Source organism: Vibrio sp. RW (genome assembly GCF_027587105.1).
GTDB lineage: Bacteria > Pseudomonadota > Gammaproteobacteria > Enterobacterales > Vibrionaceae > Vibrio > Vibrio toranzoniae.
Genome location: NZ_JAPPTM010000003.1, coordinates 57,672 through 173,014, shown reverse-complemented (window position 1 = coordinate 173,014; position 115,343 = coordinate 57,672). Strand labels below are relative to the sequence as shown.

Annotated in this window: 104 protein-coding genes and 2 pseudogenes (2 of these 106 cut by a window edge); 53 read left to right on the top strand and 53 right to left on the bottom strand. The window is 45.2% G+C overall.

Annotation, left to right across the window (positions count from 1 at the left end; genetic code table 11):
- Nucleotides 1-715: the 5' portion of an AEC family transporter gene (locus OCT63_RS03755; RefSeq protein ID WP_269983229.1), read on the bottom strand. Its footprint begins 242 nt before the window's first position; the window shows 715 of its 957 coding nt (coding positions 1-715); its start codon is at nucleotides 713-715; the stop codon falls past the left edge of the window.
- 161 nt (nucleotides 716-876) lie between these two features.
- Here OCT63_RS03755 and OCT63_RS03750 point away from each other — a divergent pair, with 161 nt between their 5' ends.
- The gene (locus OCT63_RS03750; protein WP_161685378.1) at nucleotides 877-1,470 is read left to right on the top strand and encodes a TetR/AcrR family transcriptional regulator; all 594 of its coding nucleotides are present in this window, start codon (nucleotides 877-879) and stop codon (nucleotides 1,468-1,470) included.
- A 235-nt stretch (nucleotides 1,471-1,705) separates the two neighbouring features.
- Nucleotides 1,706-2,554, top strand: coding sequence for an alpha/beta fold hydrolase (locus OCT63_RS03745; RefSeq protein ID WP_060469057.1), 849 nt, complete (start codon nucleotides 1,706-1,708; stop codon nucleotides 2,552-2,554).
- 124 nt (nucleotides 2,555-2,678) lie between these two features.
- On the opposite strand, the gene OCT63_RS03740 is transcribed toward OCT63_RS03745, so the two are convergent.
- Nucleotides 2,679-5,219 (bottom strand): glycosyl hydrolase family 18 protein, encoded by a 2,541-nt coding sequence (locus OCT63_RS03740; RefSeq protein WP_161685374.1) that lies wholly within the window; start codon nucleotides 5,217-5,219, stop codon nucleotides 2,679-2,681.
- 368 nt (nucleotides 5,220-5,587) lie between these two features.
- A complete protein-coding gene (locus tag OCT63_RS03735) occupies nucleotides 5,588-6,052 on the bottom strand; it encodes a DUF2850 domain-containing protein (protein WP_161685371.1) in 465 nt (154 codons plus the stop codon).
- 306 nt (nucleotides 6,053-6,358) lie between these two features.
- Between OCT63_RS03735 and ppnP the strand changes: the two genes are divergently transcribed.
- Nucleotides 6,359-6,640, top strand: coding sequence for a pyrimidine/purine nucleoside phosphorylase (ppnP, locus tag OCT63_RS03730; protein WP_017632387.1), 282 nt, complete (start codon nucleotides 6,359-6,361; stop codon nucleotides 6,638-6,640).
- A gap of 188 nt (nucleotides 6,641-6,828) precedes the next feature.
- Here the strand turns inward: ppnP and OCT63_RS03725 are convergent, their stop codons facing one another.
- Nucleotides 6,829-7,695 carry a pirin family protein gene (locus tag OCT63_RS03725; RefSeq protein ID WP_269983228.1) on the bottom strand — a complete coding sequence of 289 codons (867 nt, stop codon included), beginning with the start codon at nucleotides 7,693-7,695 and terminating at the stop codon, nucleotides 6,829-6,831.
- 158 nt (nucleotides 7,696-7,853) lie between these two features.
- Here OCT63_RS03725 and OCT63_RS03720 point away from each other — a divergent pair, with 158 nt between their 5' ends.
- Nucleotides 7,854-8,135, top strand: coding sequence for a hypothetical protein (locus tag OCT63_RS03720; protein ID WP_060469053.1), 282 nt, complete (start codon nucleotides 7,854-7,856; stop codon nucleotides 8,133-8,135).
- Between the two features lie 36 nt (nucleotides 8,136-8,171).
- Here OCT63_RS03720 and OCT63_RS03715 read toward each other — a convergent pair whose 3' ends face one another.
- A complete protein-coding gene (locus OCT63_RS03715) occupies nucleotides 8,172-9,362 on the bottom strand; it encodes a GGDEF domain-containing protein (RefSeq protein WP_161685577.1) in 1,191 nt (396 codons plus the stop codon).
- 313 nt (nucleotides 9,363-9,675) lie between these two features.
- Between OCT63_RS03715 and OCT63_RS03710 the strand changes: the two genes are divergently transcribed.
- Both OCT63_RS03710 and OCT63_RS03705 read left to right on the top strand, forming a co-directional pair.
- On the top strand, nucleotides 9,676-10,014 hold the full coding sequence (locus tag OCT63_RS03710) for a DUF1840 domain-containing protein (protein ID WP_161685365.1): 339 nt from the start codon (nucleotides 9,676-9,678) through the stop codon (nucleotides 10,012-10,014).
- Nucleotides 10,015-10,169: 155 nt separating this feature from the next.
- Nucleotides 10,170-13,085 carry an alkaline phosphatase family protein gene (locus OCT63_RS03705; RefSeq protein WP_269983227.1) on the top strand — a complete coding sequence of 972 codons (2,916 nt, stop codon included), beginning with the start codon at nucleotides 10,170-10,172 and terminating at the stop codon, nucleotides 13,083-13,085.
- A 138-nt stretch (nucleotides 13,086-13,223) separates the two neighbouring features.
- Here the strand turns inward: OCT63_RS03705 and OCT63_RS03700 are convergent, their stop codons facing one another.
- The 5 genes from OCT63_RS03700 to OCT63_RS03680 form a co-directional block, all read right to left on the bottom strand.
- A complete protein-coding gene (locus OCT63_RS03700; RefSeq protein WP_010432560.1) occupies nucleotides 13,224-13,481 on the bottom strand; it encodes a YdcH family protein in 258 nt (85 codons plus the stop codon).
- Nucleotides 13,482-13,637: 156 nt separating this feature from the next.
- Nucleotides 13,638-14,627 carry an oxygen-dependent tRNA uridine(34) hydroxylase TrhO gene (gene trhO / locus OCT63_RS03695; protein ID WP_269983226.1) on the bottom strand — a complete coding sequence of 330 codons (990 nt, stop codon included), beginning with the start codon at nucleotides 14,625-14,627 and terminating at the stop codon, nucleotides 13,638-13,640.
- A gap of 264 nt (nucleotides 14,628-14,891) precedes the next feature.
- Nucleotides 14,892-15,323, bottom strand: a complete 432-nt coding sequence (locus tag OCT63_RS03690) for a GNAT family N-acetyltransferase (protein ID WP_060469049.1) — start codon at nucleotides 15,321-15,323, stop codon at nucleotides 14,892-14,894.
- 76 nt (nucleotides 15,324-15,399) lie between these two features.
- Nucleotides 15,400-15,735, bottom strand: a complete 336-nt coding sequence (locus OCT63_RS03685; protein WP_161685350.1) for a 5-carboxymethyl-2-hydroxymuconate Delta-isomerase — start codon at nucleotides 15,733-15,735, stop codon at nucleotides 15,400-15,402.
- A 154-nt stretch (nucleotides 15,736-15,889) separates the two neighbouring features.
- Entirely contained in the window at nucleotides 15,890-17,038 is a 1,149-nt protein-coding gene (locus OCT63_RS03680; protein ID WP_161685347.1) for an aminotransferase-like domain-containing protein, read from the bottom strand.
- A gap of 115 nt (nucleotides 17,039-17,153) precedes the next feature.
- On the opposite strand from OCT63_RS03680, the gene OCT63_RS03675 reads away from it, so the two are divergent.
- From OCT63_RS03675 to OCT63_RS03645, 7 genes are all read left to right on the top strand, one after another.
- On the top strand, nucleotides 17,154-18,023 hold the full coding sequence (locus tag OCT63_RS03675) for an AraC family transcriptional regulator (RefSeq protein WP_269983225.1): 870 nt from the start codon (nucleotides 17,154-17,156) through the stop codon (nucleotides 18,021-18,023).
- Between the two features lie 183 nt (nucleotides 18,024-18,206).
- On the top strand, nucleotides 18,207-19,541 hold the full coding sequence (locus tag OCT63_RS03670) for an MATE family efflux transporter (RefSeq protein ID WP_269983224.1): 1,335 nt from the start codon (nucleotides 18,207-18,209) through the stop codon (nucleotides 19,539-19,541).
- 213 nt (nucleotides 19,542-19,754) lie between these two features.
- Nucleotides 19,755-20,513 (top strand): ATP-binding cassette domain-containing protein, encoded by a 759-nt coding sequence (locus tag OCT63_RS03665; RefSeq protein WP_161685338.1) that lies wholly within the window; start codon nucleotides 19,755-19,757, stop codon nucleotides 20,511-20,513.
- On the top strand, nucleotides 20,510-21,361 hold the full coding sequence (locus OCT63_RS03660; RefSeq protein WP_269983223.1) for an ABC transporter ATP-binding protein: 852 nt from the start codon (nucleotides 20,510-20,512) through the stop codon (nucleotides 21,359-21,361). The genes OCT63_RS03665 and OCT63_RS03660 overlap by 4 nt, the downstream gene beginning before the upstream one ends.
- A 65-nt stretch (nucleotides 21,362-21,426) precedes the next feature.
- Nucleotides 21,427-22,938 (top strand): ABC transporter substrate-binding protein, encoded by a 1,512-nt coding sequence (locus OCT63_RS03655; protein ID WP_269983222.1) that lies wholly within the window; start codon nucleotides 21,427-21,429, stop codon nucleotides 22,936-22,938.
- A gap of 4 nt (nucleotides 22,939-22,942) precedes the next feature.
- A complete protein-coding gene (locus OCT63_RS03650; protein WP_269983221.1) occupies nucleotides 22,943-24,679 on the top strand; it encodes an ABC transporter permease subunit in 1,737 nt (578 codons plus the stop codon).
- 147 nt (nucleotides 24,680-24,826) lie between these two features.
- The gene (locus tag OCT63_RS03645; protein WP_161685326.1) at nucleotides 24,827-25,069 is read left to right on the top strand and encodes a hypothetical protein; all 243 of its coding nucleotides are present in this window, start codon (nucleotides 24,827-24,829) and stop codon (nucleotides 25,067-25,069) included.
- 121 nt (nucleotides 25,070-25,190) lie between these two features.
- On the opposite strand, the gene OCT63_RS03640 is transcribed toward OCT63_RS03645, so the two are convergent.
- The 3 genes from OCT63_RS03640 to OCT63_RS03630 all read right to left on the bottom strand — a co-directional run bounded on the left by OCT63_RS03640 (nucleotide 25,191) and on the right by OCT63_RS03630 (nucleotide 31,258).
- Nucleotides 25,191-28,046 (bottom strand): FAD-binding and (Fe-S)-binding domain-containing protein, encoded by a 2,856-nt coding sequence (locus OCT63_RS03640; protein WP_269983220.1) that lies wholly within the window; start codon nucleotides 28,044-28,046, stop codon nucleotides 25,191-25,193.
- Nucleotides 28,047-28,208: 162 nt separating this feature from the next.
- Nucleotides 28,209-29,348: an FMN-dependent L-lactate dehydrogenase LldD gene (gene lldD, locus OCT63_RS03635; protein WP_161671952.1), complete on the bottom strand. Its 1,140-nt coding sequence runs from the start codon at nucleotides 29,346-29,348 to the stop codon at nucleotides 28,209-28,211.
- 203 nt (nucleotides 29,349-29,551) lie between these two features.
- Entirely contained in the window at nucleotides 29,552-31,258 is a 1,707-nt protein-coding gene (locus OCT63_RS03630) for an L-lactate permease (protein ID WP_161671953.1), read from the bottom strand.
- A 248-nt stretch (nucleotides 31,259-31,506) separates the two neighbouring features.
- Between OCT63_RS03630 and OCT63_RS03625 the strand changes: the two genes are divergently transcribed.
- Together OCT63_RS03625 and OCT63_RS03620 are read left to right on the top strand one after the other, a co-directional pair.
- Entirely contained in the window at nucleotides 31,507-32,424 is a 918-nt protein-coding gene (locus OCT63_RS03625) for a LysR family transcriptional regulator (RefSeq protein ID WP_017054950.1), read from the top strand.
- Between the two features lie 84 nt (nucleotides 32,425-32,508).
- Nucleotides 32,509-34,557 carry a prolyl oligopeptidase family serine peptidase gene (locus tag OCT63_RS03620; RefSeq protein WP_269983219.1) on the top strand — a complete coding sequence of 683 codons (2,049 nt, stop codon included), beginning with the start codon at nucleotides 32,509-32,511 and terminating at the stop codon, nucleotides 34,555-34,557.
- A gap of 399 nt (nucleotides 34,558-34,956) precedes the next feature.
- Here the strand turns inward: OCT63_RS03620 and OCT63_RS21500 are convergent.
- Nucleotides 34,957-35,121 (bottom strand): annotated as a pseudogene (locus OCT63_RS21500) (cysteine/O-acetylserine transporter); the annotation flags it as partial.
- A 16-nt stretch (nucleotides 35,122-35,137) separates the two neighbouring features.
- On the opposite strand from OCT63_RS21500, the gene OCT63_RS03615 reads away from it, so the two are divergent.
- Together OCT63_RS03615 and OCT63_RS03610 are read left to right on the top strand one after the other, a co-directional pair.
- Nucleotides 35,138-35,359, top strand: a complete 222-nt coding sequence (locus OCT63_RS03615; protein WP_269983218.1) for a LysR family transcriptional regulator substrate-binding protein — start codon at nucleotides 35,138-35,140, stop codon at nucleotides 35,357-35,359.
- A 30-nt stretch (nucleotides 35,360-35,389) separates the two neighbouring features.
- A complete protein-coding gene (locus OCT63_RS03610) occupies nucleotides 35,390-35,581 on the top strand; it encodes a LysR substrate-binding domain-containing protein (protein ID WP_269983285.1) in 192 nt (63 codons plus the stop codon).
- Nucleotides 35,582-36,015: 434 nt separating this feature from the next.
- On the opposite strand, the gene OCT63_RS03605 is transcribed toward OCT63_RS03610, so the two are convergent.
- Entirely contained in the window at nucleotides 36,016-36,597 is a 582-nt protein-coding gene (locus tag OCT63_RS03605) for a YqaA family protein (RefSeq protein WP_060469034.1), read from the bottom strand.
- Between the two features lie 194 nt (nucleotides 36,598-36,791).
- Entirely contained in the window at nucleotides 36,792-37,355 is a 564-nt protein-coding gene (locus OCT63_RS03600; protein WP_269983217.1) for a porin family protein, read from the bottom strand.
- Nucleotides 37,356-37,804: 449 nt separating this feature from the next.
- Here OCT63_RS03600 and OCT63_RS03595 point away from each other — a divergent pair, with 449 nt between their 5' ends.
- Nucleotides 37,805-37,963, top strand: a complete 159-nt coding sequence (locus tag OCT63_RS03595) for a hypothetical protein (protein ID WP_017054947.1) — start codon at nucleotides 37,805-37,807, stop codon at nucleotides 37,961-37,963.
- A 29-nt stretch (nucleotides 37,964-37,992) separates the two neighbouring features.
- On the opposite strand, the gene OCT63_RS03590 is transcribed toward OCT63_RS03595, so the two are convergent.
- From OCT63_RS03590 to OCT63_RS03565, 6 genes are all read right to left on the bottom strand, one after another.
- Nucleotides 37,993-38,907 carry a mechanosensitive ion channel family protein gene (locus OCT63_RS03590; RefSeq protein ID WP_333482690.1) on the bottom strand — a complete coding sequence of 305 codons (915 nt, stop codon included), beginning with the start codon at nucleotides 38,905-38,907 and terminating at the stop codon, nucleotides 37,993-37,995.
- Nucleotides 38,908-38,947: 40 nt separating this feature from the next.
- A complete protein-coding gene (locus tag OCT63_RS03585) occupies nucleotides 38,948-40,561 on the bottom strand; it encodes a diacylglycerol kinase family protein (protein WP_269983215.1) in 1,614 nt (537 codons plus the stop codon).
- Nucleotides 40,562-40,668: 107 nt separating this feature from the next.
- On the bottom strand, nucleotides 40,669-41,076 hold the full coding sequence (locus tag OCT63_RS03580; RefSeq protein ID WP_269983214.1) for a hemerythrin domain-containing protein: 408 nt from the start codon (nucleotides 41,074-41,076) through the stop codon (nucleotides 40,669-40,671).
- 65 nt (nucleotides 41,077-41,141) lie between these two features.
- Nucleotides 41,142-41,339, bottom strand: a complete 198-nt coding sequence (locus OCT63_RS03575; protein WP_269983213.1) for a hypothetical protein — start codon at nucleotides 41,337-41,339, stop codon at nucleotides 41,142-41,144.
- Nucleotides 41,340-41,347: 8 nt separating this feature from the next.
- Nucleotides 41,348-41,518 carry a DUF1328 domain-containing protein gene (locus OCT63_RS03570; protein ID WP_269983212.1) on the bottom strand — a complete coding sequence of 57 codons (171 nt, stop codon included), beginning with the start codon at nucleotides 41,516-41,518 and terminating at the stop codon, nucleotides 41,348-41,350.
- Nucleotides 41,519-41,550: 32 nt separating this feature from the next.
- The gene (locus OCT63_RS03565; RefSeq protein WP_046223028.1) at nucleotides 41,551-42,099 is read right to left on the bottom strand and encodes a BON domain-containing protein; all 549 of its coding nucleotides are present in this window, start codon (nucleotides 42,097-42,099) and stop codon (nucleotides 41,551-41,553) included.
- 387 nt (nucleotides 42,100-42,486) lie between these two features.
- Between OCT63_RS03565 and OCT63_RS03560 the strand changes: the two are divergent.
- Nucleotides 42,487-42,591: pseudogene (locus OCT63_RS03560) on the top strand (helix-turn-helix domain-containing protein); the annotation flags it as partial.
- A 637-nt stretch (nucleotides 42,592-43,228) separates the two neighbouring features.
- Here the strand turns inward: OCT63_RS03560 and OCT63_RS03555 are convergent.
- Together OCT63_RS03555 and OCT63_RS03550 are read right to left on the bottom strand one after the other, a co-directional pair.
- Nucleotides 43,229-44,857: an ABC transporter ATP-binding protein gene (locus OCT63_RS03555; RefSeq protein WP_269983211.1), complete on the bottom strand. Its 1,629-nt coding sequence runs from the start codon at nucleotides 44,855-44,857 to the stop codon at nucleotides 43,229-43,231.
- Nucleotides 44,858-44,869: 12 nt separating this feature from the next.
- Nucleotides 44,870-45,364 (bottom strand): hypothetical protein, encoded by a 495-nt coding sequence (locus OCT63_RS03550; protein WP_060469028.1) that lies wholly within the window; start codon nucleotides 45,362-45,364, stop codon nucleotides 44,870-44,872.
- Between the two features lie 239 nt (nucleotides 45,365-45,603).
- Between OCT63_RS03550 and OCT63_RS03545 the strand changes: the two genes are divergently transcribed.
- The gene (locus OCT63_RS03545) at nucleotides 45,604-47,964 is read left to right on the top strand and encodes a Lon protease family protein (RefSeq protein ID WP_060469027.1); all 2,361 of its coding nucleotides are present in this window, start codon (nucleotides 45,604-45,606) and stop codon (nucleotides 47,962-47,964) included.
- A 101-nt stretch (nucleotides 47,965-48,065) separates the two neighbouring features.
- Here OCT63_RS03545 and OCT63_RS03540 read toward each other — a convergent pair whose 3' ends face one another.
- Nucleotides 48,066-48,812 carry a flagellar brake protein gene (locus OCT63_RS03540; RefSeq protein WP_046223031.1) on the bottom strand — a complete coding sequence of 249 codons (747 nt, stop codon included), beginning with the start codon at nucleotides 48,810-48,812 and terminating at the stop codon, nucleotides 48,066-48,068.
- Nucleotides 48,813-49,088: 276 nt separating this feature from the next.
- On the opposite strand from OCT63_RS03540, the gene OCT63_RS03535 reads away from it, so the two are divergent.
- From OCT63_RS03535 to OCT63_RS03525, 3 genes are read left to right on the top strand one after another with little or no spacing between them, the layout of a single operon-like run.
- Nucleotides 49,089-49,373: a GNAT family N-acetyltransferase gene (locus OCT63_RS03535; protein ID WP_269983210.1), complete on the top strand. Its 285-nt coding sequence runs from the start codon at nucleotides 49,089-49,091 to the stop codon at nucleotides 49,371-49,373.
- 10 nt (nucleotides 49,374-49,383) lie between these two features.
- Nucleotides 49,384-50,544, top strand: a complete 1,161-nt coding sequence (locus tag OCT63_RS03530) for a phosphotransferase (RefSeq protein WP_269983209.1) — start codon at nucleotides 49,384-49,386, stop codon at nucleotides 50,542-50,544.
- Nucleotides 50,534-51,715, top strand: coding sequence for an MFS transporter (locus OCT63_RS03525; RefSeq protein ID WP_269983208.1), 1,182 nt, complete (start codon nucleotides 50,534-50,536; stop codon nucleotides 51,713-51,715). The genes OCT63_RS03530 and OCT63_RS03525 overlap by 11 nt, the downstream gene beginning before the upstream one ends.
- A gap of 88 nt (nucleotides 51,716-51,803) precedes the next feature.
- Here OCT63_RS03525 and OCT63_RS03520 read toward each other — a convergent pair whose 3' ends face one another.
- Nucleotides 51,804-52,697, bottom strand: a complete 894-nt coding sequence (locus OCT63_RS03520; protein ID WP_060469023.1) for a DMT family transporter — start codon at nucleotides 52,695-52,697, stop codon at nucleotides 51,804-51,806.
- A gap of 124 nt (nucleotides 52,698-52,821) precedes the next feature.
- On the opposite strand from OCT63_RS03520, the gene OCT63_RS03515 reads away from it, so the two are divergent.
- Nucleotides 52,822-53,304, top strand: a complete 483-nt coding sequence (locus OCT63_RS03515; protein ID WP_060469022.1) for a MarR family winged helix-turn-helix transcriptional regulator — start codon at nucleotides 52,822-52,824, stop codon at nucleotides 53,302-53,304.
- A gap of 119 nt (nucleotides 53,305-53,423) precedes the next feature.
- Here the strand turns inward: OCT63_RS03515 and OCT63_RS03510 are convergent, their stop codons facing one another.
- On the bottom strand, nucleotides 53,424-53,864 hold the full coding sequence (locus tag OCT63_RS03510) for a GlcG/HbpS family heme-binding protein (RefSeq protein WP_161685298.1): 441 nt from the start codon (nucleotides 53,862-53,864) through the stop codon (nucleotides 53,424-53,426).
- Nucleotides 53,865-53,966: 102 nt separating this feature from the next.
- Complete coding sequence (gene aceB / locus OCT63_RS03505; protein WP_161685295.1) at nucleotides 53,967-55,592, bottom strand: malate synthase A; 1,626 nt, start codon at nucleotides 55,590-55,592, stop codon at nucleotides 53,967-53,969.
- A gap of 314 nt (nucleotides 55,593-55,906) precedes the next feature.
- Between aceB and gcl the strand changes: the two genes are divergently transcribed.
- The 5 genes from gcl to OCT63_RS03480 all read left to right on the top strand — a co-directional run bounded on the left by gcl (nucleotide 55,907) and on the right by OCT63_RS03480 (nucleotide 61,886).
- Nucleotides 55,907-57,679: a glyoxylate carboligase gene (gene gcl, locus OCT63_RS03500; protein WP_269983207.1), complete on the top strand. Its 1,773-nt coding sequence runs from the start codon at nucleotides 55,907-55,909 to the stop codon at nucleotides 57,677-57,679.
- A 152-nt stretch (nucleotides 57,680-57,831) separates the two neighbouring features.
- Complete coding sequence (gene hyi, locus OCT63_RS03495; protein WP_269983206.1) at nucleotides 57,832-58,608, top strand: hydroxypyruvate isomerase; 777 nt, start codon at nucleotides 57,832-57,834, stop codon at nucleotides 58,606-58,608.
- A 37-nt stretch (nucleotides 58,609-58,645) separates the two neighbouring features.
- Nucleotides 58,646-59,542 (top strand): 2-hydroxy-3-oxopropionate reductase, encoded by an 897-nt coding sequence (locus tag OCT63_RS03490; RefSeq protein ID WP_269983205.1) that lies wholly within the window; start codon nucleotides 58,646-58,648, stop codon nucleotides 59,540-59,542.
- Nucleotides 59,543-59,802: 260 nt separating this feature from the next.
- Nucleotides 59,803-61,113: a glycerate kinase type-2 family protein gene (locus OCT63_RS03485; RefSeq protein WP_269983204.1), complete on the top strand. Its 1,311-nt coding sequence runs from the start codon at nucleotides 59,803-59,805 to the stop codon at nucleotides 61,111-61,113.
- 164 nt (nucleotides 61,114-61,277) lie between these two features.
- Nucleotides 61,278-61,886 carry a TetR/AcrR family transcriptional regulator gene (locus OCT63_RS03480; protein ID WP_161748807.1) on the top strand — a complete coding sequence of 203 codons (609 nt, stop codon included), beginning with the start codon at nucleotides 61,278-61,280 and terminating at the stop codon, nucleotides 61,884-61,886.
- A 73-nt stretch (nucleotides 61,887-61,959) separates the two neighbouring features.
- On the opposite strand, the gene OCT63_RS03475 is transcribed toward OCT63_RS03480, so the two are convergent.
- The 4 genes from OCT63_RS03475 to uraH form a co-directional block, all read right to left on the bottom strand.
- Nucleotides 61,960-63,321, bottom strand: a complete 1,362-nt coding sequence (locus OCT63_RS03475) for an 8-oxoguanine deaminase (protein WP_161685278.1) — start codon at nucleotides 63,319-63,321, stop codon at nucleotides 61,960-61,962.
- A gap of 224 nt (nucleotides 63,322-63,545) precedes the next feature.
- Nucleotides 63,546-64,991, bottom strand: a complete 1,446-nt coding sequence (locus OCT63_RS03470; RefSeq protein ID WP_161671978.1) for a nucleobase:cation symporter-2 family protein — start codon at nucleotides 64,989-64,991, stop codon at nucleotides 63,546-63,548.
- Nucleotides 64,992-65,225: 234 nt separating this feature from the next.
- Nucleotides 65,226-66,569 (bottom strand): NCS2 family permease, encoded by a 1,344-nt coding sequence (locus OCT63_RS03465; RefSeq protein ID WP_161754070.1) that lies wholly within the window; start codon nucleotides 66,567-66,569, stop codon nucleotides 65,226-65,228.
- Between the two features lie 246 nt (nucleotides 66,570-66,815).
- Nucleotides 66,816-67,169, bottom strand: a complete 354-nt coding sequence (uraH, locus tag OCT63_RS03460) for a hydroxyisourate hydrolase (protein WP_161685272.1) — start codon at nucleotides 67,167-67,169, stop codon at nucleotides 66,816-66,818.
- 411 nt (nucleotides 67,170-67,580) lie between these two features.
- Here uraH and puuE point away from each other — a divergent pair, with 411 nt between their 5' ends.
- The 11 genes from puuE to OCT63_RS03405 all read left to right on the top strand — a co-directional run bounded on the left by puuE (nucleotide 67,581) and on the right by OCT63_RS03405 (nucleotide 75,994).
- Nucleotides 67,581-68,519 (top strand): allantoinase PuuE, encoded by a 939-nt coding sequence (gene puuE / locus OCT63_RS03455; RefSeq protein ID WP_060469010.1) that lies wholly within the window; start codon nucleotides 67,581-67,583, stop codon nucleotides 68,517-68,519.
- Between the two features lie 22 nt (nucleotides 68,520-68,541).
- A complete protein-coding gene (gene uraD / locus OCT63_RS03450; RefSeq protein ID WP_269983203.1) occupies nucleotides 68,542-69,057 on the top strand; it encodes a 2-oxo-4-hydroxy-4-carboxy-5-ureidoimidazoline decarboxylase in 516 nt (171 codons plus the stop codon).
- Nucleotides 69,058-69,178: 121 nt separating this feature from the next.
- Nucleotides 69,179-70,165 (top strand): allantoicase, encoded by a 987-nt coding sequence (alc, locus tag OCT63_RS03445; protein WP_017054908.1) that lies wholly within the window; start codon nucleotides 69,179-69,181, stop codon nucleotides 70,163-70,165.
- 14 nt (nucleotides 70,166-70,179) lie between these two features.
- On the top strand, nucleotides 70,180-70,740 hold the full coding sequence (locus OCT63_RS03440) for an ureidoglycolate lyase (protein ID WP_269983202.1): 561 nt from the start codon (nucleotides 70,180-70,182) through the stop codon (nucleotides 70,738-70,740).
- 14 nt (nucleotides 70,741-70,754) lie between these two features.
- Nucleotides 70,755-72,071 carry a urate hydroxylase PuuD gene (locus tag OCT63_RS03435; RefSeq protein ID WP_269983201.1) on the top strand — a complete coding sequence of 439 codons (1,317 nt, stop codon included), beginning with the start codon at nucleotides 70,755-70,757 and terminating at the stop codon, nucleotides 72,069-72,071.
- Between the two features lie 270 nt (nucleotides 72,072-72,341).
- Nucleotides 72,342-72,905 carry a hypothetical protein gene (locus OCT63_RS03430; RefSeq protein WP_161671983.1) on the top strand — a complete coding sequence of 188 codons (564 nt, stop codon included), beginning with the start codon at nucleotides 72,342-72,344 and terminating at the stop codon, nucleotides 72,903-72,905.
- 51 nt (nucleotides 72,906-72,956) lie between these two features.
- On the top strand, nucleotides 72,957-73,553 hold the full coding sequence (locus OCT63_RS03425; protein ID WP_161748799.1) for a DJ-1/PfpI family protein: 597 nt from the start codon (nucleotides 72,957-72,959) through the stop codon (nucleotides 73,551-73,553).
- 320 nt (nucleotides 73,554-73,873) lie between these two features.
- Entirely contained in the window at nucleotides 73,874-74,353 is a 480-nt protein-coding gene (locus tag OCT63_RS03420; protein WP_161671985.1) for a GNAT family N-acetyltransferase, read from the top strand.
- Between the two features lie 288 nt (nucleotides 74,354-74,641).
- Nucleotides 74,642-75,160, top strand: coding sequence for a hypothetical protein (locus tag OCT63_RS03415; RefSeq protein WP_161671986.1), 519 nt, complete (start codon nucleotides 74,642-74,644; stop codon nucleotides 75,158-75,160).
- Between the two features lie 36 nt (nucleotides 75,161-75,196).
- Nucleotides 75,197-75,553, top strand: coding sequence for a MerR family transcriptional regulator (locus OCT63_RS03410; RefSeq protein WP_269983200.1), 357 nt, complete (start codon nucleotides 75,197-75,199; stop codon nucleotides 75,551-75,553).
- A 60-nt stretch (nucleotides 75,554-75,613) separates the two neighbouring features.
- Nucleotides 75,614-75,994: a carboxymuconolactone decarboxylase family protein gene (locus OCT63_RS03405; protein ID WP_017630716.1), complete on the top strand. Its 381-nt coding sequence runs from the start codon at nucleotides 75,614-75,616 to the stop codon at nucleotides 75,992-75,994.
- 112 nt (nucleotides 75,995-76,106) lie between these two features.
- On the opposite strand, the gene OCT63_RS03400 is transcribed toward OCT63_RS03405, so the two are convergent.
- From OCT63_RS03400 to OCT63_RS03360, 9 genes are all read right to left on the bottom strand, one after another.
- Nucleotides 76,107-76,988 carry an AEC family transporter gene (locus OCT63_RS03400; protein WP_161685255.1) on the bottom strand — a complete coding sequence of 294 codons (882 nt, stop codon included), beginning with the start codon at nucleotides 76,986-76,988 and terminating at the stop codon, nucleotides 76,107-76,109.
- Nucleotides 76,989-77,274: 286 nt separating this feature from the next.
- Nucleotides 77,275-78,609, bottom strand: coding sequence for a guanine deaminase (gene guaD, locus OCT63_RS03395; protein ID WP_269983199.1), 1,335 nt, complete (start codon nucleotides 78,607-78,609; stop codon nucleotides 77,275-77,277).
- Nucleotides 78,610-78,668: 59 nt separating this feature from the next.
- The gene (xdhC, locus tag OCT63_RS03390) at nucleotides 78,669-79,556 is read right to left on the bottom strand and encodes a xanthine dehydrogenase accessory protein XdhC (protein WP_269983198.1); all 888 of its coding nucleotides are present in this window, start codon (nucleotides 79,554-79,556) and stop codon (nucleotides 78,669-78,671) included.
- A 53-nt stretch (nucleotides 79,557-79,609) separates the two neighbouring features.
- Nucleotides 79,610-82,000, bottom strand: a complete 2,391-nt coding sequence (gene xdhB, locus OCT63_RS03385; RefSeq protein WP_269983197.1) for a xanthine dehydrogenase molybdopterin binding subunit — start codon at nucleotides 81,998-82,000, stop codon at nucleotides 79,610-79,612.
- A complete protein-coding gene (gene xdhA, locus OCT63_RS03380) occupies nucleotides 81,993-83,438 on the bottom strand; it encodes a xanthine dehydrogenase small subunit (RefSeq protein WP_269983196.1) in 1,446 nt (481 codons plus the stop codon). The genes xdhB and xdhA overlap by 8 nt, the downstream gene beginning before the upstream one ends.
- A gap of 452 nt (nucleotides 83,439-83,890) precedes the next feature.
- Nucleotides 83,891-84,625: a GntR family transcriptional regulator gene (locus tag OCT63_RS03375; RefSeq protein ID WP_269983195.1), complete on the bottom strand. Its 735-nt coding sequence runs from the start codon at nucleotides 84,623-84,625 to the stop codon at nucleotides 83,891-83,893.
- 214 nt (nucleotides 84,626-84,839) lie between these two features.
- Entirely contained in the window at nucleotides 84,840-85,526 is a 687-nt protein-coding gene (locus OCT63_RS03370) for a DNA-3-methyladenine glycosylase I (protein ID WP_269983194.1), read from the bottom strand.
- A 146-nt stretch (nucleotides 85,527-85,672) separates the two neighbouring features.
- Complete coding sequence (locus OCT63_RS03365; protein ID WP_269983193.1) at nucleotides 85,673-86,299, bottom strand: HD domain-containing protein; 627 nt, start codon at nucleotides 86,297-86,299, stop codon at nucleotides 85,673-85,675.
- Nucleotides 86,300-86,474: 175 nt separating this feature from the next.
- Nucleotides 86,475-87,134, bottom strand: coding sequence for an HAD family hydrolase (locus tag OCT63_RS03360; RefSeq protein ID WP_146443447.1), 660 nt, complete (start codon nucleotides 87,132-87,134; stop codon nucleotides 86,475-86,477).
- 412 nt (nucleotides 87,135-87,546) lie between these two features.
- Here OCT63_RS03360 and OCT63_RS03355 point away from each other — a divergent pair, with 412 nt between their 5' ends.
- Nucleotides 87,547-88,875 (top strand): anaerobic C4-dicarboxylate transporter, encoded by a 1,329-nt coding sequence (locus OCT63_RS03355; protein WP_161685220.1) that lies wholly within the window; start codon nucleotides 87,547-87,549, stop codon nucleotides 88,873-88,875.
- A 108-nt stretch (nucleotides 88,876-88,983) separates the two neighbouring features.
- Here the strand turns inward: OCT63_RS03355 and OCT63_RS03350 are convergent, their stop codons facing one another.
- From OCT63_RS03350 to OCT63_RS03340, 3 genes are all read right to left on the bottom strand, one after another.
- The gene (locus OCT63_RS03350) at nucleotides 88,984-89,307 is read right to left on the bottom strand and encodes a DUF4144 domain-containing protein (RefSeq protein WP_161749467.1); all 324 of its coding nucleotides are present in this window, start codon (nucleotides 89,305-89,307) and stop codon (nucleotides 88,984-88,986) included.
- Nucleotides 89,308-89,430: 123 nt separating this feature from the next.
- Nucleotides 89,431-90,222: a CLCA_X family protein gene (locus tag OCT63_RS03345; protein ID WP_269983192.1), complete on the bottom strand. Its 792-nt coding sequence runs from the start codon at nucleotides 90,220-90,222 to the stop codon at nucleotides 89,431-89,433.
- 104 nt (nucleotides 90,223-90,326) lie between these two features.
- Nucleotides 90,327-91,028: a flavin reductase family protein gene (locus OCT63_RS03340; RefSeq protein ID WP_269983191.1), complete on the bottom strand. Its 702-nt coding sequence runs from the start codon at nucleotides 91,026-91,028 to the stop codon at nucleotides 90,327-90,329.
- 201 nt (nucleotides 91,029-91,229) lie between these two features.
- Here OCT63_RS03340 and OCT63_RS03335 point away from each other — a divergent pair, with 201 nt between their 5' ends.
- Both OCT63_RS03335 and OCT63_RS03330 read left to right on the top strand, forming a co-directional pair.
- Entirely contained in the window at nucleotides 91,230-91,637 is a 408-nt protein-coding gene (locus OCT63_RS03335; RefSeq protein WP_017054885.1) for a hypothetical protein, read from the top strand.
- Between the two features lie 469 nt (nucleotides 91,638-92,106).
- The gene (locus tag OCT63_RS03330; RefSeq protein ID WP_269983190.1) at nucleotides 92,107-93,480 is read left to right on the top strand and encodes a carbohydrate porin; all 1,374 of its coding nucleotides are present in this window, start codon (nucleotides 92,107-92,109) and stop codon (nucleotides 93,478-93,480) included.
- A gap of 134 nt (nucleotides 93,481-93,614) precedes the next feature.
- On the opposite strand, the gene OCT63_RS03325 is transcribed toward OCT63_RS03330, so the two are convergent.
- The gene (locus OCT63_RS03325; RefSeq protein WP_161685214.1) at nucleotides 93,615-94,601 is read right to left on the bottom strand and encodes a LacI family DNA-binding transcriptional regulator; all 987 of its coding nucleotides are present in this window, start codon (nucleotides 94,599-94,601) and stop codon (nucleotides 93,615-93,617) included.
- Nucleotides 94,602-94,835: 234 nt separating this feature from the next.
- On the opposite strand from OCT63_RS03325, the gene OCT63_RS03320 reads away from it, so the two are divergent.
- From OCT63_RS03320 to OCT63_RS03310, 3 genes are all read left to right on the top strand, one after another.
- The gene (locus tag OCT63_RS03320; protein WP_010432806.1) at nucleotides 94,836-96,275 is read left to right on the top strand and encodes a sucrose-specific PTS transporter subunit IIBC; all 1,440 of its coding nucleotides are present in this window, start codon (nucleotides 94,836-94,838) and stop codon (nucleotides 96,273-96,275) included.
- A 195-nt stretch (nucleotides 96,276-96,470) separates the two neighbouring features.
- A complete protein-coding gene (locus tag OCT63_RS03315) occupies nucleotides 96,471-97,430 on the top strand; it encodes an aminoimidazole riboside kinase (RefSeq protein ID WP_269983189.1) in 960 nt (319 codons plus the stop codon).
- Complete coding sequence (locus OCT63_RS03310) at nucleotides 97,427-98,878, top strand: sucrose-6-phosphate hydrolase (RefSeq protein WP_269983188.1); 1,452 nt, start codon at nucleotides 97,427-97,429, stop codon at nucleotides 98,876-98,878. The genes OCT63_RS03315 and OCT63_RS03310 overlap by 4 nt, the downstream gene beginning before the upstream one ends.
- A gap of 142 nt (nucleotides 98,879-99,020) precedes the next feature.
- On the opposite strand, the gene OCT63_RS03305 is transcribed toward OCT63_RS03310, so the two are convergent.
- Nucleotides 99,021-100,463, bottom strand: coding sequence for an N-acylglucosamine 2-epimerase (locus OCT63_RS03305; RefSeq protein ID WP_161685206.1), 1,443 nt, complete (start codon nucleotides 100,461-100,463; stop codon nucleotides 99,021-99,023).
- A gap of 232 nt (nucleotides 100,464-100,695) precedes the next feature.
- Here OCT63_RS03305 and OCT63_RS03300 point away from each other — a divergent pair, with 232 nt between their 5' ends.
- Nucleotides 100,696-101,244 (top strand): DUF2975 domain-containing protein, encoded by a 549-nt coding sequence (locus OCT63_RS03300; RefSeq protein ID WP_132743949.1) that lies wholly within the window; start codon nucleotides 100,696-100,698, stop codon nucleotides 101,242-101,244.
- Nucleotides 101,245-101,254: 10 nt separating this feature from the next.
- The gene (locus OCT63_RS03295; protein ID WP_161672004.1) at nucleotides 101,255-101,467 is read left to right on the top strand and encodes a helix-turn-helix domain-containing protein; all 213 of its coding nucleotides are present in this window, start codon (nucleotides 101,255-101,257) and stop codon (nucleotides 101,465-101,467) included.
- A gap of 92 nt (nucleotides 101,468-101,559) precedes the next feature.
- Here OCT63_RS03295 and OCT63_RS03290 read toward each other — a convergent pair whose 3' ends face one another.
- Nucleotides 101,560-102,207: a glutathione S-transferase family protein gene (locus tag OCT63_RS03290; protein ID WP_269983187.1), complete on the bottom strand. Its 648-nt coding sequence runs from the start codon at nucleotides 102,205-102,207 to the stop codon at nucleotides 101,560-101,562.
- A 98-nt stretch (nucleotides 102,208-102,305) separates the two neighbouring features.
- On the opposite strand from OCT63_RS03290, the gene OCT63_RS03285 reads away from it, so the two are divergent.
- The gene (locus tag OCT63_RS03285; protein ID WP_161685204.1) at nucleotides 102,306-103,157 is read left to right on the top strand and encodes a LysR family transcriptional regulator; all 852 of its coding nucleotides are present in this window, start codon (nucleotides 102,306-102,308) and stop codon (nucleotides 103,155-103,157) included.
- Between the two features lie 14 nt (nucleotides 103,158-103,171).
- Here the strand turns inward: OCT63_RS03285 and OCT63_RS03280 are convergent, their stop codons facing one another.
- Entirely contained in the window at nucleotides 103,172-104,959 is a 1,788-nt protein-coding gene (locus OCT63_RS03280) for a sigma-54-dependent Fis family transcriptional regulator (RefSeq protein ID WP_269983186.1), read from the bottom strand.
- 327 nt (nucleotides 104,960-105,286) lie between these two features.
- On the opposite strand from OCT63_RS03280, the gene exaC reads away from it, so the two are divergent.
- Complete coding sequence (exaC, locus tag OCT63_RS03275; protein WP_269983185.1) at nucleotides 105,287-106,807, top strand: acetaldehyde dehydrogenase ExaC; 1,521 nt, start codon at nucleotides 105,287-105,289, stop codon at nucleotides 106,805-106,807.
- Between the two features lie 148 nt (nucleotides 106,808-106,955).
- Here exaC and OCT63_RS03270 read toward each other — a convergent pair whose 3' ends face one another.
- The 4 genes from OCT63_RS03270 to OCT63_RS03255 form a co-directional block, all read right to left on the bottom strand.
- Nucleotides 106,956-107,693, bottom strand: coding sequence for an NUDIX domain-containing protein (locus OCT63_RS03270; protein ID WP_269983184.1), 738 nt, complete (start codon nucleotides 107,691-107,693; stop codon nucleotides 106,956-106,958).
- A gap of 340 nt (nucleotides 107,694-108,033) precedes the next feature.
- Complete coding sequence (locus OCT63_RS03265) at nucleotides 108,034-108,435, bottom strand: hypothetical protein (RefSeq protein WP_269983183.1); 402 nt, start codon at nucleotides 108,433-108,435, stop codon at nucleotides 108,034-108,036.
- Nucleotides 108,436-108,695: 260 nt separating this feature from the next.
- Nucleotides 108,696-109,535 carry an S-formylglutathione hydrolase gene (gene fghA, locus OCT63_RS03260; protein ID WP_269983182.1) on the bottom strand — a complete coding sequence of 280 codons (840 nt, stop codon included), beginning with the start codon at nucleotides 109,533-109,535 and terminating at the stop codon, nucleotides 108,696-108,698.
- 156 nt (nucleotides 109,536-109,691) lie between these two features.
- Nucleotides 109,692-110,840: an S-(hydroxymethyl)glutathione dehydrogenase/class III alcohol dehydrogenase gene (locus tag OCT63_RS03255; RefSeq protein WP_161672013.1), complete on the bottom strand. Its 1,149-nt coding sequence runs from the start codon at nucleotides 110,838-110,840 to the stop codon at nucleotides 109,692-109,694.
- A gap of 393 nt (nucleotides 110,841-111,233) precedes the next feature.
- Between OCT63_RS03255 and OCT63_RS03250 the strand changes: the two genes are divergently transcribed.
- Both OCT63_RS03250 and OCT63_RS03245 read left to right on the top strand, forming a co-directional pair.
- On the top strand, nucleotides 111,234-111,578 hold the full coding sequence (locus OCT63_RS03250) for a DMT family transporter (protein ID WP_161754011.1): 345 nt from the start codon (nucleotides 111,234-111,236) through the stop codon (nucleotides 111,576-111,578).
- Nucleotides 111,579-111,683: 105 nt separating this feature from the next.
- Nucleotides 111,684-113,651: an ORC-CDC6 family AAA ATPase gene (locus OCT63_RS03245; protein WP_161754009.1), complete on the top strand. Its 1,968-nt coding sequence runs from the start codon at nucleotides 111,684-111,686 to the stop codon at nucleotides 113,649-113,651.
- A gap of 75 nt (nucleotides 113,652-113,726) precedes the next feature.
- Here OCT63_RS03245 and mpaA read toward each other — a convergent pair whose 3' ends face one another.
- Nucleotides 113,727-114,437 (bottom strand): murein tripeptide amidase MpaA, encoded by a 711-nt coding sequence (gene mpaA, locus OCT63_RS03240; RefSeq protein ID WP_161754007.1) that lies wholly within the window; start codon nucleotides 114,435-114,437, stop codon nucleotides 113,727-113,729.
- Nucleotides 114,438-114,611: 174 nt separating this feature from the next.
- Here mpaA and OCT63_RS03235 point away from each other — a divergent pair, with 174 nt between their 5' ends.
- Nucleotides 114,612-115,343: the 5' portion of an ABC transporter substrate-binding protein gene (locus OCT63_RS03235; protein ID WP_269983181.1), read on the top strand. It continues 894 nt past the right edge of the window; 732 of the gene's 1,626 nt are visible here — the first part of the coding sequence; the start codon lies at nucleotides 114,612-114,614; the stop codon falls past the right edge of the window.

Sequence of the window (115,343 nt, the reverse complement as noted above, 5' to 3'; positions counted from 1 at the left end):
TGTATCCGGTCGAGAACCAAGTCGGGCCCTTATCTTTTTTCAGAGAGCGGATATCAAGCGACCCTCCCGTGCACAAAAGGGCTAATGGTAACGTCATGTTAGCGAAATATTGCCCTGCATCACTAACCATTTTCGGTACAGGAATCGACAGTAAGTAGAACAATACACCTAAGGCGATCGAGATAATCAAAGGGTTTTTGGTGAGTGTTTTTACAATCACTTGAATGGCTTTGTCACCCGACTCTTGACCTTTCGGAGTGAGCGCAATGACCGCCTGAATATTATAGAGAACTGTCAGCGATGCGACATAAAGAGCAGCGAGTGCGACACCATCGTTGCCGTATATATTGGCAACATAAGCAAGCCCGATAATAGCAGTGTTGGCACGAAAGCCACCTTGTACTATCACACCTTGGTCTTGAGGCTTTTCAAAGGTAATTTTAGTGCTGACAGTGGTGAAAACGAAGAAGGCTAGGTTGGCTAACAAGCCAAAGATGACGAGCTTTCCACTTGCGGCAAAATCGTGGTTAGACTGAACAATGCTGAGAAATAACATCGCGGGTAGAGTGACTTGAAACACCACCTTGGATGCGACATCAATGAAGTTGTCATTGATTAAGCCAATTCGTTTGAGCATCACACCAAGAAACAGCATTAAACAGATAGGGCCTGTTACCGACGCTGAAAACGCAAACTGTTCCCAAAGTGTGTTCATTCTTTTTCCTTTGTTAGTCGATTTCAATTTCCTTTGAATACTGTCGCATTTTTCCACAGTTCTTTGATAAGACAAAATGAATACCAAGGGTTAAGTAAAAAATCTTGAAAAAAAGAACGAACGTGCTAAAAATAACGTATCAGATTTATTGTTGGTGAATAATGAGCAAAGGAAAGATAACCAAAGAGTATATTTTGAGCCATGCATTCGCACTTGCGAGTGAAAATGGACTTGAGAGTTTAACGATTGGTGAATTAGCCAAGCAGTGTGGCATGTCTAAGAGTGGCTTGTTCGCGCACTTCAACTCTAAAGAGAACCTGCAGCTCTCTGTACTCGAATATTCCAACGCCATATTCACTGAAAAAGTCATCATTTCGGCGCGAGAGTTGGGGGATGGCGATATTGAAGCGAAACTAAAGCAGTTGCTCGACAATTGGCTGGGTTGGAATCATTCGTTTCAAGGTAGCTGCATGTTTATTGATGCATGGAAAGATGCGGGCAGCGAAACCTCTGTGATTCAGAAGACGTTGCAGAAAACCATTTCAGTGTGGATTGATTACTTGACGATTCAAGTAGCCAAAGCGGTTGAGAGCAAGCAGTTCAGAGGTGACCTAGATCCGAAACAAGCCACTTTTGAGTTATATGGGCTCTATTTGAGTGCGAACTTGTTTTACTCCTTACGAGGACAGCAAGCGAGCCACACGCATTTTTGGAGTGGTGTAGAACGCTTAGTCGCCAGCTGGAAAGCGGTTTAACTCGTAAGTCACTTAGTTCGTAAACCACGTAGCTTGCAAAACACTTAGTTCGCAAAACATAGAGTTTGCAAAGCATGTGAACTTTGCTGATGTAAGGTCTAACAATTTTAAGAGAAGTGGCGGCAAGCAGCTAAACATAGCTTTGCCCCATTTTTTATATCAACAAATAGCACGGTCGTTCGATTTTTAGGGCCGAGCTCGATACGCCAATGATATGGCGATACAAGGAACGGTCATGAGTGACAAAATCTATTTTAATACATCGAATAAATTCAGCTTCAAGCGCAGCCTGATTGGTGCAACAACCAACCTGCATTATATTCTTGCGCCAAACCATGCGAAGAAAACAGCGCGTAAACTGCTGCTCACACCAATGCGTACCGAGCAAAAAAACGCCGATCCGCAAGGGCTCATCAAAAGTGAAATCAAAGGTCGAGATGGCGTTTTAAAAACCTACTCTTTGGGCACTGGTCCAGTTTGGGTACTTACCCACGGTTGGTCTGGCACGGCGAGTCAGTTCTTTCCTCTGATGGAGCATATCGCCGCTAAAGGTTTTACGGCGTTGGCTTATGATCATCCTGCTCATGGTGGCAGCGATGGTGTTCATGGTCATATTCCTGCGTTTGTGAACGGTCTTGAAACTATTCTCGATTCGGTGGGTGAGGTAGCAGGTTTGGTCGGTCACAGTATGGGCACTGCTTCTGCGTTGGAATGCAGGCACGTGAAATTAGAAAACCAGCCGTTGTTGTTGATTGCACCTGTGTTGAATTATCTAGAAAACTTATTTGAGAGTGTGGCTCGTTCTGGTTACTCAATGAAGCTGTTTGAGGCAGTCGTGGGAGAAGTGGAAGAGCAGTTTAACTATCCACTTCAGTCAGTCGACCCTTATGGGAAGCTAGCACTTCGTCAATCTCAGACGATCATTGTACATGATGAGAAAGACAAGTTTTCGAAGTTTGATGTGTCTCAGCGTGCGGCTAATGAAATGGATTGTATTACCTTGATTGCGACTCAAGGCCAAGGGCACGGTCGAGTGATGAAATGCCCACAAGTATTCGAGAGCTTTGATAACTTGATTGGCTAAGCTTAACGAGCGTGAGTAAGCAGAGCGCCAACTAAGAAAACAAATCATAAAAAGGCCAACCAGATATTCTCTGGTTGGCCTTTGCTGTTAGGTGTTCAACTGATGTTGAACTAAATTCTATTTTTTAGTTGGCACAGCTAGCTGGGCCGATCTCTTTCCACACGCCCCATTGACCTGCTGTGGTTGGATCTTCACCTGTCGTCCACCATTTTGCTTCCCAAACCTTACCGCCTTGAGTCACTTGGTCGCCGCCAGTGTAGACCGCACTTGAATCCCAAGCGTTAGTACACGTACCGCCGCCTGTCGTTTTCTTAAGAACTTTTACTGAAGTAGCCGCTACCGATGTATCTGTACCATCACTCACCGTTACAGAGAAGTTCAGCGTCGTATCTTGCGTGTATTCAGCCGCGACAAAGCTTACCAAAGCGCCTTGTACTGTTGCGTTGATACCTGCTGGTACATCCCACGTGAAGGCCAATGTATCTTGGTCTGCATCGCTAGACGCTGACGCATCTACCACTACCACATCACCCGCATTGACTTCAGACGGAGCTGTAACCACTGCTACCGGAGCGGTGTTGACTGGGCCTGTGTCTTTAGGGTTTACCGTTACAACAACCGTGTCTGTTGACGTTGCGCCTTCGTTGTCTGTTACGGTTAGGTTGAATGTTAGCGTCTCTTGTTGAGTAACTTCAACAACATCGAAGCTTGCAACTGCGGCATTGCCATTAGCCAGTGTTACTGCGGTTCCGCTCACTTGTGACCAAACGTAGCTCGCAATCGTACCGTCGCTGTCTTTTGAAGCGCTGCCATCTAGAGAAACAGAAGCTGGGCCTTCAACCGATTGGTCTGCACCAGCGGCTGCCGTTGGTTTGCGGTTTACAGGATCTGTTGTACCGCCCGCAAGACCTTCATGCATTGCGTTCAGGATGTCGCCGTTATCCGCATCAATTTCCCAAGAGAATAAACCCGCAAGACCAAGGCTACGAACGTACGCGCCTTTTGCTTTTACCGAGCGGTCATCATCAAATGTGATCAACTGACCTGAAGTGCGATTCCAAACGTAAGGCGCTTCTGCCATTTCGTCGTAGCCGTATTCGAAGCCATTGATGCCTTGGTTGTTCGCACCAAGCATGTTCGCTTTAATGCCTTTGTAGTCGATAACACCATCTTCCCAGACGCCTTGTGCAGAGCTGCCTTTCAGTTTGCCGTTACCAACCCCTGTCATCGGGTCGCTAGGATCGGAAAGTGATGATGGTAATACGCCTTCCCAACCACGACCGTACATTGCAGTCCCCACCACGAGTTTGTTGGCTGGGACACCTTGCTCAAGAAGCAGCTGGATGCCGTTGTCAGTGGTGTAAGCTGGGCCTGTGTATGGTTCGCCATTTTCATCAAGCCCTGAGCCATCACATTGACCTGGGCGCATGAAGTTACCGCAGTTCAACGCCGTTTGGTGACCCAACACGTTGTTCCAACCGCCGTAGAAGTCGTAAGTCATAGCGAAGATGTAATCCATGTATTGGATAGCATCGCCGTAGTCCACATCTTCAATCTTATCGTGACCGACGCCAATCGCCGAAGTGAGTTCGTAAGTACGACCGTTTTCAGCTTCTAGCTCATCTAGCATCACGCGTAGCTCTGCCATCAGGGCAATGTAAGCTGGGCCATCGTTCACAGGGTCACCAAGTTCGGGCGCCGCGCCGCCTCCACCAGGGAATTCCCAGTCGATATCCACACCGTCGTAGAATTTCCATGTGTTAAGGAATTTCTTAACAGACGCTACGAAGGTGTCACGGTTTGCCTTAGTTGTGAAATCAAAGAATGGGTCAGACAGTGTCCAACCGCCAATTGATGGAATGATTTTTAAATCTGGATTGCGCTGCTTTAGCGCCATCATCATCGCGTAGTTACCCTTGATAGGGGAGCTGTATTCGTGACCTGCTTGAGGGAAACTTTTTTGGAAAGCTGCCCAAGGGTCATGAATCACCACTTCGTAATCGTTAACGCCCTGGCAGGCTGTCATGAGTGCGTTGTAGCTGTTTCCGCCTACCGATTTTACTGATTCGTTAGGGCCACAAATTGGGATGAAGCCATAAAGGATATGGGTTAAGTTGTCTGCGGGCAGGTTGTCTATTGTGTAGTCACGACCATAAATTCCCCACTCCACAAAGTAAGTACCTACTACTGTGTTGGGATCGGTGTTGTATGACTTGTTGTTTGGATCCACATTCATCGCAAGTGGCGCTAAGTGCGCGCCATCGGTATCGGCGATTGTGATCTGAGCGGGTGCACTCTTGCTACAGCCTGTTTCATCACACGCTTCTATTTCCATCTCGAATAAGCCCCCCTGACCGTATTCGAATGAAGCTGTGGTTTGGCTGCCAGTGATTGGGCCTGTCGCAACTTTAACGCCATCAAAGTAGATGTTGTAAGTGTTTCCTGATGTTCCGCTCCATTGGTTGAATTTAACGTCGACCTTCGCTTTGTCGTGATATTTAACCATCTGGTTGTAGCCTGATGTGGTTTCCATCGCGAGTTCAATTTTAGAAAACTGCAGGTTGTTGGAACCGTACATGTCGATGCTAGGTGCTGTTGGAGCAGCTAATGCTGTACCAGATAGCGCTAGAGCAATGCTCGCAGCACAGGTATTTATACGAATCATACTTTTTCTCTCATTCCTTGAAGGTTACGGAACCAAATGGCCCCATAAACGGCTCCAGTCAGTTTTGAAGGAGCTTCCCTGTCAGTATTCGAGAGAGTTTTAATTTCAGAACTGAAAATAAATCTATTTTCGATGGACAACTAAAAAATTGTACGTTGTTACAAATCTGTTGCTTAGTGAGTGAGAGGCTGAGTCCATGTTTTATAAAATAAAACCATGTTCATTAAGAAGATCTCATAAGTGAAATTACACGACATGAAGTTATAAAAATGTGTTACAAACTATAAGAAAACACCGTGAATTGAAGCGGTATCACAAAGCTAAGGGTGTTGGTAAAAAGGCTGGCCGGAGGGAGATCTTGCGTAGGGTTATCTTTTGAATTGTTCAGCTAATGAAGCACGTCGTTGTTGCATTATACTATGAGTATCACCGATTGCAGTATCTTCATAGCCTTCTTTAATGAACTGCTGAGAAGGGGTGCTAGGAACCAATCGCTTTAAACGAGGCGAATCGTAAGTGCCACTGATGGTGTAAACTGTTTTTCCAGAACCAGTGTTGATGGTGACAATCTGACCATCAAAATCAAATGCAGTACTGATGAGGCGATGGTTCATCATTACACCCTTATCAGAAAGCGTAAGGATATCGGTATTGTAAGGTGGAGCAGCAATCTCTATCCATGTGCCATAGACATTACTTGGGCTGACAGATTGTTGGTGGGTTTGGTAAGCAAAATAACCAGCGCTGAGGGCAATCATAAAGCCAGCGAATAGGAAGCTGTAGAGTAACAAGTTGGCAAGTAGATCTCTGCTTTTAGTCGGCTTTTTTGCCATTATCTCTTCATTTTTCCACGGATATTGTTTTAGATTCTATTTACTAAAACCTTAGTTTGCAAAAATTGTTGTAAGAGTTAGAAGCAGGATCGAATGTTCCAACAAATTTGGTTGCGCTGGCGGTTTTTAATCTTTACTTCAGTATTTATGCTACCAATAAAATCGAATTCCAGAAATGACTAAGCTATGCGTATTTATTTCTTGTAGGACAGTCTCGAATTGGTTAAAACAATGATCACCTAGATTTACGCATAGGCTTATTCGTTGAGCCCAATAATTGCAATTTTGAGATAACAAGGAAGTACAATGATTAAAGAAAACACATACTTTGAAGGTGGCGTTAAGTCGTTAGCGTTTAACCAATCTGGTGCTGATGTGAGTGTTGGTGTGATGGCGGCTGGTGAATATACGTTCGGTACTGCGGCTCCTGAAAAGATGACTGTTGTTAAAGGTGCTTTGATTGTAAAGCGTGTTGGCGATGATGACTGGACAACATATCAATCTGGTGAATCTTTTGACGTTGTAGGCGATTCTTCTTTCGATCTACAAGTAAAAGAAGCGACCGCTTACCTGTGTGAGTACTTGTAATATCATTCGAGTTAGTCTTTGACTTATAAGAAAAAACCACGCTCCAAGAGCGTGGTTAAATAAGTGATAGTAACCGGCAGTGGATAGTGTCACTTGTTTTTACAGTCATCAAATGGATGACCAAATCGTTGTTCGTTACAAAATCTCTTCAATACTTTCGTCAACGTTTAATGCTTAAAACCAGAGCACTAATAAGTTTCAAATACTCCGTTGTTGTAATCCTGAATAGTCTGTTCAATCTCTGCCATCGAGTTCATGACAAATGGACCATAATGCACAACCGGTTCATTAATCGGTTGACCAGAAAAAATCAGCACATCTGAATCTTCCAGGCTTTCTAAAGACAACAATTCAGCTTTTGTTAACAGGGCCAGTTGACCTTGGTTGATGACTTTGTCGCCGATCTGAATCGTGCCTCGGTACACATAAGTCATGGCATTATGAGCAACTAAAGTCCCTAACGTCACTTTTTGCCCTGAATTCGCTCGCCAATCCGCAACACTTAATGGCACACCTGTCTTTTGTAGTGGACCTTGTGCTCGCAAAATTTCTGAGTCAGCTTGGTTATGTAACTCAAACCCACCGGCTATTACTCGTAACAAACCGCTTTGTTCATTTAGATACTCTGTAATACTTCCACTTTGGAAATCATGATATTGCGCTGGCTGCATTTTGTGTGTTGAAGGTTGGTTTATCCAAATTTGAAAACCATGCAGTGCGCCTTCTTCCATTATCGGCATTTCGCTGTGAATCACACCACGGCCCGCGGCCATCCACTGTGCGCCACCACTGCGAAGTTCTCCAATGTTTCCCATATGGTCTTTGTGTTGAAAGTGACCTTTGAGCATGTAGGTGAGCGTTTCTATCCCACGGTGAGGGTGAGGAGGAAAGCCGCCAATATAGTCTTTGCTTTCATCTGATTTAAGTTCATCAATCATCAAAAATGGAGAAAAGCTCGCGTTGTTAAAACCAGCGAGTCTTTGGATTTTGACTCCATCACCATCGGAAGTGGCATGTGCTGAGATCACATGATCGACTGCTCTTACACTCGTCATTTTTGAAACCCTCATAAACTGAATAACTGTAGTTTAGGTAATTTGATTGAAAAAGAAGATGGCACAGCGTTGAGTGACTTATTCGAAAATATTGAACAGGTAACAATATAAAATTATGTCTATAATTGAATGTAGAATAGACCGCCAAGGAGGCCGCTATGGCAGTACAGCAAAAACATGGCGAAAAGAATGGTCGGGTGGGCTTTGATAACGACTTTACAACAGAGCAAAGTCAGCGTTTTACAGAAGTTGCGAACAGCGCGGTTAAACGTCGCGTGAAAAAGCGTGAGATTGAAGCTCCGTTTATTCAGTCGGCTAAACAAACTGTTCTTAAAACGGTAGTAAGACCTAAAGGCAATAACCCAAACCGAGCACGACAAGTGGTATGGATTATCATCATCGGGTTAGTCAGCCTTTGGCTGATGTATATGGCGGGCTAAAAAGGTATTTATATAGCGGCTAACTTACAGGGCTAGCTAGCGTTGACGAGTTTTTAATTGCGTAACATTGTTCCCTTCAACCTTCGCTTCAAGACAATCTTCAAGTTCAGAGGAATCAGGTTCTGAGCTGGTTAGGTTCGTCGGTAACTCTTCTATTAAGGTCGATGTCGGGTTGTCGTGATAATAAGCGTATCGGTTTTTTCCTGAATGTTTCGCAACATACATGGCTTTATCGGCGCATCTTGTTAACTCATGCAACTCTTTAGCATCCTGCGGGTAAAGTGATACGCCAACGCTGAGTGTCAGCTCTTTGATCCTCTCGTTAGTTTGGCATCCGCTTTCGAATAATCCACAAATCCTATTTAAAATACCGTCTAAATCTTTGCGGTTGGGAATATCGTAGAGCATCAGAACAAACTCGTCCCCAGCAAAACGTGCAATTGAATAATCGTATTCATGACGTTTTCGATCTCTGGTTCGAATATTATTGCTTAAGCGATTGGCAAAATGCTGTAAGACACTGTCGCCAACATCGTGCCCATAACTATCGTTAATATTTTTAAAGTCATCAATATCTAAAAAAACCAATGCAGTAAGTGATCGCTCACTATCAACGGTCGCAAGCTTTTCAGTTGCCCACCTTTCGAAGCTCCAACGGTTCGCTAACCCTGTGAGTTGGTCTCGGTAGGCTAAGTCTTCAATGCCTTCTTTATACAGGCGCTGAATATAACTTACCGCTTTTGTGTAGTAATAAGCTGACGTATGGCATACCAAGCTCATCATCAATAAGCTGAGAATAAAGCGATGGATACTGTTGAACGGTAAAGAAAAATTGCTAGGTAGCGCCGTAATTAGGATGCTGATAAAGACACAAAATGAGGTGCTGAAGATGACGCCAATTCTGAAATCATTGATGAAAATCACGGCGGCCAAAATAGGGTATAGCCAGAGTATTCGGTCTGGGATAGCGTGGCTGTGTAAGAACAGAATAATGCCTTGTACTAATAGTACACAACTTAATATTAATTCAGAATAGTGGGGGGTAATGGCTTTTCTAACATAAATTGCATTTGATATTGCGATAAAAGCAAAGCACAGTTCGAAAGTTAATAAGGTGTAATGCTGTCCTTGAAGATAAGCCCAAGTGTAAAAAATGAACAAAGCTGCGGCAATGAGCGAGAAGGAGTAGACAATTTTTTGTTTGCGAGTGGATCGTATATCCGCCATTTCTTCTATGTGTCTGCCCACTAGCCTGTTCATGTGATTTGTGCCACTAAAATTTGATAATGGCATTAATACTAGATTAAATAACAACCTACGCGGAACCTTTGTCATCTATTTAGTGTGACTACTATCAAGGTTCTAGGTTAAAGGTAGCTGAGTGAGATTTATACAGTGATGTGCATCACTGAATGTGACGGGATAGTGGTAAAGTTACATTGGAGCGTCTAATCATGGAATCTATTTCATCATTATGTGCTTGCTTTCTAAAGATTTACTCAACATAGTTTGTATACAATAAAACTCAAAGAGACTAATTATGTTAATTACCTTTAATTGTAAAGCTCATGCTAGCGTCACTATGTTTGGTGATGTTGCACTTCATTTTATTAAGATGCTTGGGCATAGCGGAACGGTTCCTGGTGCTATTGATGCCGAAGAAGTACCTCAAGCGTTGAACAACTTACGTAAGGCGATTGAAGTTGAGCAAAACCAACCTGTAGAGCAAGACGATACCGATCACGAGAACGAAGACAATAGTGCCGAAGTCCCTGTCAACATAAGTAGTAGAGCTTTCCCACTGATTGAACTATTAACAGCAGCAATCAAAGAAGAGTGTGAAGTGATATGGGAAGACGGTAGTGGCAAGCAACTTTAAGGTTGCTTGACGTAAGTAAAGGTTCGTTTATCACTCTAAAGCTTTCACTCCTAATACATAAGTGAACGATGCACAAGTGAACGTAGTTGACTAATGAAAGTGAGCTGAAACAATAGGTTGTATTTATGAAGGTAATTTGACCTAAAGGATATTGGATGCGTTTCTATTCCCAAGCCCGTCGCTACGCCAGTTTGTTTAGTAGCCTTTCGTTGACCTTAGTGTCGGCGCCTAGTTTTGCCGATATGTCGACAACGCCTGTTATTGGTGGGGTATTCAGTTCCAGTGATGTACTGAAGAATCAAGTGCTTTCAAGCCTAGATTACTCCGCCAAACTCACTCGCGATGCCGCACTTTTCACCATCGGCGGCGTAACATTAGATGCGTACATTCTTGCGCTGCCTTTAGATGCTAAAACGAAAGCGCGAGTGATCGCTCAGTTGTCCAACCCGACTTACTCAATTCCTTTAGGTTATTTTCTCTATAGTTACTACGACCGCTATTCAGGTTTGGGTAGTGAAGATGTATTCAAAGGGTATCTGTCGACAGTCTATGATAACGAGGCCTTAAAAGGCTTTGAACATAGCCTCTATTATGTCGGTGATGAGCCAGTCTCAGAGCATAAAGAGCCAGATACCTCGACTGAAGCAACAGGTCACCATGAAGGGATTCGTATTGATGAACAGTTCATTGCCAATATGGTTGTTATCTACGATGCGCTATTTGAAATCGGTGTTTGGCAAGATATGGACACCCTTCCTGAGAGCTACACCTATTTAACGAACAGCCCTGAAGATTTGGCGATCATCGCTCAAATTCAACCGATCATCGTTGATTTGATCGGTAAAGCGACATTGGGCATGGATGACGGTGACATGAAATCTGCAATGCTGGCAATTGCAGAAGATGGTAAACCAGAAAACGCCGATAAGCCGAATAACAAAGCACAAGCTCTGACGGTCACTCTTATCGATTTTGTGCGCTTAAACTTGCTTAAAGCTTACCGACAATTTGTGTTTAAAGAAGAACGCGCAGAAGCGCTCGATGATTGGATGCAGCAAGCATTTAGTGACCAGCCTGATGTGCTCATTCAGTTCTTAGAATCCCAACAGAACAAACGCTTTGCGGTTCAAGTGACGGTCGATGGTTTACAGCAAGGGTTGATCGAAGGCTTGGTCGATGAGAATGCGCCTTTCATCTCGGTGGCGTATCAGAATCATAAAAACCGAGCGCAATACAAACCTAATCTAGAAACAGTGATCGAGCCTGAACATCAACAGCAGGTTCGGTTCATGGAGGTTCTGTCTGAACAAACCTATCGTGATCCGAATTATCTTCCGTTCTTCAAAAAACTCTATCAAGAGCATCGAGACAATATAAGCCGAGTGGGGATCTCTTCTACTCCGACAATCAGTGTACGTAACCTACCCATCATTAAGGCTGGCGCAAAAGTGTCTGGTAATGGTGGTACGGGTATCCCTAATTTCCACTTTGTCGATAGAGAGCTCGACCGTGCGTATTACTTCTTCGGTAATGATGCGCTGCAGTTGGATGTATTGATGGCAGACAACAAGGTACAAACCATGTTTGATCGCCTTGATTATCTCAAAACGCTGAACTGCAACGCCCAGTACGATTGGAATGCGCACACGACTTATGATGGCTTAGTGAACTTAGGTTTAGGAGAGTCGTTACGTGATTACGGTGAGAAACGCTGCGTCAAAGAGCTTGAAGAGCGTTCTGAAGTTGAAGCCGTTCTGCGAGAAAAGCGTGAAGCCTTGATTGAAGATATTGAAGCGTACCAGTCTATATCGGGCTTTGATTTTTTCACTAAGCTTTCAAAGAAGGCCCAGGTTAAACAATCTATTACTCAGTTTGCCGAGTTGGATGGAAAAGGGATGCCAGACTATACCTTGGTTTACAATCCATGGCCGGATCACTTTGCGCACTTCACGGGGCCTTTTAGTGACGAAATTTTGATGCCGACTGGAGAGCTTAACCGGTTGGACTATTGGATTCGTCAGATTGAAGCGACCTACCGCAGTGCAGGCGTTTACGATAAAACCCTTTGGGGTATGGCTGGCGATCATGGTTTAACGCCGGTGTTCTACGCTCTAAATCCAGAAAAGCAGGTATTTGATGGGTTACAAGCAGAGCTAGAGTATCCAATTGTGGTTAAGAAAATATCTTCAGACGAAGGGGAAGGGCCTAAAATCACCAATGCTTTAAGCTATCCAAGCTCGAAGGAATTGGATGTGGTGGTTGCCTCTACCGCTGGTGGTAACTTCATGATGGACTTCTTTAATTCGGCTCAAGGGTGGCAGGTTCAGCCGGTTTACCAAGAACTCACGCAGTGGTCTCCGATTGCAGCGCCAGCTGGTCAGAACATAGACATCATTAATCAGATAGCGCAACGCTTGCCTGAAAGTCTTGATTATATGGTCGTTAGAGAAAGCACATGTGATCAACAACGCTGCGCTGTTCGTGTGATTGGTAACCGTGATTTAAAACGGGTCGATGAATTGATCACTCGCGAGGGTGACAAGCTTTACTATGAGTCGTTAGAAGAAAATCGAGCGCCGATTTTGCTTAATACGCAAAGGTTAAATCCATACCTAGCATCACCAAGCGAAGCTGATTTTGCACAGTATTCTCAATGGGTAGAGAAGTGTATTAACCGAGCGGTTAAGGCGGATGTGACAACATGGTGTAGCAGTGTGGAGTGGACAGAGTTAACCCAATTGACTCCTCGACCTGACTCTGTCAATCAACTGGTCAATATCTACCTTGAAGATAGGGCTGGCACGATTAATTTGTTCCCGAAAGCTGGAATTGGTTATAACACCAAAGTTCCGGGGCGTCATGCTGGAGAGGATTACTTAGAGAAAGATGCCTTCATAGGATTCTGGGGAGCGCCAATTGGCGAAAACTCTCAGCCATTGAAAATTGAAGCTAACGGATCTTTAGCGCCGACACTCTTTGAGTATTTGACTGGAGAGCAGGTGGTGGCGGGCGAAAATGGTTGGGGGTATCCGTCGTTGATCGATAAGTTGGATATCTCTGCAGACCGTTAGTAATTGAGCTCTCTACTTAGTCATCGTTTACTTGGTTAGCTAGGTAGAGAGCCAATCCCACAAAATTATCATCGCTATTATCGACAACTTGGCGACGTTGTTCTTCAATGTCTTAAAATAGATTAGCGGCGTATTAGGTTAAACGATTTTAAGCGCGTGATGTCGAGTAAGTTGTTTGTGTAGCGAGTCTTTCAGCGCCATGCGTTCTACTTTTAGGTTGTGCATGCTGTCGTCATCAATGGGGCTGCCAGAGATTTCTAGCTGACGGATATCGTAGTCGAGTTGGTGGTATTTCTGCATGTCTGCTTTGAATTTTTCATCGTCGTGGTTGAGCTGAACAATGTCTAATTTAAGATCTGGGAAATCTAAGATAAAGGCATGGTTTTCATTGAGCATTGGCACTTCCTCTCTTGTCTACTTAACTTCAGTATAGAGCCTATTTTTGAAGATAAATGTGTTCCTAAACACAAAGCGAGAGTAGGATCAAAAAAGGGCATTAACGTTCCATTTTGGATGCGTTACTGCCCTTTATTATTTTAGTAGTATTAAAAACTACTGAGCTTTCTTACCAGAACGTTGTTGCTCTTTGTGTGCGAGTTTTGCTTTCTTGCGTTGCTCGATAAGGTGAGCAGCTTCGCCACCGACGTGGGTTTCGCCACGAGCATTCGACAGTTGAACTTGCTTCTCACGTTCACGGAAACGCGCTTTCTGCTCGTCGCTGTGCTTATCAATACACTTAGGGCAGCTTACGCCTTTCTCAAAGTGCTCAGACGCTTTATCTTCGTCAGTGATTGGTAGACGACAAGCGTTACATACATCGTAACCGCTCTTCTCAAGCTGATGGTTAACGGCAACACGGCCATCAAATACGTAGCAGTCGCCTTCCCACATACTCTCTTCTTCTGGCACTTCTTCTAGGTACTTAAGAATGCCGCCTTCAAGGTGGTAAACCTCATCAAAGCCTTGCTCTTTCATGTAGGCTGTTGATTTTTCACAACGAATACCGCCTGTACAGAACATCGCAACTTTTTTGTGCTTCTTAGGGTCGAGGTTTTCTTCAACGTACTGAGGGAACTCACGGAAGGTTTCCGTGTTTGGGTTTACGGCGTTTTTGAATGTGCCGATGTCGACTTCGTAATCGTTACGAGTATCCACCAAGATCACATCTGGATCTGAGATGAGGTCGTTCCATTCGTTTGGCTTAACATAAGTGCCGACAACATGGCGAGGGTCGATGCCTTCAACGCCCATGGTTACGATTTCTTTCTTAAGTTTAACCTTGGTGCGGTTGAATGGTTGTTCTTCGTTGAACGACTCTTTGTAAACAACATCAGCCAAACGAGAATCTTGTTTAAACCATTGAAGAAGAGCGTCGATAGATTCGCGTTTACCTGCAACAGTACCGTTGATGCCTTCACTCGCAAGTAACAAAGTACCGCGAATTTGGTTGGTTTCTAGCACTTCAGTTAGTGGTTGGCGAATTTCTTGGTAATCATCAAGTGCAACGAATTTATACAGAGCACATACAACATATTGAGACATGGTTTTTCCTTTCTGCGAGCTGGAACGTAAATCCAGAGCGTAGCCTTCTGATCATCGAGGTTCTAAAGTAGACCCTTGTGTGAACGTCGGCTTATTAAAATCAGGCGCAGTATAACCAAGGCGGTGCGGGACAAAAACCAATAAAACGTAGGGTTATATAACAATACTTATAGTGTGGCTTTGTGTGTGGTAAAAAGGCCGTTATTTGATAAGGAATGTTAGCTAAAATAAGCAGTGGTGCTTTGTTGTCTATTGAATATTCGGCTAAGAACTTATGTTGTATCTCATCTCAATCAGTTGGTGTTCTCCTACCATTTCCACTTCACGAATGAACTCAAAGCCGAATTTTTGATAGTAACCCTTTAGGTATTGATGGGCGTGGATTTCAATTACCTTGGCACTATGTTCAGAGGCGTGTTTTAGAAGTGCGCTAACAATTTTAGATGCGATACCAGATCCTCGATAAGGCTGCAGAACAGCAACACGCGCCATGGTTGAGTGTCCTGATTCATCAATGTGCAAGCGTGCCGTCGCGACTAAATTATCGTCATCGGTGATGAGTGCATGATGTGAGACAGGATCGAGCCCATCAAGATCCAACACATGGGGGATACCTTGTTCAACAACGAATACTTGATGACGAATGGCTTGTGCTTTCGTTATCAATTCTGGGTTGTTACCAATCACCAATTCCATTTCATTGCTCCATGCTGTCTAACGAATTTTTTGAAAACACCCTATTTGCGAGGGGCTGTACTTTTGTAACTTGCCTTTAAACTAAGGCTTTTGAATAGCTGCTTGTCTCTATATCGATGATCTCTACGGTCAGTGATGCATTGGATAGTGAAAGAGCAAGTAATTGATCAAAAATGGACTTGGAGAGCATCGCTTTAACACTTTCGTTACGCCCAGACAAAATACGCACAGAGACATGCACGAAGTCTTCTTTTACCTCACCGGTTTGGTAATGCTGATAGGCAAGGCTGCGTACTTTGATGTCTTCTCCTGTTGGAGAGAACAACTGAGATTCCATTGCGCCGAGAAACACTTGTTGGTTGAGTTGCTGACCATCAATAGTGGATGAGTGTTCGATAATACAATGCGGCAAACTGATGTCCTTTCTGTGCTTTATGGAGACCTAAAATTAAGGCCAATGTGACTCTCTTGTTGAGAATGGCATTGGCCTTTAATGCTGACGCGTGACGGTTTTCTCGGTAATAAGCCGATCAGGCAATCACCAAAGCGCTCCGTGCTGTCAGCGATTACGCTTGGTTAAGTACTTCCGCTAAGCGTTTCACCGCTTCGGTCAATTCTTCAGGGTTGGCGTTAGTGAAGTTTAAACGCAGTGCGGCTTTTGCTTCATCAGCCTTTGGATAGAATACTGGGCTTGGTACAACCGCCACACCATTGGAAAGTAAAGTTTTAGCCAGTTCGAAGGTGTCGCACTCTGGGATTTCTACCCAAATGAACATCCCGCCATCAACGGATTTTAATACGCAGTCAGCAGGCAGTTGTTTCTCTAGTTCTGAAAACAGCACTTCATAACGAGACTTGTACAGGGTGCGAATGTTTTCCATGTGCAGGTTGAAATCTTCATGTTTTAGAAGACCAACAAGCAGCGCTTGCATTGGTACGCTTGAGTGTAAATCTGCGCCTTGCTTCACTTTGATCAGTGGCTCAAGGTAGCTGCGTTTACCGGTTACCGCGCCGATACGTAGACCTGGTGATGCAATTTTAGAGAATGAACGAAGAACGATAGAGTTATCAGGGCAGAACGAAGAAACCATTGGCAGTTCAGTGCCGGTAAAGCGCAGTTCGCGGTATGGTGCATCTTCAATGAATGCCACGTTGTATTTGATACACAGCTCAGCCACTTTTTGACGAGTTTCTGTTGTCCAACAAACGCCTGTCGGGTTGTGGAAATCTGGCACGGCGTAGAACATTTTTGGCGATTGCTCTGCAAAGCATGTTTCTAGTTCATCGAGGTTCGGGCCAAGTTCTGTTTGAGACACAGTCACAATGTTCGCTTGAACCAAACCAAACACTTGCATCGCACCCAAGTAGCTTGGCGCTTCCATTACAACCACATCATTCGGATCAACATACGCACGAGCAATCAAATCCAAACCTTGCTGAGAGCCAGTACAGATCATGGCTGTGTGAGTCTCTGGCAGTTGGTAGCTTTGCGTAAGGTGTTCAAGCAACGGGCCGTAACCCGCGGTCGAGCCGTATTGGAAAACTTCAGGCATGTTCGCTAGGTTTTCTAGCGTTGGCTTCATTAAATCGATAGGGAATGTTTTTTCGTCCGGTAAACCACCTGCCAATGAGATGACATTTGGATCGCTTGCGGCTGCGAGGATCTCTCGAATGTATGAAGATTGAATCTGTTGTAATGACTGTGCGATTTCCATGTGTTGTGTCTCGTCGTTTTTCGTTTTTATTTTATCGCTTGATATTACACGGCAATTGTAAAAAACGGCGTGTCCATTTATGCTTATAAACATGTCCATTTATGCTATTTGAACAATGTCGCGACAACACATATCCCGAATCAATGATGTTCTGTTCCATATTCATCAAGACATCAGTCAGCCTTTGTCGGCAAAAGCGCTCTCCGAGATTGCGGCTTATTCCGAACAGCACTTTCATCGCACCTTCAAAAGCGTGGTTGGGGAGTCATTGCACCAATACATTCGACGCACTCGAATGGAATATGCGGCCAACCAATTGATGTTCGATACCACGTCTTCAGTGGTGGAAATTGCCAGTAAGTGTGGTTTTAGTTCGGTGTCTTCGTTTAGCCGCGCGTTTAAAGCGACCTTCAACATGTCACCGGGTGAGTGGCGTAAACACGACTTACAGATAGCAGAAAAACCCTATTTGAAAGATCCCGAAGTGGCAGCGGGCTATTTGAACGTGGCGCAGCGAGCGCTACCAGAACCTAAGATAGTTGAAACACCGGATCGCATGGCGGCTTATGTTCGACATACGGGTTATAACCGCTCCATTCGCAACGCATGGCTGATATTGAAAGCGTGGGCTAGCTCTGAACAGCGTGACTTTTCGAGCCAGTTTGGTTTGCATCACTCAAACCCTGCTTGGATTGAGATGGATCAGTGTCGCTATGTGGCGTGTATCGCGATTAATGAACCGATTAAGTACCGCAGCGTGGTTAATCAGATGGTGATTCCGGGCGGTTTACATGCTGTGTTTCGATTGAATGGTCGCTATGGTGAGTTGCTACCACAGATCAGTATGGTATTAGAAAAGTGGCTACCTACGTCTGGCTTCAAGCAACGTTCTACTCCGGCTTATGTGCATTATCATCAGAATCACTTTCTCAACAGTGATGAAGTGTTTGAACTCGATTTTTACCTTCCCGTGAGTTTTTACTAACCGATTAAAAGCCACTCATTTTGCTTGTTAGCGCAAACTCAATTAACGATGGTTGTGGTGTTTTCTTGAATCAAGAGAGAAATGCTTTGTTGATAATTTACTCTAGTAGATGATGACAACGTACGGATTAAACGATAGCATCCCTTCTAATTGCAAATAGTTCTTAATATCACTCGCTAGAATATGACCATTACCCACAAAGATTATCTAAAAATCGCTTTCCCTTTCATCATCTCAACGGTGACTCAGCCTCTGCTTGGTGCCGTGGATACTGCCGTGATTGGCCAGCTTGGTATTGCTGAACTGATCGGTGGTGTGGCGATCGGCACCATCATCATGAACACCATGTATTGGTTGTTTGGCTTTTTCCGTGTCAGCACTACAGGGCAAAGTGCGATGGCATTGGGGAAAGGGAATCGCTCTGAGCTAGCGGGCAGCTTGATGCGCCCATTTGTGCTGTCTGGTTTGGTGGGGTTGGTCTTTATCTTGATACAACCGCTCATCTGGCAAGGTGCAATGTGGGTGATAGAGCCTGAAGCCAATGTGGCCGAGCAAGCGCATATCTACTTCGGCATTTTGATTTATGGCGCGCCTTTTGTGCTGCTCAACTACACCATTATTGGTTGGTTAATGGGGCAGGCGAAAGCCAAAGAAGTCCTTTACACACAAGTGTTTGGCAACGTGTTGAACATTGTTTTAGATGCGTTGTTTGTGCTCTATTTCGACTTGGGTGTGGCTGGTGTTGCTTACGCAAGTTTGATTGCACAAATCACTACTTTTGCGATTGGTATGACGTTGGTTATGAAAACGAGCAATATCTCGGTCTCTGAGTTCCTGCAAGGTTCGAAGATGACCAAGAAAGACCTGTCGACAATCATCTCATCGAATACCGACCTACTGTTACGTACAATTTGTATCTTAGTGTTCTTCAACATGATGGCGCGCACTGGTTCTAAACTGGGTACCGATGTTCTGGCCGCTAACGCGATTCTGATGCAGGTGACCTTTATCGTCAGTTACATGTTTGATGGCATTGCTAACGCATCGAGTGTGTTTGCGGGTAAAGCAGTTGGTCAGAAAAGTGCGTCGATGTTGGATCGTGTGTTAAGGCTTAACTTCCAGTGGACGGCCGGTTTTATTGCTGCGCTGACTCTGTTGACCTTGGTATTTAAAGACAGCATTATTTTCTTGTTTACCGATATTCCAGCGCTGGTTGCCTTGTATCAAGAGATGGCTCCGTGGCTGATTGTATTCCCGCTGGTGGCTGGCTTTGGTTTAACGGTTTACGGTATCTTTACTGGAACAGGAACCACACGTCCGGTTCGAGACTCTAGTATCGCGACTTTGTTGGTATTCTTAGCGGTACAGGCGTTCACCATTGATATCTGGGGCAATCATGGTCTGTGGTTGGCGTTTACCTTGTTCTATCTTGGACGAATCGCATTTTTATACCCGTTCATCGCTCAAGTTAAGCAGAAGTGTTTCCCAGCAGAAAATGTATCAGCGGCGTGTCATTAATTTAGAACGACCATCGCCACTTCTAAAACTTTATGAAAGCGCTTTACTATTTATGCTCAATAAATTTAGTGAGCGCTTTTTTTCTATCTAATGACTGATTAGAGCCGGTCAATCAAACAGCAAAAAAATGCGATCTAGTTCAATGTTCGCTTTTCATCACCTCAGCTAAATGATAGAGTTGTTATGTTATAACATCTATTTGTGAGTATCTGCGTGAAAGCCCCACTTTTGTCTGTTGACCGATTAACGATCAAAACCTCTTCGAAAACACTTTTCCAAGATATTAATTTCGATGTGTATCGAGGAGAACTGTTGGCGATCATGGGTCCTTCAGGCATTGGTAAGTCGATGCTTTCACGTGCGATCGCGGGCTTTATGCCAGAAATGGTTGAGGCTGAAGGTCATATCTCTCTATCTGGTGAAGCGGTGTGTGGTTTGCCGATGTTGCAAAGAACGGCAGCACAAAGGCCGGCGGTTATCTTCCAAGATGCGCTTCAAGCGTTAAACCCTCTGGTTTCCATTGAAGGCCAACTTTGCCTTGCCTTGACGGGTACTCGCACCAAGCTTAAATCACAAGACAAAACTAAGCTCACCGAACTGTTGGTGCAGTTAGGATTCCCAAATCCAGAAACCATCTTGCCGTTGTATCCGAGCCAAATCTCTGGAGGACAACGTCAACGAGTGTGCATTGCGATTGGCTTGTTGAGTAACGCCGATATCATCATTGCAGATGAACCAACCAGTGCGTTAGATCCGGTAACAGAACAAGAGATACTCAAGCTGATTCGAGACAATGTAAAGCAACGCCAAATTGGTGGCTTGTTGATTACCCATGACCTGCACAGCGCCTTAGCGTGTGACAAGTTATTAGTCATCGATGATGGCGGTGTGGTGGCTTATGGTGCACCGAAACACGCGCTGGAATCGAGCTCTCATGCTTTCTGCTGTTCATTGAGAGACCTAATCGAATGAGCTCGATCTTATCACTAAATTCAGAAGTCTCACCGTCAATGCCTGTGATTGATTCAGAAACACAAACACCGATTGAGATTAAGTTCGAGAATGTCGGGGTTCATTATTACTCAGTGCCAAGTTGGTTGGGTGGTAAGGCGTTCAAAGCGCTACAGAATATCGACCTCAATGTTGAAGACAAAAGCCTGGCTATTGTTGGACGTTCTGGTGCAGGTAAATCTACGCTGATTGAACTGCTGTTTGGTTTGAAAGCGCCTACTCTCGGCACAATCAGTTTGTTTGGTCATTTGCTGCCTATTCGTAATAGCAAAGCGCAAGCCACGGTGTGTGGCTTGATCCAATTGGTACCACAAGAACCACATACTAGCCTCAACCCTTACTACACCGTTCGACAGATCTTAGCTGAGCCGCTAAGTAACCTAGATGTTTATGGCAATCATGAAAGCATCATTGAAGAGACGCTGTTGGATGCTGGCTTACCTGCCACTTTGCTATCACTAAAGCCCAATCAGCTTTCTACAGGCCAAGCTCAACGTGTGGCTATTGCTCGGGCGCTTGTCGTTAGACCCGCAGTATTAGTTGCCGATGAGCCAACCAGTAGCCTAGATCCGGTGAATCGTCAGAGGCTACTCGACTTATTGAATTCATTAAAAAAGAAGCGCGATATGCGCCTTATTTTGGTGACACACGACCTAGGCGCAGCACAAGCGCTTTGCGAAGAAATTCTGGTTCTTGACCATGGCGAGATGGTGGAGCATGGACCGACACCTCAAGTGATGGGCACTCCTGCTCATCCAGCGACTCGGATGCTGATCGAATCTCAGCCTCTTTCGAAATCTACTTGTTAAACACAACCTTATTTATTACGAAATACCGTTTATTAACGAAGCACAGCTTACAGAGAACAATAACTATGCGTTTTAATTCAATCAAACTGGCTTGCGCTCTAGCGCTGGCTCTGCCTTTGACTGGCTGTTTTGACTCCCAACCAGAGTCGAGCGAAGCTGCGGTCAAATCTGAAATTCGTGTTGCGATGATGCAGCCGCCAAGAACAGGTCTATCACCTCTTTCTGATGATGCATTCAAACTGTCGCGTTGGAGCACGGCTGAAACGCTCGTGAACTTGAGCCCAACCTCTGAAGCTCAACCAATGCTAGCGACGGATTGGAAACACGTTGATCCACTGACTTGGCAATTCACGGTTCGCCAAGGTGTTAAATTCCACGATGGTTCTACATTAACTGCAGAGTCTGTTGTGAACTCACTACAGAAAGCGCTGGAAGCGGCGCCTAAGCCACGCATCCTAGATGGTGTAGAGCTAGAAGTGAAAGCGATGGACAACTACCGCGTAGAGATCAAAACCAGCTTTGATGACCCTCTTCTACCAAGCCGTTTATCAAGCCCTCAATTAGCGATCCTAGCAGCAAGCGCGTACCAAGAAGATGGTCGTGTTAGCCCAATTGGCGCAGGTACTGGTCCATTTGAATTGACTGAAATTAACGGCACAACCAGCGCGAAACTAAAACGTTTCGATGGTTACTGGGGTGAAAAAGCACAAGTTGAATCTGTAATTGCAGAATACGTTCCTAACGGTTTTGCTCGTGCTGCTGCTCTAAGAACCGGTACGGCAGACATTGTTGAAGCGGTACCCGTTTCACAAATCGCGACCATTGATCCGAACCTGCTTTACGAAGTAGCCATGCCTCGTACCAACACGCTTTACTTAAACAATAAGTCAGGTGTATTTAGCGATATTGAACTACGTAAAGTCGCTGCTGCTGCGGTAGACCGTGAGCAGATCGTAAATACCGTGTATGAAAACCATGCGGATATCGCGCAAGGCCTATTAGGTCCTGCACTTGCTTGGGCTGAGCCGATCCGACCTGAAGGTCAAGCAATCGACAAAACGCTAAAAGCGAACGGTGAAAGCATTGTTATCGGTACCTTTACTGACCGTGCTGAGCTTCCAGAAGTGGCAGCACTACTTAAACAGCAACTTGAAGCGGCTGGTTTCAAAGTTGAACTGGATATCCGTGAATACGCTCAGATCGAAAACGATGCATTGTCTGGCAAGTTCGATGCGTTCATCCTTTCTCGTGCGACCGTTCTAGATTCGGGTGACCCAGTGGCTTACATGATGAGTGACTTTGGCTGTAAGGGTTCATTTAACCTAGGTCAATTCTGTTCTCAAGAAGTTGACCAAGCGCTAACTCATGCTGATCTACAACCATTAGGTGCACTGCGTCAGCAAGCGATCATCGCAGTTGAGCAAAAAATCCTCAACGACTTCGCTGCTATTCCATTGCTTCACGAACGCGTGATTCAAGGTGAAAGCGAGCGTGTAAGCAATGTGGTTCGTGACCCAAGTGAACGTCGCTTGGTTGACCAAGCTACACAGATAAAACAAGTGAAACAGGCTAACTAAATAGATGTTATCTGCTGAGACTCTGCGTCGAGCCTTATTTATCTTGACGCCTTGGCTATCAAGAATCGCCTCACTGATCGTGGTGGTGATTCTTGTTGGCTTGATGCCTGACATTGCAGGCATCGACCCAAGCCAATCCATTCTGCGTGCGAGGGCGGGGCAACAACATCTGCTTACGCCTGAAGCTTTAGCAGCGGTACGCGCTGATCTTCAGCTAGACCGTTCGGCAAGTGAGCGCCTGATCGATTGGATAGGAAGTGCCTTTTCGGGTGACCTAGGTAAATCCTGGATTGATGGTTCTTCGGTTGCATTAGGCATTCAAAAAACAGCGTCTACATCTCTGTTTTTGATGTCTAGCGCGCTTGTGATGACTTTCGTACTGTGTGGCGCAGGCTTACTGGCTACCTTGCGCAGTTGGAAGAAGGGCAAATTAGGGCAGAGTTACAGCAGTTTAAGCACCGTATTAATATCGTTGCCAGAGTACGTGGTGGCCTCGGTATTAATACTGGTGTTCTCAATCTGGTTAGGTTGGTTACCACCGTATGGTTGGCAAGGCTGGCAAGATATCTGGCTACCGAGTTTAGCACTTGCGCTGCCTGCTAGCGGCCTGTTTAGTCGCCTACTCAGAGACAGTTTACAACGCGTTTTAAATGAACCTTGGGTGATCACGTGGCTCAGTGCCAACGTTCACTCCAACCAAATTATTCGCTTTGCGCTGAAAAGAGCGCTGAGCAGCCTGATCCCACAGATCGCGATGATCGTGATCGGCTTGACGGGTGGCGCGGTCGCGGTCGAGCTTATCTTCTCGATTCCCGGTATCGGTCGCATGATCTTAGGCGCAGCCAAGGCACAAGACTTGCCGATGCTGCAAGGCGGCTTATTAGTATTGCTGCTGTTTTCGATTGGCGTGAGTAGTTTGAGCTTGTTTGTTCAACAACTGATTCTGGGTCACAGCCTGAAAAGCGGTAAGCTGATTAGTAGTCACTCTTCGTTTCGTTTTACCCAGAACCGAGCTAAACGTGTTACTGCTTTTGCGATCTTCTCATTCCTCATTGCTATCGTGGTATGGGCTGCATTCCGAGACCCATACACTAGCCAATTTGCACGTTTGGCATCACCGAGCTGGCAAGCGCCTTTGGGTGCGGATGGCATTGGTCGAGACCTGTTAGCGAGAATCGGCTCTGGTATGGTCGCGACCTTCCAAGCCGGTATCTTGGCGACGTTTTTGAGTTTGGTGACAGGCATTATCATGGGTTTCAATACCCGCTTTAGCCAAGGCCTTATCGAGATAACTAAGGGTATCCCTTACATCATTGCAGGGCTGTTGGTTGCGGGTTTAACGGGTATGAACCCGAACAGTGCATTAATCGCGATTGTATTGGTCTCTTGGGCGCCATTAGCGGCGCATTGCTCAAGCTTGATAGTGGAAGCGAAGGCTCAACCTTATACGCACCTCGCGCCTTTGTGGGGAACCAGCAAGCTTAGAATCTTCCGTTTCTATCTGCTGCCTTACGTATTGCCACCGCTACTAAGACACGCGATGTTGAGGCTGCCGGTGATTACATTGAGCCTGACCTCGCTGAGCTTCATCGGCTTAGGTGCCAAGCCACCTGAACCTGAGTGGGGGTTGATGATTGCAGAGAATTTGCCATACATTGAACGCGCGCCAATCGCTGTCATGGGACCTATTATTGGACTGATTCTGTTAGGTTCTGCAATTAACATGATGTTTGATGATTAACGAAAAGAGCAGGTTACTTAAGTCCTTGATTGGCTATTCGATTTAGCATTTATGTTGTAACCTTGAGCTTGTTTTTTGGAATTGGCTTTTGGCTCGGTTATCGATCGGCTTTTAGCCTAGTTAAGTGTTCAGCGTTAAGGATTCAACATGTATCTCGTTTTGTATTGCCACAATATTGGTATGACCGATTTTTCATTCTTTGAAACGGAAGATTTTGACAAAGAAGAGGGCTATATCGTGCGAGGTAAATGGCCGAATGATAAAGCGTTTCGTGATTACTTGACCAAGGAATTTGGTGATATGAGTGAGTTCCGAGTGATCGACTTAATTGCCAAAGGCGCAGAAGCAGAACACTACTCGCCAGAAGAGTTGATGCGCTTATCTCTCTAACTGTCAGCTCGTAACAACTAGCTAAATAACATGTTTCAAATCGAATAAACAAATGGCAGCCTGATTGGGCTGCCATTTTTTCGTTTTAAGCTAGAGCACGTCGCTCGCAGTATGAATGGGGCTACTGCGCCACTTCGTCCACCAAGTACAAGATTGATTGATACGGAATGCCACTGTGATGCGACAAACCAATCTCACAGGTTCGGCTGTTACTAAAGCCGCGAGTGCAGTTGCTCGGCACTTGCTCTTTGAGTGGATGCACTGCAGCTTCATTTAGCTCTGGGGTGGTAAAACCTTTGTCACCCGCCCAACCACAACACTGAATATGCTCAGGAACGATGACCTCTTCGGTACAGGCTTTAGCAAGGTTCAACATCGCATCTTCTAAGCCCATTCGGCGAGAGCTACAAGTGACATGCAGCATTACGGTTTCTTGCAGTGGCTCAAGGGTCAGGTGATCAAGCAAGTATTGATTCACAAACCCTGTTGGTTCTAGCACTTTTAATGGCTTGGTAAATTGCTCAATGCTACGCTTGGCGCACGGGCTAGTGTCCATCAAAACTGGGTATTCACCTTGACGACTGGCTTGCCACAACACTTCTTCGAGTTGTTGCGCCTTAGATTGGGCCAAGTCGGTCATTCCTTTGCTGTCATAAGGCATGCCACAACATTGGTCATCGAGCTTCTTCGGCAGAATGACCTCAAATCCGGCTTTGTTAAGCAACGACATGGTTACTTCGGTCAGTGGGCGTTGATCGCCCGCATCACTCTGTTGCCCCATGGTGCGACTGGCACACGAAGGCAGGTAAACCACCTTCTTATGATTGCTTGAGGATTCTGCCGTCACTGGTGATGAGACTAGCGAGTGACTATTGGATTGTGGCATCTCAGGCATCCAAACCGGCGTCGCGCCTTTGGTGATAGAGCGCAGGCCGTTGGTTAGCTTTCCGACGGTATTTGCGCCTAATACTTTGCTCGCCACTTGGTTGGTTTTGAGGCCAGCCTTAGTTAGCTTGGTGGTGGTCGAGAAGTGATCCGCTGTCCACTTCGCGATTGGCGTAAATTTCTCGTACTTGGCAATACGAAGCTTCTTAATCAAATCGCCGGTGTTGATTCCCACTGGGCAACGCTCGGCACACAGGCCAGTCGCGGCGCAAGTATCAATGCCTTGGTATTCGAAGGTTTTCTCTAGTTCACTGGCTTCGATCTCTTCCCCTGCTGCTCGGCGGCGTTGCAGTTCTCGGTACAACACAATACGTTGGCGAGGTGATAAGGTCAGTGTGCGAGACGGACAAACAGGCTCACAGAATCCACACTCAATACAGCGGTCAACAAGGTCGTCGGCAGCAGGCATTGGCTTCAAATTCGTGATGTGTGAATTTGGATTGTCGTTAATAATCACGCCAGGGTTGAGCAGTCTTTCTGGATCGAACAACGCTTTGATCTGTTGCATCAAGGCGTAGCCATCTTTGCCCCATTCCAATTCCACATAAGGCGCCATGTTACGACCTGTACCATGCTCTGCTTTCAGAGAACCTTGATATTTCACGGCGACGAGCTCGGCAACGTCATCCATGAAACCACCGTAACGGTCGATCTCTTCTTGGCTATCAAAGCCTTGGGTAAACACAAAGTGCAGATTGCCTTCTAGAGCGTGGCCGAAAATGATCGCTTCACTGTAGTCGTATTTATCAAACAGCTCTTGCAGCTCTCGAATACCGTTCGCAAGGTTTTCGACAGGGAAAGCCACATCTTCAATGATGACCGTCGTACCCACTTCACGCACGGCGCCAACCGCTGGGAACATGCCTTTACGAATGCCCCAAAGAGTCGCGACTGTCTTCGGTTCGGAAGTGAAAGGAACCGATTCAACAATCGTGTATTCAGTCAATGCGTCCAAAATTGATTTACATTGTAAATCTAAGTCCGGCTGGGAGCTGGCGTGTGACTCCACCAAAATAGCCGCCGCTTCTAAGTTTAGGCTCGACATAAAGGCAGGCATACCCGGCTTATCAGCCACTGAACGGAGTGCTCTGCCGTCCATTAATTCCACGGCTGCAACCGGAGTTTTGGACAACGTAGTCACGGCTTTACTTGCCTGCTCGATGTCGGCAAATACCAACAGCGCAGAGGCTTTATTCGGGTGTTCAATAACCGTGTTGTAGGTGATCTCGGCGATGAAGCCTAGCGTACCTTCTGAGCCAATCATCAGGTGTTTGATGATCTCAAGTGGGTCGTGGTAATCGACCAATGCATTAAGCGCGTAGCCCGTGGTATTTTTGAGGCGGTACTTATGGCGGATTCTGTCTGCCAGCTCTTGATTCGAGCTAGTCTGTCTGCGTAAATCAACAATGCCATCAAACAGCGTTTTGTGTGATTGCTTGAACGACTCAACGCTGGCGTTATCTGCTGTATCAAGCAGGGAACCATCACTTAATACGATTTTCATGCTCTCGACGGTGCGATAAGAGTTTTGCGCAGTACCACAACACATGCCGCTGGCGTTGTTCGCCGCAATACCGCCGATTTTACAGGTGTTGATAGAGGCTGGATCTGGGCCGATTTTACGTTGGAAAGGGGCAAGATATTTATTGGCATCAGCGCCAATCACACCGGGCTGAAGAATGATCTGATTGCCGTTATCGACAATCTCATGGCCGCGCCAGTCGTCGGTTAGAGTGATGAGTACCGAGTCTGAAACCGCTTGTCCTGAAAGACTGGTGCCAGCGGCGCGAAAGGTAAAATGAATACCGAGTTCGCGACAACTTTGAATGGTGAATATGACTTCGTCTAAGTTTTTGAGCCTTAGAACCATTTTCGGCACCAAGCGATAGAAACTCGCATCGGTGCCGTAAGCCAAGCGCTTTGCCTCTTGAGTGACAATGCGTTCTGTTTCTATTTTTTGAGCCAGTATTGCTTCGAGCTGCTGATAAGCTTGTGCGTCTACTACTCGCTCATGGGATGTAGTTGTCTCCATCTTTGCTTCCTTGTGCTTCTTATTTGGCACTGATTAGTTTTTATTTTATTTTCCAGTGCTTAAACGGTGTCACAACGGCAGTGGAATTGCTGTGACACCGATTGAACTTCAGTCTAAGTAGACCAAAGCATGAGTCTGAACCTAAATCAGAATCGTGGCGGCTTAATCTAGCCCCACCAAAGATTCACGCGTTAAGTCTTTGATTGTCTTAGCGCCAGTTAGAGTCATCGCAACGCGCATCTCTTTATCATAAAGGTCGAGTAGGTTTTCAACGCCTGCTTGCCCTTGCGCTGCTAATGCGTAAACGAAAGAGCGGCCAAGTAAGGTGCAATCTGCGCCTAATGCCATCATGCGAACCACATCTAAGCCAGTACGAATACCAGAGTCGACCAGAATCTTAGTGTCGCCTTTTACTGCATCTGCAATTGCAGGTAAGGCTTTGGCACTCGATAGAACACCATCAAGCTGACGGCCGCCGTGGTTTGAAACTACAATGCCGTCTGCGCCAAATCTCACGGCATCTTTTGCATCTTCTTCATCAAGAATGCCTTTAATGACCATTGGGCCGTCCCAGAAGTCACGGATCCACTCTAAGTCTTTCCATGAGATCGATGGGTCGAAGTTATCGCCCAACCAACCGATGTAGTCTTCCAGCTTGGTAGGAGAACCGCGGTAAGTAGAGATGTTGCCAAGGTCGTGCGGTTTACCCAATAGGCCAACATCCACCGCCCAACTAGGATGACGCATCGATTGGAATACACGACGCATCGCTGCATTTGGGCCACTCATTCCGGAGTGCATGTCACGGTAGCGAGCGCCCGGTACGGGCATATCAACCGTGAAGACTAGTGTTGTTACGCCAGCCGCTTTTGCGCGTTCAAGAACGTTCTTCATGAAGCCACGGTCTTTTAGCACGTAAAGTTGAAACCACATTGGGCGTTCAATCTTAGGTGCCACTTCTTCAATCGGACACACCGACACAGTCGACATGGTAAAAGGGATGCCTTTGTTGTCTGCAGCTTTTGCTGCTTGCACTTCACCACGTCGTGCGTACATGCCCGTTAGGCCAACCGGAGCTAAGGCAATCGGCATCGCGAGCTTTTCGCCGAACAACTCGGTTTCCAAATTTAGGTCCGACATGTCATTGAGGACACGCTGCTTGAGCGCAATCTCAGCAAGGTCAGCCGTGTTGCGGCGTAGGGTATGCTCTCCGTAAGAGCCGCCATCAATGTAGTGGAAAAGAAACGGAGGCAGTTTCGCTTTTGCTGCGGCGCGGTAATCAGTCGATGCGGATATGATCATAATTTCAGTCCTAAATTCTTGGGATGTTGCCCTTCTATGAGAGCTTAGCTTGAGCTGCTTGTTTTCTTTATAAAATGGCGTTAATACCCGAAGGGTTGATGTGTTCTAGTGTCCATTCCGAAACTCATCAACTGTCTTATGAGACGGTGTTGCAGTCGGGGAATTGGGTACTAACGCCAAGTGCTTTGGTTACGACTTATGGTCTACATAAGTACGTCTGTCATTTTGAACCCGTAGATAACTACGAGGCCGATGATTCCACTCATTACTAAGTAGTAGAACGTTGGGATAATTGTTTTACGCAGTGTTGCGCCTTCGCGTCCCAATAGACCAACCGTTGCCGATGCGGCGACCACATTGTGAATCGCAATCATGTTACCGGCGGCGGCACCCACGGCTTGTAGGGAGACAACTACAACGCTAGAGATATTCAGAGTTTGCGCGACTTCGAACTGAAATTGGCTGAACATCATGTTCGATACTGTGTTCGAACCTGCAATGAAAGCACCTAAAGCACCGACCGTTGCACTCAGTGCGGGGAATGCTCCGCCCACTAAGTCAGCCGCGAAATTCGCAGTGGTTACTGGCATACTTGCCAAATCAGCACCGTTCACGCCAGAGTTAATGAAGATACGTACCATCGGGATAGTGAACACCAGCACAAAGCCTGCACCAATCAGGGTTTTACTTGATTCACCAAAGGCTTTTACTAAAGGTGCTGCGCTGCGTGACTGTATTAGAACTGCAACTAATGCTACGAATACTAAGATACCGCCCGGTAGATACAGAGGCTGAATCGCTGTGCTTACGCCGGTTTCGCCAAGGATGTTGCTGAATGAAAGGCTAACGCTCTTCAGTAGGCCTTTGAATTCAGGGCTCACACGGCTAGCAACCAGAGTCACAGCGAGCAGCACATAAGGTGCCCACGCCATCGCCATGCTCATTTTTTTATGATCTTGCTTATTGCTTGAATGAGTGTCGTCTACATCGACCTTCAAAGAACCTAGCCATTCAGCAGGCCATTTGTCTTCGCTTTCGAAATCCCACTTTGACTTTGGAACAAGGAAGCCACGTTTCGCTGCCGTTACTACAACAGCAAGGCCAACCAAACCACCAATCAGTGATGGGAACTCAGCACCTAGGAAGACACCAGTGAGTGCGTAAGGAATGGTGAAAGCAGCACCTGCGAACAGTGCGAACGGCAGAATATCTAAACCTTCAGTCCAACTTTTGTTCTTACCGAAGAAGCGAGTCAGCATCATTGCCATAAGCACAGGCATCATCACACCAACGCAGGCGTGGATGATCGCAACACTTGATGTGATCTGTTGTAGGTAAGCATCCCATGTTGAACCATTGGCAATCAGGCTTTCACCGATGTTGTGCGTATCCAAACCTTTGTTTACGCCAACGATGATAGGTGTACCAACCGCGCCGAATGATACCGGCGTAGACTGAATCATCATCCCCATTAGCACGGCAGCTAATGCTGGGAAGCCGATTGCAACCAAGAGTGGGGCAGCGATTGCAGCAGGTGTTCCAAAGCCGGATGCACCTTCAATGAATGAACCAAAACACCAAGCGATGATGATCGCTTGTACACGACGGTCCGCTGAAATATCAGTGAAGCCATTGCGAATGGTGGTGATAGCTCCGGTGTGTTTCAAAGTGTTTAATAAGAAGATAGCGCCAAACACAATCCAGAGAACCGACACCGTAATGCCGAAGCCTTGGAACACAGAAGCCAGCACGCGAGTGCCAGACATATCCCAACTTAATAAGGCGATAGCAACGGTCAATGCAAATGCCACTGGCATCGCTTTTTTCGCAGGCCAATTCAGGCCAACCAGCAGAATCGCTGCAACAACTATTGGTGAAAAGGCCAATAGAGCCAGTAGAGTTTCACTCATGGGTACTTCCTCGTACTTGTTTTTCAAACGTTCATGTTTGAAGTGAATAACACGTCATTAGTTTTGTAGGTGTAATTTGAACCCTGTAGATTCAATTGTTGTAATTAGAGTTGCTTTATTTTTAATCGATCTGATTGCAAAAGCTGTTTTTGTAATTGTTTTGTTAATTTGGCGTGAATCTACCCCTTTATTTTTTATTGATATAGGGAAATAATGAAAATAATTAATTCCAAAATTGGCATAATTAGATGCGAGCAGATGATTTGATCCTGTTTTCACAGGTAGTAGAGCTGGGTAGCTTTAGTAAGGTGGCAGAGCAAAATAACCTTACAAATTCGGTAGTTAGTAAGAGAATTGCGCGTTTGGAAGAAGAGATTGGCGTGCAATTGTTATATCGAACAACACGTAAATTAACGCTTACCGAGGCGGGTAAGGCGATGTTACATAGCGCCAAAAATGTGAAGCAGGCGGCTCAAGAGGCTATGGATGCTGTTTCAGGCTTTGGTGAAAATGTCAGTGGCCACATCAAAATGTCAGTGCCTACTATCTCCGGAGATTTGATTCTCGCAGACGCTGTTGCTGAATTTTGTAATATGCACCCAGGTTTAACGGTCGACATGTCTCTTAACAATCGATTTGTTGATTTGGTCGAGGATGGCCTCGACTTGGTGATTCGAACCGGTTATTTGGAAGATTCCAGCCTCATTGCACGTCATATATTGGATTCACAATGGGTGGTGTGTGCTTCCCCATCTTATATAGCAAAAAACGGTAAGCCTATGCTGCCCAAAGAGTTAGTTGAGCACAATTGCTTGCAGTACGCTTACCAAACAACGGGTGCCAGTGAATGGCAATTTTTGCATAGTAAAGACGGTTTCACCGATAACGATAAATACATCGTGCGTGTCTCGGGCTCTTTCTCGACAGACAACGCGACCGCTTTACGCAAAGCGGCCTTGGGTGGTCACGGTATCGCGTATGTACCGCGTTGTTTGGTGTATCACGATATTAGAAACGGCCAGTTGGTAGACATATTTCCAGATTTAGTCGGAAAAAAACTGGGTATCTATGCGGTGTACCCCTTTACTCGCCAGCCGCCAAACAAGATTAAGTTATTGATTGAACACATCAGAACTCGCTACCTGACGATTTCACACTATTTTTAAGCTATGAGTTTAAAGCTTAGGTTTCCAAAGTTACGGCTTCCAAGCAACGGTATAACGTTACCATCACTTTAAATAAGGATCACGATGAGCTATTTAAAAGAGTATCAATATCCAATTACCAACAAACAGATCGTCAGCGATGACTATTTCGGTCAGATCATTGAAGATCCTTATCGCTGGTTAGAAGACGACAGAAGTGACGAAACTGCGCAGTGGGTGGCGAGCCAGAATGAAGTCACGTTCGATTACCTTGCTCAAATCCCGTATCGCGCTGAACTGCGAGAAAGGCTGGCGAAAGCGCAAGACTACAAAAAGAGCTCGCAACCGTTTGTGCGAGGAGATTACACCTATTTCTATAAGAATGATGGCTTGCAAAATCACAGTATTCTCTATCGTCAGAAAGAAGGACAACAAGAAGAGGTTTTCTTAGATCCGAACACCTTCTCGGAAGATGGCACCACATCACTGGGTTCGGTGTCGTTTTCGAAAGATTACAGCTTGGTGGCATACAGCATTTCAGAGGGTGGTAGCGACTGGCGTAAGATCTTTGTTATCGATACCGAGACTAAGCAGCAGCTTGAAGCCGAAATCACAGACGCTAAATTTACCGGTATTTCTTGGTTAGGTAACCGCGGCTTTTATTACTCTAGTTACGATAAGCCTGACGGCAGTCAGCTTTCAGCTCGTACTGATCAACATAAGCTGTACTTCCATGAATTGGGTACAGAACAAACCGATGACAAGGTGATTTTTGGTGCGGACAGTGCTGAGCAGCATCGCTATGTGTCGGGTTATACCACTGAAGACGACCGATACTTGATCATCCTAGGGCGAAAGTCCACATCAGGTAACAGGCTGTTCTATATCGACTTAAGTTCAGATGAACAAACCCTAAACACACTGATTGATCATGTGGATAGCGATACTTACCTTATCGACAATCAAGATGAGACCTTTGTGCTATATACCAATCTCGATGCGCCTAACGGCAAGGTGGTGAGCTTTGATACGCGCAGCCAACAATGGATCGATATTGTTTCAGAAAAGTCACAGCCTTTAGAGATCAGCACCGGCGGTGGTTACTTGTTTGCGCACTATATGGTGGATGTTGTATCGAAAATTGAGCAGCTCGATTACCAAGGCAACCTAGTTCGCGAAATCCATTTACCCGGGCTGGGAACGGCTAGTGGCTTAGGTGGTAAACGAGAGCAAACCCAGCTTTATTACACCTTTACCAACTATGTAACGCCGCCAACGATTTTCTCTTTTGATGTTGAATTAGGCAGCTCTGAAATCTACCAACGCTCAGAGTCTCCGTTTGAATCGGATCAATTTGAGTCTAAACAGGTCTTCTATACCTCAAAGGATGGAACACAGGTTCCGATGCTTATCTCTTATAAGAAGGGACTAAAACTAGACGGCAATAATCCAACCATGTTGTACGCCTATGGCGGCTTCAACGTTAGCCTAACGCCTTCTTTCTCGGGCACTGTTGGCAGTTGGCTAGAACTGGGTGGCGTATATGCCGTCCCTAACCTGCGTGGTGGTGGCGAATATGGCAAGGCGTGGCACAAAGCCGGCACTCAGCAGCAAAAGCAGAATGTATTTGATGACTTCATTGCCGCAGCGGAGTTCTTAATCGCAGAAAATTACACCAGCAGCGACAAGCTGGCGATTCGCGGCGGTTCTAACGGTGGTTTGCTGGTGGGTGCTTGTATGACACAGAGGCCTGAGCTTTTCCAAGTGGCTCTGCCTGCTGTTGGGGTGCTAGATATGCTGCGTTACCACACATTCACGTCAGGTGAAGGCTGGGCGTACGACTACGGTACATCAGCGCAAAACAAAGAGATGTTTGAATACCTGCTTGGTTATTCTCCGGTGCACAATGTGGTACGAGGCGTCGATTACCCAGCAACACTGGTGACCACCGCAGATCACGACGACCGCGTGGTGCCAGCACACTCTTATAAGTTCATCGCAGAGCTACAAGACAAGAATGAAGGCGGCTCACCTGTGATGATTCGTATCGATGTTAATGCGGGTCATGGCGCGGGAATGCCATTGAGCAAAGCGATCGATCTCACGGCTGATATCTATGCGTTTACCCTGTTCAATATGGGAGTTGAATTGTGAGAGGGCAATTTGTCTACTTCCAATAAGATGTGAGTATTTACAATAAAGATTAATTGGTTTTTTACCATATCAAGTAATACGGGGCAGGTAAGCTAAAACACTTCTGCCCCCTTTCTACTTTAGCGTGATACTCAGCAACGGGGTACGCTGCTGAGTTTGCAATACGTGATGTTATGGCAGATATCAGAACATCACTGCACGGACACTTCCAAAAAGTTGTCACTTCTTAACATTTCTAGGCAAGAGTCTCGCCTGTATAATCATGCACCTTGCTTGTGGCGATAATTCGCTATTGGATATAATGTTTGCCAGCGCCTTTGCCAAATTGGCAAAAGATAAATTAACTCAAGTAGACGCTATTTTACTTCTTATACCGAGCGTTTCCTGATGACCTTCAATTCAGGAAAACAGCTGTGTTGCGCAGTAGAGCAATGTCAAAGCTAATGTCATGTTGATAGTTTTGCCATGTTTTTGGAATTGCGATTGAAGTAGTTTACCTGCTACAGCCCATGCTAAGTTGCTAACTAACGCGATAAAAGCAAGTAGCAGACTCGTCGCTGAAACACAGCTTGCCTATAAAATGGCCAATGTATTAAAAGAATTCAGGATAAGAGCACCCAAGGTAAAGCTCTCTCTACAATCCCAAAATTGTTGTCAGATCCGAGATGATTTGATTGCTGACAAAGCCGATTTGGGTGTGTTCTACCAAGTGGGAAGTGGTAATGCGCTGAAGGTTCATGAATTCAAAGAAGAGCCTTTAGTACTGATAGCCTCGCCAATGTTAAAAGGGATGGAACTATAGGAGAGGGATACACACTTTGACTTAGGTTTCATCAGTAACGGCCCCAAGTGTTTATTTAGACAGATCTTTGAAAGTACGATTCAAGAGCGCAACATCACCATCGATAATATGATTGAGCTAAGCAGCATCAACACCATCAAAAATTGTGTCGAAAGCAATATTGGCATCTCTTATCTACCTCGCTTTACTGTCAAAAAAGAATTGCAAGATGGCAGCTTATAAGAACTTAAGTTCACCGATAAGCCACAGATGGTCAAACCACAGTGCGGTTACCATGCAGGAAAGTGTGTAACCCCTGCTATGGAGGTATTTATTGACTGTATGCGGAATGAGTATTAATGGTGTCGTTTCGTAAAGTAATACAGTAACTATGTCTAAATACAGGAACGTTATCGGTAATGTTGTGAGATAAATAAGTTGTAATACAAGGGAGGGCATAAACGTTTCAGGGGAAGGATAATATCTTGCTCAGATTTACTCGTTAAGTCGATAAACTTATTCTCCAATTATAAGAGTCCTTGAAGTTTGGCTTTTTGGGGGAGTTTCTGCGCAAGCAATGCTGTTCATCCATGTTGTTAACTGGAGTGGTAAATACTCGAAAGGTTCACAAAAGAAAGCTAATGCGAGTAATCGAACCTTCAATGAACACCAGTAAACTATCTACCATTCATACTTAGGTACCAAGCGACTATTAATACTAACGTTATAAGGCCTAATGTTGCAAATTGATATTTTTTTATCAGTTCTTCTGCTTTGTTCCCAGCAATATATACTACCAACGCGATACCAAAGTACCTAATGGCACGAGATAAGCCTGTAGCGAGTAGAAATAAAGGGAGTGAAAAATGAGTAGCTCCTGCTGCCAACATAGCAATTTGGAAAGGAATGGGTGCGATGCCCAAGGTCATGACAAACCAGAAACCCTCGGTTCTTATCCGTAGCATGGCAGTATCTAATTTTTGCTCTGTTACCCAATGAGTGACTACCCAGTCACGTAGTAGTTCGAAAATATAGTAACCAAACGCATACCCCAACAGTGCGCCGACAACACAGCCTAGAGTCGCGATAAGTGCAACTTGCCAAAGCTTATCGCGTCGTTTTTGCAACAACGGAATAAGCAATACTTCCAATGGAATAGGTACAATCGTAGATTCAAGAAGAGAGGCAGTGAAAACACCACTCAACATATTTTGAGACTCAATCAAGTCTTTGGCTTTTCGTTTTAGTATTTTAAGCATGAAATTTTCATCCTTCAAAGTGATACGGATTGAGCCTTAAAAGCTAACTGCGCCTCTCTTGTCAATAGATCATAATAACTTTCCTCTTCGTGCATCATTCGGGATTATTTGATTAGCTTAGAAATAGCCCACCCTGCTATAAAACACATCCAGATCCTAACACCACTTTATTAAACTCAGTCTTATGAACCGCATTAGAATCGATATTCCACACCTAACGATACTTGGTTAAAATCTGTTTCTGTGCTTGCACCATTCGTAACATTCTCTGCTTTGAGTTCTACGTCGTACCACATATATTCAGCATTGATTAAGAATTGATCTGTCACTTTGAAACCCACACCGGCGCCAGCGAATACACCTTCGTCGTCTTTACTGCCCCTGAAGTCCGCAATATTGTAGTCTGTCGTGTACCACATTTGACCACCTTTTGCGTAAAGATCAACACGCTTAGCAATAGGAGCTATAACTTTTAGAGCAGCGGTATAGCCGTCTGTTTCGGTATTAGCTAAATTATTACCATAGCTACCAAAATCAATATACCCCCCCTCTAACGCTAAGTAAGGGTTAAAACGATAACCGACTAAACCTTGAGTAGCATCGCTGTCATCATCAAAGTCATCTTGCCCATCAACTTTCAAATAACCATAGTTGGCACCCACATAAACACCATGCTCGTTGGAGTCCGCAGCGTGTGAAAGAGTATTAAAGGTTGTTAAAGTAAAAAGGCTAATCAAAGTAACAACATTGCTTTTCATTTCGCTCTCCTAATATAAGTTCCATTCAAATATCGATTTATATAGAGCAAAAGAAATGCCAACTTTAAAAACCACTAAAAGCATACTAAAACTAACATAACATTAACAAAACCCGGTTGAATATCGATAAAGGAAGAAAAATTAATCTATTTATTACCTTATAAAAACATTTTAATATTAAGGTAAATACACACCGTGAAAAATATTCTTGTTGTTATGTAACTTTTTCAAAAAAATAATAAACATAGATTTTTCTAAACTCGATTCGAAACCACCTATTATTTAGTGAAATTTTAAAATAGATGTGATGACTCTAATTACCAGTTAAGGTGAGAGCATGAAAACGAAGCTATTAGTCGTTTGGGATAGGCTATGTTGCCCAAAGGGTTTATCATGGATACTCATTGCAAAGTACCCTCAGATAATGCGTTCACAACACAGGTATTTGCATGGTTTCATGCCTATCTTACTTCTTCGAATGGATTGAGTACTGCCGAAAACCAGAAAAGCCATCGCTTAACATCACAAGCACTGAAAATCAGGGTGATGGCAATGGCTTGGCTCAAACTGAGGTTAACAATGACAAGCAAACACCGCCAGCATCATAAGAGGCCGTGTGACGTGTGCTCATGAACAATTACATCTTAGCGAAATTATTCGTCACTATGCTTGATAGGCTTTCTCCTCCTTTCGCCTCAAAGTCCAGTGTTCGAATAGGAAACGGAATCGTGATACCAGCATCCGACAGTGCTTCCTTAATCGCTACAATGCTGTCATTTTGTGCTTCCATGTAACCAAAGTCGCCAGGGTAATCAATCCAAAACCATACCAACAAATTGATGCTACTATCGGCGAAACTAGCAGCATGAACCGCTGTGTCTTCGTGGTTGCTCACATAAGGTTTTTGATTAATAGCTTCTATTATTACTTTGGTCGCTAAATTAGGACTGTCCGCGTATGAGATACCGACAGGAATTTCTATTTTTCTGAGACCTTTTCGGCTGTAGTTCGTCAATATGTTACGAAAAACCATTTTATTTGGAATCATGACGTGCTGACCTGAAAACGTCTCTACAAGAGTATTGCGCAAATTAATTTGAATAACTTGCCCCATTACGCTGTTGGATTCGACAATATCGCCTATTTTAAATGGCTTGCGGATACTCATCGTGATCCCTGAAATCAGGTTTTCGGTCATATCTTGAAAAGCAAAACCAATAGCAAGCCCCAAAATACCCGCCCCTGCTAGGAGTGATGTAACCGTACCTTGCAATCCAACAAAGTCTAAAGCGACAAAAAAACCAACGGTTATAATGATCACTTTAACAATCGATGCTAATAAGTTGGTTGCTTCCTTTGAATCTACGACTCGGTTGCTCAAGTTCCTAAATAATCGACCGCCTAGGTTGGCGATAAAGATAAAAGCAAACAACGTAAAGAGCGCAACAATAAGATTAGGAATCAACTTGATGGTTTCAACAAGCCAATGCTCCAGCTTTTGCTCAATTAAATGGTTAAACTTCTCAATGTCGAAAGAGAGATTCATCTCCATGGTGATGTCCTTCATTCATGATTGGTCTTGTGATCAGTGACTATGGAATGCAAACGGATAAAGCTTGGCTTTTGATGCTTATCTCAAGTGATTCAGCGGAGAACTTTTCTCCATCAATGACATAGTGGATCGGTCGATTTGATTCTATTTTGACTTGCTTTGCAGGCTCATAGTCAAAAAATGAGACTTGTTCTTTGAGGCCTAAGCTTGAAAGCAACACATCAGACAGCGCTAACGCTCTTTCTCCAAGCGAAGCGGTATTTTCTAAATAGGTAATATGCAATTGACCATCATCAGGTCTTGGCTCTTTCCCCCCTTGGGCAAGGACCGTGCTAAAAGGCGACGTGTTGGCAACCACTAAGCTTTGTAATTCAGCTTCTCGTGTTGGCTCCCCATCCTTAGTGACTTCAAACCACTGGCTTTCTCCTGCTACAACCGCAGAAAATAAACCCGACAAGTAAGCAAGTTGGCCATTTTTATTTTTCTGTTCACGATGAGCGTAATCAATCATCTTCTCTTCAAACCCAATACCAAGAATAAGCAGTATTGGCTGGTCGTTACAGTACGCCAAATCCATTTTTTTAGACTTGCCAGATAGAATAGCCTCGCAGGCCTTTTCAACCGGTGATACTTTTGTCGCAAAACCATAGAGCACATGGCATAAAGCATTTGCCGTACCCAATGGGATAACCCCGAGTGCCGTGTCTGTCCCCACGATTTGTCTTGCCACCTCGCTGACGGTGCCGTCTCCGCCAGAGACGATGATATGAGAAGTATTTCGATCTTTTGCTTGTTCGGCTAGAGATTCCGCTGATACTTCTTTACTGGTGGTCACTATGTCTAAATTGAACTTTTGGGTAAGCTCTCGAATAACCTGCTGCTCACTCGTTTGCCATTTGCCTCCACCTGCAACAGGGTTAGCAATTAGGCAGCATTTGTCTTCAAGATTGAGCAGCCCCTTATCACTGATAGCATTCAGCACCTTTAGTTGCTTTTTGTTCAACTGTGCAGTGCTTCGTACATCATTGATATTTTTGAGCACTTGCTCCACACTCAGAGATGAATTTTTCGCTAACAGGTATGCTGCAACCACAAACACAGAGCGACCACGGCCAAGTGCACAATGAACAACTACGGACCTTGATTGGCTTATCTGAGTATCTATCCAATTAAGGGCATGTTTAAGCTTGGGTAACTTAGGGGCTTGATGGTCAAGTACCGGGGTATTGAGGTAATGAAACTCTTCGCTGGTCATCGCACTCTCTAAACCCGAAAATTCTGCGGTGACATCAACAATACACGTTATGTTTTGAGATTGTAGAAATGACAAATCGGAGGGGAGTAGACGTCGAGAAACATATAAACCTTCTCCCACCTGCTGTATGGGATCGACTTTATCTCTTTTTATAGCCCAAGTATTGTATAAACGAATACCTAGAAAAAAAGGAATAAACGCCCACCTGATCCACCAGGCTATTTTGCCATCATTATTTTTTCTAAATATGGATGGCATCTCGAAGATATAGGCTGCACTAACGATAGACATCGATAACCCTGACCAAACCAATAGTAAGCTGAATAATACATTGGGAACAAATGCTGCTATAGAAAAACAAGCGATAGCAATGAGTATATAGTACTTAACGATAAACATAGTGAGGCCTTAATTTCTCTGTGTATAAAAAAAGCGGGCCCATAAATGGGCCCAAGTTGTTAAACTAAAACCTACGCTTCACTATCCAACATAGGTGACACTTCGAATCAAGCCATCTCTTGCTCATATTTTAGAGCCAAAGTTTCTTTCTGATCTGAGTCTAAAACTTTGCCAGCCGTTTGAAAGAAATGCTGCTCTTCTTCTAAATGATGCTCTACTTTGTGTTTAAGTGTCTTCATCAGTGTGAGCCAAGTTGGTGAGGACATTTCGGTGTCATCGAGCTGAGCAAGCACCTTATCAATACCGTGCCTAGTCATATCAACGGATTGATCACTCTCTATTAAAGGTGCATAGAAGTGGCGCTCTTCCGCGACCGCATGCTTAGTTAATTCTTCTTTAAGATTGGAGTAGAACTCTTGCCTAGCCTGAGTATCTCCTGATGTTTGGAGTATCGCATCCATCAAAAGCCGTTGCTTCTCATGGCTGTCTTTAAGCACATCAAATATGTTTTTCATATCTAGCTCCTGCTTCAATTCTTTTTATGAGGATCGGATGATTTAACTCGTGAGTTAATGCCTTTTTAGCAGTCCTGATCTTCCGTACCAAGTTGCTCTTTCACGTTCTCACAGCCGTCCTCTATCTGATTTTGAGCTTCCTCTACCGCTTCATCAGCGCTTTCACTAGCTTTCTCTAAGGGGGCGTCGTCACTACATGCGGAAAGCGTAAAAGCAAAACCTGTTGCCAATAGGAAACGGAAAATAACTGTGCTTATATTCATAAAAACTCCTAACTCTTATCTTTGTTAACTAAACTCATTACCACCGATACAAGCAGCGAAATAGCAAATATATAAAACATAACTTTAGCTACTGTTGCCGCAGCGCCTGCTATACCACCAAATCCAAATAAAGCTGCTATGATGGCAAGAATAAAAAATATTAAAGTCCAGCGAAGCATAATGATCTCTCTTATATCTGTTGGTAAATTTATTATTGAATTACTTCAAGTTTATCAATGACCTTATCAACATCGGATGTATTACGAGCAATAGATAGCGCAAGGTCATGTTCCGTATCTGACGTCACTGAACCCTTTAATACCACAGTGTTTTCTTTAGTTTCCACTTCAATATCAGTACCACTGACTCCCGTATTCATTAATAGTCGAGTCTTAACAATGGTCGTTATTTTGGTATCCGTTAAGACCTGTGTTGATTCTTTATTTTTATCTTTTTCATTATCGATGACCGTAAGTTCATTCTTCACCGACTTAACATCATCAAAACTTAATACTAATTCTTCGGCAAGGGCTTTTTCTGTCTGGTTTTCAACTGAGCCCGTTAAAGTTACAACCTGGTCTTTAACATAAGTGTTAATATCAAAAGAGTTCAAATTAGAATTAAGTAATAGTGTCGTTTCTGCTTTACCATCAATCCAAGCATCTAGCGTATCTTCTTTCCACATGCTATCTGCAACCGCTGCAGAAGAAGAAGTAGCAATAACCGTTGTTAGTAGAATTTTACTTGCAAAATTTTTCATCATTTATCTCCTTTTTTGTACTTGTATTATCACTAAAGCAAACCATATGCCAAAAATACAAGTGATTGAATTTAAAGGTTTAAATTAAAAAACAAAAATAGTGTTAATATTTTCAATGATGGAGAATGAATAATTTACAAGGAGTATTTGTAAAAAATATAAATATTTACCTCGTCCGAATTAGTGATACACCATAATAATATTGCCCGATTTTCATCTATCATTTTAAATACTCACTCAGTATTATTCACAAAAAATGCGGAAGAAAAGCAGGAAGAGGGGAAAAATATCCACAAGTGACTTAGACCAGTTTGGCATGTTAGTCGGCTCATCAAAGACCAATGCATAACTTGTATCGCACCCTCAGAGCGGACGATACGATTAGAGGTGAACACTCTTGAAGAAAATGAAGGCAACAAAAAAGAAACATCAGAGGATTTAGGAATAAGCGTAAAAACGCTCTACAACAAGCTGGAGAAGTATCAGAGTTAGATAAATTATTCACTGTTCTGAAGTAAAGGAAGATCAACTCTGTTAAAGGTGACGAGGCATATTACTTACTGCCAGATTCCATTTCCTGAATATAATTGTTGAACAAACCAAGTGCTTCTTCTCTATGCAAGCAAATTGTAGGATCTGTTCTAATAGAGTACCTGCCTGAGTCGTTTCTGCCGGGCGCTGTGATCAAAATACCACTGCTTATGGGGTATCGAGTCTTTCTGTATGTCAAATGTGGTTGCTTGCCATACCAGTAGTTATTTACAACATTTCTTATGTTTAATTTTTCAAAACTCATTTTTGTCCAAAAACGTTTTCAAAGTTTCTCAATATTTAATCCGACTTTACGTATTGGATGTCAGCTAATCCTGTTAAGAGCCGACAATATAAGCTAGCCTTCATAATCACGGAGTTGATTTTTCATATACGCCAGAAACGAAAAATGTCGCATCCATGCGACATTTTTCTTTTGGCGGCCAAACCAGTTTTGCTATATCCATTCTAGAGTGCAATTTATTATATTCTTGATACTTGAAGTTGTAGCGTTGTTAACTGCAACTCCAACTATTTTGAGTATATATACTTATTCAGAATGTATTTATAAGACGTTGTTAATGTTGATTAGTTCCTTTTACGCTGCATTTTTTTTCGATTTTTTTTCTAAGTCGAACGATGCTGCGATGAGTTTCTTGGTGTAGTCGTTTTGTGGTGCATTGAAAATATCTTCCGCAGAGCCTTCTTCCATCACTTCGCCCTTTTGCATCACCAATACACGATCTGATAATGCTTTGACTACCGAAAGGTCGTGGCTGATGAACAGGAAGCCGATGTTGTGCTTGGCTTGAATGTCTTTCAGTAGGTCAATCACGGTCAGTTGTACCGATCGATCAAGTGCTGAGGTTGGTTCATCCAGCAAAATGAAAGAGGGTTCTAGAATCAGCGCGCGCGCAATCGCGATACGTTGTCTTTGCCCACCAGAGAATTCATGTGGGTAGCGGTTAATTGAGTTTGGCTCTAAGCGAACCTCAATCAGTGCTTTGCGTGCTCTTTCTAAACGTTCTTGTTTTGACAAGTGAGGTTGATGCACCGTTAAGCCTTCGGTGATGATCTCCCCAACTGTCATGCGTGGTGATAAAGAACCATAAGGGTCTTGGAAAACCATCTGTACATCTTTCTTGAGTTTATGGCGTTCTTTATCGGTTAATAAGCTAACGTCTTGGCCTTTGTAGACAATACGTCCGCTACTTGGCAGCAAACCGATTAACGCTCGCCCAAGTGTTGACTTACCAGAGCCAGATTCACCCACAATGCCTAACGTTTCACCTTGTTTGAGGGTTAATGAGATGCCTTTTACGGCTTCGAAGTATTGGTTCTTGCTTTGGATGAAGTGAGATTTGATCAAGAACTTTACGCGAATATCTTCGGCACAAAGCAGCTCAGGTGCTGATGCCTCAACAGGAACTTTAGCGCCTTTCGGAATCGAGTTAATCAGCATGCGTGTGTAATCGTGTTTAGGGTGGTCAAATAATGCTTGGGTCAAACCTTCTTCAACCAATTCTCCCTTACACATTACGAGTACGCGGTCAGCAAAGTGTTTCACCACACCTAAATCGTGGGTGATGAACAAAATCGCCATGCCCATTTTGCCTTGAATTTCTTTGATCAAAGAAAGCACTTCAGCCTGAACGGTCACATCTAACGCTGTCGTAGGTTCGTCTGCAATCAGAATGTCGGGCTCATTGATCAGCGCCATCGCGATCATGATTCGCTGTAGTTGACCACCAGAAAACTCATGCGGGTATTTGTTGTACGCCTGCTCTGGCATTGGCAGATGAACGAGGTTGAACAGCGCTAACACACGTTGTTTTGCTTTCGATTTGGATACCTTACGATGGCACATTAGGGCTTCAGTCACTTGAATACCTACTCGCAGGTATGGATTGAGAGAAGTCATCGGCTCCTGAAAGATCATGCCGATTCTGTCACCACGAATCGACTGCATTTCTGGTTCAGTCTTGCCAAGAATCGATTGTCCCTCAAATTCGATGTCTGATTGCTCATCAATAATGGCGTTATCGGGAAGCAAGCGCATAAGTGCGTTAGAAGAGACGGATTTACCTGAACCTGATTCACCAACAATGGCTAAGGTTTCGCTTGAGTTAAGGGTAAAGTTAACCTTTTTCACCGCATCAATGATTCCATCATTGGTTCTGAAGCTAACGGAGAGGTTATTAACTTTAAGAATGGCCCGGTCCGACATGATATATCCTTATCAATTTAAGACATTAGGTGAAGATTGAACTTCTGACGTTGTTTTAAGTTGCCCAAAGTGATGATGAGCACGTTGAATTTGTTCTAGTTCGAGCATCCAATGTGCGCTGCGCTGAGCACTGCAAAAAGCGATAAGGTGATTGAGTAGATCTTCACTTTGTTGTTCCAATAGCCCATAGGTGCGTTGAATAAGTTCAGTGCTCTCAAGCGAGATAAACTGCATCAGTGCGTAAGACTGATTCAAGGTATCGAAGGCCTGTTGATGCTGCCCTAAACGGTTGAGAATCTCAGATTGAGCAACGCTCGCGTCTCTAAGCCCAGCAAGCAGGCAAGCAAACTGGCAGGGTTTGATATCGCTTTGATATGCCGCATCTTGGATGTGATGAGGAAGAGAACTGAGAACATCACCATAAAGACGCTGTGCTTCAGGCCAGTGACCTTGTTCCATTAACTGTTCAGCTTTTAGGTAGTGCATCCAGCATCGTTCAATTTCCATGTCCACATCCTCATTTTAGAATATTTTAAAATGTTAATGATATTTATTATCAATTGCAAATTAAAATCATTCACATGTTAAGTCGGTGAATTAAAACCCTCATTATTCTGAAAAATGCGTTAAATTGTATATTATTTGCTCGGTTGGACGGCCGTGTAGCGTAAGTCACTAAATTTATAGGAAATTGCATCTACACTGATTTTATTTACCCCAAGTAATAAAGGACTAAGGAGGCGGCGATGGCGATGCAAAGACTCAATGCAGAACAGCTGTATCAGGTAGCAGAATTAGAGAAGCTACCATGTAAATCGACCAAAGAACTGGCTCCAATTGATGAGATTGTCGGACAGGAACGAGCACAAAAGGCCGTTGAATTCGCGATGTCAATCAAGGAAAAGGGTTACAACATTTATGCGATAGGGCGAAATGGCCTTGGTAAACGCACCATGATTTTGCGCTATCTCAACCGACATCCTCAGAAAGCGGAAGAGCTTTTTGATTGGTGCTATATCGCGAATTTTGAAGATATCCGTACACCGAAAGTTCTCAAATTACCAACAGGTGTAGGCAGTAACTTAAAGCAAGATATTGAAAAGTTAATGCGTAAATTGCTTAAGGCAATGCCACTTGCCTTTGATAATGAGATGTACTTTAGCCGAGCGGATAGGCTTAAAAACCAGCTAGCGTCAAAGCAGCAGGCTGCGTTGGAAGCGATTAGTCAAGAAGCGAAAGACAAGGGCATCAACCTGACTATCACAACGCAGGGTGATTACCAATTCGTTGCAATGAATGGCGATGAGCTTCATACCGAAGAGAGCTTTGATTTGCTGTCGCCTGAGGAGCAGGAGCAATTCGATAAAACCATCGATGCATTGGAAGTCGGGTTAAGAACCATTTCTCGTGAACTGACGGAGCTTGAAGAAACCTATACAGAGAAAATTCAAAAGCTCAATGATGATACTGCGAGAGACGTCATTACGCACTTTATCAAACAGCTGAAGAAGGATTACAGTCAATATCCAGAGATCAAAAAGTACCTTACGTCACTTCGAAAAGATATTGTCGATAACGCGGATATTTTCTTAGAAGAAAGTACAGAACAAGCTGAAATAGCGACAGCATCTTTAGATAAGAAAATACCTCGCCGTTACAACGTTAACGTGATTGTTAGCCAGAAAAAGCAAACGCTACCGGTTGTGGTAGAAGAAAGCCCGAACTACCACTCTCTGTTTGGCTATGTAGAAACAGCGACTTTTAAAGGTACGGTATTTACTGACTTTTCTCTGATTCGAGCGGGTAGCTTACACCGAGCCAACGGCGGCGTATTACTGATTGATGCAGTGAAAGTATTGGAACAGCCTTATGTATGGGAAGGCTTGAAACGAGCTTTACGTTCGCGTCAACTGAGCTTCACTTCGTTGGAAAAAGAGGTGACGTTAACAGGAGCGGTATCGCTTGATCCAGAACCGATTCCATTAGATGTTAAGATCATTCTTTTTGGTGATTATCGTACTTACCAATTGTTGCAGCACTACGATGCGGAGTTTGCAGAACTGTTTCGTGTAACGGCTGATTTTGAAGATGAGATGAAGCGTACCGCGGACTCGGAAATGCATTACGCGCGCTTTATTTCGAGCATTGTTCATGACAACAACATGCTGCATTGTGATCGTAAAGCGATAGCGCGAATCATCGAACATAGCTCTCGTCAGGCTGGTGACCAAGGTAAATTGTCCTTGCACTCAGCACATATTGCGAATTTGCTTCGAGAATCAAACTACGTGGCGAGAGGAGCGAAGTCGAATTTGATTCGCTCGACACATGTTGAGCAAGCGTTATCGAATCAGCAAATGCGTGTCGGCCGGTTGCAAGACAGCGTGATGGAAACGTTCATCAATGGTACGACCTTACTTCGTGTTGATGGCCTATCGGTGGGACAGGTCAATGCTCTGTCTGTATTGAGTACGACAGATCATATGTTTGGTGCCCCGAACCGAATCACCGCAACCACGGCTTACGGTGACGGTGAAGTGGTTGATATAGAAAGAAATGTAGACCTAGGTGGCAGCATTCACTCGAAAGGGGTAATGATACTATCTGCGTATCTTTCTTCAGTCTTCGGTAAAACGGCGAAAGTTCCACTCACCACTAATATTACTTTCGAGCAATCGTACGGTGGTGTAGATGGTGACAGTGCGAGTATGGCGGAGTTTTGTGCGGTGGTGTCGGCATTTTCGAAGCAGCCAAACCGTCAAGACATTGCGATTACCGGATCTATGAACCAGTTTGGTGAATCTCAGCCAATTGGGGGGGTGAATGAGAAAATTGAGGGGTTCTTTGATGTATGCGAGATCAAAGGGCGTTCAGGTGAGCAAGGGGTGATCATCCCGCGTTCGAATGTTCATAATTTAATGCTGCGTAGCGATATCGTTAAGGCGGTTGAAAAGGGCGAGTTTAATATCTGGGCTATCGATCATGTGACGGAAGCGATTGAGTTGTTCACTGGCAAAGCGGCGGGTGAGCTCAGCGATGAGGGGAGTTATCCAATCAATACTATCTTTGGTATCGCTCAAGCTAAACTTAACGCGCTTCGTAAATAGCTTATCGCCTTACGTAAATTCGCTAAACTACAGTTAACTGTAAACGAAACAGCCATCGACATTATCGATGGCTGTTTTTTTATTCTTACAATCTCGAGTGCTCAAGCATTCCGTAAACGGAGCTTAATACCGTCGAACTTCAATTTTCCGAGTAAGTTTTTGGCGTTGGCTCTACCAATATCATCAAATTCGATGCCATATCGCGCGTAATGTGTCGACTTTTGTAGATTGCAGACAATCCCTCTAAGCGGAGGGATCAATGGTCCGTTGTAGTTTTCTGGCGTGATCTCTATGGATACTCTATCGGTGATCTGAATGGGTCGAGCAGTGGGTGATGTCACAAAGCGACAACCACTTTTGGATAAATCCCTAATTTCGCAATTCATGCGTTGGTCATTTAAGATAATTCTCGAACTGAGGTTTACCTCATAACGTGTTTCTTTACGAAGCTGAGTTACTTGCATCGTACTTGGCGTGGAAAGAACCAGCAGGGGGAAGGGGTCACCAACATGATGGTGAATCTGACACCTAAAGTGGATCAGCGCGCCTTCACCTCTTAGAGAATATGCACGAGCTGTCATCCAAAAACCTTCTTGGAAGAAAAAATTAAGGTCGTTGTTTGAGACTTCTGGAACCTCAATAAGGATACAGTTCTCACTGTGAGTACCGATAAACTTTGTCGTGGCGAGAAACTTTGTGCCAACGGGTGTCGAGACATTCAGCGTAAGCTCACTCCCGTGTTCGATCATGGCGAGTGCATCAGTGCTGTTAATCGTGGAAACGGTACGATTACGAGGGTCTTGAAGGGCCTGATTATGCTCCAAAGGCTTCTTCAGTGGTGCGTTCATTCTCTACTCTCCATGTGCCAACATGCGTTTGTTCGTTATATGAATAACTTTCTAACAATGGGTTATTACGTGCTAGATTTTATAGGTGTACGTTACGATGGTTTAGAGAGTGTTATCATTGGTTGATAATTTTATATTAAGCCGCGAACTCTAAAAACATTTGCTTTGATTGTAAGTACTTAGTTCTATTTCTATGCGCTTGCGTTAGTCTATTACAAGGAACTAATACTTCAAACTTTAATTGTTTGGTGTATCAATTATTTGTTGGAGTTGAGAATGAAGACCATAAAATGGGATCAAAAAGAGAATCAGATCACAGTTGAGCTAGAGCCTAACCAATTTGCTGTTGTTAAGTACCAGAGACAGGGAGATGTGCTGCATATTACCTCGACTCGCATACCTGATGACCTGCAAGGTAAGGGCTTTGGTAAGGTGATGATGGAATCTGTGTTATCCGAAATTGAGCAAGCGGGCTTCAAAATTGTCCCTGTTTGTAGCTATGTGGTGCATTACATGAATAGGCAACAACAATGGTCACACCTTTTAGCGTCTGAGGCATAAAACAGCAGTTATGTCTCGATCAATGGTGTCTCAATCAATATCGTCAAAAAATCCTGTTCAACCCGAAGTCAGTTTGAGTATCGATCAACCTGAACTCTATCAAAAAATTGCCACCTCACTTAGGTGTCATCGAGGGTTTGATACCCAAGTGATTCAACGTTTGTGGGGCGGATATGGTGAGTTGGTCCGTTTGGTTTTTTCTAAAGAAAGCAGTGCGCCATTCAATAGCCTCATCGTTAAACATGTCGCGTTGCCGGATAAAGCGAATCATCCAAAGGGTTGGAACACCAGATTATCTCACCAACGTAAAGTGCATTCTTACCAAGTGGAGACGGCTTGGTATCAATCCTTCACTCAACAGTGGGATGAACGTTGTCCTATGCCTGTAGGGTTGCATTGTGAACTAGAAGAGAACGAGTGGCTTATCGTGATGCAAGATCTAGCGGATGTCGGCTTTCCGCTGACCTCTCAGTTCGATGTGCTCTCCGTTTTTGATGAATTGGCTGCCAAAGATACTCAACCTGAGTTAGCACTCCGTTATACATCTTTGGAGGTTAAACAGCGCAACGCTTGTCTAAAGTGGCTCGCTAATTTTCACGCGAAGCACATCCATATCGATCAAGAGCAGTCTGCGTCATTATGGAAAGTTGGCACATACTGGCATTTAGACACGCGTCCTGATGAGTTCAACGCGCTGACAGACTTACCATTAAAGAACCAAGCACAACACATCGACCGTCTACTTAGAGAGTGTCCGTATCCAACTTTAGTGCATGGTGACGCTAAACTTGCCAACTTCTGTTTTGATTTAGCTGGAGAAAACGCGGCTGCCGTCGATTTTCAATATGTTGGAAACGGGTGTGCGATGAAAGACGTGGCTTTGTTCATGAGCAGCGCGATTAGGCCGCAAGATTGCGTTGATCTTGAATCACAGCTCTTAGATATTTACTTCCAACACTTGAAAGAGGCACTGGCACACTATCAACCACAACTCTCGTTCTATGATGTCGAAGCTGCATGGCGACCTATGTTTTATGTGGCATGGGCTGATTTCCAACGTTTCGTAAAAGGTTGGAGCCCAGAGCACTGGAAGATTAACCCGTATACTGAGCAGTTGACCTTACGAGTGCTCACTCAATTAGACGAACAGGAGTCCGTCAATGTTCGATAAAACCGCGAGCTGGAAAACGCCGCAAAATTTTTTATTACTGATTTCGATTATTGTACCTATCGCATTTTCAAGCTGGATGGTTCTGCTGAATAACTTCGTGATTGAAAAGGCGAATTTTGATGGTGCTGATATTGGGTTGCTACAAAGTGTTCGTGAGATTCCGGGCTTCTTGGCATTTACTGTCGTGTTTGTGTTGGCGTTCATTCGCGAGCAACGTTTCATGTTGGTATCGCTGGCAATGCTAACTGTGGGGACAGCAATTACCGGTCTCTTTCCGTCATTAACCGGTTTGTTGATGACCACTATTTTGATGTCGACCGGTTTCCATTATTTTGAGACGCTTAAGCAGTCTTTGTCGTTACAGTGGCTAAGCAAAGAAGAAGCACCAGAGATGCTGGGCAAAATGATCTCGGTTGGGGCGTTGGCGTCACTGATAACTTATGGCTCAATCTGGGTGATGTTGGAGCTGCTTAACTTCAGATTTTCTTGGGTGTATGGCATCACCGGAGGGATCGGTTTTATTCTTGTACTGGTAATGACCTTTGGTTTCCCTGAGTTTCAAACTAAGACCCCACAAAATAAGAAACTGGTACTCAGAAAGCGTTACTGGCTTTACTATGCGCTAACGTTTATGAGCGGAGCAAGAAGACAAATTTTTACCGTATTTGCGGGGTTTCTGATGGTCGAGAAGTTCGGCTACTCAGCTGCTGACGTAACGCTACTGTTCTTAGTTAACTACCTATTTAACTTCTTGTTCGCAAAACGTATAGGTCAATTTATTGGTGTGGTGGGTGAGCGTAAGGCATTGATTTTCGAATACGTAGGCCTAATTGGTGTGTTTGTTGGTTATGGTTTGGTACAAAGTGCTGAGTGGGCGGCTGCGCTCTATGTGGTTGATCACTTGTTCTTTGCACTCGCTTTGGCAATTAAAACCTACTTTCAGAAAATTGCTGACCCAGCGGATATGGCATCAACTGCCGGTGTCTCTTTCACTATTAACCATATTGCAGCGGTTGTGATTCCAGTCGTGTTTGGTGTGATTTGGTTATCATCTCCTGCAACGGTTTTCTATATTGGTGCCGTTATGGCGGCAATGTCTCTTGCACTTTCATTGAATATTCCCAAGAAGCCGGAAGAAGGAAACGAAGTTCGTGTCTTTAGCTGGCGCTAACTCGGTATCGTTCTGATGAGATACGCAAAAGCTCCAATAGCGATACTGGAGCTTTTTGTAAGTACTAGAGCGGGGTTATCAGTAAGATTTACTGTGTAACGGGCTTGACCGCTTTGGGTTGTCGGATTGCAAGAATCAACTGAGGCAGCAGTGACATCACGATCATACCTGTCATCAATGAGTATTGAACCGCAGTGAACGATTCGCCCATCAACACCATTCCTGTCACGATACCAGCCACTGGGTTAGCGATACCACCGAAGGTGAAATCAACCACAGACATACGTTGTAGCAACCATACATACATGCCGTAACCAAGTGCTGTGTTCAGTCCAATTACCCACAGTAGACCCATTGCATTACGCGTATCAAAATGAGTGACAGCGTTAACATAAGACTGCGGGTCGATGAACGCATGGACGCCAGATGCGACAGACAAAATCGTACCGCCTAAAATGAGCTGCCAAGTTAAGACCTTCCACCAATGCATGCGGTTACCTAATGATTTGGTAATGCTGCTGCCGATGACGATACACATGATTGCCGCGAACATCGCACCTAAACCGATTGGGTTCAAAGCGATTTGACTTGGGTTGAATAGAATCCACGCTAAGGTGATCAAGCCAATACCAGAAAGGGCTTGAATCAAGTGCGGACGTTGCTTCTTCACTACCCAATGGAAGATCATTGCGAATACAGGTACAGAGATCATACCCACACCAGAAATTGCCGAAGGCAGAGTCAACGCCATCACAAAGATAAGGCCAAAGAAGGTCGCGATATTGATTAGGCCCAAGGTGAAAATGATCTGCCACTCACCTTTCTTAGGCAGTGTTGGTTTTACGGCTAACAATAACAACCCCGCAGGCAATGCGCGTAAAGCCCCCAATAACAATGGTGGCCATTCTTGCAGCGTAAATTGTGTTACTGCATAGGTTGTCCCCCAAAAAAACGCGGGGATCATTGCTAATAATATATTCATTAAAAATATCTTTACATTAAGATAACTATGGCGTGAACTGTATACTGAGAACTAGTGGTTGTAAAGTATCTTTATGTTAAACTAGTTTGAAGTAATTAAGACTAATAACGGAGCGAGATTGCAAATGGATGCTATCGACCGCGTAGTAGAGCAATGGGCAAAGGAAAAGCCTGAACTAGAAACTGAGCCAATGGCAATGATGGGCCGGATTATGCGTATTGCCAAGTATATGGAGACTCAAGTTGCCGAGCTTCATAAAAAATACGACATGAAACTTGGCGAGTTTGATGTGTTAGCCACCTTGCGACGTTCTGGAAAGCCTTATCGATTGACTCCCTCGGAGCTGATTGGTTCTATGATGCTAACATCGGGCGCGATGACCAACCGTCTTGATAAGCTAGAAGCCAAAGGGCTAATAAGCCGTGAGCACAGCAAAGAAGATAGGCGCAGTGTGAGTGTTAAACTGACCAAAGATGGCCTTGTGTTGATCGACGAGATGATGACTGAGCATGTCGAGATACAGAAGAAACTGGTTAAGTCTCTGTCTGCTAGTCAGAAGAAGAATACCAACCAACTACTAAAAACGTGGTTGAGTGCTTACGAGTAGTCGATGGTGGTTGATTCGACTTGTTGAACGGATTGAGTTAAATCTTATTTGAAAACCGAAGTGATGAGCTTCGGTTTTTTGTTTTTGTCTTGTAACTTAAAGTACAGCGAATTGGCTAGTTAAGCTTGGAGCATTTCGTCACTGAACAACTTTGCGCAGCCAATGCCGTTGATGGCGCAGCTTTCATCGATGTCAGAGATATCACCGCTGACGCCAATGGCTCCGAGTACCGTTTTGTCCTTGTCTCGGATCAGTAGCCCCCCTGGAACTGGCACCATGTTTCCGTGTGCCAGCACGTTTATGGCGGAGATAAATGCTGGCCTGTTGTCAGCATCTTGGGCGAGTTTTCTAGAGGAGCAACCCAGTGCGAGTGCGCCCCAGGCTTTAGCAATCGCGATGTCTGGTCGCATCATGCTAGAGCCGTCTTGACGTTGCAGGGAAATCAGTTTGCCACCGCTGTCTAAGACGGCGACCGTCAAAGGTTCTGTGTGGATCTTGTTGCCTGCTTTTAAGGTGCCATCGATGATGGTTAACGCTTGTTGTAGAGTCAAACTTCCCATGTTATCTCCTAGTTTTTCAAGGGGCATACGTACCAAGCTCAGCCAGCCATCATTACTCTTGTTTGTGAATATCATTGACTGATTCAGCTCGGTACAAGAGTCCTAACTGGACTCTTGTAATAGCCCATAGCTGGGTAAAGTTAGGAAGGCAGCGAACTCTTCGGCTGTAGAAAGTTGATAGAAAAGATCAGCTGTCTCTTCAAATCGACCTGCTGTATAGCGCGAGTCACCGACTTCATGTTTTATCGTGTCCAACTCCTGGTAAAGCCAAGAGTGGAACAGTTGTTTGGTGAAGATTTGGCCGTCATCGAGTGTTACCCCGTGGTGGATCCATTGCCAAATGTTGGCTCTTGAGATCTCCGCGGTGGCGGCATCTTCCATCAGTCCGTAAATAGGCACACAGCCGTAGCCTTGGATCCAAGCCTCGATGTAATACAGCGCAATACGGATATTCTTACGCACACCGGCTTCGTCGCGGCTGCCTTCACATGGTTTAAGTAAGGTGTCGGCATTGATGGTGTGTTCAGGGCTTTGGAAATCCATTTGATTCACTTTGCCATCAAGGTGTTTGTCAAAGATCGACATTGCTAAGTCAACTAGGGCAGGGTGCGCGACCCATGTGCCATCGTGACCGTTCTGCGATTCTCTTTGTTTGTCTTCGATAACCTTGGCGGTGACACGCGCCATTTCTTTCGGGTCTTTTGCTGGAATAAAGGCCGACATGCCCCCCATAGCCAGTGCCCCACGAGCGTGACAAGTACGCACCAACAGTTGGCTATAGGCGTTGAGGAATTCTTGATCCATGCCGATTCCGTGACGGTCTGGTAGGATACGATCTTTATGGTTTTTCAGCGTTTTGATGTAGCTGAAAATGTAATCCCAACGGCCACAGTTCATCGCTACGATATGATCACGCATTGCATACAAGATCTCTTCCATCTGGAACACGGCTGGTAGCGTTTCGATCAATACTGTCGCGCGAATGGTGCCTTTGGGCACATGGAAATAGTTTTCGGTGAAGCTGAAAATATCGTCCCACCACTGTGCTTCTTCCATGCTCTCAAGTTTTGGAATGTAGTAGTAAACCCCTAAACCTTGTTGTGCTCGTGATTGATAGTTATGGAAAAAGTACAAAGCGAAGTCCATCAAGCAACCGCCGATAGGCTGATTGTTGAATTGAATGGACTGCTCAGGTAAATGAATACCACGTGGGCGGGCAATCAGCAGTGCAGGATCGCTATTTAACTGATAGCTTTTTTGTTTCTTCTCATCGAAATAACTAATGGTGCCAAGATTGGCATCTCTTAGGTTGATTTGCCCTTCGACCATATTGGCCCAAGTCGGGGAAGAGGCATCCTCAAAGCAACACATGAAGACCTTCGCGCCTGAGTTTAGCGCGTTGATCACCATCTTTCTCTCGATAGGTCCGGTGATCTCTACTCGGCGATCCAGCAATTCTGGCGGCGGTGTTGCCACTTTCCACTCTTTATTCTGACGAATAGAGACAGTGTCCTTTCTGAAGTCGGGTAGCTCACCCTCGTCATATTGAGCTTGTTTTATGTCGCGGTCATTTAGCAGGGTATGACGGCGATCTCCAAACTTGTTAACGATAGCTTCTAAGAACTTCAATGCATCTTTAGACAAGATCTCTTTGTACTCGGGGTTGTCCATATTCCCAAGTACCTGCATACACAGCGTTTCTTCTCTTTCTTTCACGTCATTCATCATTGCTTGTCTCCTTTACACAATACGATGTTATTTTGTATACAAAACGTTCTTTTTAACGATATTTATATTTTAGAAATTGTAAACAAGCAAATGGTATTTAACATTTATTTATCATTTGATCTTTTTGTAATTTATTTTTACGTAAAGATATTTCATGTAAAGTAATGAATTGTAAGCTTTTCAGGCTTGATTGCTGTTCAATAGGATAGGTTGATGTAACAAAATTGTTTCAATTTGGGCTTGATAAATGCTGAGGATGATTCATAGTACACAAAAGTTAATTTAATTGTATACAATCTGAACTGGAGGTTCGAATGGCAATTATGAAAGCGATTGAAGCAGCGGTTGAAGTGCTTAAACGTGAAGGAGTAGACATCGCATTTGGTGTTCCCGGTGCAGCGATAAACCCAATGTACGCAGCGATGAAAAAGCTCGGAGGAATCGACCACGTCTTAGCTCGACATGTAGAGGGCGCTTCACATATGGCTGAGGGCTACACACGTACCAATCAAGATAATATTGGTGTGTGTATTGGTACTTCAGGCCCGGCAGGAACAGACATGATCACCGGTCTTTATTCAGCATCGGCTGACTCGATCCCTATACTATGTATCACTGGTCAGGCTCCGCGTGCTCGCCTTCATAAAGAGGACTTTCAAGCGGTCGACATTGAATCTATCGCCAAGCCAGTCACTAAGTGGGCAACCACGGTACTGGAACCGGCTCAAGTGCCACGCGCGTTCCAAAAAGCCTTTCATTTAATGCGATCCGGACGTCCCGGCCCAGTGCTGATCGATCTGCCTTTAGATGTGCAGTTGGCTGAGATTGAGTTCGATATTGATACCTATGAGCCACTTGAACCATACAAGCCACAAGCAACCCGCGCGCAGGTTGAGAAAGCATTAACCATGATGTCTCAATCGGAAAAACCGCTGATTGTATCCGGTGGTGGTGTGATCAACGCAGGCGCATCTGAGCTGTTGCAGCAGTTTGCTGAAATCACAGGAGTACCAGTGATTCCAACCTTGATGGGATGGGGCTCTATTCCTGATGATCATGAGCTAATGGCGGGCATGGTGGGGTTACAAACCTCTCACCGTTACGGTAATGAAACCATGTTGAACTCTGACTTTGTGTTTGGCGTTGGTAACCGCTGGGCTAACCGTCATACCGGCTCTGTCGATGTTTATACCGAAGGTCGTAAGTTTGTTCATGTCGATATCGAACCTACCCAAATTGGTCGCGTGTTTTGCCCTGATTTAGGTATTGTTTCAGATGCAAAATCAGCGCTTGAGCTCATGGTTGAAGTGGCGCAAGAGTGGCGTGATGCTGGCAAACTGCCGAACCGAAATGCTTGGGCAAGTGAGTGTCAGGAACGCAAGTCGACCATGCTGCGTAAAACCAATTTCGATGACGCGCCAATGAAACCGATGCGCGTTTATGAAGAGATGAACAAGGCATTTGGTCGTGATACTTGCTACGTGAGTACCATAGGCTTGTCGCAAATTGCTGCCGCGCAGTTCCTGCATGTTTATAAGCCTCGTAACTGGATCAACTGTGGTCAAGCTGGCTCACTAGGTTGGACGACACCAGCCGCATTGGGTGTACGAGCAGCCGATCCAAGTCGCGATATTGTCGCTATCTCTGGTGACTACGATTTCCAGTTCATGATTGAAGAGCTGGCCGTCGGTGCGCAGTTTAACCTGCCATATATCCATGTGCTGGTGAACAACTCCTACTTAGGCTTGATTCGCCAAGCGCAGCGCCAATTTGATATCGATTATTGTGTACAACTGGCGTTTGATAACCAGAATGCGCCAGAGCTTGAAGGCTACGGTGTCGACCATGTAGCAGTAGTTGAAGGCCTAGGTTGTAAGGCGATTCGAGTTCGTGAACCAGACCAAATTGCAGCAGCGTTTGAGCAAGCCAAAGAGTTAATGAACAAACACAAGGTGCCAGTGGTCGTTGAGCTGATTTTGGAGCGCGTGACCAATATCTCTATGGGCGTAGAGATCAACGCTATCAACGAATTTGAGCCACTTGCCGAAAGCCGCGGCGATGCTCCAACAGCGTTAGCGTACAAGTAATCATTAAGTAATGTGTATCCGTAGAGCTGAGGTTTAGCTCTACGGAAAGTCTCCAATAGAGCGAGGCTTACTAAGCAACCGTAGCTCCACCAAATAACCGTTGCTTCACTAAACAGTCATAGTTTCACCAAATAAAGAATAAGGACAGAGTCATGGCAAAATTTGCAGCAAACTTGTCAATGATATTCACGGAAGTTGATTTTATGGACCGCTTTGAAGCTGCCGCAGAAGCGGGCTTTCAAGGTGTCGAATATCTTTTCCCTTACGCCTTTGATGCTCAGGCAATCAAAGCAAAGCTCGACGCTAATAACCTAGAGCAAGTGCTATTTAACTTGCCTGCGGGTGATTGGGACGCTGGCGACCGTGGTATTGCGGTCGACCCAGCAAGAGTTGAAGAATTTCAAGCAGGTGTACCTAAAGCCATCGCTTACGCAAAAGTACTGGGTTGTACTCAAGTGAATTGCTTGGCCGGGATTGTTCCGGAAGGTGTGACCCAACAAGACGCGCAATCAGCGTTTGTGATTAACCTGCATTATGCGGCGAACGCGCTAGCAGCAGAAGGCATCAGCTTAGTGATAGAAGCGATCAACACCCGTGATATTCCGGGCTTCTTCTTGAACACCACAGAGCAAGCCAAAGCGATCATCAAAGAGGTAGGGAGCGATAACCTTTCTATCCAATACGATATTTATCACATGCAAATTATGGAAGGCGACCTTACGCCAACCATGCAGCAGAACATTGGTCAAATCGCTCATGTACAGCTGGCTGATAACCCGGGCCGACATGAGCCGGGTACGGGAGAAATCAATTATCCATTCGTACTGAACTACCTTGATGAGCTGGGCTATCAAGGCTGGGTTGGCTGCGAATACAAACCGAAAACGACAACGACAGAAGGCCTTGGTTGGCTAAACCAGTACCGTTAATTGCGCCTGGTAACCCTCAAACGTTAAGGAGAACAACATGTCTAAAATTGCATTTATCGGAACTGGCATCATGGGTAAACCTATGGCGAGCAACCTTCAAAAAGCGGGTCACGATTTGATTCTGTCGGATCACTTTAAGGCAGCACCTGCCGATCTTGTCGCAGCGGGCGCAGCGGTTTGCCACTCACCAGCGGAGGCTTCGGAAGCGGCTGATGTCATTATCCTAATGGTGCCGAATACGCCTCAAGTGGAAGATGTCCTGTTTGGTGACAACGGCGTCGAGCAAGGCCTAATAGCGGGCGGAGCAGCGGGCAAGCTGGTTATCGATATGAGTTCAATCTCGCCTATTGCCACTAAAGCGATAGCAGCGCGCATTAGCGAAGGTGGGGCTTCATACCTTGATGCTCCGGTTTCGGGTGGTGAAGTAGGCGCGATTAACGCCGCCTTGACTATCATGGTTGGCGGTGAACAAGGCGCTTTTGATAAAGCTCGTCCTTTGTTTGAAGTTATGGGTAAGAACATCACGCTGGTGGGTGATAACGGTGCGGGTCAAACTTGTAAGGTGGCTAATCAGATCATTGTGGCATTGAATATTGAAGCGGTCTCTGAAGCGCTGGTGTTTGCTTCGAAAGCAGGCGCTGATCCAGCACGTGTACGTCAGGCTCTATTAGGTGGCTTTGCTAACTCTAAAATCCTCGAAGTGCATGGCGAGCGCATGGTTGAAGGCACCTTTGATCCAGGTTTTAGAATCTCACTTCACCAAAAAGACCTTAACCTTGCGTTAACGGGCGCACAAGAATTAGGTGTCGCACTACCGAATACGGCTAACGCTCAAGAGTTATTTGGCGAGTGCGCCGAAATGGGCGGTGAAGGGTGGGACCACTCTGCGCTTATCCAAGCGATTGAGAAACGTTCTGACCACTCGATTCGCTAAGCTCTTTTTAATGATGAATCAGGGCTGGCATCGCATGTAATGTCGAATCGTGAATCTACTTTGTGCCTCGACAGCACATCAATGAGTTAGCCCACCAGTTTCAAACAGTTTGTTTATAAATCGCGTAGTTTCGTCTCCTTTTATACGCGTTCCTGATACGAGGCAAAGGTTGAAGTTGTTCCTTTCCAACTTGATCTTAGCAGGCACCCTTTTGCCTTGTATTGGGGTTCTTTTTTTCTCCGTCAACTAAGGAGTGGCTGATGGACATTGATGCTAAGCAGTTTCTGCAAACCCTTTTCTCAAGTGCTGTTAATCAGGCGCTACCTAAAAATCACATCGAACCTTTTCTACCTCAAGACATATTTTATCGCTCGGCTAATCAAGCTGGGCGAACTGTCGTTATCGGGGCGGGGAAAGCAGCAGCGTCGATGGCAGCTGAGCTTGAAGCGGTTTGGCAGGCAAAGAAACAACAAGACCTAGCACTGCGTGACCTTGAAGGCTTGGTGGTGACTCGTTATGAGCACACCGCCCCTTGCGAACATATTGAAGTGATTGAAGCAGCGCACCCCGTGCCCGATGCGATGGGCTTAGAAGTGAGCCAACGTACGCTGGAATTAGTGAGTAACCTCAACGAAGACGACACCGTGATATGTCTATTGTCTGGAGGCGGTTCTGCACTGCTCAGTTTGCCCGGTGGCGATATCAGCTTGGCAGAGAAGCAACAAATCAATAAAGCGCTGCTTAAATCTGGCGCAGCCATTGATGAGATGAACTGCGTTCGTAAGCATTTATCGTCAATCAAAGGTGGGCGACTCGCCAAAGCGGCGTATCCAGCAAGAGTGGTGTCATTGGCGATTTCAGATGTGCCGGGCGATGACATCAGTGTGATTGCATCGGGTCCAACTGTGCCCGACACCACTACGCGTTTTGATGCGATGGCAATTTTAGAACGTTACCAAATAGAAACACCACGCTCGGCATTTGAATGGCTAAATAATCCAGAGTCAGAGACCGTTAAGCCTGATGACGCCTGTTGGAACAACGCCGAGCATCATATTATCGCGACCCCAATGTCGGCGTTAGAAGCCGCCTCTGCAGAGGCCGAAGGTTTGGGCATTCCCGCTTATGTGCTGAGTGATTGCATTGAGGGGGAGGCGAGAGAAGTCGCGAAGGTGCACGCAGCATTGGCCAAACAAGTGGCTAATAACAAGCACCCATTCGAGATCCCTTGTGTGCTGCTTTCAGGTGGTGAAACTACGGTAACCGTTAAAGGCAATGGACGCGGTGGGCGCAACTGTGAGTTCCTTTTAAGTTTGTATAACGAACTTAAAGGGCAGGACAACATATTCGCTTTGGCTGCTGATACCGATGGTATTGACGGTGTGGAAGACAATGCTGGGGCATGGATAACCCCACAAACATGGCAAGAAGGCACGCGCTTGTCGCTTAAAGCTGATGACTATTTAGATGCCAACAACAGCTACGACTTCTTCAAACAAGTTGGTGTGCTACTGACCACAGGACCGACGCTCACGAATGTTAATGACTTTAGAGCGATATTGATTCTTTAATCTGTTCAGTTTGAAAAAACACAGTTTAATGGTCGTTTTTCTGCACATAAAAATGACCATTTTATTGCTATCAATGCGGTGACCTCGAGTTCTGAGATTCTCTTCTGGACTAATGAAGCACGTTGATTACTATGGTTTAAGTAATGAGCTGTAAAGGAAGTACTATGTCTAGGATCAGGCAAAAGAATCAAGATTTAATCATCGAGGTCGCGTGTGAACAATTCGCTACTCATGGTTACGCCGCAACAAAAATGGCGGATATCGCAAAAGCGGCTGACATTCCCAAACCTAACGTATTCTATTATTTCAGCTCGAAAGACAAGCTTTACAGTGCAGTGCTCGAAACCGTCATTCAGCCTTTACTGGAAGCATCTCGCCCGATTGAAGAGCTGAGTGATCCCGTTGAAGCCTTGTCTCAATATATTCAAACCAAATTGATCATCTCTCGCGACCACCCACACGCTTCTAAGGTATTTGCAAATGAAGTGATGTCCGGCGCGAAAGTACTTCCGAAAGAGATCGGTGACGAGCTGTATAAGCAATCCCAGATGATCCTTGATAAGTTCTCCACTTGGTCAGCACAAGGCTTAATGGATGACGTACCAGCACACCACCTGATGTTCACTATATGGGCGGCCACCCAAACCTACGCTGATTTTGGCTGGCAGATTTGCAGCGTGATGCAGAAAGATAAGCTCGATGATAAAGACTACGCAGATGCCGCTGAGTTCATCACCCAGCTAGTGATTAAAGGGTGCGGTGTGAAAAGCTAACATTGCTATGTGTTTTCGTTTAAAGAAGGTCTGCGATTGCAGACCTTCTTTCGCTTCGCTCGTTAGCGTGTACCTAGTTATTCATCGCCAGTTTACCTAACTTCATGGCGGCAGCGTGGTGGCGGTGCATCAGTTGTTCCATGTCTACGCCGATCACTGCACCATCGTTAACACGCCATTTTCCGGCTACCATCACTTTGTCTGCTTGTTGAGCGCCACAAAGTAGTAAAGCTGCCAGTGGATCGTGGCTGCCCGAAAAACGAATGTCATCGAGCTTGAACATCGCGATATCGGCTTGTTTGCCAACCTCTAGCGTACCAATGTCTGTTCTGCCCATTGCTGCTGCAGATCCTGATGTTGCCCAGCGCAGAGCGTCTAAGTGTGATACGTTTTCCGACCCATACTGCAGGCGCTGTAAGTACATCGCCATGCGCACTTCGGTAATCATATTAGAGCCGTCATTCGAGGCGGAACCATCGACACCAAGCCCGACTTTTACGCCAGCGGCTTCAAGATCGTTGTTCTTACAAATACCGGAAGCCAGCATCATGTTGGAAGTTGGGCAGTGGCTAATGCCAATCCCTGCTTTACCCAAGCGTCTAATTTCTTCTATGTTGAAGTGAATACCATGAGCAAGCCAAGTGCGTTCGTTAAGCCACCCTACATCTTCTAGGTAATCGACAGGGCGCAGACCAAACTTCTCAATACAGAAGTCCTCTTCATCGAGCGTTTCGCAAAGGTGCGTGTGCATCATCACGTTCTCACGCTCACTGATCTTGGCGGTCTCTTTCATTAGATCGGTGGTGACCGAGAATGGCGAACAAGGCGCGAGTGCTATTTGAATCATCGCTCCTTCATCACGCTGGTGGTAATCACGAATCAAGCGCTGGCTGTCATCAATAATGGTTTGTTCGGTTTGAATGGTGTGTCGTGGCGGTAGCCCGCCTTCATCTTCCCCTAGGCTCATTGAACCACGTGTGAATATGGCTCTAACGCCTAGTTTCTCTGCGGCCTCGACTTGTAAATCAATAGCGTGCTCAAGCCCATTAGGTAACAAGTAATGATGATCGGATGCGGTAGTACAGCCCGACATCATCAGCTCAACCAGAGCAAGCTCTGTAGCTAGGCTCATCATCTCAGAATCGAGATTCGCCCAAACAGGGTAGAGGCTTTGCAGCCAATGGAAGAGCTCTTTATTGAGCGCGCCGGGGTAGGCTCGCGTTAGGGTTTGATAGAAGTGGTGGTGCGCATTGATAAGCCCAGGAGTCACAACATGACGAGAGGCGTCGACGCTGTAATCTACGGGTAAGGTTGGCTCTTTGTGTTTGCCAACCAGCTCAATGATTGTATTACCTTTAATGACAATGCCGCCTTCTGCATTAGCGAGTGAGCCAGTGTAGATTGCGAGAGGATTCTTAATCCAGATGGTTTCCATTCATAGTAGTCCTTAGCCATCTCTGCCTTTTCAGGGAAGAGGGTCTTTATGTGGTATTTGTTGTTGAAAGATAATATGAACCAAGGGCGCAGAAACTTTCAGTGTTCTCATTACGCCCGCGATTCTACGGAAGTCGGTTTTACGCGAGTTAGCGAACCATTTAGTATGAGATTCAGCCAGTTAACTCGATCATTAACTAATTAACTAATTAACTAATTAACTAACTAATTAACTTTGGGTTCAGGATTTTCTGTCGCTGTTTGAACGTTTGTACTGGCTTGTTGAACCTCTAATTGATCGTCTGAGTGTAGCGTTTCTTCAGCTTGCTCTTTCATTTCTAGTTCAACTTGTGCGTGGCTTTCGGCTAGCGCTTCTTGTTCTTCAGCTCGTGAAGATTTAGGCAATACAAGGTTTAGAACAACCGTCATAATCGTACCGGTGGTGATACCAGAGTGAAGAAAGTTCTCTAGATCATGCGGCAAGTGTTGCAACAGTCTTGGCTCGAAAGTCACTGCCAAGCCAGACGCTAAGCCTACACAGATTACCAAGGCATTTCGTTTGGTGTCTGCAGCCTTTATCAACATGCGGATACCCGCGTAGGCGATCATACCGAACATCACAAAACCTACACCGCCTAACACTGGCTTCGGGATCGTGACGGCAATGGCGGCTAATTTCGGAAATAAGCCACCTAAAATCAATAAACCTCCCGTAGCAGCTACTACGTAACGGCTTGCCACACCTGTGATACCGACAATGCCGACGTTTTGGCTGAATGATGCCAATGGCATTGCGGTGAGAATGGAAGAGAGTGTGCTACCAAGCCCATCGCCCAGTAATCCACGTTTTAGATCTTTACCGCTGACTTGAGTATGGCAATTGTTCCCTAGCGCCATGAAGTCTCCGGTTGCTTCAGCGATAACCACGATGTACACCAAGCTCATGCTGATGATGGCGCTGGCAGAAAACGTAAAGCCATATTTGAAGGGCTCAGGCCCACCAACCCATGCGGCAGAACTGATTTGATCAAGATTCACCATACCGAGTGATAGCGCCACAATGTAACCGCCTGCTAAACCAATCACGATTGCGGAGGCCGCAACCGCGCCTTTACAGTAAACCGATACGCCAATCACGATCCCCAAAGAGACCAGTGCGAGAAACAGTTTAGGTAAGGTGGCGAATTGCTCTGTGTTGGCTGGAGCGTCGCCGATCCAATTCATGGCAACCGGTAAAATGGTTAAGCCGATTAAGGTAACCACCACACCACTTACCACGGTTGGGAACAGCGTACGAACCTTGTCCATGTAGAAGCTGGCACCTATCACCACAAACGAGCCGATCAGCGCCGAGCCCATAATGGCGGCAACGCCACCTTCGTTACCGATCGAAATAGCCACACCTAAAAAGGCAAAGCTCGAACCCATCACCACGGGAAGTCGAATACCAACAGGGCCAAAGCCGAGACACTGAGCGACGGTTACGATACCTGAGGCCAATAGTGCTGCATTGATCAGTGAAACGATTTCCGTGTTAGGCAGGCCAATCGAGGCTCCAACAATAAGGGGTACTGCGACAATGCCACCGATTGAGGCGAGCATATGCTGCAGCGCGAGTAGGAGAGTTAAGCTATGCGGCGGTCTTTCATTAAGGGTGTAAAGAAGTTTCATTTGATATTCCTTTGCCTGTGTTTCCGTTTACAGGCGATTGGCGGTCAAACATTGACTTCTACAAACTGCGTAGGGTCATAAAAAAGTGCACTAAATCTGTGGGGTCATTTGCTCTCGACTCATTAGTACTGTTAGCTTTTTTCAAAAAACTTGGTTGGTGCTTATTTTCATTAGTATTTACATTCGACTGTCGATCGGCTTTTGAACAAGCTAAGCGGCAGTCATGTTTGGTTGCTAGCCGATGAATACTAGCTTGGCGATGAAGATAACCGCGAGAAAGTACATCGAGATAGACACATCTTTGGTTTTACCTGTCGCCAGCTTAAGTACCGTGTAGGTAATGAACCCCAGTGCGATACCATTGGCGATAGAGAACGTCAGGGGCATCATTAGCGCCGTAATGGCAGCAGGGGCACCGTTTGTGAAGTCTTTCCAGTCGATGTGTTGCATGCTGCTCATCATCACGAACGCTACATAGATGAGTGCTCCAGAGGTTGCGTAAGCGGGGATCATGCCTGCTAGTGGTGATAGAAAAATCGCCGCTAAGAACAATACGCCAACCACAATGGCGGAAAGACCAGTACGTGCGCCAGCGGCAACACCGGCGGCACTTTCTACATAACTGGTGACTGGCGGACAACCCACACAAGCACCAGCCACACTTGAAATACTGTCAGCTTTCAGTGCTTTGCTCAGACCTTCAATTTTTCCCGTTTCAGGATTGGTTAGGTTTGCACGCTCAGCCACGCCCATCAAAGTACCCGCGGTATCGAACATGTTTACAAAAAGGAAGGCCAAGATAACGCTGATCATTGAAACATCGAGAGCGCCCATAATGTCCATTTTTAGGAACGTAGGCGCTAAACTTGGTGGCGCAGCAAAGAAACCGTTGTAGTGAACTAAGCCAAGCATCATACCGACCAAAGTCACACTCAAAATACCAATTAACACCGCACCAAATACTTTGCGCTCACTCAGAACCGAAATAATGAGGAAAGCAATAGCGGCCAGTAGCGCTTCAGGTTTGGTGAAGTCACCTAAAGAAACCAATGTTGCTGGATTTTCCACGACAATACCTGCCGTTTTTAAGCCAATCAGACCCAAGAACAAACCAACACCAGCTGTCATGGAATAACGCAGACTCACTGGGATACTTTCAATTATCCATTGGCGTACTTTGTAAAAACTCATCCCGACAAACAAAATACCGGAGATAAACACCGCACCCAGTGCTACTTCCCAGCTATAACCCATTTCACTCACAACAGTGAACGAGAAGAAGGCGTTCAAACCCATGCCCGGTGCAAGTCCAACTGGCCAGTTGGCAAATAACCCCATTAATAAACAACCGATTGCGGCACCAATACAGGTTGCGACGAATACCGCCCCTGCATCCATACCCGAAGCGGCCATGATCTGTGGGTTAACGAAAATGATATAAGCCATAGTCGCAAAGGTAGTGACACCGCCGACTAACTCATTTTTCACACTGCTTCCGTGAGCCTTAATTTTAAAGAGTTTCTCTAAAAATCCGTTATTCGCATCTTGGTTGAGTATTTCTGTTTTACTCTCACTCATGTCAGCAAGTCCTTTTATGTTGTGATCCATTTATTGAATACAGCGAGATTTCAATATTAATTTTTAAGGTTTTTTCCTAGTCACTAACCCGTTATTGATGAGCTTTTAGCAACTCATTTTCTAACTGTTAACGTTGTTAGTATTTTTATGTGAGCGTGCTTAATGAGCGCGCATCTTTTTAGATGCACGCACGAATCTGTTTATTATTTAGTGGTGAAGCCTAGATCGAGATTCTAAGTTTCGGGACTAACTGCCCCGATAAGTCGAAAAACTGTATGGTGAGACTAAAAGCGGAACGTGGTAGTGCGCTTCTGGATCATCTAAGCCAAAGCGGATAACAACATCGTCTAGGAAAGGCACGCCATCCAATTCCACGCCTTTACTTCTGTAGTAATCGGCTACGTAAAACACCAATTGATATTTCCCCGGTCGGAACTCATTCCCTGCCAGAATCGGCGCATCGGTACGGCCATCTGAGTTGGTGAGAACAGTCGCCAACTTTTCAACCGAGTCTTTATTAACCTTATAAAGCTCTACCTTGATCTCTGCACCTGGTAAGCCGTGTGTGGTGTCTAATACGTGTGTTGTTAATCTTCCCATAGTCCCTTAATAGCGCTTTTGGCGCTCCTCTGTTCCGTGGTTTATCTGTCTATTTCGATCTTGCACATAATGCAACTCGTCACTTTGTTATCACTAACTATGTACGAACTGTACACAATTAGTAAAGTCAATTGTTGGAAAAATGTTAACCAATATGTCTTTTTTTCTGACTTTATAGATCCTTATTATCGGTTTTTGGGTAGTTTTTGTTTGGTTAAGGTGTTGTTTTTAATCAGATAAATAATCAAAATTTAACTTGAATAACAAAATCTTTACATTGAGATAAATAATTGTATACAATAAATGTACAGGGGTAAGGTTGCTCGGTTTTTGGAAAATCCATTCGTGGAATCATTTTGATCAACCAGCTAAAGAGCGGCTAAGCCAACCACTTATGTTAGGAGTACTTGGATGAATAAGGATTATTCAAGAAATTTGATCGGTTACGGAGCTAACCCTCCAAACCCTCAATGGCCAGGTAATGCGCGCGTCGCGGTTTCTTTTGTATTGAACTATGAAGAGGGCGGTGAGCGTTGTTTGTTACATGGAGACGACGAGTCTGAAGCCTTTCTCTCAGAGATCCCGTCAGCACAGCCGATCAAAGGCGAGCGTCACATCAGTATGGAATCTATCTATGAATATGGTAGCCGAGCGGGTGTGTGGCGTGTTCTTCGCTTGTTCGATGAATATGAAATCCCACTGACCGTATTTGCGGTCGCAATGGCGATTGAGCGTCATCCAGACGTTGCTAAAGCCATGGTTGAAGCGGGGCACGAAATCTGTAGCCACGGTTATCGCTGGATCGACTATCAATACATTGATGAGTCTGAAGAGCGCGACCACATGACTAAAGCGATCGAGATCATCCAACAAGTGACAGGCCAACGCCCGCAAGGTTGGTACACAGGTCGTACAGGGCCGAATACGCGTCGCTTGGTAGCAGAAGAGGGCGGTTTTCTTTACGACTCGGATGCCTACGATGATGATCTGCCTTATTGGCATACCGAAGCTGGTCATCCACAACTGGTGATCCCATACACACTCGATGTGAACGATATGCGTTTTTCAACGGCGCAAGGCTTTAACTCGGGTGAACAGTTCTTCCAATATCTAAAAGACACGTTTGACACCCTGTATATGGAAGGCGAAACCGCACCGAAAATGATGTCGGTTGGTCTGCATTGTCGTCTGATTGGTCGCCCCGGTCGTATTGCTGCGTTAAGACGTTTCTTAGATTACGTCAAACTGCACGACAGCGTGTGGCTATGTCGTCGAATCGATATTGCCAACCACTGGCACCAACACCACCCATACCATCCAAATAACGCTAATCATCAACAGCGGAAGTAGCAGTGAAGCAAGGAGGCTTAACGTGACTAAATTTCGATCTTGCCAACCAACAACCATGAGACGCGATACTTTTGTCGCGCACTTTGCTGATGTTTACGAACACAGCCCATGGGTTGCTGAAGCGGTCTATGACCAAGGTTTGAATGCCGAAGATGATCATATCGAGAATCTTCATCTGAAAATGGCATCGACCTTGTTACATGCAGACCAAGGCAAACAGTTGGCTTTGATCAATGCTCACCCGGATTTAGCGGGAAGAGCAGCAGTAAACGGCGAACTTACCGAGTCGTCGACCAAAGAACAAGCGGGGGCGGGCATCGAAAAGTGCAGCGCCGAAGAATTTGAAAAATTCACTTCTTACAACAACAGCTACAAAAGTCGCTTCAATTTCCCTTTTATTATGGCGGTGAAGGGAGCCAATCGTTACCAAATTCTTGAGTCGTTCGAGATGCGATTAGGAAATGATAGTGAAACTGAGTTTGCTACGGCGATTCAAGAGATCAACAAGATCGCGATGTTTCGTCTCTGGGATATGTAAGTTAACGGAGTTAACAGCTATCTCAGCCCAGTCTTAGTACGCTAAGGTTTTGATTTGTAAATATTAGCTACTAAGTTCTCATTTTATTATTACTTGATTAATTTCATAGGATTACACGGACATGACCCATAAATTTGAACAGTACATAAACCTTGCAGACGAAAAAATCGGCGCAGAAGCTATCTTCGTAACAGACGATTTTTTTGCAGATAAAAGCCGTCTGCTTAGCCATGCAGCACCAGAGTGGAAAGATGACTTCTTCGATGACAACGGTAAGTGGATGGACGGCTGGGAAAGCAGGCGTAAACGCGGTGAAGGTTACGACTACTGCGTGGTTCGCCTTGGATTAGCTGGCACCATTGCTGGCGTTGATATTGATACCTCATTCTTCACAGGTAACTTCCCACCTTCGGCATCCATTGACGCGTGTTATTCACCACAAGGTGAGCCAACAGACTCAACAGAGTGGCAAGAAATCCTGCCTTCAATGGCACTACAAGGTGATCACCATCATCTTGAAGCAATCGAAAGTGACCAAGTATTTACGCACCTACGTTTGAACATCTACCCAGATGGCGGTGTTGCACGCTTACGTGTTTATGGCCGACCAAGTGTTGATTGGGACGCGATAGATTCTCAACAACAAGTTGATCTAGCAGCCGTTGAACATGGCGGTCGAGCGTTGGCGTGTAGTGACGAACACTACGGCAATAAAGCCAATATTTTAGGCCCAGGCCGCGGTGAAAACATGGGGGATGGCTGGGAAACAGCACGTCGTCGTACACCGGGTAACGACTGGGTAATCGTGGCACTCGGCCACCCTGGCAACATCGAGCGTATCATAGTTGATACGGCACACTTCAAAGGTAACTATCCAGACAGTTGCTCAATTCAAGCGGCTTACGTTAAAGGTGGTACAGACGACCAAGTAGAAACACAAAGTCTCTTCTGGCGTGAACTCTTGCCTGCACAAAAGCTGCAAGCGCACGAGATTCACGAATTCATTTCTGAGGTTAACGACCTTGGTGCGATTACCCACGTCCGTGCAAACATATTCCCAGATGGTGGTATTAGCCGTTTGCGTCTATTTGGTACGAAAGCGAAATAGGTAAGGAAATGAGTATGAGTAATGGAATACGTCGTTTATCCATCGAACCGTTAACCAAGCAGGCTTTTGCAGAGTTTGGCGATGTTATCGAGTCCGATAATAGTGATTTCTTCATGATCAACAGTGGATCAACACGTCGCTACCACAAGCTAGCGACAACGGATGTACAAGACCAAGACGGAGAAGCGATCATCAGCATCTTCCAAGCCACACCGTTAAGCTACCCACTGACCATCAAAATGTTAGAGCGTCATCCACTTGGTTCTCAGGCATTTATTCCATTACTTGGTCAACCCTATTTAATTGTTGTGGCGCCAAAAGGCGATGACCCAGCGTTAGCTCAGAGTCGAGCCTTCTTGAGTAACGGCCGTCAAGGAGTGAATTATCACAAAGGGGTGTGGCATCACCCTGTTCTTGCCCTCACCGATCAAGACCAGTTCTTGATCGTCGATAGAGGCGGCGAAGGGCACAACTGTGATGAAGTTTATTTCGACAACGATCGAGTGGCATTGCATTTGGACGATCTGCCAACGGAAGACAACAAGGAAGAGCAATGCTTAGCTAAAGTGTTGTGATACAGGAGTTTATTATGGATCCGCATATTACAGAGTGGTTGAATTTAGCAATTCGCTGGATTCACATGATTGTTGGTGTTGCATGGATAGGCGCATCATTTTACTTTGTTTGGTTAGAGAACAACCTTAACCGAGTTAACCCTAAAACTGGCCTTTCAGGCGACTTATGGGCGATTCACGGCGGTGGTATTTATCACCTAGAGAAGTACAAACTCGCGCCACCAGAAATGCCAGAGCACCTGCACTGGTTCAAGTGGGAAGCCTACTTCACGTGGATCACCGGTGTGTGTCTGCTGGGTGTGGTTTACTACCTTAACGCTGAAATTTACCTGATTGCACCGGGCTCGGGCCTTGATTCAACCACCGCAATCGCGATTGGTATTGGTTCATTCGTTGCTGGTTGGTTTATCTACGACTTACTGTGTGATTCGCCATTGGGTAAAACGCCCGTGTTGCTTGGCGTTGTGCTGTTTGTGCTGCTCGTTGCTGCGACCTATGGTCTAACTCAAGTGTTCAGTGGTCGTGGTGCTTACATCCACGTGGGTGCCATCATTGGTACCATCATGGTGGGTAACGTATTCCGCGTTATCATGCCGGCGCAGCGTAACTTGGTGAAAGCGATTGAAGAGAAGCGCGAACCGGATCCGGCATTGCCAGCGAAGGGCTTACTGCGTTCTCGTCACAACAACTACATGACACTGCCAGTGCTGTTCATCATGATCAGTAACCACTTCCCAAGCACTTATGGCTCGGAATATAACTGGCTGATTCTTGCTGGGCTAGCGATCTTCAGTATCTTGGTGCGTCACTACTTCAACACACGTCATGGTAGCCAGAAGTTCGCATGGACAATACCAGTAGCGGCATTGGGTATGATCACGCTTGCGTTTGTTACCTCTCCTTACGCGAAAAAACAGATGACTCCGGTTGTGCAAGCACCAGTGGTTCAAGAAGCGCAAGTCAGCGCGACAGAATCGGTTCCAGAAGAACTTGCTGCGAATAACACAGCTTCGGCAACGACTGATGCTCAACAGGCTCCAGCGCACGCAACGCAATCTGCTAGCGCAGGCGTTAGCTTTGAAACCATCAACAAAGTCATTCAAGAGCGATGTTCTGTGTGTCACTCATCAACCCCCAGCCACGCCGCGTTTGCTGCGGCGCCAGCCGGTGTGATGTTTGATACCCCAGAAGAGATTAAAGCCAACGTCCCAAGGATTGTTGCGCAAACCGTAACAACCAAGGTGATGCCGCTCGGTAACATGACTCAAATGACTGATGAAGAACGCGCACTCATCGGCACTTGGGTAGAGCAAGGCGCGACGCTTCAATAATGATGTGAATCCTTTACCTAAGAGCATGAGTCTTAGGTGAGGCTTGGAGAGAGTTTGGTTTCGGGCACGCGCCAAACTCATCCCACCCTGTTTCCCCGGTTCCTATAACCGGGGCTTTTTGTTTTTGGACAAAGGAGTAATAAATCGTATTTAAATAATGACTTCAAGTGCATATGTAGTTTAAATTTATTGGAATAAGGTACCGTCAACGGCTTTTAGTTTTGGATGTCGGAACGTATGCCCTGAATTGTTGTAGATAAGGAGGTTTTATTGATACCCCATATAGATTTAATTGAACATGAATCCTATACAGAAGTTGTTTTTGATGCAGATGAGAGTACTGATTTTAATCAGTACAAGAATTTTAGTACGACAGAGTTCTTCGAAACATTAGGCTTATCTTCTAAGCACTTTTATTCTGAGTACTTCAAAAAAAGACTACACGAACTCTGTATTCAAGGTGTTGTTAGACCTGAGCAATTTGGTAGGGATATCAACTTCAAAACAAAGGTAATGGTTAGAAGAGGAGGTTTACGTTGTTTATCCAAATATGCCATCAAACATGACCATATTGATACATATAGAAGTGGTTTTATTATCAACTTCAATAATTACTTACGTCGTAACAACATAAAGTTAGCGCCAGGTTCTGTTAATCAAGTAATGAGTGATTTTTTAGAGAGCTATAGTCAAGGACGTACAGGGCATTGGGTGATTTATAAAACCTCTAACGGAAAAAGGTATTATCTCGATGTATGTGAACATGATGCAGATGAATATTTGGTTAATACTGGTCTGAAAGAATACTTAGAAGAATGTCCTAACATATTTTGAAATGTATCGAATAGACCTTTAAATTTATTTAAATTATTAGATTGAGAAAATATGGATATTGCAGTATTAACATTTGATGGATTCAACGAGCTAGATTCTTTCATCGCAGCGGGTATTTTGAATCGAATGAAAGAGTTTGGCTGGAATGTGCAGATCACTAGCCCCACAGAATCAGTGACTTCAATGAATGGAGTCACAATTCAATCTCAGCAACCTCTGGAGTTTGCCAATACTGCTGATGCGGTGTTGTTTGGTAGTGGCATGTTGACTCGTGATATTGCCCAAGATGATAAATTACTCTCAAGGTTAAACCTTAATCCACGAACACAATTGATTGGCGGTCAATGCTCTGGGACTTTGTTAATGTCGGTATTGGGGTTACTGAATCAAGTTCCAGCCTGTACTGATTTAACAACGAAGCCATGGGTAATTGAATCCGGTGTGACCGTGTTGGACCAGCCGTTTTATGCGGAAGGTAATATTGCTACAGCGGGTGGCTGCTTGTCGTCTAAATACTTAGCTGCATGGGTTATCAGCAAGCTCGTAGACCAATCGCATGCTGAAGCTGCAATTCACTATGTCGCTCCTGTAGGCGAGAAAGAAAACTCAGTAAAACACTGTATGTCGGTGGTGGGCGCTTACCTTTAAAGTGGATTCTTTGTGTATACAGTCTCGTACAAGGTTCTTGATATGAATATCTACCATGGCATTTTCTGTTTCAACTTGACTTTAATTAGGACAGAAAATGGAAGAGGTGATAGTCGCATATTTTAGGGCATTGATGCATTATTCTGATATCCCTCAAAATGGCGTGTGAAGCTGGCCAAAAGGTAAATACCGCGAACAGAAAGCGGATTTCATTGGGTATATTTAGGGGCGGAAATGGCCCGTCGCCTTGTGATAGGTTGAGTTAGATTAGTCACACAGCCATGACTTTCCATTTTCCACCAATTCCTTGAGGTAGGCTTATGATTACAATTAGAAAAGCGGTTGAGTCTGATGCTCAGGATATTTTCGATATTCGAAGCCGTGCCATTGTCGAGAAGTGCTCGGCTTATTACTCAGAAGAACAGCTGTCAATATGGACGCAGGGTGGAATGTCTGATGGATTCATAAGCGATGTAGTCCAAACCTTTCACGTTTCAGAAGTTGATGGCCGAGTGATTGGCAGCGGTAAGATCAACACCGAAACCGGTATGGTTGATGCTATTTTTGTGGATCCTGATTTTGCCGGGAAAGGCGCAGCGAAGCAGATGTTGCAGTTCTTAGAGGAACTCGCGATTCAACACAACTTGCCATTAATGAAGCTAGAATCGACCCTGAATGCCGCTGCGTTTTATCGTTCGTGTGGCTTTATTGGTGGTGAACTTTCCACTTATCACTCTCCTAGAGGTATTAGCCTCGATTGTATTCCGATGGAAAAGCTTTTAGCCCAAAGCGCACTATGATGCCTGTTCTGCGTGTGGAGTGTGATATTTATAAGCTCAAATAAACAGCGCTAAGTCTAATGGTTGGTGCTGTTTTTACTTTCTCCTTACACTCTTTTCTAATATCGAACCTAGTATCAAATTTCTCTTTGTTATACAGGCAAGTCTCTCATTATGAAGAACTTCTTTGATAGCGAACTCATGCTCTCTAGCTCCTTGAATTTCGTTTTGCTATCACTAGGGCTAACGCTCGTCTTACATATTCCAATTTGGTGTGGGTTCAACTTGAGCCGACGCAAATGGAAGCTTATGGATTATTTATGGCCGCTGTTGGCGGGTATCGGCATGCTGGGTGCGGTGTCTGAAATTAGGGCATCGGTAGCCGGTGATTGGGTCGAGACCGAACAAACCAGAGCTGTCACTATTTTAGAGTCGATTCAGCAGTTCTCTTTGGATAAATTAAGAAGCGACATCTGTACAGGCCAGCCATCTTTAGACTCTCACGGACAGCACCATGAGGCGTGTTTGTGGTATTTGAACACGGCTATTACATTCAAAGATGTCGATTTCACTCTGTTGCCCAACGCGGCTGATTTCACGGTGCCTGCGCCTAGCGTATCGCTGGTGGAAAGCGACGCCGTGTGGGTGAGTGGTATGCTGAGTCAGTATGAAAAACAGAAGAACCAATACATTAAAACCAGAGAAGCGCAGGTGAAGCAGCCACTAGAAAGCATCTTCTGGTATGTGAGTCCTTACTTAGTCTGTTTCGCAATTGCGTTGCGTTTGACGAAAGTGACCGCAGAGCTCAAATTAGATAAATGCGCGTAGTTTGGTTTCTCAATAATTATATCGAAAGGTGAAGTAATGAATGTGAGTGAGTTTTCTCGGTTAGTGGGTTTATCTGCCCATACGCTTCGCTACTATGAAAAAATCGGCTTGTTGAAAAATATTCAACGGAACAGCAGCGGTCATCGAGTCTATACATTAAAGGACGTCACCTGGATTGAGTTTGTTAAGCGACTGAAAGATACCGCAATGCCGCTAGATGAAATTCTAGAATACGCAAAGCTCAGGGAGTTAGGGCCAGAATCGGTCTCACAGCGCCAAATGTTACTTGAACAGCATCAACAGAATTTGCGTTCCCATATTGAAGAACAGCAAAAGCATCTGGCTGCGCTAGAGCAAAAAATTAGTTTGTATCGAGATGGAAAAGTCCGTTGACTTAGAGTTGACTCTAACTTGTAAGGTGTTCCTGTAACCCCAAAAAACAGGAACATTTCCATGAATCAATCACGTTTTGAAACTGGCTTAGAAAGACTGAATCATATCGACGGAGAAGCAGGGCAACAGGTTATTGAAAGCCTGAAAGATATCTGCCCTGATCTTGCCAAATATACTATCGAATATCCCTTCGGTGATATCTATTCACGCCCCGGTTTGGATTTGAAATCGCGAGAGATTGCGACCGTGGCAGCCCTAACTGCGCTCGGTAATTGTGCCCCTCAACTTAAGGTGCATTTGAATGCGGCACTCAATGTCGGCTGCAGCGAGGAGGAGATCAAAGAAGTGATATTGCAGATGTCGGTGTATGCGGGATTCCCTTCGGCATTGAATGGCATGTTTGCTTTCAAGGAAGTGCTTGCTGAGAGAAACACTGCTTGAGATAAACAGAAAATATAATCTGAAAAGGGAACGTCAACTCTACTAAGTTACGCTCCCTTTTTATTGATTAGCTAAGTTTTAAAGGTCGTTAATCTGGAAGGTTCGTGGTTCTTTAAGACGACAAAGACAGCGCGAAAGAAAGCAAGATAGGCAAAGTGACCACGCTTAAGAAGTTACCAAACAACACCATAGACGCGACCTTAGGTGGCTCAACATTGAAGCGTTCTGCGAACAGGTAGTTCATCACGGCAGGTGGCAGCATGGTGAACAGCACCATCATTTGTAGGTGCAGCGTTGGCAACGGAATAAAGAAGTAGATGATGGTAAAGGCGATGGCGCCAGTAAACAGTGATTGTGCGGTGCACAACAAACCGACCTTTAATCCGCTCAGCCTCAAGTTGACCATTTGCGAACCTAGTGACAGCAGCATGATAGGCACAGCTGCTTGCCCAAGCAGTGAAGTGGCTTCGTAGATTGGATTCCACACCGCAATGCCAGATAGGTTCAGCGTCATCGCTAACGCAGCGGCTAAGAATATCGGCATCTTGAGGATCTGTTTGATCGGATTACCTTCGCTTAGTAGCGCCAAACCGACACTAATATGCACGCACGCCGATACCACAAATAGCAATACCGCAGGAGCTAACGCGCTCTCACCAAAGGTATAAGTGAACAAGGGAATGGCGAGGTTACCACTATTGCGGAACATGTGTGGTGGAGCCCAAGCTTTGAAGTTGAGCTTAAAGATCTTACAGATTGGAATCATCAACAATGCTGGCACTAACACCGCCACCAAAGAGGCAGAAATCAGCGGCAGTTGCTCGGTGTCGAGAGGCATGGTGGTCAGCGATGCAAACACCAAAGCAGGAATACAAACATCCATGTTGATGCGATTGATCGGCTTGAAATCGGGCTTGAGCCAACGACCGACCGCAAAGCCAGCACTGGCTAAAGCAAAAACGGGAAACAGAATGCTGACGACCTGTTCGAACATAGAATTCCTTTCTAGATTGAGTGCTTCCATTTAGCTGAGAAACGAATGTTTGAGAGAGACGCCAAACGAAGCATTAAGTCGATATGTATAAACATTAACCTATCAATATAATGACTTGGCGTCACCGAAGATCGTTGTCTGTGAGCGGTTAATTTATATTTCTTTGAATGAAGCACAAAAAAGACCAGTAGCATCAGCAACTGGTCTTTAAAGGCTAGATAAATCTGGACGGATTTTTAATTAACGACGGCTGTCGCTGTCTAGCGATTGTTACTCGGTTTTAAGCCTAACTAACAAGCTTTTTGTAATCTTTGAAATTCACATCGTAGGCTTTCTCTCCGTAGATGTAAGTCTCGCTGACGGTTCTGTCGTCACCCAAGCTCATCAACACGAATAGCTTTTCTTCAAGCTTGGTGGCTTGTTCCATTCTAAAGCGCATCAGTTGGGTGGCGTGCAAGTCCAACACCACGAAATCCGCTTCTTTTCCTACTTCTAAGTTACCGATCTTGTCTTCCAAATGCAGAGAACGTGCGCCGCCTAATGTTGCCAAGAACAGGGATTTCGCTGGGTGAAGCTTCTTATGTTGAAGCTGCATGATCTTGTAGGCTTCACTCATGGTCTGCAGGATTGAGAAGCTAGTGCCTGCACCGACATCAGTACCCATACCAACACGAATGCCGTGCCCTTCCATTTCTGGTAATCGGAATAAACCTGAGCCTAAGAACAGGTTAGAGGTCGGACAGAAAGCGATGGCGGATTCGGTGTCAGCTAGGCGCTTACATTCGCAATCAGACAAGTGAATGCCATGGGCGAATACCGAACGTTTGTGCAGTAGGCCATAGTGGTCATACACATCTAAATAGCTATCACGTTCAGGGAACAGTTCTTTTACCCATTCAATCTCTTTCTCGTTTTCAGAAAGGTGCGTATGCATGTATACGTCTGGGTACTCTTCAAGAAGTTTACCAACGGTCGTCAATTGCTCTGGTGTGCTAGTAGGCGCAAAGCGAGGCGTCACTGCATAAAGTAAGCGGCTGCGGTTATGCCATTTCTCAATCAGTTCTTTGGAGTCAGCATAGCCAGACTCTGGCGTGTCGGTGAGGTAGTCTGGCGCGTTGCGATCCATTAAAACCTTACCCGCGATCATACGTAGGTTGCGCTTCTCAGCTTCTTCAAAGAAAACGTTAACCGACTCTTTGTGCACGGTACCGAACACGAGTGCTGTGGTGGTACCGTTGCTTGCTAATTCGTCTAGGAATAGCTTCGCCACTTTGTGTGCATAGACTGGGTTTTTGAAGCGTTTCTCTTCTGGGAAGGTGTAGTTCTCTAACCAATCAAGTAGCTGCTCACCGTAAGACGCGATCATCCCCGTTTGAGGGTAGTGGATGTGCGTATCAATAAAGCCAGAGGTGATCAGCTTGTCTTTGTATTCTTTTACTTCGAGTGTTTTAGGCTGGCGAGCCAATACGTCATCGGCATTGCCTAAGTCGACGATGTGGCCGTTCTCAACCACTAAAACACCGTCTTCAAAATAGTCGTAAGACTCATCGATACCGACGTCTTTTGGGTCGGCTACGCTGTGTAAAATACTGGCGCGATAAGCTTTGCGTTGCGTTGTCATGTTTACTTCCTTTTAATGACTTCAGCGACGTTATGGCCACTGAAGCTTTGCGACTTGTACTAGGCGATCTTCTCTTCCAATGGTGGTTCGCCTACATCGCTTGATTGACTGTGTTGATCGGTCAAATCTTGATTTTGATTTTGATATTGTTTGGTTGGGCGCTTTTGTTCAAGCGCTTGGCCTTGATAGTGTGCGATCAGTTCACCCGCAACCGATACCGCAATTTCAGCCGGATGTTTGCCATTCACGGCGCTAATGCCAATCGGGCAAACCATGGTTTCAATTTGCTCTTGGTTGTAACCACGTTGCTCTAAGCGGAAGTCGAACTTCTTACGTTTAGTGAGCGAGCCGATCATGCCGAAGTAACGGCTGTCTTCACGGTCGATAATGGCTTTGGTTAAATCGAAATCGAGCTGGTGGTTGTGCGTCATCACTAGGTAATAGCTGTTCGGCGGCATGTGTTTCACTTCTCCGACTGGATCGTCTGAGACAAGCTTTTTCACACCGTGTGGCAGCGTTTCGGGGAATACTTCTTCGCGTTCATCAATCCAGGTCACACGAAAGGGCAGGGTCGCAACAATGTGCAGTAGCGCTTTGGCAACATGGCCAGCGCCGAACAACACAAGGTGATTCTGTTGAGTGCCAATCGGTTCAAAGCTTAATGTTGCCATTCCGCCGCAACATTGGCCTAAACGAGCACCTAGGTTGAAGCGTTCCACTTTGAGTGATTTTTCGCTGGCAATCAGCATTTCACGCGCCATTTTAGTGGCCACATGTTCAAGGTGACCACCACCAATCGTAGCGATGATTCGGTCACGAGTGACAAGCATCTTGGTACCCGCATCGCGTGGAACGGAACCTCTGTCTTCAAGCACTGTCACCATGACACATGGCTCGTAGTTCTCTTCCAGTTTTGCCAGTTCGTGAATCCAATTATCCTTAAACATATGTCCTCCTAAATCCCTTCTGTGCTTCCTACGCTAAACGAGCGATATGAGCCCTAAGCCGTTTCTGATTGAGCATCGACCGAAGTCGGAGCCGTTTCAGATACTTCCTGTATCGCCATCAGAATGCGCTCTGGCGTTGCAGGTGTGTTGAGCTTAGGAATCGCGCCATCGACAGCGACATAGCTTATTGCATCTTTCAGTGCGCTCCATACCGACATACCCAACATGAAAGGGGGTTCACCCACGGCTTTCGAGTTGAAGACGGTGTCTTCTGGGTTGCTGCGGTTTTCTAACAGGTGCGTTCTGAAATCAATCGGCATATCAGCAATCGCAGGGATCTTGTAACTCGCTGGGCCATTGGTCATTAAGCGGCCTTGTTGGTTCCAAACCAACTCTTCCGTCGTTAACCAACCGACACCTTGCACAAAGCCACCTTCGACTTGGCCGATATCAATCGCAGGGTTCAATGAAGCGCCTACGTCATGCAGAATATCGACACGCAGAATTTTGTTTTCGCCGGTTAGGGTATCGATAATGACTTCTGAACAAGATGCGCCATACGCGTAGTAGTAGAACGGACGGCCGCGCGCTTTCTCGTGATCATAATAGATCTTTGGAGTGCGGTAGAAGCCAGTGCTCGATAGCGAAATTTGGTTAAACCAAGCCAGTTCAACAAACGAGTTGAAGGTCATGATCTCATCGCGGATCTGCACCATGCCGTTCTTAAACACCACCTCTTCAGGCCACACTTTGAAGTGCGAAGAAGCGAAGTCGATCAGGCGCTGCTTAATGGTTATAGCGGCGTTTTGCGCGGCCTTACCGTTGAGGTCGGCGCCCGATGAGGCTGCGGTTGGTGATGTGTTCGGAACTTTGTCTGTGTTTGTAGCGGTGATCTGGATACGTTCGACATCGACTTGGAACTCCTGTGCAACGATTTGTGCCACTTTGATGTTCAAGCCTTGCCCCATTTCCGTACCACCGTGATTCAAATGAATACTGCCATCGGTGTAGATATGGATGAGCGCACCTGCTTGGTTCAAGAAAGTTGCAGTAAACGAGATGCCGAATTTCACTGGTGTGATCGCTAGACCTTTCTTTAAGATAGGGCTTTGCTTGTTGAACTCAGCGATTTCTTTACGACGTGCGTGATAGTCACTGCTGCGTTCAAGCTGTTCGGTTATCTCAGGTAAAAAGTTGTCTTCAACGGTTTGGTAGTAATGGGTCACGTTACGGCCTTCTTCGCCGTAGTAATTCGCCTTACGTACTTCCAAAGGATCTTTTTTCAGGTAACGCGCAATCTCGTCCATGATGTGTTCAATGGTCATCATGCCTTGCGGGCCACCAAAGCCACGATAAGCGGTGTTCGATGCTATGTTGGTTTTGCATCGGTGACCGACCACAGTTGCATCGCCTAGGTAATAAGCGTTGTCTGAGTGGAACATCGCGCGGTCGACGATAGAGCTTGATAAGTCTGGTGAGTAACCACAGTTACCTGCAACGGTAATGTCGGCACCTTGAATCACACCATTGTCGTCAAAACCGACTGTGTATTGATTGTAGAACGGGTGGCGTTTACCAGTCTGCTGCATGTCTTCATTACGCATCAGACGCATTTTGGTAGGTCGGCCTGTAAGGTGGGCAATCACCGCAGCCATACACGCTGGAGAGGCCGCTTGAGTCTCTTTACCACCGAAACCACCACCCATACGACGCATATCAATCACGACTTTGTGCATCGGTACGCCAATCACTTCCGCAACCAGCTTTTGAACTTCGGTCGGGTTTTGAGTCGAGGTGTAGACGATCATGCCGCCATCTTCGGTTGGCATTACGCTACTGATTTGGGTTTCTAGGTAGAAGTGTTCTTGGCCGCCGATCTCTAGGTCGCCAGAGATTACGTGTTTTGCTTTTGCCAGTGCGGCTTTCGAGTCACCACGTTGTTGAGTGTGGCTTTCTGTCACGAAGTGCTCTTTTGCCAGCGCTTCTTTCACATCAAGAATGGCAGGAAGCTCTTCGTATTCAATAATCGCAGCGTGTGCGGCTTTGCGTGCGGTTTCTAAATCGTTAGCTGCCACCGCAATTACCGGTTGGCCGTAGTATTCTACTTTGCCGTCGGCCAGCAGTGGGTCGCCTGGAAGAATCGCACCAATATCCAGTTCACCCGGTACGTCTTTGGCTTGAATGGCAATCGCCACGCCTTCAAATTCGTAACACGGTGATAAATCTATCTTGGTGATGTTCGCGTGCGCTTGAGTGCTCAAGCGTGCGTATACGTGCAGCTGATTTGGGAACTCAAGGCGGTCATCAATGTACACCGCTTCGCCCGTTACTTGCTTGGCTGCACTGTCGTGTTTAACGCTTTTACCCACGCCAGTTTTTAGGTCTTGTTTTGCAATGGTAACCATCTCTTCGTGGGTCATCGCATGCTCGTGTGATTTAGACATAAGACGTTACCCTTGTTTCGATTTGGTTGTTTTTGTTCTGTCGTTCAATGAAGTAGCGACGCAGCATGTTGGCCGCCGACAATGAACGGTATTCTTGGCTTGCACGGAAATCAGATAGCGGCTCAAAGTCGTTATACAGTTCCTGCATCGCTAACTTAATATTAGCGTCTGTCCACGGTTTGCCTAATAACGTATTTTCACAACGAGTTGCACGCTTAGGCGTTGCTGCCATACCGCCGAAAGCGATACGAGCGTAAGAAACCTTGCCATCTTCAATTTGAATATCAAACGCGCCACACACCGCAGAGATGTCGTCGTCTAAACGTTTCGACACTTTGTAAGCTCGGAAGCTGTCGTTGGTTGGCTTAGGAATGATGATCTGTTCAATGAATTCACTCTCTTTCTGCGCCGTCACTTTGTAGCTGATGAAGTAATCTTCAATTGGCATGGTGCGTGACTCATCTCCGCAGCGAAGTTTGATCTTCGCGTCGAGAGCAATCAGCAGAGGAGGGGTATCACCGATAGGCGAGGCATTCGCCACATTACCGCCAATGGTGCCTTGGTTACGTACTTGTAGGGAAGCAAAGCGGTGTAGCAGCTCACCAAAATCTGGGTAGTGTTTTTTCAGTAGTGCGTAAGAGTCACTGATAGGCAGGTTGGCACCAATGATTAAATCGGTGTCGGTTTCTTCGCATACCTTCATATCTTCAACAAGGTTTACGCTGATCAGTGTTTCAATCTCGCGGTGGAACTGCGTCACTTCCAGTGCTAAATCCGTACCGCCAGCAACCAGCTTGGCGTTCGGATGTGCGTGAAAAAGCTTGGCCAGCTCATCAGTGCTTTTCGGGGAAAAAGCGGTGAGGTGACCAAGGCGTAAGTTGGCTTCGGTGTCTTGAATACCTTCTAGCTTCTTGATGGTGTTGCGTTCAAGCTCAGCGAATTGGTCGATCAAAGGTTGGTCTGTTGAAAGCGACATCGCAGCATCAACAATTGGTCGGTAGCCCGTACAGCGGCATAGGTTACCCGCCAGTGATTCCATGACGTCTTCTTTGCTCGCATCGGGTTTGTTCTTGCCTAGGGCAAACATCGACATGATGAAGCCCGGCGTGCAGTAACCACACTGTGAACCGTGAAAATCCACCATCGCTTTCTGTACAGGGTGCAATGACTTATCTCGGTTTTGTAGATCTTCTACTGTGATTAGCTGTTTTCCGTGCAGCGCTGAAACGAACGTCAGGCAAGAGTTCACCGAGCGGTATTGCAGTTGTCCATCTACCACTTCACCTAAAACGACGGTACATGCACCACAGTCACCGGACCCACAACCTTCTTTTGTACCCGTTTTATTAACCTTGGTACGAAGGTAGTTGAGCACTGTCATGTTCGGTGACAGATTGTCTTCACGTCTTATTTCCTGATTGAGCAAAAAAGTAATCAAGAGACCTCCTTGTAAATCGACATATTTCCATGTGTATTCTTTTTGACTTCTAACTCAATAATTATCCATCCTGACCCCACGGTCAACTATTTATTTACAAAAATGCAACAATATTAAGGTTTGATATATTGTATACAATTTAATTTTGGCTGTAGTTGTTTGTTTTATTGGGATTTAAATTGGAAGTGCTGAGTTTTGTGGTGCGAATGAATTAATGGTTATGTATACAAAATAAAGACAAGATTTTTGGCATTGGCGGATCAAATACTGTAGAAGCTAAGAGCGCTATTTAGGCCAGAATCGAGAGTGTTTTGAGGCGAAAATGCGCCGATCTTCGCGTCTATCATTATGGGGAGGGCATAAAAAAGAGAAGTAAACGCTGAGGTTTACTTCTCTCCTGTTTTGTAAACAAAAGTTGTTAACAGATGGTTGTTAATCGCTTGTTGAATCTTCTATGACTTGCTCTTAAGCAGATCAGAGAACACCACATGCAGGTCACTAGAAGCCGTACTGCTGTCTAGGTTGAGTTTAGAACGAATGTGACTTAGGTGCTCGTGCATCAACTCTACCGCTTGTTGTTCGTTGCCAGACTCAATCGCATCCAGTAACCCTGAGTGTTCGTCTAGAGAACAGTTTGAGTGGTTACCTGTTTCGTATTGAGCGATCAGCAGTGATGTTTGCGACACTAAACTGCGTTGGAAAGCGAGCAAAGGTGCGTTTTCTGCCATTTCGGCCAGTTTAATGTGGAACTCACCAGACAATCGTAAACCAGAGCCATAGTCGCCTTGGTCGAAGGCGCAGTTCTCTTTCGCGACCAACTTTCTGCACTCTTCTATCTGTGTTTTGGTCGCGTTTTTCACTGCAAGTTCAGTGATCGCTATCTCCATCACTTCACGTGCTTTAAAGATCTGTTTGGCTTCTTCTACCGTTGGAGCAGCAATGACGGCACCTCGGTTTGGGCGGATCACTACAACTTGTTCTAAAGAGAGACGTAGCAAGGCACGACGGATGATAGTACGGCTTACACTAAAGATATCAGCTAGCGCTTCTTCGCTTAGTTTTGTGGCCGGTGGCAGCCTTTGTTCTAGTATCGCGTCGAAGATATGGCAGTAAACAACATCGTCTTGAGTTTGGCCGGTTACTTTCGTTTTTACACCTTTGGAGACAGAATTTTTGAGAGCTGTCATAGAGATAAGGGCCCTTGTTTAGTCGAAAAGGATGGGTCGAGTATATTTCATGAGTGTTACTCTATATTGTATACATTTATCTATACAATGCTACTGAATGAAAGTGCGATGCACGCTTGTTTGTTAATGATTTATAACATGTCGTTTGCACAAAAACAGGTGCATATCGAGCTGCATGAGATTGTGCAACAGCGATACCAGGGTGTTCTCGTAACTAAACTCGATTGTCACCGCAGCTGTAAGCAACTATCTGGCTGATCTCGCTCAGGCTACGACCTGATTGCTGCTGCCACTCGTTGAAAGCCTTACTTGCCGCGACTTGTGCTCGCTTGGTGTTACGACCGCTATCGATCACATCGGTACTGCGTAGGTGCGCTTCCACGTCAGAAGATAAGATGAACGTATCTTTGCCCATTTGGCGCAAGGTGTAGGCGCCTGTATTTCCGCCCAATCGCTTGCCGTGTTTCTTCAGGTAATCCCACAACTCTGTAATGCGTTCTGAAGGCCAGTCGGCAACCATTTGTGAGAAGGAATCCGCTTCACGCTTGGCATTGTGAATCATCATGGCGTTGGCAGGAATAGTTATCACCTTAGTGAGATGGCGAATAATACGTGGATCCTGCGCTTTCTGCTCCCACATCTCATTCGGCAGCATTAGCATCTTTTCGATATCGAACTCAAAGAATACTTCTTCAAATTGCGGCCATTTCTTTCTCACCACATTCCACGAAATACCACACTGGAATACCTTCTCGGTAAAGGCTGCAAGCCAACGGTCGTCGGTGATTTGTGATAGTTCGGCCTGAGACAGTGGCGCGCGAACAATCTTTTCGAGCTCTGCTGCGCCGCCTTTACGGTGAGCTGCTCGTTGGTAAATGGTGTCGAATTTTTCTTGGGTCATTGAAGGTTCCAAATTACATCTGTGTATCTTGAGTGTGTAGCCAATGCTTAATGATATGGGGTCAAACTTGCAGATGAAAAGTAGCCTAAGCTACTTACTGTCTTAAAATCAATTAAAACAGATAAATAGTTTTAAGCCACAAGGTGTTATACCTCTGAGGCCAGTTGCTCAAGAAAACCGCGCATGTAATCAGTGCGTTTGTTGGCTTCTAACTTGGCAGATTCTGTATTCATGGTTTCAGCGAGTTTAAACAGCTTCACGTAGAAATGGTCGACACTGTAATGCTTATCATCCAAGTCACGCTGCTTCGCGAATGGGTCTTTGTGGTTATAAAGTTCAGCGTTAAAGTTTTGACCCACGTATAGACAGCGTGCAATGCCAATTGCCCCGAGAGAATCAAGACGATCGGCATCTTGGACGATCTGTGCTTCCAAGGTTTCAGGCGTGATGTTAGCGCTGTAGCTGTGCGTGACAATGGCATGATGGATCTCGTCAAGATAAGACGCGGGATAGTCGATAGATTGGAGGAAAGAGTTCGCCTTGTCTGCTGCCATTTGTGAGCTTTGGGCTCTGTCTGGGTGGTTCTTAGGAAAGGTGAAGCAATCATGAAGGTAAGCGGCGGGTAAAACGACCTCAAGCTTAGCCTGTTCTTGAGCACACAAAGCCTTAGCGGTTTTGACTACGCGCTTAATGTGGCTGATGTCGTGCGCTGCATCTTGTGTCATTTCTCGCTTTGCAAAATCAAGCAGTTGGCCTTCAATTTTTTCGTTCACGCGTCCCTTTCCCCACCTTTAGACGTTAGTAATGTTGTTTATCACCTAGCATTTATTTCACATCGACTTTAACAGTTTCAAGCGCGAGTTTTTATCTTTTATAAAAGGAATATCAACAAAAAAACCGACTCTGTGAGTCGGCTTAATATTGGTCTTTATTTGATGTGATGTGCTTTTAAGCTGCGGCCTGTTGCAGTTGCTCCAACACATCATGTAGAGAAGGGCTGATCGTGTGTCCAAGCGCTTTTACTTCTTCACAAGGCTCCACTAAATCTGGGATCTGGAAGCTGATCATGTTCGCTGCCATCGATGCGCGAATGCCGTTGTTTGAATCTTCAAATGCAAGACAAGTTTCAGGAGCAACGCCTAGGCGCTCAGCCGCCAGCAAGTAAATCTCTGGGTGAGGTTTACCGTGAGTCACTTCGCAGCCTGTACTTAATGAGGTGAAGTAAGAATCCAGACCAGCCAACTCAAGCTTCTTCTTTGCGATATCGAGCTGAGTAGAGGTTGCCACCGCGATTGGAATGTCATTCGATTTTAGCCACTCTAGCAGCTCAATCACGCCGTCTTTTACTGGGATAGCTTGATGCTTAACAATCGCACTGTAGCGCGTGCGCCATTCGTTGTTCAGCGCTGGGTAATCTAAGCTTTCACCGTAGCCATTTCTAAAGATCTGTTCAATGGTTTTTGCGTTGCAGCCAATGATGCCTAGATAAACATCCTGCAAAAATGGCACACCTTGCGCGTGACATGCTTCTTCAAAAATTTGCATACAAAGCCGCTCGGTGTCGAGCAGCAATCCATCCATGTCAAAAATAGCGGCTTGAAAATTCATATCCGTGGTTCTTTATGTGTTGTCGTCATCAGGGGGATTATTTTGACATAGTGTCTAGGGATAGGCGAGTCAGCGTTGAGTAATAATCAGAGGAGTTGACGATGTAATATGCCACTAAATGACTTGGAATGTGATTGATTTCAGTTTGAATAATATCGTTCAGTTATGAATATGGCATTTTATAGGCCATGTTGTTCTAACAGATACAATAATGGTTATCATACATAACAACTATAGGTCTATCGGCTAGATTACTATTACAATTCATAAACTTACAGTCTTGTTAGCGTGACCATTATCTTATAAAAAAACAATTAGCGTGAGCCTGAAATAAGAGTGTGATCAAACAATAAGTAAATTGCTGAACTTACCGAGAAAATAGTACTAGTCCATATTTTTCGTAAGGTTGCTTATGTTGTACTTTGAGTTTCTATTTTTATTAGTTGTACTTTATATCGGGTCCCGGTATGGCGGTATTGGCTTAGGTGTTGTTTCTGGTATTGGCTTGGTTATTGAGGTGTTTGTTTTCAAGATGCCACCAACGTCTCCACCTGTCACCGTAATGCTGATCATTCTCGCGGTGGTAACCTGTGCTTCTATTCTTGAAGCGGCTGGTGGCTTGAAATACATGCTGCAAGTAGCCGAAAGGGTGTTAAGGAAGAATCCGAAACGCGTTACCTTGATAGCTCCGTTTGTGACTTACTCGATGACTTTCTTATTAGGTACTGGCCATGCGGTGTATTCAATCATGCCTATCATTGGTGATGTGGCATTGAAGAATGGGATTCGTCCTGAGCGCCCGATGGCAGCGGCTTCAGTTGCGTCTCAACTAGCGATTACCGCATCGCCAATCTCGGCGGCTGTGGTCTATTACCTTGCGCAACTTTCAGATGTCCAACACTCTATTACTCTGCTTTCTATTCTGTTGGTTACGGTTCCTGCGACATTGTTCGGTACATTCTTATTATCTTTGTACAGCTTGAAACGCGGTAAAGAACTGAACGACGATCCTGATTATCAAGCGCGCTTGAAAGATCCTGAGTGGAAAAAGCGTATTGAAAACACCACTGCGACATCTTTGGATGAAGTGCTTCCAAGCTCAGCGCGTAATGCAGTATTGATATTCCTATTGTCGATTGTCGTGATTGTTATTGTGGCGATGGTGCCAGAAATCAGAACCATCGTAGACGGCGACAAGCCAATCAAGATGTCAGTGATCATCCAAATGATGATGCTCTGCTTCGGTGGTATCATCTTATTGGCGACCAAAACTGACCCGCGAGATGTGCCAAACGGCGTGGTATTCAAATCGGGTATGGTGGCCGCGATTGCTATCTTCGGTATCGCTTGGATGTCGGATACTTACTTCCAATACGCAATGCCTCAGTTCAAATCGGGCATCGTGGAAATGGTGACCAATTACCCATGGACGTTCGCACTAGCGTTATTCATCGTATCGGTTGTGGTGAACTCACAAGCCGCAACGGCACGTATGATGTTACCTGTTGGCCTTGGTCTAGGGTTAGATCCAGCACTGCTTATCGGCTTGATGCCAGCAGTTTATGGCTACTTCTTTATCCCGAACTACCCATCAGACATCGCAACGGTAAACTTCGATGTGTCTGGCACCACCAAGATTGGTAAGTGGTACTTCAACCACTCATTCATGTCGGTGGGTTTAATCGGTGTCGTCGGCGCATGTTGCTTAGGCTACGCACTGGCACAGATTTTTATCGCTTAATGTATTAGTGAGCCCATAAACGAAAAACAGCGCCTAATTTGGTGCTGTTTTTGTTTGTACTGTTTGGAAGTTCTGATTGGAACCTAGGTTTCGAATTAATAACCAATATTAACGAGGCTCAAAGGCCAAAGACTGAATCGCTTCTTCTATCGTTAGGAAGTGGATCTTCATCAAGCACACTTCAGCTTTTTGGAACTCGTGGTTTCGAATCAGTTTGGTCACGCTTTCAACCGAATACTGGTCTGCTCGTTTCGCTAGAGACAGTTGGTTTGAGCTCGATTGAAGTGCGTAGCTGTCACCTTCAGAATCGATGAGGCAATCATCTTCGCCCACGATCATGTCTGAGCATTCTGCCTGAAAATCATTCTCGGATGCGACGTAAATAAGCTCATCATCACCGTCGAGTTTTACCAAAGATGGCCAATTGATCATTACTGCCTCTAAATTACGTATGTTGAAGTTTGTGTCGACTATAAACGCTTTCGAACCTTTGGTCATGTGCTGTCCAAAATGATTCATCGCTTTGTTTATCCAGAATGTTACTGGCGTAAGAGGCTACTTACTTAAAGAGCGTCCTAACGGAGCAAAATAGCCCAGCATCGCATTGTAGATTTCCTCTCTATGAGTGAGGTCGGGGTACAGAGGGAACATGTCGACCTTTGTTGTGCCGTCGACTAGATACGAGTTCTCGATATCTGAGCAGGACTCAATTGCGGATTCAAAAGCACGAGCCATCATCTCCGTTGGCAATGAGAAGTAACGGGCAGAGGTTGCTTTATCGGCAATAACGCTGCGAGCCACATAATCGTGTTTATCCAAATTGTTTTCGCTGAGCAATGTGGCGTCAAACAGAGACATCAAACTCTCGTTTAGTGGATGAGGTCGCACCTTTCTATCGTGTAGCCAACAATCGCTGGCAAACAGGATGTGTTTACGGGGGCCAGAGGTATCGCCAATCTCAAACGCTTTTTCGGCAATGTAGTGGTCAAACGCATGCCAAAATTCGTGGGCGAGTGCACCCGCACCTGCGTTTTTGGCGAGTGCTAATTCACGTTGGTTGGGCGCGTAGTGTGCCTGCACGCCTTTTCTGCCGCCACTCCCGAACGCCAAACCTAATGTGCCGCGTAGGCCTATCGCTTCTGGTGGCAGAGCCAAGATGTAAGCCAGGTCTGCTAGCGAATCGAATATCAGATTTGCAGCTAACTCTTTTTCTTCTTTGGTGACCCAAGCGCCCACACGAATGCTGCCCATACCGAAAGTCTGCTTAATGTCCATAAAAGACACCTGGTCGCCATGTCGGTAGTCTGGGCCTTTGCGCGTCTTGTATTTAAAGTGGGTTAACTTCAAAGCGGTCCTTGGAATTGGGTGCAAAGTGCAGGGTTTAGATGTCGTGTCGCCATGTTGTAGGGCAACTGGGTTAAGCAGAGAAAGTTAGCACTTTTCGCGGCCAATTACAGAACAAAATGAGTAAGATTGAATTCAAAAGCCTCCCATGAAGTTGGACTGCCTTCTCGTGTCAGCGGAAACAGAGACTTGTCTGGCTTGGCATAGCTTAACCGATGCAGCCTTTGTGTAACATGGTAGCTGTCAAGCCCAGAGATTGTGACTAAATCTAACGCTTCTAAATCAAGGTAGCCATCGGGCATCATGACACGCTTGGGCGCTTGAATCGTAATAACTTCACCAATCAACATTTGTGTTTGATTGCTCTCTATTGATATCTGCTCTTTCAAAACCAAGCCTATTTTGAGAGCACTTTCTAATACGAACGGCGCGGGGAACATGTCGTCATAGTACGGAGTGAGCCCGACGGCTTTGAATTCAGATGCCGACTTTGGATAACGAGCCGAGGTTTGATGCGCTTTTTGAACAAAATCAGCGCCGATGCTGTTGATGGTGAAGTGTCGAGTTTCTAGGATATTCTCTAATGTGTGGCGGCGACTTTCTGCAGGTCGGACTATGAAGCCAAACAAAGGGGGATTCGAACCCATATGAACCACAGAACTCACCACAGCAAGATTTTCTAGCCCTTGCTTATCACAGGTACCAATTAGGTTGGCGCTTTTGAATCCCGATAGGGAATTAATTAAACGAGCACGCTCACGCTGATCCATCGCTTGGATATCTTGTCCTGAAAGGGTCATGTCCTTCATCTCTTCTCTTCTTCTCATTTTTGTTTTTCGACGACTTGTTTATTAACTGAACTATATGTACGTAATGTAGCTTTCTAGCGATCAGCTAGTCTTTGCCACTAGGTTCAAACTAGAAAGGTACGAACTCATTCAATTTGTTATTGCAGCGGTTTGCTATTGAGCGATACCATATAGGGCTATTTCTTTGGTAAAGATTTAATTATGTCAGATGAAAAACTCGCACTAGAGTGGATGCGTCAACAAGCTCATAAAGTTGACCCCTACGTTATCGATCCATCTTTTGATGAATGCGTTGAACTACTTGATCCCGCCTTCAAGAAGGGCAAAAGTGTAGCCCAACTAAAATATCTTTTATCAGAAGCGGATCGCAGGGCGGGCGCGGCAGAGCGTAAACATGCAGCCTTAAAGTATGCCAAAGAAAAAAGCCCAAATGCAGGTCAGATCCTGCGTCTGCAAAGCAAGCTTCAACAAGTCCAGTTGGCATTGAAATTGGCGACTGGCGACAACAATATGACCATATCCCAGTTTTGTGCAGAATACGATGTCTCCAAGCGCGACGGCAATACGGCATGGAATGAGAAACTGGTTGAGCAGGGCAAGAGGAAGTAGTCTTTTAAACGCTTTACTCTTCTATAAATTGTTACGTTAGTTAATGTCATACACTTTTCAAAAACGACCTATTGTTACCAACGAACGCCTTTTCAAAGCCTGAAAAATCGCTGCTCAGGCTTTAATTTTTATAGCCAACCCGTTGCATTTTGTAGCGCCTTTCCTAATTATCGTACTGGATTTTCTCTCTATTTTTCTGAGATCGCTAGTGTGCGCGAGACACTATTTTTCGTTCATTAATCAATTTCACTTGTGACAAAGTTATCAGAATTATGCATTTTCGGTAACGTTCCCGAAAGTATCGATCTATCATCCACCCAGATACAAAAGTGAAGTAATCAACACGACTGATTTCTATTTCTTCTTCGATATAGAGCTTGTACATCAAAAGTATAAGCCGAAATGCGCTTACGAATTATTTTGGGAACGTTTGCAAACAATCCAAAACAATTAACGTGAGAACATAAGAATGAAACTACACACTTTAGCGGTTGCTGTAACAATGGGGCTAATGACTACATCGGTATTAGCAAGTGAAGACGTTGCAGCATTAGAGCAACGTATTAATGAATTAGAACAAAGAGTTGCACAAACGGAGCAGGTTTCTACCGAAGCCAATGAAAAGGCTTCTTCGTTTGAGTTTCACGGCTATGCACGCTCTGGCTTATTGATCAACGACGACCTAAACGGCGCGACAGGTACTGGTCCTTACATGACAGCGGCGGGTGCGATTGGTGCACCAGTTGGACGACTTGGTGTGGAAGATGATCATTACGTTGAAGCGAACTTGATTCATAAGCGTTTTGCGGATGATGGTTCTAGTGCCTTGTTTCGTATCATGTTAGCCGACAGTACTGAAACAAATAACGAATGGACAGCCAGTGAAAGCCAGTTGAATGTACGACAAGTGTATTCAGAACTGAACCGCCTGAGCATGTTCTCTGAATCCGAAGCGTTTTCTGAAGCAACGTTTTGGGCGGGTAAACGATTCGATCGCGACAACTTTGATATTCACTTTTTCGATTCGGATATTGTCTTCTTATCAGGTACTGGTGCGGGCGTTTACGATGTTCAGATGAGCGACAACTGGAAAGCGAATTTCTCTATTTATGGCCGAGACTTTGGTGAGATTGATAGCTCATCAACAGATGTAGAAAACTACATTGCAACCATGAATAACCGTATTGACCAATGGCAAGTGATGTTGAGCGGCATGACCTCAGCAGACAACGATAGCCGCTTAAATGGCGCAGCTGAAAGCGGTGTACACGCCATGTTTGCGTACCATGGAGACAACTTCTTTGGTCTGAGCGAAGGTTTCTCTAAAACGGGTATGTTAGTGGGTAGCGGCCTAGGCGCAGAGCTAAAAGGCATCGGTTCAAATGGTGATCTACTGGATGACGCAAAAGCCGTTCGCCTGTTTAGCTACGGTGTCACTCGCATTGGCGACAACTGGCGCTTAGCGCCTGCATTAATGGCAGAGCATAGCCAAGACCGTTTGAAGAAGAATGACGAGTTCACATGGGCTTCTTTAAGCGTTCGATTAGCTCAAGAGTTCACAGAGAACTTTGAGATGGTTTACGAAGGTTCATTGCAGTACATGGATTTAGACAACTCGACAGAGCAAGCGAGCGGCGGTTTCTACAAAGCAACAGTGGCACCAACACTGAAGCTTTCAACTAGCACTGGTTTCTTTGACCGACCAGAACTGCGTTTCGCTGTGAGCTATGTGGATTGGAGTGAAGACCTGAATGGCTACTCGATCAGCACTGAAGCAGATGCTGCAACGATGGGAGAGGGCGGCGAGGTTCTGTTTGCACTACAGATGGAAACTTGGTTCTAATTACCTGATATATCGTTTAGATAGAGAGTGTTACTCATGATGTGATAGTCGCATCATCAAATGCCAACCTTATCGTTTCAACTCGAAGGTTGGCATTTTTTTATCTTGGGATAACTTGATCTGTGAATAAATTACTAGCAAGACTCTCGGTCAATAGTGGTGAAGGTCAACACCATCTTACTCATTTCAAAGCCTTTTTTCTCAATACGGTCGAGCAGCAGCTTGGCTCCATTTTCTCCCGCTTTATCAAACGCATAGTTAAACGTAGACAGCGTTGGTGTGCATACTGAAGCGAGTTCATCGTCACCCACACCGAGTACTAAGACATCCTTTCCTGGAACGAGGCCAGCTTCTTGTATGGCTCTGATCGCACCGATTGCGATACGGTCAGTTGCGCAGAACAGGCCATCGAGCTTGGTGTGCTCTTTTAGAGACTGTTTAGCCAGTTGGTAACCTGACTCTATGGTGAAGTCGCCACGGGCGTGAAATTGCAGTGTGAGGTCGTTAAATTGAAGCGATTGAGCGAAGCCTTCCGATCTCATCTTATCAACCGCAATATCATCGCCTTGCACGCCGATGAATCCCATATGCTTACAACCTTTCGCTATGAGGCGATTACCCGCTTCAAACCCTACGCGAGTGTCGTCGTGCACAATGCTTGGGATGTTAAACATTGAACCGTCTTGACCCACTAATACCACCGGTACTGCTGAGCTTTGAATCGCTTTGACTAGTTTGTTGTCGAGGTGGGTGGCGTACAGGATGATGCCTTCAACGCGTTTTTGGTTAAATATTTGAATATATTCAAGTTCTTTATGGTGTGTTTGGTGCGTGCTCGCTAATAAAACATGCTTGCCCGCTTGCTCTAAGACGGCGGTTAAACCATCGACACCCTGAGAGGTGGCGTGAGAAGAAACCCTAGGAACAATCACGCCAACTAGGTTGGTTTTTTGAGACTTTAAGTCTTTAGCGACTTGGTTTGGGAGGTAGCCACACTCTTCAACCGCTTTACGCACCTTCACCTTGGTTGCGTCTTTTACGCCATACTCATCGTTGATTACTCTTGAGACCGTCGACTTGGAAACTCCAGCGAGACGAGCGACATCATGAAGACTAGCCATTATTCATTATCCAATTGTAATTTTAGTTTTGGGATTGTTTGCAAACAGAGCATCAAATTCACCTGTCATTAGGAGATTTTAACCCTGTATTCTTATCCTAGGGAGATAATTTGAAGATCATTCTCACAGTATTGAGCAGTTATCTTTGATCATTTGTTATTTCTAGGCAAAAATTTATTTTGCAAACGTTCCCGAAAATTCAAAAGCTCAAATGATAATCCAATGGGGTATGTAATGAATTATCCAAAAATAGCAAAAGAGCTGCTTTCTCTATTAGGTGGTAAAAGTAATATCACCGCACTTGCACACTGTGCGACTCGTCTGCGTCTTGCTGTCGCAGACCAAGATAAAATTGATGAACAGGCGATTGATAACCTAGAAGGGGTTAAGGGCCAGTTTAAAGTAGCAGGTCAATATCAGATCATCTTTGGCTCAGGCATCGTTAACCAAGTTTATGCTGAGCTGGCTAAGCTGACTGAAATGACGGAAATGTCGACCAACGATGTGGCGTCTGCAGGTGCTGACAACCAAAATATCCTGCAACGCGCGGTGAAAGGTCTGTCTGATATCTTTGTACCAATCATTCCAGCAATTGTTGCTGGTGGTTTGTTGATGGGTATCTACAATCTATTGACGGCTCAAGGCTTGTTCATTGATGGCAAATCTTTAATCGACGCTAATCCGGGTTTGACCGACTTAGCAAACATGATCAATACATTTGCTAATGCCCCTTTTGTGTACTTACCTATTTTATTAGCATTTTCAGCGAGTAAGAAGTTTGGTGGTAACCCATACCTTGGCGCGGCTTTAGGTATGTTGATGGTTCACCCTGACTTGCTTAACGGCTGGGGCTTCGGTGGCGCATCGGTGTCGGGCAGCATTCCAGTTTGGAACATTCTAGGCTTCGAAATCGAGAAAGTGGGTTATCAAGGTTCAGTACTGCCCGTTCTAGTTTCTGCGTTTATTCTAGCGAAAGTTGAGCTTGGCCTACGTAAAGTTATTCCTTCGGTTCTGGATAACTTGTTAACACCGCTACTGGCTATTTTCGTGACTGGCTTACTGACATTCACGGTTGTGGGTCCATTTACACGTGATATCGGCTTCCTACTGGGTGATGGTCTTAACTGGCTATACAACAGCGCTGGCTTTATTGGTGGAGCGGTGTTTGGTTTGATTTATGCGCCGTTCGTTATTACTGGTATGCACCATAGCTTTATTGCTATTGAAACTCAGCTGCTTGCGGACATCGCAACGACTGGCGGTACGTTCATCTTCCCTATCGCGGCGATGTCTAACGTGTCACAAGGTGCAGCGGCACTGGCGGTTGGTTTCATGAGTAAAGATAAGAAAATGAAAGGTATCGCGATTCCTTCTGGTGTGACTGGCTTGCTTGGTATTACTGAACCTGCAATGTTCGGCGTGAACTTGAAGCTTCGCTACCCATTCATTGCTGCGGTTTGTGCAGCTGCGGTTTCAAGCGCGTTTATCACGATGTTCAATGTGAAAGCACAAGCACTGGGTGCGGCGGGTATTCCTGGCATCATCTCAATATCACCAGAAAAAATTGGCTACTACGTGGTAGGTATGATTATCGCGTTCGTGACTGCCTTTGCATTGACCGTTGTTTTAGGTTTGCGTGAGCGCAGCAAGCAAAACATTAAAGCAACAGCTTAACGTTTCTCCCTAGAAGTGAAGCCCCCCTTTTCACTTCATTTCCTAAGCTTTGGGGTGCTAGCTAGGTGATTTGGCTTAGCTAGCCTTTTTATATTTTTACATGACAGCGTGAAGTGTCACCTTGCTTTCGGTTGCTACTGCTTTCGATTGCCATCGCCTCCGGTTGTCATGATTTTCAGTTTTAAGGTAAGAAAGATGAATCAAGTTTGGGTAACTGGAGACGCTGTCGTCGACCTCATTCCGGAGACTGACTCGACATTATTGAAATGTCCGGGCGGTGCGCCTGCCAATGTCGCGGTAGCGATTTCTCGCCTTTTAGGCAAAAGCGCATTTTTCGGCCGAGTGGGTAACGACCCGTTTGGCACTTTTATGGAAGTGACTCTGCAAAAGGAAGGTGTGAATACCGAGCGTTTGGTGAAGGACCCTGAACAACGCACGTCAACTGTGGTGGTCGATCTTGATGACCAAGGCGAGCGCAGTTTTACGTTTATGGTTAAGCCAAGTGCCGACCAGTTTATGTCTGTTGAAGACATTCCTGAATTTAAGAAAAACGAGTGGCTACACGTCTGCTCAATCTCTCTGGCTAATGAACCAAGCCGAAGCAGCACCTTTGAAGCGATCCGACGCATGAAAGCCGCGGGCGGTTACATCAGCTTCGATCCCAACCTTCGTGATGAAGTGTGGCAAAACCCATCTGAAATTAAGTCTGTGGTCATGGAAGCGGTTGAATTGGCTGATTTGGTTAAATTCTCAGAAGAAGAACTGGATTTCTTAACCGATTCAACTTCGATGGAACAAGGCTTGGCTAATATTGCAGATCTTAACAACACGCTTGTTTTAGTTACGCAGGGTGCGAAAGGCGTTTGGCGAGTATTTGAAAACCAAGGAGTGTTGATTTCAGGTCGCTCAGTGACGCCAGTGGATACCACGGGTGCAGGCGATGCTTTTGTTGGCGGTTTGCTTGCAAAGCTTTCTCAACATGAAGAGTGGAATAATCAACAAGTCGTCGATTCTGCAATCCTGTGGGCGAATGGGTGTGGTGCACTAGCGACCACGCAAAAAGGCGCGATGACCGCACTTCCAACGCAAGAGGCTCTCACTCAGTTTATTCAAAAAGGCTCTTCAAATACGAGTGCCGCCGAGGAGAGTGTATGAGTTTGAACTCGAACTGGACGGTAGAGCAAAGATATCGTCGTATAGAAGAGATTGCACAAGACAGTATTGATGAGATGGTCAATCTTCGTAAGCAAGATGCTGGCTATCCGAGCTACCATATTGCGCCTAAGTTTGGTCTGCTCAATGACCCGAATGGCCTGTGTTTCTTTAATGGTGAACACCACCTATTCTACCAATGGACGCCAGTTGGTCCTGTCCATGGTATGAAGTACTGGTACCACCTTTCGACTAAAGACTTCGTTCATTTCGAGGACCACGGCATTGGCCTGCACCCAGACCAAGATTACGACTCGCATGGTGTTTACTCTGGTGGTGCATTGGTTGAAAACGACAATGCATTGTTGTTCTTTACGGGGAACAAGCGCGATGAAAATTGGTTGCGAGTACCAACTCAATGTTTTGCTAAGATGTCTGCTGACGGCAAGATAGAGAAGCGCGGCGTGGTTATCGAAAACGATCACTACACCGAACATTTCCGAGACCCAAAAGTGTGGAAACAGGGCGACGATTATCTGATGGTTGTGGGTGCTCAAACGCCTCAAGAGACTGGCTCAATGGCGCTATATCGCAGCCAAGACCTGATGAATTGGCAGCACAAAGGTCCAATTCAAACTCGTTACAACAACCTTGGCTATATGTGGGAATGCCCAGATTTCTTTGAAATAGACAACCAGTCGGTGATGTTGTTTTCTCCACAAGGCGTATCTAGCGAAAACCCATACGATTTTAAAAACATCTACTCGGTGGCTTATATTGTCGGCGACCGCCTAAATCTAGATTCGGTAGAACTGGAAAACCATCAAGATATCGCACAACCAGATTATGGCTTCGATTTCTATGCACCACAGACTTACTTAGATGATAAAGGTCGCCGTATTCTGATTTCTTGGATTGGTCTGCCTGAGATTGATACACCATCTAATGAGCATCAGTGGGCGGGCATGCTGTCGCTACCACGCGAGCTTCAAACCCAAGATGGCTATCTGGTGCAATCGGCTTTACCTGAATTGAAAGCGTTACAAGGCGAAGCAGTTGCGGTTGAGAGCGTTGTTGAACTGGATACAACCAGCTTCATGGTTCAGCTTGAAACGGAAACGGAAACGGACGAGTTTGAGTTAACGCTTGCTAATGCTGCGGGTGATAATATTGTGTTCAGTGCCTCGGAAACGGAGTTCATACTTGATCGCAGTAAGATGTCTCAACTCTACGCGGAAGAGTTTGGCTCGGTGAGAAAAGCTCCGAGGTTAAGCACTAAGCAAACCATCGAGGTTTATGTAGATAAGTCAGTGATCGAAATCTTTATCAATGGCGGTAAGCACACAATGACCAGCCGTTTCTTCATTGATGACTTGAGTTCATTGTCGATGACTGGTGACGTGAACACCGTTTATCACTCGATGAGCCCAATTAAAGGGTTGGACGACTAAGCTCCGTTTATCTCCATCAAGAAAGCCGCTGATCAACAGCGGCTTTTGTTTGGTCTGCGACATCACTATTGCGCTAACTCTCTGACCTTGTCCATTCCCTGTTGCCCTGCATCTCAAGTCCATTTAGAGCAAACAACCAACGCTAAGGTCGAATATTACTGAAGCTGACTGCCTGCGAGCCATCGGCTAGGTTCTCCAACTCCACCACATCCCCTTGATAGTAATACGGCTCCATTGGCATCTTGCTGTTGGCTGGTCTCGCGTAATGAAGGACTGCAGGTTTACCTTCCGCTTGTCGAGCATACAAATAACCAATTAACGCATGTTCAAATTGGTGATAGCCGTTGCCCCAATGGAAAGCCTTGGTGCGCTTAGGTTCAAGCCCTACACCACCGTACTTGTGATCAACCCACACATCATGAAACGTCGGTAGCGTGTATTGCAGAACTTCTTTCATTGAACCATCGACCAGCGATACCGTCATTGCGGCTTGGTCGAGCTCTGCCCACTCCCATGACGAAGCCCAGTTAGTGTTTGGTCTGCTTTGCCATCCAGTAATCTCTTGTCCTTTCCAAGCGCTCTGAAGTTCTTCGCCAAAGTATTGAGATACGCTGACGAATTCTTTCTGGTATTGAGCTTGATCTAAGGTGTGCTTCATCCCTTTAATGCCAAACTCTTTCCATTCAGAGTTATTCAATGTTTGGCCTGTCAGGTAAGTCATCCAATACGCCTTGATGGTGTGTCCAAAGTCATTGTGATTGGCATTGGGCATCATTGCTGCTTTGTCGTGAATAGCCCCGTAGAAGCGTTGTTCACCATCAGAGTGGTAGTGATCGACCATGGCTTGTGTGAGCCAATTCAGGTCATCAAGCCATTTTGATTTAACGGGCTCTTTCAGCAAAGGGGCGACTAACAACATGTAACCGTTAATCTGATCAAGTTGTGCGACCAGTTCACGTCGTGTGGCTTTGCCATCTTCGCCGTCGGCAAGTACCCACGCTAAGCCGCTGTTGTCGCTAAGTCGATATTTATCAAAGATAAACGCTTGTTGGGCGATGAGCGCTTCTTCTACCTGTTTGTCTTGGGTGAGATAGTAGTACATCGCCAATCCAACCAGTGCATACGCTTGATCTTGAGAAGTACGTTGCTGCCAATCCTGGCCCACTTTCCCCTCTTTTGTGTAGCTAATGAAGCCGCCATTTTTCTTATCTTCTAGCTGATCAATAAGGTAGTAAGCCCCTTGCTTGGCAAGCGCTAGCGCCTGCTTGTCTCCGGTAAGATGATAAAGCACGCCATAGGCATAGGTTTGACGCGATTTCATCCGTGTGAACTCTTTGCCAAAGTGTGGCGTGATCCAGCCTCGGTCTAACTCAGGACAAACATTGGTCACATCAAGCAATGTTCCATCATCACAACGGAAAGTCGGGAAGTTACCTATCGGTTCTCCCTGCGCGCTAGGCATCATCCAATAAGGCGCTAAGCCTTCTGTCGTATGGTTGAGCCAGTCTTCTCCAGAGGGAAGGGTGACATTGGCAGATACAGCGAAACTGGTCACGCTGAGTAATGCGATGGTTGCTCGTAACATGATGTTTATCTTAATGATTTGAATTTAGTTGAATATAAACAATCAGGTCTGCACATTGTGGTTCGGTGATCACAATCGATTAAATTATTGTGTTGTAGATAAAGGACTATGTAATCCTTACTCATTGAAATATTGCAAATAAATAATAAATTATCGTTTTTCGATAATGTTTTGTTGATCATCGTTTGTTTTGATCTTAATATTCTTCTATCAAATCAATAGGAATATAAGTATGTCTAACATCCAAAAACAAAGCCGCCGTGTGCGAATGCTACTGCAGTTCTTTCTTGTACTCACTCCGATCATAGTATGTTACTTCTGGCTAACCATTCAGACTCCCTATGACTTCCTTAGTGAAATGGGCATTATTCAGTTTTCTCTCGACATAGAGCACTTCACTACCTCACCACTCACTATGACTACAAGAATCATCGCAATGTTTACAAGCTTGGCGATGTCCAGCGTCCTAATGTATGCACTAACGGTTCTGATACGTTTATTTCGCAACTATGAGCGAGGCGAAATCTTCTCTTTAGAAAACGCAATGTCTTACCAGAAGTTGGGATATAGCTTGTTCTATTGGGTTTTAGGTTCAATTATCTATGGTTCATTGATGTCAGTGATCTTATCGTTCAATAATCCACCAGGTGAACGTATCTTCGTGATTGGTTTTGTTGGTATGGACTTTTTAACACTGATATTGGGTATAATTATTTTGATCATCTCATGGGTGATGAAAGAAGGTTATATTCTGGCTGACGAACATAGCCAAACGATTTAAAGGACTTGTCATGACTATCCGCATTAATTTAGACATTGTGATGGCCAAACGAAAAATGCGATTAAAGACATTGGCAAAAGAAGTTGGCATTACTGAAGCCAACTTATCAGTATTGAAAAATAGCAAAGCTAAAGCGGTAAGGCTTTCGACACTCGACAAGCTGTGTGAAGTTCTCGAGTGCCAACCAGGTGATATTTTGGAGTTTGAACTCAATGACCATTAAGACAGTGTTTCTGTAGAATCGTTGATAGGAAACTTTTTCTATCCAAAAAGTGAATGAGTCTCGATGCCTTATCGAGACTCATATTGATTTATCTATACAGGCTTGCCCGCCTCATCCTCTTCAACCACATCGGTTTCTAAGCTCGCCTCGGCTTGCCATTTTTGTATTGATGCGCTGTTAAGCACGCGTTGTTGGTACAGTGCTGCTTTTTCAGAAAGCTCAATGCCGTAAGTTTGTACTCGGATGGCGACAGGGGCAAACATTGCATCGGCGATCGACCATTCACCGAACAACCATTCCTCTGGGTATTGCTCCATTTGTGCAGACCATATTGCATCGATGCGAGCGATGTCTTTCAGTGCGCCATCACTCAGCGTGAGCTTTCTTTTGGCTCGGCAATTCATTGGTAGCTCATTTCTGATGTTAAAAAATCCAGAGTGCATCTCTGCCGAGATTGCACGGGCGAGGGCGCGCTCTGCAACGGAAGCTGGCCATGCCGCACCATTCAAATAGGCATTGTTAACGTATTCGAGAATCGCCAGTGAATCCCACACCGCGACATCACCATCGACCAGAGTTGGAACCTTAGCCGTTGGTGTCACTTTCGCTAACGTGTCGTAAAAATCTGAGGTGAACAGCTTGAGCTTAACAATGTCTGCGTTGAGGTTGTAATGGTCGAATATGAGCCATGCGCGAAGTGACCAAGTTGAGTAGTTCTGGTTTGCGATATAAAGCTGCATAGATGCTTCCTTGCGTTTGGTGGGTATGCATTTGAGCTTAGGGGATTGTATTGCGGCGCACTAACGGATAATTTTGATGACAGACATTAATAAAAACGATGGGTGGTGATTTCAATATGGATATTGATGCTTTGCGAGGCTTTCTCGCGTTCGTGGAAACCAGCAGCTTCACTCGTGCCGCGAAACAGATTAATCGCACCCAGTCGGCATTTAGTGCGCAGATGCGTAAGTTAGAAGAAGAGCTTAACGTCACTCTTTTTCAAAAAGAGGGGCGAAATTTAGTGCTTACTGAAGCGGGCTTAGCGCTGCGTTCTCATGCGGAGCAGTTGGTCGCACTCCATAATATTGCGCTTAAACAAGTGAAGCGTTATGAAGACAAACAGCCGCTTCGGTTGGGGTGCCCTGAAGATTATAACGACACTATTTTGCCGAAAGTGATTCACCTGTTGCAGCAAGCAGAACCTACCTGTTCCATTCAAATATTTAGCCTACCAAGCATTACGCTGAGAGAGTGGTTGGATGATGGCAGGCTCGACGCCGCGATAGTCACCCGAGCGCCCGACAGCGAAGAGGGATACTGGCTTACTCATGATGTGGGCGTTTGGATAAGCCGCCCTGATTATGCGTTTGATGATTCCAAGCCGGTGCCATTAGCTCTGTTCCAAACCGATTGTAAGTACCACGCTGCGGCCGTGAATGGCTTAACCAAGCAGGGCACGCCTTATCAACTGTTGGCTTGTAGCAATACGGCTTCAGCGCAGCGGGCAATCGTAAAAGCAGGATTAGCGATTGGTGCGATGGGAAAGCTCAGTGTGACTCCAGATTTGAAAATCCTTGACGACATGCCACAGCTGCCTTCGGTGGATATTGTGCTGATCTTAGCGAGTAAGCATCATCCTGTATTAGACAAAGAAGTACTCAATCAACTTGTCGAGTTGGACTCTGAGTAATTTCCGCGCACTTCCTAAAGAATCCCCAAGTTTTTCAGTTTTCTATAAATGGTATTGCGGCTGATACCCAGTATTCTCGAAGTCTTGCTGATGTTGCCTTGGTTGGCTTGATAGGTTTGCAACAAGGTTTCTTCAACGGTGCTTCTTAAATCGTTATTCGCTGTTCCTTTGATGGCATTAGAAGTCGTCAGTTGATGTTGATTATCTTGCGCTAACAACGTGAGGTGTTGAGCAAGGTGGCTTGGAACATGTTCTAGCGTGAGCTGTGGTTCGTCACTTGCCAATAGAGCAGCGACTTTCAGTAAGTTGTCTAACTCGCGGATATTACCCGGCCAAGAATAGGCGCACAGCAAACTCATTAGGTGCGGGCAAATTGACTGCTCAGCTTCGGCGTATTTACGATGAATGTGCTCGATTAAGGCGTGCTTATCTTGTCGGTTTTGCAGACTAGGCAGAGTGAAGGCTAAGCCGTTCAGGCGGTAGTACAAATCTTGTCGAAATTCTCCAGTTGCGACTAACTGCTCTAGGTTTTTATGGGTGGCAGCGATGATCTGACAATCAACTTGGTAGCTTTGGTTCGAACCCACAGGTACCACGGATTTGTCTTGCAGGACATGCAGCAGTCGGCACTGAGCCTCTAATGGCATATCGGCAATTTCATCTAGAAACAGGATTCCCTTATCTGCTTGGCGGATCTTACCTTGGAATCCTTTGTGGCTTGCGCCAGTAAAAGCCCCCGGGGCGTAACCAAACAATTCAGATTCGATAAGATCTTTCGGTAGCGCACCGCAATTCACTGCAACTAAGGGCGAGGATTTACGCTGGCTTTGCTTGTGTAATGCTTTAACAAATTCGCCTTTTCCAACCCCCGTTTCTCCTAAGATTAGGAGGCTGATCCCTTTGTCGATTACCTTATTGGCTTGCTGCCAAGCGTGCTCTATCTGTTGTTCGCCATGGTGCAAGTCACACGATGCTGAGATAGAGCGAGTGCGTTTTTCAGTTGGTTGTTTGAGGTGCTGTTTCTCAAATACAAAGGGCGTGTCTAATGAGGTTCGATTAAAGAGAGTGTCGATGCATTCACCAACGATCGAGGTTTGATCCAGCAGTTGAGAGGCAACCTGATTATGCGCCACCACTTCTCCGGCTTCATTGGCTATCACAATCCCTTGCCAACCGCTGTGCAATAACGACTTTTCACATGCAAGATCAATACGAGTGGTGCCTTGTGGAATATGGCTCAATAACTGATTCTCAACAAGCTGAACCATGTTTTGAACTAGCAGTTGCACCGAACTATCGTGTTGCTGCTGCTCGCTAGTGATGTCTAATACGCCAACCATTTGCCCTTGATGATCAAACACCGGGCTTGCTGAACAACTGATAAACCGATGCTGGTGGATGAAGTGCTGCTCACCAATGATGGTCACGGGTTTTGCTTCCACAATCGCAGTGCCAATCGCGTTGGTGCCTTTGAGTTGTTCCTGCCAACACGCTCCAGAGCTGAGTGCAATCGAAGTCAGCTTTTCCTTAAACCGCTCTTGCCCCCAACTCGCTAGAATCACCCCTTCAATATCGGTCAGAATCAAACGACTGTCGGTGCGTGCAAACATCTGGTTAAACAGAGGTAGAGCATTACGCTCGACGATTTGAATCAAGTCTGAGGATTGATGACGTCGCTGCTTAAGAATCGATTGAGGCAGGCGAATATCTTCGGGAAGACGTCTCTGTTTTAGCCCCGCTTCTGTGCTGCGATGCCAAGAGGACGAAAGCCAATCTGAGGTGTTTGCTTGTTGAAGGTGCATGACTGTTCCATGTCGTAACAGTGAGAGTGTACCAAATTGGAACAGTTGAACACTGGAGTGTTTTCCATACGGCCGTTCAATGCCAACTCACTTTGGGTTGTAAACATTTGTTAATCATAGTTTTACATTATATTAACAACAAGGTTTGTAGTTCTGGCGTGTGATTTGCGTTGTTCTTGTTGTGAAGAAAATACGAAGTATCAGTGTTTTAAACAAAAAGCATAAACATGGGCATCTTGTCATGAGTTCTTTTCTCAAGAGAAGTCGCCACAAAAATAAGACAGCTCTCGCTCAATAACGAACAACAAATCAAAGAAGGATCTAACTATGATTTACGCACAGCCGGGTAGTGACAACGCAGTAGTGAACTTTAAAGCCCAATACGACAATTTTATTGGTGGTGAGTGGGTGAAGCCTGTCAGCGGCGAGTATTTTGATAATACGTCCCCCGTGAATGGTCAGGTGTATTGCCAAGTCGCGCGCTCAACTGAGGCAGACATTAGCTTAGCGCTCGATGCGGCGCATGCTGCTCGTGCAAGTTGGGCGGCAACCAGTGTGACAGAACGTTCGAACATCTTGCTTAAAATTGCCGACCGCATTGAAGCGAACCTCGAAGAGATCGCGGTTGCTGAAACATGGGAAAACGGCAAGCCTGTGCGTGAAACCTTAGCGGCAGACATCCCGTTAGTTGTCGATCACTTCCGTTATTTTGCGGGCTGTATTCGAGCGCAAGAAGGCAGCGCAGCCGAGCTCGATTCAAACACCGCAAGCTACCATTTCCCTGAGCCAATTGGTGTCGTAGGGCAGATCATTCCTTGGAACTTTCCAATCCTGATGGCAGCTTGGAAATTGGCACCTGCGCTAGCGGCGGGTTGTTGTGTGGTGATGAAGCCCGCCGAACAAACACCAACCTCAATTTTGGTGATGATGGAGAAGATAGCCGATCTTCTGCCTGCAGGCGTAGTGAATATCGTGAATGGTTTTGGTAGCGAAGCAGGTCAAGCGTTAGCAACCAGTGATCGTCTGGCGAAATTGGCCTTTACTGGTTCAACAGAAGTTGGACATCATATTCTGAAATGTGCGGCTGAAAGCTTGATTCCATCAACGGTTGAGCTGGGTGGTAAGTCTCCAAACATCTACTTCCCAGACATCTTTAACCATGAAGATGAATACTTAGATAAGTGTGTCGAAGGGATGCTACTTGCGTTCTTCAACCAAGGTGAAGTGTGTACTTGTCCATCACGTGTGCTGATCCATGAATCGGTCTACGACAAGTTCATCGCCAAGGTGATCGAGCGTGCTCAAACTATTAAACAAGGTAACCCGTTAGATACTGATACGCAGGTTGGCGCACAAGCTTCTAAAGAGCAGTTCGATAAGATTCTGAGCTACCTAGAGATTGGCCGCCAAGAAGGCGCGAAAGTGCTAACCGGTGGTGAAATTGCGCAGCAACCGGATGATCTTGGTAATGGTTATTACATTCAACCAACCATGCTCGAAGGCAATAACAAGATGCGTGTCTTCCAAGAAGAGATCTTTGGTCCTGTTATCGCGGTAACGACATTTAAAGATGAAGCAGAAGCGTTAGAGATTGCCAACGATACCGAATATGGCTTGGGTGCAGGTGTTTGGACGCGTGATGCAAACCTCGCGTATCGCATGGGGCGCAACATTGAAGCGGGTCGTATTTGGGTGAACTGTTACCACGCTTACCCAGCACACGCGGCGTTTGGTGGTTACAAGAAATCGGGCATCGGTCGTGAGACACACAAGATGATGCTTGATCACTACCAAAACACCAAGAACCTCTTGATTAGCTACGATACTAATCCGTTGGGCTTCTTCTAATACAGGTTCGTTCTAAAAGTATGAGAATGAATCATGGATACAAAGAATAACTAACAACGCAGTCGGCTTGATCAAGAAAAATAAAAAGTGAAAGTAAAACCAAAACACCCAATTCATTAGAGTTGGGCGTTTTTATGTTTGAAGTATTCTAGCTTTTCGAAAAGAAGATCTCGGGCTTATGAGTTGGGCCGTAGTTGCCTTCTAGCTGGGTAAGCTCTAATCCTTGTTTGCCAATCAATGAACCGACCATTTGGCGGTTGAACGGGTAGTTTTCAGCGTTGTTGATGAACTCTTCTACATCGACCCATTTTGCTTCTGCAATTTCATCGGTATCTTGAATCGCAATCTCTTGGGTTTGAGCAGTAAGGTGACAAACAAAGTAGAGGTTCGATTTACCGAACTGATATGGATGTCTTGTCGCCATGCCAACCACAGACACGAACGTGGCTTCGATGCCTGTCTCTTCTAGTGTTTCTCGAACCACAGACTCTTCAATACCCTCGCCAAGTTCAATGTGGCCGCCCGGTAATTTGTAGCCTGTCATGCCGTGCTCTTTGATCATCAGCACTTGGTTGTGTTCATTGGTGATCAACGCGCCTGCACCCAAGGTATGGGTTGGGATGAAAGGCACAAACTCCACAATCTCGGATTTATGGATCAGCGTGATTTCGTCTTCCAAGCAGTTGTGGAACACAAAGCCAAGTTCGGTCGCTACCGGAATGAGGTGTGAGAGCGAAATAGGTAGACTAATCCAAATAATGCCCTTGTTATTCTGTTTAGAAAATTGGGTTATCTCGCTAAGTTCGGCGTTGAATGAATCAGCATCTTGAGGCGCTGTCTCTGGGTCAATGATGATGCCGTTAAATTTGTCGAGCGTAAATTCCACGGGTGATCCTTTATTATTTTTGATTTATACCAATCACAGTAAGTAAGTGATCAAAAATAGCGCAGAAAAAAGGCTTGAGAACAAGGCAGAATTTTTCGATAAGTAGTTATTCTACAATCAAAAATTATAACGCAGTTATCGAGCGTTTTAGCAAGCTAGGGTGACCAGTTATTTACTACGATTGGTATTATAGGGAGTCGAGCATAGGTGGAGCTTATAACATCTGTAGAGCTTATGACACCTGCATGGCTTGTGAGACCTGCTTTGGGGAGGCTAGAAACAAAAACTGCGCTTGGAAGCCAAAGCGCAGTCTGAAGATAAATCTTATCTAAGGTTTACTCTAACGAATATAGTTTGCATCAACACTTACGTACCAGTGCTGAAGCTTGCCGTCAGATTTTTTGATCCACAAATCGTTGGTGTAGCTCTCGATCTTACCGTTAACCGTTAAATTGAACGTGTTCTCGTCGAATTCGCCAAGCTTCACGAACTGGTCTGTGGTAATCAGAAATGGGTCCATGTCGTCCACGCCAACCACATCTGAAATCACATAGTAGTGGTAAGTGAGCGGCTTGCTCGCATCATTTGGGTTGCTGCGATATGCCACAAGCTTGAATGGTTTCGTCAATGGAACATCAAGCGTTTGCTTGTCCATGGTCGCTGGAATCGGGATAAACAGCCAAGCGGTAAACAGACCGCTCAGTAAAACCATCAGGAAGAAAAAAGTCTTAATTGCTTTCATAGCAACCTTCAAAATAGGTGATGTTGAAGACGTTATGGTAACAGGTTTGATTTGCTGATTGTAAGAGTATGAATAAGTGAAGGCGATACCAGTCTGTTAGGAAGTTTGAACGGATTGACTCACTGTTCATAACTTTTTGTTTTAAATCTTGGTTCACTACTCTCTGCTAACACCCCTAGGTTTGGATTGATGAGTGTAAGTAAATAACAGGAACAAAAACCACACCTTACGGTTGCAAGGTGTGGGCTAAATAACGGTGATTACTTGTTTAGGTAAGCGGCATGGAATTCAATATGCTCATCAATAAAGCTAGAGATGAAGTAGTAGCTGTGGTCGTATCCTGGCTGCATACGTAGCTCTAAATCGGCATTGGTTACCTTAGCTGCTTCGACCAATTGCTCAGGCTTTAGCTGCTCAATTAAGAAGTTGTCTGCTTCGCCTTGGTCTACCAACATTGGCAGTTTAGTGCCTTTGGTTTTTAGAAGCTCAGAGGCGTCGTACTGTTTCCACTCTTCAATATCTAAGCCTAGATATTGGTTGAATGCTTTTTGTCCCCAAGGGCATTGCATTGGGTTGGTGATTGGGCTGAATGCCGAGATAGAACGGTATTTATCTTCATTTTTAATGCCAATCGTTAAGGCACCGTGTCCACCCATGCTGTGACCAGAAATTGATTTTACAGATGTCACAGGGAAGAAAGACTCAATCAGCGCTGGGAGCTCTGTTACCACGTAATCGTACATGTGGTAATGGCTGTCCCATGGTGCTTGAGTGGCATTTACGTAGAAGCCTGCGCCTTGGCCTAAATCGTAGCTTGCGTTGTCGGCAACGCCTTCGCCGCGCGGACTAGTATCGGGCGCGACAATAGCAATACCTTGCTCAGCCGCAGCTTTGAAAGCACCGGCTTTTTGCATGAAGTTTTCATCGGTACAGGTTAAGCCTGATAACCAATACAAAACAGGAACTGGGTTTTCTTTGCTTGCGTTGGGTGGCAAGAAAATCGCAAAACGCATGTTGCAGTCAAGCGTTGCAGAAAAGTGGGTGTATTGTTTGTGCCAACCACCAGCAACCTTTGCTTGGCTAATGTTTTCGATTGTCATCTATTGTGCTCCGTTAGGTTGATGGTTTGGGAGTAAATTTGTCTATATCACTTAAAGTTTCACCACCCACCGGGCAGGAGGTGGTGAAGACAGTTTCGCTCTGATGTTTAAGTCAGAACTGTAGTCTCGACACCTAAGTGCCAAGACTATGGGGTATTATCTATCCATGTGTAGAACAGTACGGATAGATTCACCTTTGTGCATTAGGTCGAATGCGTCGTTTACTTCATCAAGGCTCATTGTGTGAGTAATGAACTCTTGAAGCCCGAACTCACCCGCCATGTAACGATTTACGATTTCTGGAAGCTCAGAGCGGCCTTTAACACCACCGAAAGCAGAACCACGCCATACACGACCCGTTACTAATTGGAATGGACGAGTTGCGATCTCTTGGCCTGCACCGGCAACGCCAATGATGACTGATTCGCCCCAACCTTTGTGACAACATTCAAGTGCGGAGCGCATAACATCTACGTTACCGATACACTCGAAAGAGTACTCAACACCACCGTCTGTCATCTCAACGATAACGTCTTGGATTGGTTTGTCGAAGTTCATTGGGTTGATGCAGTCTGTCGCGCCAAGCTGTTTTGCTAGCTCGAATTTGCTCTCGTTGATATCAACACCGATGATGCGGTCAGCACCAGCCATGCGAGCACCAATGATTGCAGAAAGACCGATACCACCTAGGCCGAATACAGCAACGTTGTCGCCTTTTTCAACTTTAGCTGTGTTCAGTACCGCGCCCATACCTGTAGTCACACCACAACCTAGAAGACAAACTTCTTCAAGTGGTGCTTCTTTGCTTACTTTCGCTAGTGAGATTTCTGGAAGTACCGTGTACTCAGAGAAAGTAGAACAGCCCATGTAATGGAAAATTGTTTCGCCATTGATAGAGAAGCGGCTTGTACCGTCTGGCATTAGGCCTTTACCTTGCGTTTCACGAACGGCTTGGCATAGGTTAGTTTTACCAGATTTACAGAACTTACATTCGCCACATTCAGCGGTGTAAAGTGGGATAACGTGGTCGCCAATCTCAACACTGGTCACGCCTTCGCCGATCATTTCAACGATACCGCCACCTTCGTGACCAAGAATTGAAGGGAAGATACCTTCTGGATCGTCACCTGATAATGTGAATGCGTCAGTGTGACAAACACCAGTAGCAACGATGCGAACTAGAACCTCACCAGCTTTAGGAAGTTGTACATCAACTTCTTCCATTTTTAGTGGCTCGCCAGCTGCCCATGCAACCATTGCTTTTGATTTTATATGAGTTTGACCAGGTTTAATGTCGATTGTCATTGGATGCTTCCTATATATGTCAGTACTGCGGATAACCGTGCCATTAGCTTCAATCCGTTAAGCGTAGTTGAGCCTAATTGTTTCCGCTCTCTCGTTTTGCTGGATCTAGTATAGATGTGACTCTAGGTTTTGATAATCCCTATAAATTGAAAATGATTATTACACATTTGTAATAAACATTCGGAAAGGAAGAGCTTGAACTAAGTCTGTTAACCATGGTTAGCGGCCCTTTTTATTGGTTGAAAGAATGCGTATTTAAGGACCTATTTGTTGGGGAGTTAATAGTTAAGATCTTTTAGGGTACGTCATAATAATTACTTACTGAAAACCACATGAATTAGACATAAAATTACAATATTCTGAATGCCGTATTTTATTGTTGTGGACTTAAACATGCTTTTATCTCTCCCACCACCAGTGATGCTTTCTCTCGCCATCGTGCTTGAAGTTGTCGCGACTTCTTTATTACCTAAAACGCAGCAATTTACTTCTTTACCTGTCACTGCTGCGGTATTGGTTGGCTACGTCTGTGCGTTCTACCTACTGTCTCTAACAGTGCAGACTATGTCTTTGGGTGTGGCGTATGCGATTTGGTGTGGAGCAGGGATAGTGCTGGTCGCAGCACTGTCTTGGTTAGTCTACGGGCAAAAACTCGATATCTTCGCGATCATCGGTATCACTTTGATTTTGGCTGGTGTGGTGATTATTAACTTGTTTTCGAGCTCGGTGAGTCATTGAGTGTTTCATATTCGTTTGTTGGTAGACAAAAGTAACTGGTTAGTTTTCAGGGATATGGATTCCGTTATATGATAGTGGTGACATAAAAATAATGGAGCAAGCTGAATGAAATCTCTGAGTGAAATACTTGTGACAATGCCTAGGCGAGCGGAGCGCAAGCCAGATGATTACTTGGTGAAGTCATTTGTTCATGTTGGTTCTGTATTTTCGCTATTTTCTTGTGCTGAAAACCAAATAATTTATGGACGGCGAGGCACAGGTAAAACACATCTCCTTAGGTATCTAAAGAACGGCACTCAAAACCAAGGAGTTCTTACCGTTAGTCTCGATATGAGAACGATGGGATCTACAGGTGGGATGTATTCAGATACAAACTTAACCCTCAGCGAAAGAGCTTCTCGATTATTGTCAGATACTCTTTGTGAAGTTAGAGAGCAGATTCTAGATGAAAGTTATAATAACGATGAGTGTGATCTTTCGATCTTAGTTCCTTTGTTAGATAGCTTCGTTGAAGAAGCTACCAATATGACAGTCGAGGGGCAGTTTGAGGTTGAGACCAACTCAAGCAGTTCAGTTTCGCAAGACTCTACTAACAGCCTGAATGGGATGCTATCAACAACGCCAAAACTTGGTATTTCTATTTCAGATCGTAAACAGGAAAATTGTTCCGATTCATCCACAATGCGAGAAAGTGGTAAAAGAGCCCTTCGGATTCATTTTGGGGCTCTATCGAGAATATTGACTCGAATTGTTAAGCAATTACCTGAGCAAAGCTTTTATTTATTGATAGATGAGTGGAGTGAGATTCCACTAGACCTTCAGCCATACGTAGCCGATATGCTTAGGCGAATAGTTTTTTCTATTCCATCAATAACGGTAAAAATTGCAGCCATCGAGCATCGTTCGAATTTCCGCACATGTAATGACAGCGGGGAGTTTATTGGTTTAGAAGTTGCTTCAGACGCTTCTACTTCAATCAATTTAGACCAATTCATGGTCTTTGATAGTGATAGTGAAAAATCGGTACAATTTTTTAAGAACCTTATTTATAAGCATGTACAAGCATCTGATAAATGTGGCGTAGTTCCAGATAATGTCGAGTCATTTATCTCTCAGGTGTTTACGAATAAGCCCGCTCTAGAAGAATTTACTAGAGCAAGTGAAGGCGTCCCTAGAGATGCAATTCATATTATATCTCAAGCATCATTGTATGCTGACGGGAGAAAGATTGGAGTTACAGGAATTCGCAACGCTGCTAGGCACTGGTATACGACCTCAAAAAGCAAGGACATAAATTCGCGTAAAGAAGCCGTTAAGCTACTTGAATGGATTGTTAGTGCCGTTATTGCTGATAAAAAAACTAGAGCGTTTTTAGTGCAAAGTGATACGAATGATTCGCTAATTGATTTCTTGTTTGACGCTAGGGTGATTCACTTGATTAAGCAAGGTGTTTCTGTAAGCTCAATACAGAGTCAGAAGTTTAATCTGTATTCCTTAGATTATGGTTGTTATGCGCACCTAATAAATACGAAAGATGAACCTCAAGGACTTCTCTGTGATGATTCTAGTTACATAACTGTTCCGCTAATCGATAATATGTATAACAGAAGCTCTATTCTTGATTTAGATAGATATTATCAGACGGGGTTGCTACCGTTCTTTGAGAACACTTCGGAGATAAATTTGCCCAAACAATTTTATTCAAATCCAATCAAAGAGTTAGATTTTGATGATGAGATTCTTGATGAACTTCCTAAGTACTTGGAAGCGAGAAAAATCAAAGGGACTCTTTATTTACCAATGGTGTTCGCGGGTCTGGTAGTTCGTGCGAAGCAGGGATATAGCTCAAGTAGCGGCAGCGAAATAACGAAAGCAATTAATACATACATAATTACAGATTCGAAGAACATAAAAGCTCCTAATAATATATCTCGAGCTTTGAGACAGGAGCCTATGGTCAGTGAAGGTTGGTTAGATATAGCACATCAGAGAGGTATTCCCTTGTTTAGCTTGTCTTCGGATTGGAGAGCTTACTGGACTGAGTACTTTCAGTGCTCTCCTCCTAAACTTTAACTAAATTACATAAAGTGTAAGTTAAAGCCTACCCACAAAAGAGACTTCAAAAGTCTCTTTTTTGTGTGAGCATCTTTAACCAACCCCCTCACATCCCAACACCGCCAAAAATGCCTCCAAATACTGTTCGATAGTCAGATCCGCAGAAACAGGTGGTAGTTCTACGGTAATACACGGTAGGTTTCTTTCTTGGCACCAGGTACCGAACGAGCCTGGGGTTTCGTAATCGACGTCTTCGACGAGCGGTAGGTTGAACTGTTTGCCTAGCCAAGTGGCGAGTTCCGATCGGGTTGGGTCGTCGACCATAGCGAGTGGTTCGTGGAAAGAAATGACAAATTTAGGTTGGCGCTGCTCAATGAGGTTGATCAGTGACTGCACTTCAGGTTCAAGCTGGTCGGCTTGTCCCGTTTTCACTTTTACATCTCTGACTGGTGTGTGTGAACTCCAGCGATAAACGGTGCCGTCTTCTGTCCAGTTTTGGGTCGGAAAGGCTCGGTTTAGGTCGACTTGGCTGGCGTTAGCGCGAGTGCCTAGTTGATTGCCGTCTGGGTTCATCGACAGAATCACATCGTGTTGCAAGTTGACGGCTGGCAAGCTTCTTAACGCGCATGACAAGCCTGAGATAGAAGCCGTCTCATCGCCGTGTGTGCCCGCTAAAATCAGCCCGCGAGACTCGCTTTCTACTTGCGCAGGGAAATAGAGCAAGGGTGCGCCTAAGACCGATTTTCCATATGACAGCGGCTTTATTGAAAATGCAGCTCTTTCCGTTCTTGGAATTAAACTCACCTTTATCTCCTGATTGATCAAGTACTATCAAGTATTCACTATTGGCTATATTAATCATTATCTAAGCCCCACTAGATGAACTCCTTTAAATAAACCATAGCGTCAAAACTCGTCAACCGTCGCATTGTTAATTTTATTACTTGCTTCAAAGATAGGCTAGGAGAGCAAACAAACATGGATTTTAAAAAACATTCAACGGCTTTACTCATTTCATCTTTATTGACCCCTTTTATATCAGTAACTGCCGTTGCTGAAACATTGCCTGCTGGAACTTCTCTGGCGAAAGAGCAGCATTTGGTGCGTGCCAACGATGCAGAAGCGGCGACACTCGACCCAGCGAAAGCAGAAGGCTTGCCGGAGATGCACATTCTACGCGACCTATTTGAAGGTTTGGTGATTCAAGATCGTGATGGCAACATTACCCCAGGCGTTGCACAGTCTTGGGAAACCGAAGATAACCAGACGTTTGTATTCCACCTGCGTAAAGACGCGCAATGGTCGAATGGCGATCCGGTGACAGCCGATGATTTCGTGTATGCGATAAGACGTGCGGTCGACCCGAAACTCGCATCACCGAATGTGTGGTATCTCAAGCTCACCCAAATCAACAACATTGCAGACGTAGCCGAAGGCCAGAAGCCTGTTGAAGAGTTAGGTATCTCTGCCGTTGACAAGCACACGGTTAAGTTCGAACTCGATAGTAAAGTGCCTTACTTTGTGGCGATGACAGGCCACACCTCAATGATGCCAGTGCACAAGGCAACGCTAGAGAGCAGCGACAAGCCATGGAACGATCCTAAGCAGTTTGTGGGGAATGGAGCATTTGTTTTAGACGAGTGGGTGGTGAATGAGCGTATTGAGCTAAAGAAGAACCCGAAATATTGGAACAGTGCAAATACGCACTTA

Coding starts and splice junctions, on each gene's coding strand:
- OCT63_RS03740 (WP_161685374.1), bottom strand. CDS start 5,219: ATGATTCGTATAAATACCTGTGCTGCGAGCATTGCTCTAGCGCTATCT.
- OCT63_RS03550 (WP_060469028.1), bottom strand. CDS start 45,364: ATGGAAATTGAACGATGCTGGATGCACTACCTAAAAGCTGAACAGTTA.
- OCT63_RS03565 (WP_046223028.1), bottom strand. CDS start 42,099: ATGAAAAATTTTGCAAGTAAAATTCTACTAACAACGGTTATTGCTACT.
- OCT63_RS03630 (WP_161671953.1), bottom strand. CDS start 31,258: ATGAGTGAAACTCTACTGGCTCTATTGGCCTTTTCACCAATAGTTGTT.
- OCT63_RS03655 (WP_269983222.1), top strand. CDS start 21,427: ATGCGTTTTAATTCAATCAAACTGGCTTGCGCTCTAGCGCTGGCTCTG.
- OCT63_RS03490 (WP_269983205.1), top strand. CDS start 58,646: ATGTCTAAAATTGCATTTATCGGAACTGGCATCATGGGTAAACCTATG.
- OCT63_RS03480 (WP_161748807.1), top strand. CDS start 61,278: ATGTCTAGGATCAGGCAAAAGAATCAAGATTTAATCATCGAGGTCGCG.
- OCT63_RS03315 (WP_269983189.1), top strand. CDS start 96,471: ATGAATCAAGTTTGGGTAACTGGAGACGCTGTCGTCGACCTCATTCCG.
- OCT63_RS03475 (WP_161685278.1), bottom strand. CDS start 63,321: ATGGAAACCATCTGGATTAAGAATCCTCTCGCAATCTACACTGGCTCA.
- OCT63_RS03420 (WP_161671985.1), top strand. CDS start 73,874: ATGATTACAATTAGAAAAGCGGTTGAGTCTGATGCTCAGGATATTTTC.
- exaC (WP_269983185.1), top strand. CDS start 105,287: ATGATTTACGCACAGCCGGGTAGTGACAACGCAGTAGTGAACTTTAAA.
- trhO (WP_269983226.1), bottom strand. CDS start 14,627: ATGTCTCAATATGTTGTATGTGCTCTGTATAAATTCGTTGCACTTGAT.
- OCT63_RS03355 (WP_161685220.1), top strand. CDS start 87,547: ATGTTGTACTTTGAGTTTCTATTTTTATTAGTTGTACTTTATATCGGG.
- OCT63_RS03640 (WP_269983220.1), bottom strand. CDS start 28,046: ATGGAGACAACTACATCCCATGAGCGAGTAGTAGACGCACAAGCTTAT.
- OCT63_RS03600 (WP_269983217.1), bottom strand. CDS start 37,355: ATGAAAAGCAATGTTGTTACTTTGATTAGCCTTTTTACTTTAACAACC.
- OCT63_RS03435 (WP_269983201.1), top strand. CDS start 70,755: ATGGATCCGCATATTACAGAGTGGTTGAATTTAGCAATTCGCTGGATT.
- OCT63_RS03425 (WP_161748799.1), top strand. CDS start 72,957: ATGGATATTGCAGTATTAACATTTGATGGATTCAACGAGCTAGATTCT.
- OCT63_RS03580 (WP_269983214.1), bottom strand. CDS start 41,076: ATGAAAAACATATTTGATGTGCTTAAAGACAGCCATGAGAAGCAACGG.
- lldD (WP_161671952.1), bottom strand. CDS start 29,348: ATGATCATATCCGCATCGACTGATTACCGCGCCGCAGCAAAAGCGAAA.
- OCT63_RS03265 (WP_269983183.1), bottom strand. CDS start 108,435: ATGAAAGCAATTAAGACTTTTTTCTTCCTGATGGTTTTACTGAGCGGT.
- OCT63_RS03400 (WP_161685255.1), bottom strand. CDS start 76,988: ATGTTCGAACAGGTCGTCAGCATTCTGTTTCCCGTTTTTGCTTTAGCC.
- OCT63_RS03675 (WP_269983225.1), top strand. CDS start 17,154: ATGTCGCGACAACACATATCCCGAATCAATGATGTTCTGTTCCATATT.
- uraH (WP_161685272.1), bottom strand. CDS start 67,169: ATGGGAAGATTAACAACACACGTATTAGACACCACACACGGCTTACCA.
- fghA (WP_269983182.1), bottom strand. CDS start 109,535: ATGACAATCGAAAACATTAGCCAAGCAAAGGTTGCTGGTGGTTGGCAC.
- OCT63_RS03310 (WP_269983188.1), top strand. CDS start 97,427: ATGAGTTTGAACTCGAACTGGACGGTAGAGCAAAGATATCGTCGTATA.
- xdhC (WP_269983198.1), bottom strand. CDS start 79,556: ATGTTTAAGGATAATTGGATTCACGAACTGGCAAAACTGGAAGAGAAC.
- OCT63_RS03720 (WP_060469053.1), top strand. CDS start 7,854: ATGGCAGTACAGCAAAAACATGGCGAAAAGAATGGTCGGGTGGGCTTT.
- OCT63_RS03570 (WP_269983212.1), bottom strand. CDS start 41,518: ATGCTTCGCTGGACTTTAATATTTTTTATTCTTGCCATCATAGCAGCT.
- OCT63_RS03340 (WP_269983191.1), bottom strand. CDS start 91,028: ATGAAGGACATGACCCTTTCAGGACAAGATATCCAAGCGATGGATCAG.
- OCT63_RS03725 (WP_269983228.1), bottom strand. CDS start 7,695: ATGACGAGTGTAAGAGCAGTCGATCATGTGATCTCAGCACATGCCACT.
- OCT63_RS03280 (WP_269983186.1), bottom strand. CDS start 104,959: ATGCACCTTCAACAAGCAAACACCTCAGATTGGCTTTCGTCCTCTTGG.
- ppnP (WP_017632387.1), top strand. CDS start 6,359: ATGATTAAAGAAAACACATACTTTGAAGGTGGCGTTAAGTCGTTAGCG.
- OCT63_RS03750 (WP_161685378.1), top strand. CDS start 877: ATGAGCAAAGGAAAGATAACCAAAGAGTATATTTTGAGCCATGCATTC.
- OCT63_RS03465 (WP_161754070.1), bottom strand. CDS start 66,569: ATGAGTGAGAGTAAAACAGAAATACTCAACCAAGATGCGAATAACGGA.
- OCT63_RS03405 (WP_017630716.1), top strand. CDS start 75,614: ATGAATCAATCACGTTTTGAAACTGGCTTAGAAAGACTGAATCATATC.
- OCT63_RS03360 (WP_146443447.1), bottom strand. CDS start 87,134: ATGAATTTTCAAGCCGCTATTTTTGACATGGATGGATTGCTGCTCGAC.
- OCT63_RS03295 (WP_161672004.1), top strand. CDS start 101,255: ATGACTATCCGCATTAATTTAGACATTGTGATGGCCAAACGAAAAATG.
- OCT63_RS03290 (WP_269983187.1), bottom strand. CDS start 102,207: ATGCAGCTTTATATCGCAAACCAGAACTACTCAACTTGGTCACTTCGC.
- OCT63_RS03410 (WP_269983200.1), top strand. CDS start 75,197: ATGAATGTGAGTGAGTTTTCTCGGTTAGTGGGTTTATCTGCCCATACG.
- OCT63_RS03615 (WP_269983218.1), top strand. CDS start 35,138: ATGGCCAATGTATTAAAAGAATTCAGGATAAGAGCACCCAAGGTAAAG.
- OCT63_RS03335 (WP_017054885.1), top strand. CDS start 91,230: ATGTCAGATGAAAAACTCGCACTAGAGTGGATGCGTCAACAAGCTCAT.
- OCT63_RS03545 (WP_060469027.1), top strand. CDS start 45,604: ATGGCGATGCAAAGACTCAATGCAGAACAGCTGTATCAGGTAGCAGAA.
- OCT63_RS03470 (WP_161671978.1), bottom strand. CDS start 64,991: ATGAAACTTCTTTACACCCTTAATGAAAGACCGCCGCATAGCTTAACT.
- OCT63_RS03715 (WP_161685577.1), bottom strand. CDS start 9,362: ATGGCGGATATACGATCCACTCGCAAACAAAAAATTGTCTACTCCTTC.
- OCT63_RS03625 (WP_017054950.1), top strand. CDS start 31,507: ATGCGAGCAGATGATTTGATCCTGTTTTCACAGGTAGTAGAGCTGGGT.
- hyi (WP_269983206.1), top strand. CDS start 57,832: ATGGCAAAATTTGCAGCAAACTTGTCAATGATATTCACGGAAGTTGAT.
- OCT63_RS03350 (WP_161749467.1), bottom strand. CDS start 89,307: ATGATCAATTGGCCATCTTTGGTAAAACTCGACGGTGATGATGAGCTT.
- OCT63_RS03540 (WP_046223031.1), bottom strand. CDS start 48,812: ATGAACGCACCACTGAAGAAGCCTTTGGAGCATAATCAGGCCCTTCAA.
- OCT63_RS03555 (WP_269983211.1), bottom strand. CDS start 44,857: ATGTCGGACCGGGCCATTCTTAAAGTTAATAACCTCTCCGTTAGCTTC.
- OCT63_RS03585 (WP_269983215.1), bottom strand. CDS start 40,561: ATGTTTATCGTTAAGTACTATATACTCATTGCTATCGCTTGTTTTTCT.
- OCT63_RS03650 (WP_269983221.1), top strand. CDS start 22,943: ATGTTATCTGCTGAGACTCTGCGTCGAGCCTTATTTATCTTGACGCCT.
- OCT63_RS03530 (WP_269983209.1), top strand. CDS start 49,384: ATGTCTCGATCAATGGTGTCTCAATCAATATCGTCAAAAAATCCTGTT.
- OCT63_RS03670 (WP_269983224.1), top strand. CDS start 18,207: ATGACCATTACCCACAAAGATTATCTAAAAATCGCTTTCCCTTTCATC.
- OCT63_RS03660 (WP_269983223.1), top strand. CDS start 20,510: ATGAGCTCGATCTTATCACTAAATTCAGAAGTCTCACCGTCAATGCCT.
- OCT63_RS03255 (WP_161672013.1), bottom strand. CDS start 110,840: ATGACAATCGACATTAAACCTGGTCAAACTCATATAAAATCAAAAGCA.
- OCT63_RS03330 (WP_269983190.1), top strand. CDS start 92,107: ATGAAACTACACACTTTAGCGGTTGCTGTAACAATGGGGCTAATGACT.
- OCT63_RS03485 (WP_269983204.1), top strand. CDS start 59,803: ATGGACATTGATGCTAAGCAGTTTCTGCAAACCCTTTTCTCAAGTGCT.
- OCT63_RS03305 (WP_161685206.1), bottom strand. CDS start 100,463: ATGTTACGAGCAACCATCGCATTACTCAGCGTGACCAGTTTCGCTGTA.
- OCT63_RS03300 (WP_132743949.1), top strand. CDS start 100,696: ATGTCTAACATCCAAAAACAAAGCCGCCGTGTGCGAATGCTACTGCAG.
- OCT63_RS03590 (WP_333482690.1), bottom strand. CDS start 38,907: ATGGAGATGAATCTCTCTTTCGACATTGAGAAGTTTAACCATTTAATT.
- OCT63_RS03370 (WP_269983194.1), bottom strand. CDS start 85,526: ATGACCCAAGAAAAATTCGACACCATTTACCAACGAGCAGCTCACCGT.
- OCT63_RS03605 (WP_060469034.1), bottom strand. CDS start 36,597: ATGCTTAAAATACTAAAACGAAAAGCCAAAGACTTGATTGAGTCTCAA.
- OCT63_RS03510 (WP_161685298.1), bottom strand. CDS start 53,864: ATGGGAAGTTTGACTCTACAACAAGCGTTAACCATCATCGATGGCACC.
- OCT63_RS03520 (WP_060469023.1), bottom strand. CDS start 52,697: ATGAATATATTATTAGCAATGATCCCCGCGTTTTTTTGGGGGACAACC.
- OCT63_RS03285 (WP_161685204.1), top strand. CDS start 102,306: ATGGGTGGTGATTTCAATATGGATATTGATGCTTTGCGAGGCTTTCTC.
- puuE (WP_060469010.1), top strand. CDS start 67,581: ATGAATAAGGATTATTCAAGAAATTTGATCGGTTACGGAGCTAACCCT.
- OCT63_RS03325 (WP_161685214.1), bottom strand. CDS start 94,601: ATGGCTAGTCTTCATGATGTCGCTCGTCTCGCTGGAGTTTCCAAGTCG.
- OCT63_RS03680 (WP_161685347.1), bottom strand. CDS start 17,038: ATGGAAATCGCACAGTCATTACAACAGATTCAATCTTCATACATTCGA.
- OCT63_RS03620 (WP_269983219.1), top strand. CDS start 32,509: ATGAGCTATTTAAAAGAGTATCAATATCCAATTACCAACAAACAGATC.
- xdhB (WP_269983197.1), bottom strand. CDS start 82,000: ATGTCTAAATCACACGAGCATGCGATGACCCACGAAGAGATGGTTACC.
- OCT63_RS03575 (WP_269983213.1), bottom strand. CDS start 41,339: ATGAATATAAGCACAGTTATTTTCCGTTTCCTATTGGCAACAGGTTTT.
- alc (WP_017054908.1), top strand. CDS start 69,179: ATGACCCATAAATTTGAACAGTACATAAACCTTGCAGACGAAAAAATC.
- OCT63_RS03645 (WP_161685326.1), top strand. CDS start 24,827: ATGTATCTCGTTTTGTATTGCCACAATATTGGTATGACCGATTTTTCA.
- OCT63_RS03595 (WP_017054947.1), top strand. CDS start 37,805: ATGGTTTCATGCCTATCTTACTTCTTCGAATGGATTGAGTACTGCCGA.
- OCT63_RS03745 (WP_060469057.1), top strand. CDS start 1,706: ATGAGTGACAAAATCTATTTTAATACATCGAATAAATTCAGCTTCAAG.
- aceB (WP_161685295.1), bottom strand. CDS start 55,592: ATGATGAATGACGTGAAAGAAAGAGAAGAAACGCTGTGTATGCAGGTA.
- OCT63_RS03375 (WP_269983195.1), bottom strand. CDS start 84,625: ATGACAGCTCTCAAAAATTCTGTCTCCAAAGGTGTAAAAACGAAAGTA.
- OCT63_RS03705 (WP_269983227.1), top strand. CDS start 10,170: ATGCGTTTCTATTCCCAAGCCCGTCGCTACGCCAGTTTGTTTAGTAGC.
- guaD (WP_269983199.1), bottom strand. CDS start 78,609: ATGACAACGCAACGCAAAGCTTATCGCGCCAGTATTTTACACAGCGTA.
- OCT63_RS03690 (WP_060469049.1), bottom strand. CDS start 15,323: ATGGAATTGGTGATTGGTAACAACCCAGAATTGATAACGAAAGCACAA.
- OCT63_RS03415 (WP_161671986.1), top strand. CDS start 74,642: ATGGATTATTTATGGCCGCTGTTGGCGGGTATCGGCATGCTGGGTGCG.
- OCT63_RS03320 (WP_010432806.1), top strand. CDS start 94,836: ATGAATTATCCAAAAATAGCAAAAGAGCTGCTTTCTCTATTAGGTGGT.
- OCT63_RS03535 (WP_269983210.1), top strand. CDS start 49,089: ATGAAGACCATAAAATGGGATCAAAAAGAGAATCAGATCACAGTTGAG.
- OCT63_RS03245 (WP_161754009.1), top strand. CDS start 111,684: ATGAAATCTCTGAGTGAAATACTTGTGACAATGCCTAGGCGAGCGGAG.
- OCT63_RS03700 (WP_010432560.1), bottom strand. CDS start 13,481: ATGCTCAATGAAAACCATGCCTTTATCTTAGATTTCCCAGATCTTAAA.
- OCT63_RS03515 (WP_060469022.1), top strand. CDS start 52,822: ATGGATGCTATCGACCGCGTAGTAGAGCAATGGGCAAAGGAAAAGCCT.
- OCT63_RS03710 (WP_161685365.1), top strand. CDS start 9,676: ATGTTAATTACCTTTAATTGTAAAGCTCATGCTAGCGTCACTATGTTT.
- OCT63_RS03440 (WP_269983202.1), top strand. CDS start 70,180: ATGAGTAATGGAATACGTCGTTTATCCATCGAACCGTTAACCAAGCAG.
- OCT63_RS03525 (WP_269983208.1), top strand. CDS start 50,534: ATGTTCGATAAAACCGCGAGCTGGAAAACGCCGCAAAATTTTTTATTA.
- OCT63_RS03250 (WP_161754011.1), top strand. CDS start 111,234: ATGCTTTTATCTCTCCCACCACCAGTGATGCTTTCTCTCGCCATCGTG.
- OCT63_RS03735 (WP_161685371.1), bottom strand. CDS start 6,052: ATGGCAAAAAAGCCGACTAAAAGCAGAGATCTACTTGCCAACTTGTTA.
- gcl (WP_269983207.1), top strand. CDS start 55,907: ATGGCAATTATGAAAGCGATTGAAGCAGCGGTTGAAGTGCTTAAACGT.